The sequence below is a fragment of the Clostridioides sp. ES-S-0048-02 genome (genome assembly GCF_020658495.1).
In the GTDB taxonomy this organism is placed as follows: domain Bacteria; phylum Bacillota; class Clostridia; order Peptostreptococcales; family Peptostreptococcaceae; genus Clostridioides.
Genome location: NZ_JACVWH010000007.1, coordinates 1 through 115,343 on the forward strand (window position 1 = coordinate 1; position 115,343 = coordinate 115,343).

General features: G+C 27.8%; 97 protein-coding genes, 3 riboswitches and 1 other annotated feature (1 of these 101 running past the window's edge). Of the genes, 24 read left to right on the forward strand and 73 right to left on the reverse strand.

The genetic code is table 11. The annotated features are described in order from the left end of the window. The first annotated feature begins 371 nt into the window (after positions 1-371). Positions 372-1,547: a GGDEF domain-containing protein gene (locus IC173_RS10830; protein ID WP_227855520.1), complete on the forward strand. Its 1,176-nt coding sequence runs from the start codon at positions 372-374 to the stop codon at positions 1,545-1,547. Between the two features lie 272 nt (positions 1,548-1,819). Here IC173_RS10830 and IC173_RS10835 read toward each other — a convergent pair whose 3' ends face one another. The 9 genes from IC173_RS10835 to IC173_RS10875 form a co-directional block, all read right to left on the reverse strand. Then, positions 1,820-3,760 (reverse strand): YARHG domain-containing protein, encoded by a 1,941-nt coding sequence (locus IC173_RS10835; RefSeq protein WP_227855521.1) that lies wholly within the window; start codon positions 3,758-3,760, stop codon positions 1,820-1,822. Positions 3,761-3,943: 183 nt separating this feature from the next. Further along, on the reverse strand, positions 3,944-4,402 hold the full coding sequence (locus IC173_RS10840) for a hypothetical protein (protein ID WP_227835416.1): 459 nt from the start codon (positions 4,400-4,402) through the stop codon (positions 3,944-3,946). A gap of 176 nt (positions 4,403-4,578) precedes the next feature. Then, positions 4,579-5,976, reverse strand: a complete 1,398-nt coding sequence (gene asnS, locus IC173_RS10845) for an asparagine--tRNA ligase (RefSeq protein ID WP_227482750.1) — start codon at positions 5,974-5,976, stop codon at positions 4,579-4,581. A 75-nt stretch (positions 5,977-6,051) separates the two neighbouring features. After that, positions 6,052-6,286, reverse strand: a binding site (T-box leader). Between the two features lie 289 nt (positions 6,287-6,575). Further along, positions 6,576-6,770 (reverse strand): CDIF630_02480 family spore surface protein, encoded by a 195-nt coding sequence (locus IC173_RS10850; RefSeq protein WP_227437266.1) that lies wholly within the window; start codon positions 6,768-6,770, stop codon positions 6,576-6,578. Between the two features lie 110 nt (positions 6,771-6,880). Continuing rightward, a complete protein-coding gene (cspC, locus tag IC173_RS10855) occupies positions 6,881-8,554 on the reverse strand; it encodes a bile acid germinant receptor pseudoprotease CspC (protein ID WP_227437268.1) in 1,674 nt (557 codons plus the stop codon). Between the two features lie 9 nt (positions 8,555-8,563). Then, positions 8,564-11,962: a bifunctional germination protease/germinant receptor pseudoprotease CspBA gene (gene cspBA / locus IC173_RS10860; protein ID WP_227855522.1), complete on the reverse strand. Its 3,399-nt coding sequence runs from the start codon at positions 11,960-11,962 to the stop codon at positions 8,564-8,566. Between the two features lie 148 nt (positions 11,963-12,110). Further along, positions 12,111-13,307 carry a VWA domain-containing protein gene (locus tag IC173_RS10865; RefSeq protein WP_227855523.1) on the reverse strand — a complete coding sequence of 399 codons (1,197 nt, stop codon included), beginning with the start codon at positions 13,305-13,307 and terminating at the stop codon, positions 12,111-12,113. A 20-nt stretch (positions 13,308-13,327) separates the two neighbouring features. Beyond that, entirely contained in the window at positions 13,328-14,149 is an 822-nt protein-coding gene (locus IC173_RS10870; RefSeq protein ID WP_227437274.1) for an AAA family ATPase, read from the reverse strand. A 318-nt stretch (positions 14,150-14,467) separates the two neighbouring features. Continuing rightward, positions 14,468-15,583: a 4-hydroxybutyrate dehydrogenase gene (locus IC173_RS10875; protein ID WP_227855524.1), complete on the reverse strand. Its 1,116-nt coding sequence runs from the start codon at positions 15,581-15,583 to the stop codon at positions 14,468-14,470. A 321-nt stretch (positions 15,584-15,904) separates the two neighbouring features. On the opposite strand from IC173_RS10875, the gene IC173_RS10880 reads away from it, so the two are divergent. The 4 genes from IC173_RS10880 (at position 15,905) to IC173_RS10895 (ending at position 19,206) form a co-directional block, all read left to right on the forward strand. After that, positions 15,905-16,666 carry a helix-turn-helix domain-containing protein gene (locus tag IC173_RS10880; protein WP_227855525.1) on the forward strand — a complete coding sequence of 254 codons (762 nt, stop codon included), beginning with the start codon at positions 15,905-15,907 and terminating at the stop codon, positions 16,664-16,666. Positions 16,667-16,702: 36 nt separating this feature from the next. Beyond that, positions 16,703-17,401 carry a transglutaminase-like domain-containing protein gene (locus tag IC173_RS10885; RefSeq protein ID WP_227437280.1) on the forward strand — a complete coding sequence of 233 codons (699 nt, stop codon included), beginning with the start codon at positions 16,703-16,705 and terminating at the stop codon, positions 17,399-17,401. A gap of 203 nt (positions 17,402-17,604) precedes the next feature. Then, positions 17,605-18,699 carry an AI-2E family transporter gene (locus tag IC173_RS10890; RefSeq protein ID WP_227437282.1) on the forward strand — a complete coding sequence of 365 codons (1,095 nt, stop codon included), beginning with the start codon at positions 17,605-17,607 and terminating at the stop codon, positions 18,697-18,699. 150 nt (positions 18,700-18,849) lie between these two features. Next, a complete protein-coding gene (locus IC173_RS10895; protein WP_227437284.1) occupies positions 18,850-19,206 on the forward strand; it encodes a hypothetical protein in 357 nt (118 codons plus the stop codon). 101 nt (positions 19,207-19,307) lie between these two features. Here IC173_RS10895 and eam read toward each other — a convergent pair whose 3' ends face one another. The 3 genes from eam to IC173_RS10910 form a co-directional block, all read right to left on the reverse strand. Further along, a complete protein-coding gene (gene eam / locus IC173_RS10900; protein WP_227855526.1) occupies positions 19,308-20,576 on the reverse strand; it encodes a glutamate 2,3-aminomutase in 1,269 nt (422 codons plus the stop codon). A 371-nt stretch (positions 20,577-20,947) separates the two neighbouring features. Further along, positions 20,948-21,088 carry a hypothetical protein gene (locus IC173_RS10905; protein ID WP_227482756.1) on the reverse strand — a complete coding sequence of 47 codons (141 nt, stop codon included), beginning with the start codon at positions 21,086-21,088 and terminating at the stop codon, positions 20,948-20,950. A 211-nt stretch (positions 21,089-21,299) separates the two neighbouring features. Beyond that, positions 21,300-22,841, reverse strand: a complete 1,542-nt coding sequence (locus IC173_RS10910) for a hypothetical protein (RefSeq protein ID WP_227855527.1) — start codon at positions 22,839-22,841, stop codon at positions 21,300-21,302. 274 nt (positions 22,842-23,115) lie between these two features. Here IC173_RS10910 and IC173_RS10915 point away from each other — a divergent pair, with 274 nt between their 5' ends. After that, positions 23,116-24,165: a PTS transporter subunit IIC gene (locus IC173_RS10915; RefSeq protein ID WP_227855528.1), complete on the forward strand. Its 1,050-nt coding sequence runs from the start codon at positions 23,116-23,118 to the stop codon at positions 24,163-24,165. Between the two features lie 50 nt (positions 24,166-24,215). On the opposite strand, the gene IC173_RS10920 is transcribed toward IC173_RS10915, so the two are convergent. Both IC173_RS10920 and IC173_RS10925 read right to left on the reverse strand, forming a co-directional pair. Next, the gene (locus IC173_RS10920) at positions 24,216-25,250 is read right to left on the reverse strand and encodes a DUF6398 domain-containing protein (RefSeq protein WP_227855529.1); all 1,035 of its coding nucleotides are present in this window, start codon (positions 25,248-25,250) and stop codon (positions 24,216-24,218) included. A 17-nt stretch (positions 25,251-25,267) separates the two neighbouring features. Next, entirely contained in the window at positions 25,268-25,615 is a 348-nt protein-coding gene (locus IC173_RS10925) for a cupin domain-containing protein (protein ID WP_227855530.1), read from the reverse strand. Positions 25,616-25,870: 255 nt separating this feature from the next. On the opposite strand from IC173_RS10925, the gene IC173_RS10930 reads away from it, so the two are divergent. After that, positions 25,871-27,253 carry a peptide MFS transporter gene (locus IC173_RS10930; RefSeq protein ID WP_227482758.1) on the forward strand — a complete coding sequence of 461 codons (1,383 nt, stop codon included), beginning with the start codon at positions 25,871-25,873 and terminating at the stop codon, positions 27,251-27,253. Between the two features lie 85 nt (positions 27,254-27,338). Here the strand turns inward: IC173_RS10930 and IC173_RS10935 are convergent, their stop codons facing one another. The 6 genes from IC173_RS10935 to IC173_RS10960 all read right to left on the reverse strand — a co-directional run bounded on the left by IC173_RS10935 (position 27,339) and on the right by IC173_RS10960 (position 36,296). Next, the gene (locus IC173_RS10935) at positions 27,339-29,132 is read right to left on the reverse strand and encodes an aminopeptidase P family protein (protein WP_227437295.1); all 1,794 of its coding nucleotides are present in this window, start codon (positions 29,130-29,132) and stop codon (positions 27,339-27,341) included. A 236-nt stretch (positions 29,133-29,368) separates the two neighbouring features. Continuing rightward, positions 29,369-30,760 (reverse strand): peptide MFS transporter, encoded by a 1,392-nt coding sequence (locus IC173_RS10940; protein WP_227845675.1) that lies wholly within the window; start codon positions 30,758-30,760, stop codon positions 29,369-29,371. 458 nt (positions 30,761-31,218) lie between these two features. After that, complete coding sequence (locus IC173_RS10945; protein WP_227855531.1) at positions 31,219-32,361, reverse strand: peptidylprolyl isomerase; 1,143 nt, start codon at positions 32,359-32,361, stop codon at positions 31,219-31,221. A gap of 110 nt (positions 32,362-32,471) precedes the next feature. Continuing rightward, positions 32,472-33,707, reverse strand: a complete 1,236-nt coding sequence (locus IC173_RS10950) for a hypothetical protein (protein ID WP_227855532.1) — start codon at positions 33,705-33,707, stop codon at positions 32,472-32,474. Between the two features lie 472 nt (positions 33,708-34,179). Further along, entirely contained in the window at positions 34,180-34,737 is a 558-nt protein-coding gene (locus IC173_RS10955) for a hypothetical protein (protein ID WP_227437303.1), read from the reverse strand. Between the two features lie 32 nt (positions 34,738-34,769). Then, positions 34,770-36,296: an FAD-dependent oxidoreductase gene (locus tag IC173_RS10960; protein WP_227855533.1), complete on the reverse strand. Its 1,527-nt coding sequence runs from the start codon at positions 36,294-36,296 to the stop codon at positions 34,770-34,772. A 343-nt stretch (positions 36,297-36,639) separates the two neighbouring features. Between IC173_RS10960 and IC173_RS10965 the strand changes: the two genes are divergently transcribed. Both IC173_RS10965 and IC173_RS10970 read left to right on the forward strand, forming a co-directional pair. Continuing rightward, positions 36,640-38,034, forward strand: a complete 1,395-nt coding sequence (locus IC173_RS10965; protein WP_227855534.1) for a metallophosphoesterase — start codon at positions 36,640-36,642, stop codon at positions 38,032-38,034. Between the two features lie 187 nt (positions 38,035-38,221). Continuing rightward, positions 38,222-38,521, forward strand: coding sequence for a hypothetical protein (locus IC173_RS10970; RefSeq protein WP_227482764.1), 300 nt, complete (start codon positions 38,222-38,224; stop codon positions 38,519-38,521). A gap of 547 nt (positions 38,522-39,068) precedes the next feature. Here the strand turns inward: IC173_RS10970 and IC173_RS10975 are convergent. From IC173_RS10975 to IC173_RS10990, 4 genes are all read right to left on the reverse strand, one after another. Then, positions 39,069-40,988 (reverse strand): PTS fructose transporter subunit IIABC, encoded by a 1,920-nt coding sequence (locus IC173_RS10975; RefSeq protein WP_227830688.1) that lies wholly within the window; start codon positions 40,986-40,988, stop codon positions 39,069-39,071. A gap of 39 nt (positions 40,989-41,027) precedes the next feature. After that, positions 41,028-41,945 carry a 1-phosphofructokinase gene (pfkB, locus tag IC173_RS10980; RefSeq protein WP_227855535.1) on the reverse strand — a complete coding sequence of 306 codons (918 nt, stop codon included), beginning with the start codon at positions 41,943-41,945 and terminating at the stop codon, positions 41,028-41,030. A 174-nt stretch (positions 41,946-42,119) separates the two neighbouring features. Beyond that, on the reverse strand, positions 42,120-43,898 hold the full coding sequence (locus IC173_RS10985) for a BglG family transcription antiterminator (RefSeq protein ID WP_227855536.1): 1,779 nt from the start codon (positions 43,896-43,898) through the stop codon (positions 42,120-42,122). Positions 43,899-43,909: 11 nt separating this feature from the next. Beyond that, positions 43,910-44,713: a tyrosine-protein phosphatase gene (locus tag IC173_RS10990; RefSeq protein WP_227482768.1), complete on the reverse strand. Its 804-nt coding sequence runs from the start codon at positions 44,711-44,713 to the stop codon at positions 43,910-43,912. A gap of 229 nt (positions 44,714-44,942) precedes the next feature. On the opposite strand from IC173_RS10990, the gene ytvI reads away from it, so the two are divergent. Then, complete coding sequence (gene ytvI / locus IC173_RS10995; RefSeq protein WP_227437315.1) at positions 44,943-46,004, forward strand: sporulation integral membrane protein YtvI; 1,062 nt, start codon at positions 44,943-44,945, stop codon at positions 46,002-46,004. Between the two features lie 65 nt (positions 46,005-46,069). On the opposite strand, the gene IC173_RS11000 is transcribed toward ytvI, so the two are convergent. Next, positions 46,070-47,323 (reverse strand): flagellar protein FliS, encoded by a 1,254-nt coding sequence (locus IC173_RS11000; protein WP_227855537.1) that lies wholly within the window; start codon positions 47,321-47,323, stop codon positions 46,070-46,072. Positions 47,324-47,430: 107 nt separating this feature from the next. After that, entirely contained in the window at positions 47,431-49,548 is a 2,118-nt protein-coding gene (locus tag IC173_RS11005) for a DNA topoisomerase III (RefSeq protein ID WP_227855538.1), read from the reverse strand. Between the two features lie 428 nt (positions 49,549-49,976). Then, a riboswitch (glycine riboswitch) is annotated at positions 49,977-50,065 on the forward strand. Between the two features lie 187 nt (positions 50,066-50,252). Here IC173_RS11005 and IC173_RS11010 point away from each other — a divergent pair. Beyond that, on the forward strand, positions 50,253-51,620 hold the full coding sequence (locus tag IC173_RS11010; protein ID WP_227437321.1) for an alanine/glycine:cation symporter family protein: 1,368 nt from the start codon (positions 50,253-50,255) through the stop codon (positions 51,618-51,620). A 181-nt stretch (positions 51,621-51,801) separates the two neighbouring features. On the opposite strand, the gene IC173_RS11015 is transcribed toward IC173_RS11010, so the two are convergent. The 9 genes from IC173_RS11015 to IC173_RS11055 form a co-directional block, all read right to left on the reverse strand. Beyond that, on the reverse strand, positions 51,802-52,449 hold the full coding sequence (locus tag IC173_RS11015) for a class II aldolase/adducin family protein (RefSeq protein ID WP_227437322.1): 648 nt from the start codon (positions 52,447-52,449) through the stop codon (positions 51,802-51,804). Between the two features lie 17 nt (positions 52,450-52,466). Further along, positions 52,467-53,153: an L-ribulose-5-phosphate 4-epimerase gene (araD, locus tag IC173_RS11020; RefSeq protein WP_227855539.1), complete on the reverse strand. Its 687-nt coding sequence runs from the start codon at positions 53,151-53,153 to the stop codon at positions 52,467-52,469. 68 nt (positions 53,154-53,221) lie between these two features. Then, complete coding sequence (locus IC173_RS11025; RefSeq protein WP_227855540.1) at positions 53,222-54,139, reverse strand: transketolase family protein; 918 nt, start codon at positions 54,137-54,139, stop codon at positions 53,222-53,224. Between the two features lie 2 nt (positions 54,140-54,141). Next, on the reverse strand, positions 54,142-54,963 hold the full coding sequence (locus tag IC173_RS11030; protein WP_413927550.1) for a transketolase: 822 nt from the start codon (positions 54,961-54,963) through the stop codon (positions 54,142-54,144). Positions 54,964-54,976: 13 nt separating this feature from the next. Beyond that, the gene (locus tag IC173_RS11035; RefSeq protein WP_227855542.1) at positions 54,977-56,035 is read right to left on the reverse strand and encodes a galactitol-1-phosphate 5-dehydrogenase; all 1,059 of its coding nucleotides are present in this window, start codon (positions 56,033-56,035) and stop codon (positions 54,977-54,979) included. A gap of 350 nt (positions 56,036-56,385) precedes the next feature. Beyond that, positions 56,386-57,792, reverse strand: a complete 1,407-nt coding sequence (locus IC173_RS11040) for a PTS galactitol transporter subunit IIC (RefSeq protein ID WP_227432743.1) — start codon at positions 57,790-57,792, stop codon at positions 56,386-56,388. Positions 57,793-57,980: 188 nt separating this feature from the next. Beyond that, on the reverse strand, positions 57,981-58,283 hold the full coding sequence (locus IC173_RS11045; RefSeq protein WP_227855543.1) for a PTS sugar transporter subunit IIB: 303 nt from the start codon (positions 58,281-58,283) through the stop codon (positions 57,981-57,983). Positions 58,284-58,401: 118 nt separating this feature from the next. Further along, positions 58,402-58,848 carry a PTS sugar transporter subunit IIA gene (locus IC173_RS11050; protein ID WP_227432741.1) on the reverse strand — a complete coding sequence of 149 codons (447 nt, stop codon included), beginning with the start codon at positions 58,846-58,848 and terminating at the stop codon, positions 58,402-58,404. Between the two features lie 31 nt (positions 58,849-58,879). Continuing rightward, positions 58,880-61,777, reverse strand: coding sequence for a sigma 54-interacting transcriptional regulator (locus IC173_RS11055; RefSeq protein ID WP_227482773.1), 2,898 nt, complete (start codon positions 61,775-61,777; stop codon positions 58,880-58,882). A 483-nt stretch (positions 61,778-62,260) separates the two neighbouring features. Here IC173_RS11055 and IC173_RS11060 point away from each other — a divergent pair, with 483 nt between their 5' ends. Next, positions 62,261-62,683 (forward strand): DUF3284 domain-containing protein, encoded by a 423-nt coding sequence (locus tag IC173_RS11060; protein ID WP_227432739.1) that lies wholly within the window; start codon positions 62,261-62,263, stop codon positions 62,681-62,683. Between the two features lie 227 nt (positions 62,684-62,910). Here IC173_RS11060 and IC173_RS11065 read toward each other — a convergent pair whose 3' ends face one another. From IC173_RS11065 to IC173_RS11080, 4 genes are all read right to left on the reverse strand, one after another. Then, positions 62,911-63,651 carry an SIS domain-containing protein gene (locus IC173_RS11065; RefSeq protein WP_227432738.1) on the reverse strand — a complete coding sequence of 247 codons (741 nt, stop codon included), beginning with the start codon at positions 63,649-63,651 and terminating at the stop codon, positions 62,911-62,913. Positions 63,652-63,653: 2 nt separating this feature from the next. After that, positions 63,654-64,913: a PTS ascorbate transporter subunit IIC gene (locus IC173_RS11070; RefSeq protein WP_227432737.1), complete on the reverse strand. Its 1,260-nt coding sequence runs from the start codon at positions 64,911-64,913 to the stop codon at positions 63,654-63,656. 145 nt (positions 64,914-65,058) lie between these two features. Continuing rightward, positions 65,059-65,337, reverse strand: a complete 279-nt coding sequence (locus IC173_RS11075; protein WP_227432736.1) for a PTS sugar transporter subunit IIB — start codon at positions 65,335-65,337, stop codon at positions 65,059-65,061. Positions 65,338-65,349: 12 nt separating this feature from the next. Further along, positions 65,350-67,269, reverse strand: a complete 1,920-nt coding sequence (locus IC173_RS11080; protein WP_227432735.1) for a BglG family transcription antiterminator — start codon at positions 67,267-67,269, stop codon at positions 65,350-65,352. 441 nt (positions 67,270-67,710) lie between these two features. On the opposite strand from IC173_RS11080, the gene IC173_RS11085 reads away from it, so the two are divergent. Further along, entirely contained in the window at positions 67,711-68,799 is a 1,089-nt protein-coding gene (locus IC173_RS11085) for a DUF2185 domain-containing protein (RefSeq protein WP_227855544.1), read from the forward strand. A 195-nt stretch (positions 68,800-68,994) separates the two neighbouring features. Here IC173_RS11085 and IC173_RS11090 read toward each other — a convergent pair whose 3' ends face one another. From IC173_RS11090 to IC173_RS11120, 7 genes are all read right to left on the reverse strand, one after another. Beyond that, on the reverse strand, positions 68,995-69,462 hold the full coding sequence (locus tag IC173_RS11090; RefSeq protein ID WP_227855545.1) for a DNA alkylation repair protein: 468 nt from the start codon (positions 69,460-69,462) through the stop codon (positions 68,995-68,997). Next, positions 69,438-69,740, reverse strand: a complete 303-nt coding sequence (locus IC173_RS11095) for a hypothetical protein (RefSeq protein ID WP_227855546.1) — start codon at positions 69,738-69,740, stop codon at positions 69,438-69,440. The genes IC173_RS11090 and IC173_RS11095 overlap by 25 nt, the downstream gene beginning before the upstream one ends. After that, positions 69,733-70,086: a hypothetical protein gene (locus IC173_RS11100; protein WP_227855547.1), complete on the reverse strand. Its 354-nt coding sequence runs from the start codon at positions 70,084-70,086 to the stop codon at positions 69,733-69,735. The genes IC173_RS11095 and IC173_RS11100 overlap by 8 nt, the downstream gene beginning before the upstream one ends. Before the next feature lie 44 nt (positions 70,087-70,130). After that, positions 70,131-70,361 carry a TetR/AcrR family transcriptional regulator gene (locus IC173_RS11105; RefSeq protein WP_227855548.1) on the reverse strand — a complete coding sequence of 77 codons (231 nt, stop codon included), beginning with the start codon at positions 70,359-70,361 and terminating at the stop codon, positions 70,131-70,133. Positions 70,362-70,373: 12 nt separating this feature from the next. Further along, a complete protein-coding gene (locus tag IC173_RS11110) occupies positions 70,374-70,736 on the reverse strand; it encodes a hypothetical protein (protein WP_227855549.1) in 363 nt (120 codons plus the stop codon). Positions 70,737-71,204: 468 nt separating this feature from the next. After that, positions 71,205-73,274, reverse strand: a complete 2,070-nt coding sequence (locus IC173_RS11115; protein WP_255613371.1) for a sensor histidine kinase — start codon at positions 73,272-73,274, stop codon at positions 71,205-71,207. 195 nt (positions 73,275-73,469) lie between these two features. Next, complete coding sequence (locus IC173_RS11120) at positions 73,470-74,162, reverse strand: response regulator transcription factor (RefSeq protein WP_227432729.1); 693 nt, start codon at positions 74,160-74,162, stop codon at positions 73,470-73,472. An 895-nt stretch (positions 74,163-75,057) separates the two neighbouring features. Between IC173_RS11120 and IC173_RS11125 the strand changes: the two genes are divergently transcribed. After that, a complete protein-coding gene (locus tag IC173_RS11125) occupies positions 75,058-75,234 on the forward strand; it encodes a DUF6530 family protein (protein ID WP_227855551.1) in 177 nt (58 codons plus the stop codon). Between the two features lie 216 nt (positions 75,235-75,450). Here IC173_RS11125 and IC173_RS11130 read toward each other — a convergent pair whose 3' ends face one another. From IC173_RS11130 to IC173_RS11135, 3 genes are all read right to left on the reverse strand, one after another. Then, positions 75,451-75,603 carry a type I toxin-antitoxin system toxin gene (locus IC173_RS11130; RefSeq protein WP_227835762.1) on the reverse strand — a complete coding sequence of 51 codons (153 nt, stop codon included), beginning with the start codon at positions 75,601-75,603 and terminating at the stop codon, positions 75,451-75,453. Positions 75,604-75,871: 268 nt separating this feature from the next. After that, positions 75,872-75,997, reverse strand: coding sequence for a hypothetical protein (locus IC173_RS20735; RefSeq protein WP_255606499.1), 126 nt, complete (start codon positions 75,995-75,997; stop codon positions 75,872-75,874). A 394-nt stretch (positions 75,998-76,391) separates the two neighbouring features. Next, positions 76,392-76,769: a BlaI/MecI/CopY family transcriptional regulator gene (locus tag IC173_RS11135; protein ID WP_227855552.1), complete on the reverse strand. Its 378-nt coding sequence runs from the start codon at positions 76,767-76,769 to the stop codon at positions 76,392-76,394. 209 nt (positions 76,770-76,978) lie between these two features. Further along, a riboswitch (cyclic di-GMP riboswitch) is annotated at positions 76,979-77,075 on the forward strand. Between the two features lie 52 nt (positions 77,076-77,127). Here IC173_RS11135 and IC173_RS11140 point away from each other — a divergent pair. Then, entirely contained in the window at positions 77,128-77,304 is a 177-nt protein-coding gene (locus tag IC173_RS11140) for a hypothetical protein (RefSeq protein WP_227824125.1), read from the forward strand. Between the two features lie 611 nt (positions 77,305-77,915). Continuing rightward, the gene (locus IC173_RS11145) at positions 77,916-78,719 is read left to right on the forward strand and encodes a hypothetical protein (RefSeq protein WP_227432725.1); all 804 of its coding nucleotides are present in this window, start codon (positions 77,916-77,918) and stop codon (positions 78,717-78,719) included. A 508-nt stretch (positions 78,720-79,227) separates the two neighbouring features. Here IC173_RS11145 and IC173_RS11150 read toward each other — a convergent pair. After that, a complete protein-coding gene (locus tag IC173_RS11150; RefSeq protein ID WP_227482783.1) occupies positions 79,228-79,833 on the reverse strand; it encodes a DUF3794 domain-containing protein in 606 nt (201 codons plus the stop codon). A 198-nt stretch (positions 79,834-80,031) separates the two neighbouring features. On the opposite strand from IC173_RS11150, the gene IC173_RS11155 reads away from it, so the two are divergent. The 6 genes from IC173_RS11155 to IC173_RS11180 all read left to right on the forward strand — a co-directional run bounded on the left by IC173_RS11155 (position 80,032) and on the right by IC173_RS11180 (position 86,142). Then, positions 80,032-80,604: a DUF3794 domain-containing protein gene (locus tag IC173_RS11155; protein ID WP_227482784.1), complete on the forward strand. Its 573-nt coding sequence runs from the start codon at positions 80,032-80,034 to the stop codon at positions 80,602-80,604. Between the two features lie 26 nt (positions 80,605-80,630). Next, positions 80,631-81,233, forward strand: a complete 603-nt coding sequence (locus IC173_RS11160) for a DUF3794 domain-containing protein (protein ID WP_227855553.1) — start codon at positions 80,631-80,633, stop codon at positions 81,231-81,233. A 30-nt stretch (positions 81,234-81,263) separates the two neighbouring features. Then, positions 81,264-82,463, forward strand: a complete 1,200-nt coding sequence (locus tag IC173_RS11165; RefSeq protein WP_227432721.1) for a hypothetical protein — start codon at positions 81,264-81,266, stop codon at positions 82,461-82,463. A 410-nt stretch (positions 82,464-82,873) separates the two neighbouring features. Further along, positions 82,874-83,674, forward strand: a complete 801-nt coding sequence (locus IC173_RS11170; protein ID WP_227432720.1) for a PIG-L family deacetylase — start codon at positions 82,874-82,876, stop codon at positions 83,672-83,674. A gap of 184 nt (positions 83,675-83,858) precedes the next feature. Beyond that, the gene (locus tag IC173_RS11175) at positions 83,859-84,575 is read left to right on the forward strand and encodes a response regulator transcription factor (RefSeq protein ID WP_227432719.1); all 717 of its coding nucleotides are present in this window, start codon (positions 83,859-83,861) and stop codon (positions 84,573-84,575) included. After that, positions 84,544-86,142: a sensor histidine kinase gene (locus tag IC173_RS11180; protein WP_227482786.1), complete on the forward strand. Its 1,599-nt coding sequence runs from the start codon at positions 84,544-84,546 to the stop codon at positions 86,140-86,142. The genes IC173_RS11175 and IC173_RS11180 overlap by 32 nt, the downstream gene beginning before the upstream one ends. 143 nt (positions 86,143-86,285) lie before the next feature. On the opposite strand, the gene IC173_RS11185 is transcribed toward IC173_RS11180, so the two are convergent. The 11 genes from IC173_RS11185 to IC173_RS11235 all read right to left on the reverse strand — a co-directional run bounded on the left by IC173_RS11185 (position 86,286) and on the right by IC173_RS11235 (position 96,721). Continuing rightward, a complete protein-coding gene (locus tag IC173_RS11185) occupies positions 86,286-86,855 on the reverse strand; it encodes a GGDEF domain-containing protein (RefSeq protein ID WP_227855554.1) in 570 nt (189 codons plus the stop codon). Between the two features lie 796 nt (positions 86,856-87,651). Next, complete coding sequence (locus IC173_RS11190) at positions 87,652-89,154, reverse strand: phosphomannomutase/phosphoglucomutase (protein ID WP_227855555.1); 1,503 nt, start codon at positions 89,152-89,154, stop codon at positions 87,652-87,654. A gap of 107 nt (positions 89,155-89,261) precedes the next feature. After that, on the reverse strand, positions 89,262-89,927 hold the full coding sequence (locus IC173_RS11195) for a ribulose-phosphate 3-epimerase (protein WP_227855556.1): 666 nt from the start codon (positions 89,925-89,927) through the stop codon (positions 89,262-89,264). A 32-nt stretch (positions 89,928-89,959) separates the two neighbouring features. After that, positions 89,960-90,406 (reverse strand): ribose 5-phosphate isomerase B, encoded by a 447-nt coding sequence (rpiB, locus tag IC173_RS11200; protein WP_227432714.1) that lies wholly within the window; start codon positions 90,404-90,406, stop codon positions 89,960-89,962. A 139-nt stretch (positions 90,407-90,545) separates the two neighbouring features. Then, positions 90,546-91,466, reverse strand: coding sequence for a transketolase family protein (locus tag IC173_RS11205; protein WP_227432713.1), 921 nt, complete (start codon positions 91,464-91,466; stop codon positions 90,546-90,548). A 2-nt stretch (positions 91,467-91,468) separates the two neighbouring features. Beyond that, on the reverse strand, positions 91,469-92,281 hold the full coding sequence (locus tag IC173_RS11210) for a transketolase (protein WP_227432712.1): 813 nt from the start codon (positions 92,279-92,281) through the stop codon (positions 91,469-91,471). Between the two features lie 91 nt (positions 92,282-92,372). Continuing rightward, the gene (locus IC173_RS11215) at positions 92,373-93,404 is read right to left on the reverse strand and encodes a zinc-binding dehydrogenase (RefSeq protein ID WP_227432711.1); all 1,032 of its coding nucleotides are present in this window, start codon (positions 93,402-93,404) and stop codon (positions 92,373-92,375) included. Continuing rightward, entirely contained in the window at positions 93,405-94,457 is a 1,053-nt protein-coding gene (locus IC173_RS11220) for a galactitol-1-phosphate 5-dehydrogenase (RefSeq protein ID WP_227432710.1), read from the reverse strand. 130 nt (positions 94,458-94,587) lie between these two features. After that, positions 94,588-95,862, reverse strand: a complete 1,275-nt coding sequence (locus IC173_RS11225) for a PTS galactitol transporter subunit IIC (RefSeq protein ID WP_227432709.1) — start codon at positions 95,860-95,862, stop codon at positions 94,588-94,590. A gap of 57 nt (positions 95,863-95,919) precedes the next feature. Next, positions 95,920-96,195, reverse strand: a complete 276-nt coding sequence (locus IC173_RS11230) for a PTS sugar transporter subunit IIB (protein ID WP_021385190.1) — start codon at positions 96,193-96,195, stop codon at positions 95,920-95,922. 67 nt (positions 96,196-96,262) lie between these two features. Next, positions 96,263-96,721, reverse strand: coding sequence for a PTS sugar transporter subunit IIA (locus tag IC173_RS11235; protein WP_227824129.1), 459 nt, complete (start codon positions 96,719-96,721; stop codon positions 96,263-96,265). A 487-nt stretch (positions 96,722-97,208) separates the two neighbouring features. Between IC173_RS11235 and IC173_RS11240 the strand changes: the two genes are divergently transcribed. After that, positions 97,209-98,687: an arylsulfotransferase family protein gene (locus IC173_RS11240; RefSeq protein WP_227855557.1), complete on the forward strand. Its 1,479-nt coding sequence runs from the start codon at positions 97,209-97,211 to the stop codon at positions 98,685-98,687. A 615-nt stretch (positions 98,688-99,302) separates the two neighbouring features. Here the strand turns inward: IC173_RS11240 and IC173_RS11245 are convergent. The 8 genes from IC173_RS11245 to IC173_RS11280 form a co-directional block, all read right to left on the reverse strand. Next, the gene (locus tag IC173_RS11245; RefSeq protein ID WP_227855558.1) at positions 99,303-102,227 is read right to left on the reverse strand and encodes a sigma 54-interacting transcriptional regulator; all 2,925 of its coding nucleotides are present in this window, start codon (positions 102,225-102,227) and stop codon (positions 99,303-99,305) included. A gap of 136 nt (positions 102,228-102,363) precedes the next feature. Then, entirely contained in the window at positions 102,364-103,014 is a 651-nt protein-coding gene (gene fsa / locus IC173_RS11250; RefSeq protein WP_227432705.1) for a fructose-6-phosphate aldolase, read from the reverse strand. Positions 103,015-103,071: 57 nt separating this feature from the next. Then, positions 103,072-103,644 (reverse strand): xanthine phosphoribosyltransferase, encoded by a 573-nt coding sequence (locus tag IC173_RS11255; RefSeq protein ID WP_227855559.1) that lies wholly within the window; start codon positions 103,642-103,644, stop codon positions 103,072-103,074. Positions 103,645-103,831: 187 nt separating this feature from the next. After that, positions 103,832-103,933, reverse strand: a riboswitch (purine riboswitch). 106 nt (positions 103,934-104,039) lie between these two features. Further along, positions 104,040-105,191, reverse strand: coding sequence for a mannitol-1-phosphate 5-dehydrogenase (locus IC173_RS11260; protein WP_227830712.1), 1,152 nt, complete (start codon positions 105,189-105,191; stop codon positions 104,040-104,042). 18 nt (positions 105,192-105,209) lie between these two features. Next, positions 105,210-105,632, reverse strand: coding sequence for a PTS sugar transporter subunit IIA (locus IC173_RS11265; protein WP_227432702.1), 423 nt, complete (start codon positions 105,630-105,632; stop codon positions 105,210-105,212). A 31-nt stretch (positions 105,633-105,663) separates the two neighbouring features. Then, the gene (locus IC173_RS11270) at positions 105,664-106,287 is read right to left on the reverse strand and encodes a PTS sugar transporter subunit IIA (protein ID WP_227855560.1); all 624 of its coding nucleotides are present in this window, start codon (positions 106,285-106,287) and stop codon (positions 105,664-105,666) included. 18 nt (positions 106,288-106,305) lie between these two features. Continuing rightward, on the reverse strand, positions 106,306-107,793 hold the full coding sequence (locus IC173_RS11275; protein WP_227855561.1) for a BglG family transcription antiterminator: 1,488 nt from the start codon (positions 107,791-107,793) through the stop codon (positions 106,306-106,308). A 35-nt stretch (positions 107,794-107,828) separates the two neighbouring features. After that, a complete protein-coding gene (locus tag IC173_RS11280) occupies positions 107,829-109,250 on the reverse strand; it encodes a PTS mannitol transporter subunit IICB (RefSeq protein ID WP_227432700.1) in 1,422 nt (473 codons plus the stop codon). Between the two features lie 539 nt (positions 109,251-109,789). Here IC173_RS11280 and IC173_RS11285 point away from each other — a divergent pair. Further along, positions 109,790-111,289 (forward strand): IMP dehydrogenase, encoded by a 1,500-nt coding sequence (locus tag IC173_RS11285; RefSeq protein ID WP_227432699.1) that lies wholly within the window; start codon positions 109,790-109,792, stop codon positions 111,287-111,289. Positions 111,290-111,363: 74 nt separating this feature from the next. On the opposite strand, the gene IC173_RS11290 is transcribed toward IC173_RS11285, so the two are convergent. From IC173_RS11290 to IC173_RS11305, 4 genes are all read right to left on the reverse strand, one after another. Continuing rightward, a complete protein-coding gene (locus tag IC173_RS11290; protein WP_227432698.1) occupies positions 111,364-112,521 on the reverse strand; it encodes a toxic anion resistance protein in 1,158 nt (385 codons plus the stop codon). 118 nt (positions 112,522-112,639) lie between these two features. Then, on the reverse strand, positions 112,640-113,557 hold the full coding sequence (locus IC173_RS11295; RefSeq protein WP_227855562.1) for a 5-bromo-4-chloroindolyl phosphate hydrolysis family protein: 918 nt from the start codon (positions 113,555-113,557) through the stop codon (positions 112,640-112,642). A 283-nt stretch (positions 113,558-113,840) separates the two neighbouring features. Further along, positions 113,841-114,959 carry a 4-hydroxybutyrate dehydrogenase gene (locus tag IC173_RS11300; protein ID WP_227432696.1) on the reverse strand — a complete coding sequence of 373 codons (1,119 nt, stop codon included), beginning with the start codon at positions 114,957-114,959 and terminating at the stop codon, positions 113,841-113,843. A 19-nt stretch (positions 114,960-114,978) separates the two neighbouring features. Beyond that, on the reverse strand, positions 114,979-115,343 hold the 3' portion of the coding sequence (locus tag IC173_RS11305) for an acetyl-CoA hydrolase/transferase C-terminal domain-containing protein (protein WP_227855563.1). The gene runs 943 nt beyond the window's last position; 365 of the gene's 1,308 nt are visible here — the last part of the coding sequence; the start codon falls outside the window, past its right edge — the gene reads right to left on this strand; the stop codon is at positions 114,979-114,981.

The following is a 115,343-nucleotide window of genomic DNA, read 5'->3' on the forward strand; positions in this document are numbered from 1 at the left end:
TTATATCATTGTAATTTCAACACTTTCAGTTTTATAGCAACTCTAATTCATATAATATATTAATTATAAATCTAACTAATAAAACTTAATTATACCTTAATTGGATATATTTATCTATTTTATTTGTCTTGTATTAGTATTTCATTATAATTGTCTAATATTCTAAAATAAATAACTTACTAATCTTAATTATAATAAAATACTAATACAAAATTTTATTTAATCTTAACTAATAAATACTATCTATTACAAATTTAGATTGTTACATATAACATATTTTGCTATAATTAAGTTATAAACAAAGTATTCCGAGTATCTAAGAAAAGAAGAGGAATACTTATTTTTATGTTTTATTTTTAATGGAGGCTTATATGAACTTAGAAAATTTTAAAAAATTCTTTGGATTCCCTCTAGATAAAAAATACAAAGAAAATGTTGAACGAGAACTTTGCAATTATCTTTATCATACAGGCAAAATTATTTGTATCATAATAATAATATCTCAACTAATTATGATGATATCAATATCAGCTAGAGATGGTGGTCCTTTTGCCACCCCAAGACGTCAATGGTATTTTTGTATGTATATAATACTATTTTGTATCTCTTTAATTTTTATGCTTGTTTTTTCTTATCTTTGGAATAAAAAAAAGGAACATTGTACTTATTATATAAACTTGTGGGTGATTTATGTAACATTTTTCTGCTTATGGGGTTGTGTAATTACTTTGCTTGACCAGTTAGGCGGAAATGATTTGAGTGTATTCAGTTATATAATGTTAACAGCTGCTGCTTTTTCAGTATTAAAATTAGGTCAATCAATAATAGTTTTTGGAGGATGTTTTTTATTTCTTAATCTACTCTTACCAGGAATTCAAACTGTATCAGGTAATGAGTTCAGTAATATTGTAAACACATTTTTTATAACATCACTTGCTATTTTTATTTCTACAATGTTATATAGAAGTCGTGTATTTACTTATTATGATAAAATGCTAATCCATCAACAATATGAAGAAATCTCCCATATGAACAATTTATTAAATCTTAAGGTTATGACTGATGACCTAACTAAAATGAATAATCGTAGGTATTTAGAAGATGTTCTTCAAAAAAAATTAAAGACCCATACAAAGCAAGAACCTATAACAGGAATGATGATAGATATAGATTATTTTAAACAGTTTAATGACACTTACGGACATCAAAAGGGTGACTACTGTTTACAGAATATTGCTAAAGTAATTTTAGATTTTACAAATTCTGAAAATTCACATGCTATCCGTTATGGTGGTGAAGAATTTTTTATATGTCTTTTCAATTGTGATGAGGCGAATGCTAAACTTAAATCCGAATATTTACGTAAGATTATAGAGTATTGTAATTTTGAACGTGATGACGTTCCTTCAAAATGTGTGACTGTTAGCATCGGAGTTCATACAAAGAAAGTTGAAGAATTAATAACTTTAAATGAATTTATAAGTTATTGTGATAAAGCTTTATATATTGCAAAAGAACAAGGTCGTAATCGTGTTGAGTTTTATTAGTAGTATAGAAACAAAGTATTAATCCTTATATTTATATTTTCTTAATAATAAATTTATTTTGTTCAAAACATTTGTATAATATTATGTAAACCTATAAATTAGCTTTTAGATTCATAATTATTAAATCTATAAATTATACTTAAGTCTAACTTATAGATTTAATAATTTTATATATAATTAATTCATGTTTAAAATTAATTCACATTTCAATTTTAATGTTTATAGACTATCTTATACTACATTTAGACATGTATTTTAAAATTTCTTATAACTTAGTTTTCCATTTCCTTAATCAATGATACATTTTGTTTCTCTACAGAATTTAAAACATCTGTATCCGCTCCTATACTATAATCTGGCTGATACCATGACTTATTGCTAAAATAGCTTTTATAAGGTTCTTCTTTAAATACATATCCATATCTTGCAAATATTTCATTTCTTATATATGCTAACTCCTCTTTACTATAAAGTTCAAGTTCATCTTTAGTTAATACTCTAGAATCACTATCATATATAATATAATCATCATCATCATCATAACTTACTTCTTTATTTTTCAAATTCGAACTTGAACCTGAATTACTTTTAGTACTCTTTTTATCAGTATTTTCACTATTTTCCTTGTTGTTTATACTCTTGATAAATTTCTCCGCGTCTTCTTTGGAAATTTTATTAAGTGTACCACTTACATTATTAGCTTGTAATGAAATTTCATTACTATTAAACTTAGTTATAGTAAATTTTTCCTTTGATAAAGTATCTTTTCCTTTTAATACTATGCTATTACTATCTGAACTTTCTACTTCATATTTAACTGTATAATTGCTTTCTTCTTCACTTTTACTATAAAGTTTTATCTTATTTGGCTCTTCAAATTCAAATATATTATATTCATCAGCTTTCCAAAAACCATTTAAGTCTTTTGGTTCTAAATTTTTAGAGTAAATCAATTTATTTCCTAAATAAATCTCTGAATATTTTCCTACATTGTTTATTTCTATATTGTCTTTCTTAGTTTTTAAATTATAAAAATGTATTTCCTTATTTTTAGTGGAATATGCTATATTCTCTGAATTAAATGAATAGCCAACAACATCACTTGCTATCCTGTCTTTATCTAAAAATAACTCACCACTTGATTTAATATAAAGTAATTTTTCATCATTAATAATAGATACATTAGAATTTTCTTTCATATCATTGCCTATTTTTTCTTCTTCTTTATTATTTTTCTTAATATATACATCTCCATCAGAATTTGTAAATACAATTCCATCTTTAATAAAACTTACATAATTAATGTCTGATTTTATTTTATTAGACACCTCTTTACCTATTTCTTTCTCATATAATTCATCATCACTATTTATAAAATAAAATTTACTATCTCTATATTTATAAGACCTAACATCCGATGCTATTTTTTCACTAGCATTATTTTTGTACAAATATAATTCACCTTTCAAATCCTTATAATTATACTCACTTATATACATAATTTCTTCATCATTAGATTTTACCCCCCATAAATTTGATACATCTGAACTAATTTTGACCTTATCATTTTTATCTGTACTTTTTAAATATAGATTATCATCATTATTTATAAATATTACATCACCTTTATTATTTATAATATCAAAACTCTGTATATCAGTAGATATTTTTTCTTTATTTCCATCTTCTTTATATAGATATAACTCTTCATCTGTATTCATATAATATATGAATTTTCCATCTGTAGACATCCTATACAATACAACATCATTGGCTATTTTTTCTTTATCTTTTCCATCGTATTTTACATACAAGGATTTTTCTGATGATATATATGCTATAGTGTTTGAAGAAGGCATAAATTCATATGAATTAATTTCGTCAGAAGATAAATCTGATACTATTTTTTCCTTTTCTTTTTTTAGATTATACTTATATAAATTATTTTCTTTATCTTGGATTAATATTGATTGTTCTCCATTTATATAATCTTTTTTAGTATATGTAGGTACATCTGATGCTATTTTTTCTTCATCCTTACCTTCTGTCTTTATGTATACATCTGTCATATCACCTGAGTTATTCTCATCATTTTTTAATAGTATAAGAGAATTATCTTTGTTTGCTTGCTTACCTTTAGAATCATTTTGTGAACTGCAACCTGTACATATAAGTGCCAAACTTAAAACTATAAACAACCCTTTCTTTAACATTATTACTCCCCCTCATGATAATGATAAAACTTTTTGTGTAATAAATATACTATTCAATAATTTTTTAGATTTAAATCACCTTACATATTTTTATACTATTTACATAAAGATAATGCTTAAATATAATTTATATTTAAACTTCCAAAAAATTACTCTACTAGTTATAGTATAGCACAATAAACGTTATCCAAGCACACCCACTATCGTCACTCCAAAAGCTTTTAGTGCCTCTTGAAGCACTTCATTTCCACCATAAGGATATCCAATAGGGTTAAAATAAAGTTTAGCAGTTTGTTCACCAATCATTTCGCAACCTTCTATTGTATAATCGCCAAGTCCAATTTCAGAAAACACAGTCTCAAAATCCCATGAAACAGACTTTATGTATTCCTGTCGATTCTCTTCATCCAGTAGTTTATAGTTCTCCCAAAACATTTTATTTTCTGCTTCTGTTGGCCACCAAAAATAATCCAATTCTTCTTTATTATAAAATTCATCTACTTTTTCTAAAATATAATATTCTAAATCCTCAATTTGTATACAATCATTTTTTATATCTGCTATATATGAAAATAAATTTTTTATTCGATTAAATATTTTTACATCATTCACATTAAATTTAATAAAACAAAAACTACACATTATTTATCCTCCTAGTATAAGTAACTTATAATTACATTGTATAATAAAATATGAACAAACAAACTACATATATTTGTAAACACAATAAAAATAACTTGTATGTATCTAAATCAGATAGCACACAAGCTATTTTATTATATCGAAAAATTATATAATCATATTATAGGTTATAATTATTAGAATTCAGCATTTTTAGGAGTTCTTGGGAAAGGTATAACGTCTCTTATGTTAGACATACCTGTCATATACATAATTATTCTTTCAAATCCAAGACCAAATCCAGAGTGAGTAGCAGTACCAAATTTTCTAAGTTCTAAATACCACCAGTAATCTTCTTCATTTAATCCCATTTCATGAATTCTATCTAATAGTACGTCTTCTCTTTCTTCTCTTTGAGAACCTCCAACTATCTCTCCAACACCAGGAACTAATAAATCCATTGCTCTAACAGTTTTCCCATCTTCATTCATTCTCATATAGAAAGCTTTTATATCTTTTGGATAATCTGTAACAAATACTGGAGAATTGTATATTTGTTCTGTTATATATCTTTCATGTTCAGTTTGAAGATCGCATCCCCATTCTACTGGATACTCAAACTCATGTCCTGATTCAAGTAATAGCTCTACTGCTTTAGTATATGTTATTCTAATAAATTCAGAGTTTACTATTTTATTTAGTCTTTCTAGCAATCCTTTATCTATAAAACTATTAAAGAATTCCATTTCTTCAGGAGCGTTTTCTAAAACATAGTTTATAACATATTTTATCATATCTTCTGCAAGTTCCATATTATCTTCAAGGTCTGCAAAAACTATTTCTGGCTCTATCATCCAAAATTCTGAAGCATGTCTTCCTGTATAAGAGTTTTCAGCTCTAAATGTAGGTCCAAAAGTATAGACATTTCTAAAAGAAAGTGCCATTATTTCGGCATTTAATTGCCCACTAACTGTCAAATTAGCTTCTTTCCCAAAGAAATCTTGTGTATAGTCTATTTTACCATCTTCTGTTTTTGGAATATCATTTAAATCCATAGTTGTTATTCTAAACATTTCTCCTGCACCTTCACAGTCACTACCTGTTATGATTGGAGAATGTGCATATACAAAGTTTCTTTCTTGAAAGAATTTGTGTATTGCATATGCAGCTATTGATCTTACTCTAAATACAGCTGAAAAAGTATTACTTCTTGGTCTTAAATGTGCGATTGTTCTTAAATACTCAAGTGTATGTCTTTTCTTTTGTAGTGGGTATGAACTATCTGATTCACCTTCTACAACTATATTTTTTGCATGTATTTCTACTGGTTGTTTAGCTCCTTCTGTAGATACCAACTCACCTTCTACAAGTATAGATGAACTTATTGCCAATTTACCTATCTCTTTAAAATTTTCAACTTTTTCATCAAATACTATTTGCATATTTTTAAAGAAACTTCCATCATTTAATTCTATAAATCCAAAGTTTTTAGATACTCTAGATGTTCTTATCCATCCAGCTACTTTTACAGTTTTTCCTATGTACTGTTCTTTATCTCTGTACAATTCTTTTACTGTTATAAATTCCTTTTGCATTTTAAAGCCTCCTAGTTTAATTTTTAGTAATTTTTTCTAAATATAATTCCATAAAAAAAGCCCTTCATCCCTGTATAAAGGGACGAAAGACTATTACTTTCGCGGTACCACCCTAGTTGTCATAAATGACCTCTTAGTTAAGCAATGCTTAAAGCCTATAACGGTGCCTTCCGTCTAAGTCTACTTACTAAATAAGCTTTCGATTAGAAACTCCAAGATGTTCTTCAATATAAAACTTGTATTGAGCTTTCACCATCCTCAACTCGCTAAAACTGCATTTTATATCTACTCTTCTCTTCACAGTATTTATCTTCTATTATTTCCGCTAATTAACAAAATTATACCAATTTATAAATTTTTAGTCAATAAATTTATACAATTGATATTTACTAGTCTTATATAATCTATAAATATTTATATGCAAAAATTTATATTTTCCTTTCAAATATTTGTAAATTACATTTTCCCTTCTGACACCTATAAAAAAAGTAAAGCAGTATACTGTTTATTAGCTTAAGTTTAACTTTAAGCTTTTTAAACTAATACCACTTTACTTAAATACAATAAATTATTTATTTTTGTTATCAAGTATAGAAGTCTTACAGTTTACTTCCATTGTCAACCCAATCTTTTGCTTCTTCAACACTATTAAGTGAAGGTATTGAAACTTTACTATGAGGTTTTAATTTTTCAACATCTGCCCAAGCTGCTGTTGATTCATTTCCAACTAGAAGCGGACTTCTAAGTCTTTTGTTATCATTACCTTTTAATGCTCTTGCTTTTTTACTTTCCAAAACTATCACCTCTATATATTTATTTTGTAATAGTTTTAGCAATTTTTCAAATTAAATTCATGAGTAAAATTTATAACAGATAAAATACCATTATTTACATATTTTTTTATTTATAAAGTATTTGCCATCTGTTGAATTGTATTTTTTAAATTTAAAATACCATATCCCTGTGAAACATTTGGATACGTATATATATCGAGCTTCGTAGCTCCCAATATTAAATATGTTTTTAAAACTTGTGTAAACAACGATAACCTTGGGATATTATCTTGTTTTTCCAAATATTCCATTAATAAGGCTAAGACTCCACAAACTATTGAACTACTAACTCCTGTACCTGTTGCTGTATTGTAGGTTCCATTTTTATATGTAGATATTATATCTACTCCTGGCGCTACTATATCTGGCTTAATTCCCCTTCCTCTAATTGGCCCTTTTGATGAACCAATCCACATACTATCAGTCTTATTATTAAATGTACCAACTGTGATTACATCATCACCAGCAGCATACATAGTTATTGTAGCCACTGAGTCTGGGTCTAAAAATCTTGTATCTGGTGCTATCAAGTTTTTATTTGGTAAATATATATCATACTCTCCCCCTATTATAAGTTCTGGAGTTAGCCTCAAAGTCCACACACCAGGTTTTATATCTCTGAGTCTTATCTCTAGGCTTTCATTCCCAGAAGTAATATATGGATAGATGAATCTCATTGAATAAGTAGTATTTTCCAGATTAAACTTTCCTCTATATACATAAAAGTCTGGAGAATATCTTATATCATGACTAACCTCACCTGAAGGAGATATTATTTGTGCCCCTATCTTATCTGGACCATTTGTATTGAGTGTTATATCAAGTGCGTAATCGTCACCATCTTGTATTATTACATCTTGGACTTCATTTAAACTACTAAATCTTCCAGCATAATGAATATCTGTATTACCTTGATTACCTGCACCACTTACTACAACAACACCAGCACTACTTAATATATTAAATGTATCTAATATGGAAGTAGTTGCTACAGCACCTGACTTAACTCCAATAGTAAGATTTATTATTATAGGCTTATTTTCTGTTTTTGCTATATTAGTAACATATGTTATAGCTGCTAAAAAATCTGAAACACTATAATTTATCTTTCCAGCATAATAAGTATCTGTATATGATTTTAATTTAACCACTATCAAATCTGACTCTGTAGTTATACCTCTATATTGTGAATTTACTCTTCCATTTCCCACTAATATACCAGAAGCCAAAGTTCCAGTACCTATATTATCTTGACTTAAACTTCCATCATTTCTACTTATAGCTAAACTTAATTCACTTCTTGTAAATTCACTCCCAAAAATAAATCCTTCTGGTGGTGGATTTGTATTTTCTTCCTGATCCCATAATCGTAAAACCTTACTCGTTCCATCCGCATTTATAAAGTCAGGGTGTAAATAATCTATACCAGAATCTATAACTGCTAATAAAATCCCTCTTCCTGTTATATCATTATATGGATTCTCATAAATATACTCTGCTTCAGTAGCTGTTGTAATAGTTTCTCCATTATTCATATTATTAGTTATTTCAATTAAACTGCTCATTGGAGCAGATTCTTCCCACCAAGCAACCTGTAATATATTGTTTAAAATAGTTTCATCAAAATCCATAGGTACATATATTACTGCAAGCTGACTATTTAAAACCATATATTTATTTATTCCGTTTTCTTGAAGTGCAGTTTCTATATCACCTTGGTAAATTATACAATAAGATTTTTCCATAAATCCCTCCTATCTTAACACATCAAACATACCTCTAACATCCAAAGTTCCATATCCAGTACTCATATTTGGATACTCTGTAGTTTGGTTTTTTCTAGCTCCAGCCTGCATAAAAGTTTTTATTTTTTGAACATATGCTTGATTTGGATATCTTCTATCAACAAAAGTATATTGAAAATACATCGCAGCGGCTCCTGCAGCATGTGCACTAGCTGCTGCTGTCCCAGTTATAGTCGCATATGTATTTCCAGGATATGCAGCTATTATATTAACTCCTGGTGCTACTAAGTCTGGCTTTAATCTATCCTCAATAGTCGGCCCTCTTGATGAACTTTGCCACAAACTATTATTAATAGTATTATAAGCTCCTACAGTTATTAAATCATCTTGAACAGCTGGATAATTTATTGTATAAAAAGGGTCAACCTCTCTAAATCTAGTTCCACTTTTTAAAAGAGCCCTATTTGGAAGATACAAGTTATATATTCCATTTACAATATAAACTCCTACTAATCTAATCTTCCACACTCCTCTTTTAGCATTTTTCAGAGTAACATTAGTAAACTGCTGCCCTGAAAAAGTAGTTGGATATACATATGTTATAGAATACTCCGTTCCTTCTAAATCAAATAAACCTGTTATCCTATTATAACTTGATATTCCAACACTTTTACTTTCTTCACCAGTGGGAGACACTATTATTACATCTGCCTTATCTGGTTTATTCAGCCAAAGTTCAACTGATAATTCTTCTTCTTCTTCATTTAATTCCAACTCGACTTCAACGGAACTTCCTACATTTGGTATTCTTCCAGATGTGTGTGTCTGAGTGTTTCCTTCATTTCCAGCTCCTGCTGTTATACACAGCCCTCTAGTAAAAAATGCTTTTTCACTATTACTTCTATTGGTCAATCCAACTAAACTATTACTACCCAAAGATATATTTATTACTAATGGTTTCCCAAGTTCTAAAGATTTTTTATATGCAAACTGAGATGCAGCAAATAACATTGCACTATTATAAAATCCTTCTATCTTAGCAATTTTTATTATTATTAATTCAGCATCTTCAGCTATTCCTGCATACTCCTTATTTACATTACCAAGACCTGCACATATGCCACTTATCATAGTCCCTTGCCCAACTTCATCTTGAGATAGACTAGCATCATTTTCTGCAATTGCTCTATTAATATCTTCTCGTGTATATTCTGTCCCAATATAAAAACCTTCAGGTGGAGTTCCATTCTTTGTTTGGTCCCATAAAAAAGCTATTTTTGAGGTTCCATCTGCATATATAAAGTCTTTATGTAAATAGTCTATTCCTGTGTCAGCAATCGCTATAAGAGTACCTCTTCCTGTTATTGTTATATTGGGATTATTTTTAAAAAAATTTACACCTATTTCTTCGGTTGCAACTACACCACCAAAAGTACCTTGATTAATCTCTCCAAGCAGTGTCATCTTTATAGTTGATTCTGTCCTTATAACTGATGGAAGTTCCAAAACTCGTTGTATGCTATTATAGTCTGTAGTGTTTATAGATAATACACCAAATGAGTCACTTAGCTTAAGAAATTCTTGACTCATACCCAATGAGGCTAACTCATCTTCAAATTCAGGAGTATGAATTACATTTATTCCTGCCAATGTTCCTGATTGTCTATCCATATTTTCACTTATAAAATCATCCAACTTTAAATCATCGTTTCTCTGATAATTATAATTTTCTATAACTCTATAATTATTTTCTTCATCTTTAAACGACTTATTAGTGCTTCTATATCCAATGTCTTCTGTTTCTAAGTCTTGATTTATACTAGATAAAGTATACAAATCTATGTCTGATAAACTTAAAAAACCAAATCCCGATGAATTATTTGGATATGACTGATTACTTGTTCTTCTTGCTCCCCTAAGAAGCAATGCTCTTAACTTTTGCGAATATAAAAACAAATCATTTCCATTTACAATTCCCCATTCCATAAACAACGAACAAACTCCTGTAACATGAGGAGTGGCCATGCTCGTTCCAGTTAATGCTCCACTGGTACCTCCTGGTAAAAAAGATATTATATCTTCGCCTGGAGCTAATAAATCTGGTTTAAATACACCCAATTGTGTATCTCCCTCGCCAGAAAATATAGATACTATATCTGTTCTTGAATTGAAACTTCCTACAGTTATAACTCTACTTGCTGTTCCAGGAACTGTAACAGTAAGTTCTTGAGTAGGAATCAAAAACCTCGTGTTTCTATTTAATCCCTCAGAAGTTGGTAGATATATGTTTACATTACCAGTTACAATATCTATAGGTTCAAATACGATTCTCCATAGACCAGGATTTATCTGTGTATTTGAACTTAATTGCAATGTAACTCTTCTAGTAAGAGAATATGGTGCTATAGGATAAAAATAACCAGTAATTCTTGTATCTCCTAGAGTATTTCTTATTTCACCTGAAGTTAGAGAAATTGATTGTGTCTGACTATTCGATGGACTTACTAAATGTACACTAAAGTCATCAATAAAATCTGGCCATATGTTTATATTTAATATACGCTCTCCTTCTCCAATTACAAACTCAACTTCTTCTGTAGTATTATTTTGAAGCCTAATCCTTTTATGTCCCCCCTTATCTGCATTATTACCAGCCGCTACCACTATATTATTTTTCCAAAATAAACACATATCATCTATATACTGCTCAAATAAAGAAGTCCCTCTATGTGAGCCTTCATTACTTCCATAACTTATATTTAATGTAACAGGCATTCTTAATTCTAATGCCCTATCTAAAATAAATTTAATCGCCCTCATAAACTCTGTACTTCTTGAAAAAACATCTGTCTGTATATTTCCAACCCTTACTACGATTATCCTAGCATCGCTTGCAATGGTTGAACAAATACCTGCAACATGTGTACCATGTAGACTAGTCGTTGAGATAGGTATATATGTATTACCAGCTATTGCATTATTTATATCTTCATTATTATATAATGTTCCTTCTTTAAAACCTGCTGGAGGATTTCCTTGTATAGACTGGTCCCAATAGTATAATATTTTGGACTTTCCTTCACTATCTCTAAATACAGGCAAAGTATAATCTATACCTGAATCAATTATACCAATTATAGTTCCTTTTCCAGTTAATCCTGTTCTATTTTTAAAACCTGTTATCCCTGTGCTTGAAAAACTTTGTATGTCTTGAGTTTGTAATATAAAAGGTTTTTCTATAAACTCTATTTCTGGATAAGTCAGTAATCTATTTATATCTTCTTCATCACTTGATGTTATTATCGCATAGGAAGCATTAAGTATTTCTACTGAAACACCTAATTCTTGCTCTAATCTTAATATATCTCCATTGTATTTTACGATTAATTCATAATTTATTATAATCACCTCAATTTCTAAAATTATTATTAATGTATATGTTTTTTGTAAGTCTAAAATGTATTAGACTACATAATTTTTAAATTTCAATTATACAATTTATAATATAAAAAATGATGGTACATTTTTTATATAATTTGTACCATCATTTTTTATATTATTTCGCGACCATTAAATTTTTCAATGATTTTTCCAATCCTTTTACAGTTAATGGATACATATTAAACTCACTTTGTATTAACCTTTGAGTCTGATACCAATAACTGATTGAATCCCACCCATCTCTCAGTTCCGGATTTAGCCACACAATTTTACTATACTTTCTTTTGAATCTTTTAAGCCACTCTATTCCAGGTGTATCGTTATATGGACCTCGATAATTACCACCAATATGAAGTAACTCAGAAGGTGCCATAGACGCATCACCCACGATTATAACTTTATAGTTTTTATCTATGTTTTGTAATATCCATTCAGTATCAATAGACTTACTTAACCAACATTCTGGTGTAGTAAATAATCTATCATAAAAACAGTTATGAAAATAGTATACTTTTACATCTTTAAAGTGATTTGATTTACTTACAGACTGAAATAATGTATTACATAAAGTACTATATCCTCTCATTGAACCCCCTGAATCTATAAGCAACAAAAGCTTCACTGTATTTTTTCTTGGTTTTTCGAAAAACAGTTTTAAATACCCTGCATTATTACAAGTCTCTTCAATGGTTTTATCTAAATCAAGTTCTGTTTTTGGAGCATCTATTCTAGTAGAAAATTGACGAAGCCTTTTTAATGCAACTTGAAATTGACGCATATTTAAAACTTCATCATCTCTAAAATCTCTATACTTTCTTTCTCCTGCAACTTCGAGAACAGCTCTTCCATAGGTGGAAGTTCCGCCTATGCGTATACCAGTTTGACCTTTGCCTGAATGACCTAATTCAGAAGTACCCCCTGTTCCTATCCAGTAATTCCCTCCATTATGTGGAGAATCTTGTTCTTTTATACGTTCCTCTAATTTAGATCTCAATTCATCAAGGTTTATGTTGGGATTTTGCTCTAATCTTTCAAATCCTTCTAAATCTACATTTGGATTTTTAAGCCAGTTCATAATCTCTTCTGGAATTTCCTCTTTGTGTTCTATACCTTTAAAGTACTCCAAAAACACTGCATCAAATTTATCAAAATTACTTTCACTTTTTATTAAAATCATCCTACAAAGATAGTAAAAATTCGAAAAATTTGAATAACAAAGCCCTTTGTCTAGTGCTTCAATTAGAGTCATCCACTCATTTAAAGATATATCTAGGCCTCTTGCTCTCAATAAATAAAAAAATTTAATAAACATAATTATTCAGCTCCTATTGACTACAAACGTTTTTGCATAGATTCAATATCCTCGTTATTTTTAAGCAGTATCCCTGCAAAAGGAACTTCTTTTTCTATTTTTTCAATTGGAATTCCACTCAAAGTCAATGCTTGTATCCAGTCTATTAACTCTGATGTACTAGGCTTCTTTTGTATCTCTCTTAAACTTCTAATCCAATAAAAAGTAGTCATTACTTGTTCCAATAAATGTTCTTCAACTTTATCAAAATGTACTTTTACTATCTCCTCCATCATATCTCTATCAGGAAATTCTATATAATGAAATATACATCTTCTTAAAAAAGCATCTGGAAGCTCTTTTTCTGCATTCGAAGTTATAATCACTATAGGCCTTTGTTTTGCTGTTACAGTTTCTTTTGTTTCATTTATATAAAACTCCATTTTATCTAATTCCCAAAGTAAGTCGTTTGGAAACTCTAAGTCTGCCTTGTCTATTTCATCTATCAAAAGAATTACTTGTTGTTCTGAACTAAATGCTTCTCCTAATTTACCATATTTTATGTACTTACCAATATCATCTACTCCTTCACCTCCAAATTGGCTATCATAAAGTCTTTGAACAGTATCATATACATAAAGACCATCCTGTGCTTTTGTAGTTGATTTTATGTTCCAAATTACTAAATCTTTTTGCAGTTGATTTGAAATTGCTTGTGCAAGCATAGTTTTTCCTGTTCCAGGTTCTCCTTTAATTAAAAGTGGTTTTTCAAGTGCTATAGCAACATTAACTGATGCCATTAATTCTGGTGATACTACATAATCACTGCTTCCTTTAAAATTACCCATTTCTTTTTTTATCATAGGTTCTACTCCTTTTAAACAATAAATTTTCTAAATGTATATGACTATTATATTACTATTTTTGATATAAAGTGGTAATATAACACATTTGTATATCATTACTCTAAAATTCTATATCTAAATAAAATTACCTCTAAAATATTTAAATTTTATCTTTATTTGTCATAATTAAATGAAATATATATTTTTTAATAAGTACAAGATATATTATCTTATAAAAATATCAGTCATAAAAAGCTATGATTTAATTAAATCACCGCTTTTCATAAATTTGAGTTATAGCTAAATATAGAACAATTAACTTTTAGATTTGGGGTATCAATATAAAGTTCTGTATATATTTACTATTTCTTCTTTATTAAGTTTAATATAACTTTGATTTAGCAACCTTTGTTGACTATCTAGTACACTGTCTGCAAAACTATTTATCTCATACTCTTTCATTCCATATTCTCTTAAACTTTTTCTTGTAATAATTTTATTAAGTAGTTCTTCCATTTTTTCATATACCTCTGATACTTTACAATTCATTATTTCACTCAAAAGCATATTTATTTTTGCTAATTTACCATCTGTTGATAATCTATTATATGCTTTAAATACTTCTATAAAAAATTGATAATTAGCTTCACCATGAGTAACATGATAAACTCCACTTAATGGGTATGAAAGTGCATGTACTGCTCCTGTACCAGCATTCCCAAAAGCAATTCCAGCTAAATCACTTGCAATCAAAAAATCTTCTATAATATCAAATCTATAATCTTTTCCATTTAGTTCAATTTGCTGAAATCCATTTAAAATCATCTCTATAGCTTTGGTACTAAAAATTTCTGTATAAATACTCGCCTTTGGAGATACAAAAGATTCTATAGCATGTATTAAAGCGTCGATTGCACTTGTAGCAAAAAATGAATATGGAAGCTCTAATAATAACTCTGGAATTAAAACTGCATAATCTGGAAATAATTCATCTACAGCTAATCCAAACTTCGTATTCATCTCTGTTATTTCTGCAATTGAAATATTTGACACCTCTGAACCTGCTCCACAAGTTGTAGGAACAGCTATTAATTCTCTTATTTTTTCTAAAGGAACCTTTTTTTGAAATAAATCACTTGATTTATTTCCATCTTTCAGTACTAACAACTTTGCCATATCAATAACTGCTCCCCCACCAATAGCAATAATTCTTGTACAATTAGTTTTTGAAAAATCATCCAATAATTTATCCATCATTATATCATTAGGTTCACCAGTTCCATACTTACTTTTATATTCTACATGTGCATCCAAACCAAGGCTTTTAAAATATGTATCATATGCACTTTTACTTGTCAATATAAAATCTGATTTACAAATTTTGAATTCTTCTATAAATTCCTTTGAATTTTTAAATTTATGAACTTGTGTTTTTTGCTGAAATAACTTCATGACATCCTCTTTTCTTCAACTTATGACTTGATGTTTTATTTTATATAATCTGTAATATAATTATAAAATTTTTATTTTTTATATGCAAGTTTTACCATAAGTAATTTATATTTTAAAATATCTTAATATAGGTCCAATATTATATAAAATAAAATTCATTCATTATAAAAATAATCTAATTTTAAAATAATTGAACAAAATTAAAATCTAAAGTATAATAAAATAAAAATTTCCCTAATCTTACTGAAAAATACTGTACAATTAACCTGTATTTCCTCAATAAGAAAAATGTTTGGAGGTAATTTTATTAATTACATAATTATGTCAAATAATCATATTTCTTCGTTTACAAATTCTATTCAATCAAATAAGCATAAACATTGGATGTTACAATTGTTTATAGGAATTGAAGACAGTTTAAATATAACTATAGATGGCAATGATATAGAAGGTAAATGTATTATTGTAGATAGTAATATAGAACATTGTTTTTCAACAGGAGAAAAAATATGTTTTACTATGTTAATTGAGCCAACATCATCACTTGCATTAAGCTTTAAGTCAAAATATATTGACAAAATTAAAGGTTATGGAATTATAGATATTCATAATAATAAACATACACAAAAAGAATATATTAATTTTTTCAAAAATCATGATGAAAAAAGTTATTTAAATTTTACAAATTCTGTGTTCGAATATCTTAATGTTACTCAAGACAATTACACAGTAGTTGATAAAAGAATTTATAAAATAATGCAAAGACTTAATGAGTGTGACTGTCATGATCATTCTATAAAAAATATTTCTAATATGCTCTTTCTTTCGCCAAGTAGAGTGTCCCATATATTCAAAGAACAAACAGGAATGCCATTAAAAAGTTATATTCTCCTACATAAAATTCAAAAAGCATATTTTTTACTTTTATCTGGTAAATACTCTATAACCGATGCTGCTATGATGTCAGGTTTTGACAGCGCTTCACATCTAGCATATACCAATAAATGTATGACTGGTATGAATATTTCTGGTATATTAAAAAACAGCAAGTTTTTGAAAGTTTCAAATTACTCTAAGATATAAAATATAATTACACTAAATAAAGGAGATTTATATTTTATGAAAAGACATTTATCAGAAAGTACATTATTAGACTTTAATTCAAAAAATGTTCAAGAGCTTATTATCGAAAAAAAATGGAATCAATTAGATAATTTTAATAAAATCAAACAAATTTATAATTTTGTTAGAGATGACATCAAGTTTGGTTTTAATGAAAGTGACAATATATCTGCAAGTAAAATACTAAAAGATGGATATGGACAATGCAATACAAAGACGATACTTGCTATGTCACTTTTAAGAGGCGTTGGCATTCCATGTAGGATTCATGGTTTTACTCTAGATAAAAGAGTTCAATTAGAACTCTTAGGAGTTCTTTACAAGATTACTCCTACAGAAATCATTCACACATGGATAGAAGTATACTATGAAAAACAATGGTATCAATTAGAAGGTCTTATTTTAGATAAAAATTATCTTACAAGTATTCAGCAAAAATACAATGACTGTCAAGGCTTATTTTGGGGATGGGGCATTGCCACTAAAGATTTGCAAAATCCTCAAATATCGTGGAATCTAAATAATACATTTATTCAAAAAGAGGGAATAATTGATGATTTGGGAACCTTTGATACTCCAGATGATTTTTTCAATCAATATAACCAAAAAATAGGATGGTGTAAAAATCTTTTATACAAATATATTGGAAGGCACTATATAAATAGAAATGTACAGAGAATTAGAAACAAATTATAACTGTTTCTATTTGCAATATGCAAATTTGAGAAGATAAAAACACTATTTAGAGAAAACTTGCAAAATATTGTACACTTGTCAAATTTAATATTAATCACACTATATTAATACTAATTTTTATTGTATAATAAGCTATAAATATTAACTTGATTTTAAATTTAAGTAAATATAAACTTAATAAATATAAGAAAGGTTGTGTTGTTTTGCAAGATAAAAAAATTCATTTAAATATTATACTTACTGTAGTTATTTCATATATTTTGATTAAAGTTATTGATAATTACAAATATTTTTTTGGAGTAATAAGTTTACTGATGTCACTACTAACTCCATTTATAATAGCCTTTGTATTAGCATATGTATTTAATCCATTAGTAAAGTTTTTAGAAAATAAACTTAATTTTAAAAGGATATATTCTTTGCTTCTTACTTATGGTGTATTAATAGTTATATTAATATCTTTTATACTATTTACAGTTCCATCCATAGTAAATAGTTTGGCTGATTTGGTAACTCAAGTTCCTATGTATATAGACAAGACAGAACAATTTTTATTTGATTTAGGAAAAAGCTTACAATCAGTAGACCCTAATACATTAAAAGAATATGGTGATAAAATTATGAGCGTAATGCCCAAGTTTAGTAACTTGCTTATTGGTTCACTTGGAGGAATCTTTAGTACTACCTTCTCTGTTGGAAAATTTATAGTACAACTTGTTTTAGGTTTTATAATTTGTTTCTATATATTATTAGAAAAAGAAAGATTCTTAGAATTTACAAAGAAAATTGTTTATATTTCTTTAGGTAAAAAATATGGAGACTTTATAATAGAATTGTGTCAAAGCTTAAATTTAAATATTGGTAAATACTTTACAGGCAAAATTTTAGATTCATTTGTAGTTGGAGTACTTTCTGGAATTGGTCTATACTTTTTAAAGTCTGAATATGCCCTATTGTTTGGTACATTAATGGGTATTATGAATATGGTTCCATATTTTGGCCCAGTAATAGGTATGGCACCAGTTGTAGTAATCAACTTATTCTACAATCCGACAACTGCATTAACTTGTTTAATTTACTTAATAATAATTCAACAAGTAGAAGTTGCATTTATAGAACCAAAAATTGTAGGTGGACAGCTAGGGCTTAGCCCATTCTTTACAATACTAGCAGTTACTGTTGGTGGAGGATTTTTTGGTATACCTGGTATGATTCTATCTGCTCCTGTTATGGGTGTAATAAAAATATACTTTTGTGAATTTGTTAATCGTAGACATGATAAAATACAAATGGAATAAAAATACAATTTAATTACGATTTTGTAATCAAAGGTTACAGCTGTGTAACTGTAATATTATCCTCTTTAATGGTAATATTTAATTATAGAAAACATATAATATTATTAAGAAATGAATCTTATATAATTAATTACGAAAGAGGGTTTTAGTATGAAAAAAGCACTTATATCTTTATTAGTTTTATCTTGTTTATTATTAACTGCACCAGTAAATGAATCTTCTTATGCTGATTCTCAAAAGAATGTTCCTGTAAGTCAAAGTACTAAATTGACTCAAGAGCAAGCCAAAGAACTTTTAGTAAAATACAACAATAAAGTTGATTACATATATCAAGGAAATGCTAGCGATTTTGAAGCATTAAAAGCTAAAAATCTTAATGGATATGTATTTTTACCAGATGCAGATGGTGACATTGGTTATTTTGTAAATGAAAATACTTCTGAGATATATTACTTCCATCCAAGTGGATACCTTGAATTGGTTAATCAACAACAAAATAATAAATAAAATAATTAACTAATATAAAAATGGATGCAAATTGATATAAATTTAGCATCCATTTTATTTTTATTTTAAAGTTGTTTCTTTTTATATATTTAAATATTTTATTAATCCTGTGCTTGCTCTTTTATAAGTTTCTTTATATCTACAGCTGGTTCATCTTCCATTTTTATAACTTTGCCTTCCCATGTTCTAAGCATAACATAATCTGTTCCTTTTGATACAAGGTATTGTGGAAGTAATGGAGTCTTACCGCCTCCTTTTGGAGCATTAACTATATATGTTGGTATTGCCATTCCTGATGTATATCCTCTTAGATATTCCATTATTTCAAGACCATCATCTACTGATGTATTAAAATGTTTTGTTCCTTTTACATGTTTGCTTTGGAATATATAGTATGGTTTTACTCTTATTTTAAGTAATTCTTGATTTAAACATCTCATTACAAATTTATCATTATTTATACCATTTAATAACACGGCTTGATTTCCTAATGGTATACCTGCATTTGCTAATTTTTCACAAGCCTCTTTAGATTCTTTAGTTATTTCCATCGGATGATTAAAATGTGTATTTATATATATAGGATGATATTTTTTTAGCATATTACAAAAATCATCTGTAACTCTTTGTGGCATGGTAACAAGAGTTCTAGTTCCTAACCTAACATAATCAACATGTGGTATTTCTTTAAGTTGGCTAAGAATCCATTCCAAATAATCATCTTTTAATGTAAGAGCATCTCCACCAGTTACTAATACATCTCTTATTTCTTCATTTTCTCTAATATAGTCTATAGATTCTTGTATAACAGCTTTCGACTTATGAGAATCTTGTTGACCAATATTTCTTCTTCTTTGGCAATGTCTACAATACATAGCACATTCATTTGTTACATTTATTATTAATCTATCTGGATATCTTCTAGTTATACATCCTGCTGGATTTGTATACTCTTCTCCCATTGGGTCTAAATCATCTTGTTCATCTTCCAATTCTATATGTGTTGGTATAGAAAGTAATTTTATAGGGTCACATATGTCATCTGGGTCTATCAAGCTCAAATAATATGGAGATATTGCCCATCTAAATTGAGTACCAACTTCTTTTATATATTCTTTTTCTTTTTTAGTTAGATTGATAATCTTTGATAAAGTATCTACATCTGTGATTCTATTTGATAATTGCCATTTGTAATTATCCCAGTCTTCTTCTGTTCCATTTAATATGCTTAATATGTTTTGTTTTCGTTTATTTATCTCTTCTTCTTTTTCAAGACCTCTGTTAATTGTTTTCCTAGCCTGAATATAATCATCAATTTTTGATTTTAGTTCAGCAGCTCTCTCTAAGGATATTCTAGTTTGTTCATTCATAATTTTTAGCTACCAAAATTAATTAATTTCCATTATTGATAGCATCCTCCTTTCTGATGTGTTTATATCATTCTGATAGGCAAATTTAATTTTGCCATATAGATTTTATAACATATGAAATTGATTTTATTTTTGCATTTTTTCTGTTATTTTATACATTTGTGAATATTTTCCCACTATAGTCAATAAATTACAATTTATTATGCATTTTTTTTAACAAATGATTAATTATTTCTATTTTTAAGAATTATTTTACCATAAAACGATTATATTTTCAAGATGATTAAAGTTAAAATTTTAATAGAAAGTAAAGTATTTCATTAAATAATAAAAGCGGAGGTTTATTATAATAAATTTCTCCGCATTTTTATTTATTTAATTAAATTATACTCAGATAAAATCTTATTAGTAGCTTCATTTCTTTTTATAATCTCATCTTTTCTTTCTTCAATAATTATGATATTATACTTTTTTGCTATCTCTGCTATTTTCTTACATGATAAGTTAGACATAGAATGCGTTGTTGGATTATGATAATCTGGTATGATATATATGCCTTTTATGTTTTCATTTTTACAATAATTTTCACACTAAAAATTTAACACCAGTATGTTTCAATAAAATAGAAAGGATAGTATGATTACTCCCATACTATCCTCTTCTTATAATGATTTGATTTATTAATAAATCATAAATCTAACACTTCTAAATTTTTGTATAAATTTATCTTACATTTATAACATCACTATTTTTAGAATTTTGTCCATTGTAATTTGCCACTACATATATATCTAAATTTAAATCTCCTTCAGGGATACTTATAGTATGTTCATTCCCTTTTATATCACTTTGATACAAAGTAAACTCACCATCTCCATTAGTATTATTTTTTATATATATACTATAGGTACATTCTTTATGAGATACACTGCTCCAGTTAACTCTAATAACATTGTTATCTCTGTCAACATTAGCGGATATATTTTCAACCTTCATGTTTTGTATGTTATCATTATTATCTGAGTTGCCATTACCATTCATATTAGTAATGTTTATTATATTACTTGGCTTGGTTGTATCTAAGTCTTTCTTACCTAGAACATAAATATCATAATCTATACTCTGATTATCTTTTACATCAATTTCTATAGTAGCATATACTTTTTGTGATTTTCCTAAATCACTTTCATTTACAGTTATAGATTTGATTTTCTTAAATGATTCTTCTGACAACTTGTCTTTAAGATATATATCATAGTCAAAAACATCTTTCATATAATCCCATTCAAGTTTAATAATAACTTTGTTATTTACTATTTTATGTGAACCTACTAAATTCTGTATATAATCATTAGTTATAGTTTCTTTGACTACTGTTACAGTTATTATTTTAGACTTATCTCCACAAGTTATCCTTACTCTTTCTTTACCTTCTCTAAGACCTACTACACTTCCATCACCGCTTAGACTTATAGCTCTTTCCACAGGTAATTTTGAATCGGCCAACTCATAGTGTATTTTTGGTGGTTCTAAACCTGGTGGAGAAGTTATTATATCTGGTTTTAATTTCTCATTTTGGTCAACTTCTATTTTTACATCATTCATATTTATTTCGGCAACTCTAGCTTGAATTCTAAAGGTTCTCTCTACTTCTTTATTTCCACACTTAGCATATATTGTGGCTTTTCCAACTCCAACTGCACTTACTGTATTTCCTTTAATTTTTAGCACATCATCATTACTACTCTTATAGATAGGTTTATATGACTTTTTAAATTTGTCATAATCAACCTCTATTGTACTTTCTATAGTAGCACTATCACCAACATGTTTTAAATCCCCATTAATCTCCATATCTAGTGATTCTACTTCTGGGTCTACTACCTTTATAGTAGCCTTTTTCAACACTCTTGAATTCTTCATAATACCCACAGAAGAATACCCAACCTTTAATGCTGTCATCTTATTTCCATCTATTTTTAAAGTCCCTGAATTATCCAACACATTAAACCAAATATTTGGGTCTTTAGCATATGAAGGAACCTTGATATATTCGCCAGTAGACAAAGTAACTGTTTCATTTAGTTTTACTACATATTTATCTAAATCTTTAACATATTCCCCATCTACAATTTCGATTTCCACTCCCTTTACCATTGGTCTAAGTATTCCAAATTTAAAAAGGTAGTACTGCGCAACAAGCAATATAGGAATAGATATAATTATGGCAATTTTTCTGTATTTCTTATTTTCTACAAATCTCATCTATCCACTTCCTTTAGCCTAATATATAATCATTTGTTTTGTAAGCAATCTACCTAAGTTAAATATTGGGATAAACTGGAAAAGCATTATATTTCAGAATATCCCTATACTAATTATAAACCATAAATTTAAAATTTAAAACTAAAATTAGTGTTAATTTCTTACTATTACAATAGTCTAATTTTAGTGAAATAACATTTGTCTTGTCAGCTAAAAAGTTATATAATTAATTCAAAAGAAATTTATACTTGTATTATATGAGGAGGGCTTTAAATTGGAAATCAATTACAAAAAAAAAGATTTCAAATCATTTGCTAAAAGAAAAAACATTGAAATTTCTGTTCAAAGGTATCTTATTGATGCGTTAAGTTACATGGCACTCGGTCTTTTTTCTTCCCTTTTAATTGGAACAATTTTTAACACATTAGGAGACAACTTCAATATTTCTCTTTTTACTGAAGTTATAAGCCCTCTTGCTAAACAAGTTACAGGTCCAGCTATAGCAGTGGCTATTGCGTATGGACTTCAAGCGCCTCCACTTGTGCTATTTTCTTGTGCACTTGTTGGAGCTTGTGGTAACGAATTAGGGGGTCCTGTTGGGGCATTTGTCGCTACACTTTTTGCTGTAGAGATTGGAAAATTAGTTTCAAAAGAAACAAAAGTAGATATATTAGTTACACCTGCTGTAACAATACTAATTGGAGTACTTGTGGCAGAACTTATTGGACCAGCTGTTTCTGCATTTATGACTTCATTTGGAAACATAATAATGCAAGCTACAACTATGCAACCCATCATAATGGGAGCTCTAGTCTCTGCACTGGTTGGAATAGCTCTTACATTACCTATAAGTAGTGCAGCTATTTGTATGATGTTAAGTTTGGGAGGGCTTGCTGGTGGAGCAGCAACTGTTGGTTGTTGTTGCCAAATGATAGGTTTTGCTGTTATGAGTTTTAGAGAAAATGGAGTAGGAGGTCTTGTAGCTCAAGGACTTGGTACATCCATGCTCCAAGTTCCCAATATAATAAAAAACTGGAAAATTTGGATACCACCTACAATAGCTTCAATAATACTTGGCCCATTATCTACAACAATATTTAAAATGGAAAATATACCTATTGGCTCTGGTATGGGAACTTGTGGATTAGTTGGACAATTTGGAACAGTAACTGCCATGCAAAGTGCTGGAAAAGGTGGAATAACTATGTGGATTGGTATACTTTTACTTAACTTTGTACTTCCTGCTATTGTAACTCTAATAATATCAGAATTTATGAGAAAAAAAGGTATGATAAAACCAGGAGATTTAAAATTAGATGTATAAATAAAAAAACTACTCCTTACTTTTTTATAAGTAATAAGGAGTAGTTTTTTTTATGAAAATTCCAACATTTTTTTCAGTAACCAATCCATAGAACCTTTAACTTCATTCCAAAGTACTATATTTTCATCATAGTAATAGACAGCTTCTCCCTTTTCTTCCGCTGTAACAAACTCTCTACCAAAGGCATTTCGCCAATCTATTAAATATAATCCAATATATTTATTTTTATTTTTAGCACTTTTAATAGCATCACTTGCTAAAAACATATTTTTATTTTTAAAATAATAAAGAGCTTTGCTATACATCCATGTAGCAGACTTTTCTTCTTTATACATTTCAAATAAATTATTTATTGCTATTCTATCATTTAACCTAATTAATACATTGAGTAATTTATACCTTATTCCTTGCTCATCATCAGGATTGATTTCTATTAAATACTCTAATACCTTTCTAGCTTCCTTTAAATTATCAATACTCTCTAACTTCCTAGCAAGAGACTCAAGTGCTACCATATAAGCTCTAGTAGATACACCTTTCCAAAATCCAAGTTGTCTATCTTCCTTAGTAATCATGCTTTTTCCAATGTTTACAGATTCTTCCATATACCTAATTGACTCAATATGATTTTTAGCTTCTTGTGATAGTTTAATATATCTTTTATAAAGTATTTTTTTCTTTTCTAACTCTAAATCTATGGCTTTGGATTTAGAGTTACTCTCTCTTACCCAAAACTCAATATTAGAGATAGCAATAGTATCTTGATTTAAGAAATCAATATTACAAACGTCTTTTATCAATGATGATTTATTGTTTATAGTGTTTAAAGAAACACCTATTTTTTTTGAAAATTCCTTTTTGGTTATATGTAATGGATGCTTCTTATTATATAAGAGATTTTGCTCCAAAACTATGTTTAGTATAGCTGAAGACCATATATCAGCTCTAGAAGAATGAATTATCTCTTTATTATTATCTAAAATGTCTTGCAAGATTTTAAAACTTATATCTTTATATTCTTGATTTAGATTGGAGTTGCAAAATCTATTTATCTTGTCTTTAATTTCTTCTATCTTGCTTGTCATGACTCCTCCTCCATATTTTACACATATAAGACTACTGCTACAAATTCAAGTTCTTCTTCTCCTATATTCTCTATAGAATGTTCTTCACCATCAGCAGTGTATATTACATCACCCTCATTTACTTCTACAAATTCCCCATTATCAAAAACTTTACCTTTTCCCTTTAATATATAATATACCTCAAAATCAGTTGTATGGTCATGCACACCAATTGAACTTCCTACTGGTAAAGTTATTCTTTTAAATAATCTCCCTTTTCCTTTAAGCTCATCAATTTGTAATATATTTTCAAGTTTAATTTTTCCAACCCCACCAGTTAAATTTTCTTTTACTTCTACTTGTAATTCAGATTTCTTTCTTATCATAGCTCATCCCACCTGCCAAACAATCAATCTAACTACTAAATTGGCATATCCTTTCCATAATATGTTGTATTTTAATATAATAATAACATATATTCTTGTAAAAAAATATTACTGAATCTATAAAATAATACTATTTTTATAGATTATTAACACTTTGTTTTCTTATGTCATAAGTTGACGTCTTTATAAAAAAAACATATACTCATATAGTGTGGAAAATTTTTGTTAAATTATCGGTCTGGAGGTTCTCGACATATGTCAATTTTAAAAACTCAAGAAAAGCTTAAACAGCCTAAGGATTTATATTTTTGTTGTTCAATATTTACATTTGTAGGACTTGCATACTATGGTATGAAATTAGTGCTATTGTTATTTCTAGCTGAGCAAGTATCTAAAGGTGGTTTGGGATTAACACCAGCAGAATCTGCATCAATGCTTGCATCTTTTTTAGCATGGACTTATTTTTCTCCAGTTATTGGTGGATGGGTTAGTGATAGATTTTTAGGTCCGAAAAATTGTATTATGCTTGGAATGATAATGGTTTCAATTGGCTACTTTTTAGGATATCTGGCAAATAGCAAAATGGATGTAAACATCATGATATTCTTGTCTGGATTAGGAATAGGTTTTTATAAGGGAAACTTACATACCTTAGTTGGAAACTTATATACTAATGATGACCCAAGAAAGGATGGCGCTTTTTCTATTACATATATGGCTACTAATCTGGGAACATTATTCGGTCCTTTAATCTGTGGTTTGGTCGCTAATGAATGGTTCGCTATGAAAAATGGTACTTCTATAAATATGTATGGTTACAGATATGTATTTTTATTTGCTTCAATTACTGTTTTAATAGGCTTATTATTCTTTATATTTGGTCACAAAAGATTTTATAAATCTTCAAGTAATGAATTTAGTAGTCAAAAAGAAACTATAAAGAAATCATTAGAATATAAAAAATTACTTGCTTCAAAACCATTAACTTCAGTTGAGAAAAAAAGAATAATAGTAATATTAATATTAGCTTTTTTTACAGTATTTTTTTGGATAGCATATAATCAAGCTTCTATGTCTATAGCTTTGTATACAAAAGAACACATAAATCTGACTGTTGGTAATTTTCAAATACCAACCTCATGGATAGATTCATATAATGGTCTTCTATGTGTCATCCTTGGCCCTATATCTGCTCTAGTCTGGGTAAAATTATCTCAGACTAAAAAAGGTGATTTAAGTGTACCTTCAAAAATGAGTCTAGGGTTTATACTATTAGCTATAGCATTTTTATTCATGATAGTCGCAGTTATACAAACAGGAACTAACCCTAATTCAATTCAGAAAGCAAGTGTATTTTGGGTAATTGGATTTTTAACATTCCAAAGTATAGGAGAGATTTGTTTTTCTCCAGTTGGATATGGTATGGTAAATAAACTTTCACCAGAAAAATATATTTCATTCTTAATGGGTGTTTGGTTCTTAGGTAAATTTGCAGCAAATAAATTATCTGGTTATACACAGGCTATTATAGACCACCTTGGTATGTTACAAGTATTTATAGTAATCCCTTCATTTTTATTGATATTTGGAATTATATTACTTATAATGAATAAAAAACTTGTAGAATTATCAAAGTAAAAACTATGTTTAAGTTTAATAGATAATATATCAAAAATCGAGGCATTAAAATGCCTCGATTTATTTATAGTATTCAATTACAAAACTATATAGCTCTAGTATAAACTTTTAACCATTCTCTTTCTTCACCAGTTAGGAAAGGAGATATCTTATCATAAACTAATTTATGATACCAGTTTAAATAATCTTTTTCATCTTGATTCATTAATTCTGGAACTATACCATCTAAATCAATAGGAGCTAATGTAACAACTTCAAATTCCATAAATTGACCATAAAAATTCTTTTCAGCTTTTCTAACTACTATTTCATTTTCTGTTCTTATACCATGAGAACCTTCTATATATATACCTGGTTCATTAGTAGTTACCATTCCTTCTTCAAGAACTGCACTATCAAATCTTTCAGGAACTACTCTCCATCTAAATCCATTTGGAGCTTCATGAACATTTAATACAAATCCTATACCATGTCCAGTTCCACATTGATAATCTATTCCCATATTCCACATACAACTTCTAGATAATATATCTAGGTTGTATCCTCTACAACCATGTAAGAATTTAACCTTAGAAAGATTTATCATACCTCTTGCTACAGAAGTGAAATGTAATTTTAATTCATCACTTATAGGTCCTAATACTGTAGTTCTAGTTATATCAGTAGTTCCATCATAATATTGTCCACCTGAATCTACTAAGAATAAACCTTCAGCTTCCAACTTATAGTTTGATTCTGGAGTTGCACTATAGTGCATCATAGCAGCATGCTCTTTATATGCAGCAATTGTATTGAAACTTGGTTCAAAGAATCCTTCTTGTTCTCTTCTTAGTCCCTCTAATTTTTCAGTAGCACTTATTTCAGTTATTTCTATCTTACCTACATTATTCTTTAACCAGTACATAAATTTAGTGAAAGCTACACCATCTTTAACATGTGAATTTCTTATGTTCTCTAATTCTACCTCATTTTTTTGGGCCTTAAAGAACATTACTGGATTAAACTCATCAACTTTTTCAACTCCACAAGGTATATTATTGTAAATTGCATAGTTAATCTTAGTTCCATCAACTAAAACTTTTTCATCTTTATCTATATGTTTTACAAAATCATATACATCATTATATGGTTTTATTTTTACATTTTCTTTAGCCAATTCATTTAATATCTCTTCATTTAATTTACTTTCATCAACAAATAAATAAACTTCTTTTAAAGTTATCACTGCATAAGAAAGTACAACTGGATTGTATTTAACATCTCCACCTCTTATATTAAATAACCATGCTATGTCGTCAAGAGTTGTTATTACATGAGTAGAAGTACCTTTTTCACTCATTTTTTCTCTCAATCTAGCTAACTTTGAACTAAAACTTTCTCCACAGTATTTAACATCTAATAAAAATGCTTTACTATCTGATAAAGCTGGTCTATCTGACCATATGCTATCTATTAAATCATATTGGTATTCTACTTTTATACCTTTTTTAGATAATTTTTCAGCTAATGTAGCTCCTTCTTTAGCACATATAACTTTACCATCAAAACCTAAAGTTCCACCTTCTGGAATATTTGTATATAAATATTCATCAGTAGTTGGGCAACCTTCTTGTCCCATTTTAAATAATTTTATTGTACTTCCTTCCAATTGAGATTCTGCTTGTATAAAGTATCTTCCATCTGTCCATAATCCAGCTTCATCTTTAGTCACAATAACTGTTCCAGCTGAACCATTGAATCCTGATATAAATTCTCTTGATTTGAAGTAATCTCCTACATATTCACTTTGATGATTGTCAGAAGACGGAATCATATAAGCATCAATATTTTTTTCTTCCATAAGTCTTCTTAATTCATTTACTCTGTCTTTTATATTCACAACAAGACCTCCTCAAAATAATAGTTTGAATAACTAAATATATAAGTATGTAAAGTTTATTACATAAATTTTCCTTTTATATAATTTATATAAATCTTATACACTCTAATTATCACAATTATAATTTTAATTACAATATCTATCTATGTAAAGCTTTTTTTCATAATTAAAGAGGAAATTACGTTTGATTTTATATTCAAATGTAATTTCCTTTATTTTCACTAATTAAGTGTGGATTATTTTGTTTCTGTTAACAAATCCATTGCCATTAATTTTGTCAATATATTTCTTAATCCAAGTAATATTAAACCAAAGATTATTAAGACTCCTGCTATTCCTCCAAAGATTTGCAAAAAACCTAATGTAGCTGTAAATCCAGCAATTTTTCCTGATAACAAACTAGCAAAAAAACTTGTCAGATACCATGCACCCATAGATAATGTAGCATATTTAGCTGGAGCTAATTTATTAAACATTGCAAGACCTATAGGAGACAAAAATAACTCCCCTACAGTTGTAAATATATAGGTTACTACTATAAAAAGTATGCTAGCCTTTATTGTCCCATCTGAACCATTGGCTAATGTGGCCAATACCATAACTATAAAACCAAGACCCATTATTATCATTCCTAACCCCATTTTAACTGGAATAGAAAAGTCGCCTCTTTTAGTATTAGATAATTTAACCCACAAAGCAGCTAATACAGGGCATAACGCTACACATAATATAGCATTTAATGATGTAAGCCATGCCACTGGCATTTCAAATCCAAATAGAGTTCTATTTACATTGTCTCTTACATAAATCATAAATGAACTTTGTGTTTGATAGTATGCTGTCCAAAATAAAACTACAAATAAGAATAATACAACCATTGCTATGATTCTATTTTTCTCTAATTTAGTAAGTGGTCCATACTCAATTTTTTCACCTTTATTTCCCTTAGTAACTGGATGTTTTCCAACTTCTTTTAATAGTTTTGGCGCAAGAAGTGTAAATATAATCATACCAAGCATCATACCTATACCACAAACTAAGAATGCCATCTTATATCCATAAGACACTATATCTCCGTTTACTCCTCTTACTGCAAATACATTATCAGAAAGCAGTCCACATATGATTGGAGCTATGAATGCACCTACATTTACTGCCATATAGAATAAACTATATGCTGCGTCTTTTCTTGATACCTCGGTTTTAGGATATATATCACCAACTATATTAGAACAACTTGATTTAAAAAAACCATTTCCTAAAATGATTATTGATAGACCTACCCAAACCATATTAATAGATGTAGATGATGCAAACAAAACAAAGTCACCTATTGCTATTAAAAGTGCACCTATAGATATACATTTTTGTTGACCTAAAACTTTATCTGCCAACCAGCCACCAATTAATGGTGTAAGATATATAAGACCTGTAAACAAACCAAACATTGAAGTTGCTTCTTGAGTAGAAAGTCCTAGTCCACCTTGAGTTACACTCGCTGTAAAAAATAATACCAACAAAGCTGTTAATCCATAATAACTAAATCTTTCCCATAAAATTGTCATACAAACAAGCCAAAAACTCTTCGGATGACTAGCTTTTTTAGATACGCTTTCAGTATTTGACATAAAAAAACGCCCCCTTATTATTTTTATAGTTAAATTCAGTACTAAGATTAGCTTAATCATTTTAACACATACTTATAATAGCATTTTTTTTTATATTACTCAATAGATTATTGTTAATATTTTCATTTTTTTATTATTATTTTTAAAATTATGAAAATATTCTTTTTTAAGTATTTTTAAAGAATAACTTTAGTATATATATTTGAATAGTATTTTTTTAGCTTTTAAATTTTTTTATTTATTTTTTTTATATTTTATATAGATTTTCAATAAAATAATTTAAATTCAAAATACGTTTTCATTGTTAATTTATGCATGTTATTTTTTTATAATTTCATTTTTAGGCGAATTAATTTTATGATAAAATAATAAAAGCTGTTTAAGTTCTCTATTTAAGAACAAAAACAGCTTTTAGATATATAGATTAATATTTTCTTCTTTTAATAAATTGATTTAATCTATTGCTTTGCTTTCATTTGATATTTATCTGTAATTTTTACATTGTATTTTTCCTTTAAATCATTTATAAGTAAGTTTTGCTTTTCTGATGTTAAAGTACTTACTAAATCTGATTTTACTTCTTCAAATGGTTGATATTTTTCATCTGTTTTCTTAATTATATGGTATCCATAATCACTTTCTACAAGCTTACTAGATATTTCTCCTTTTTTCAAAGCAAATGCAGCTTTTTCAAAAGATTCTACCATTTGACCTTTTCCAAAAAATCCTAAATCTCCACCTGATTCTGCACTACTATCTTCAGAATACTTTTTAGCTAGAGTAGCAAAATCTTCTCCAGCTTCAGCTTTTTTAAGTATTTCTTCTGCTTGTTTTTTAAGTTCAGCTTTTTTACTATCACTGACTTGTTTACCTTTATCATCAACAGTTTTTATTAAAATATGTGAAGCTCTAACTTGTAAATAATTGCTCTTGTTTTTGTCATAATAACTTTGTGCATCTTTATCTGTTACTTTTGATGCTTCATTTAAGTATTTTGATGCTATTAGTTCTTTTTTCATATCGTCTTTTATATATTTCTCAGTCAGGTCAAATTGCTTTAGAAACTCTTCTTTTGTCATTCCCATTGCAGATTCTATGCTAGACATTAGATTATCATATTGAGAATTTAATTCGTCATTAGTTATGCTTATCTTTTCTTTTGCTGCTTCTGAAGATAATATATCTGATGTAATCATAGTCTCAATCATATTTGATTCATATGAACGTATTTCATCATCACTCATAGTATTTTTTGCATTTAAATAAAATAATGGCTCCATTCTTTTTCTTAACATTTCCGCTGTAATTTTTTTATCCCCAATAGTAGCTACTACTTCATTACTATTATAACGCTTTGAAGTGGCTGGTAATTTTCTTCCAGCTTCTTTTCCAGAGACATAGCCTCCACCCAAGCAAATTGCCCCTACTGCAACAATTGCTACAATTGCTTTAAGCTTTTTACTACTTAATTTTATTTCTCTTTTTTTGATTTTGTTATCAGTATTTTTTTCACCTGACACATCATCTTGTTTAGAACTTACATTTTCTGAATTTTTAATTTCATTCAATGTATTATCTTTTGAATTTTTTTCTTCAGACATTAATATCCTCCTTAAATTTAATTGTACAATACTTCACTTTTATTATTTTACATTAAAATAATATTAAATGTGTGAATCATAAATGAAACTCTCATGAATTTAAAATGAAATTAAATATTTCTTAAACTATATCTTATGAAATTTCTTCCTATTTTTGTATCTCCATACTTTAACATTTGTATAACTTCATTTTTTTCTTTTTGCAAATAAATAGAACATTCTTCTAAAGACTTAAATATCTCTAATACTTCGCCTTTTTTATTTACTAATTCAATCTTTTTCTTTCCACCTCTTTTGATTATAGACTTATATTTTTTAAAATATTCATCATATTCTTCATCAATACACTCAAACTTATAATTCATTTTTATTGTTTCAATCTTATCATTAGTTAAAATTTCATTTCTCTTTTTATCAGAAAGTCTTGTACTAAATATTTTGTCATTAAGAATATTAAATATCTCAGATGGAGATTTACTATTTTCTAGATAGCTCCACTCATTTTTACAGTATTCTTCTACATTTAACACTTTACTTAAATAATTTATAGCTTCTCCAAAGTAATCCATATATCCATATTTTAAATTTTCTCTTATGTAGCCAAGTGGTACCTTAAGATTTTTGCTACATTGAATATGAGTATCAAAACTCTTCTCTTCTTTGGTATATAAGTTTATTGCTTTTATACTTCTTCCTCGTTTTATTTTTATTTCTTTTATGTAATTTAAATCTTCTTCTGTTAAATATTCATTTATACCAATTACTTGTTTTTCTTCAACTTCAGTAGTGTTTGTTACTAAAATATTATTTTCACTTCGGTCAATTTCTTCAAATTTTTTAGAATCTGTTTTTTTACTTTCAAGCGGTATTTCTTCTTTATTTAAGTTGATAGATTCATCAGCAATAAATACTTCTTTTTTATCTAATTCTATAGTATTTTTATTAATTAGTGTTTCTTCGCTATTTATACTTTTTTCTATTATTTCTATATCATCAATTATTAATTCTACTTTATTTAAAGTTGTATCATCATTATTAACTATTAATTCTTCTTTATCATTGTTGATTATTAATTCTTCTTCAGATAAGACTTTATTTTTTTTATCACATACCACTTCTTCTTTGCGTAGCACTTTATCTTCTTTATTAGACAAATATTCTTCTTGGTTTAAAGACTCATTTTCTTCACTTACAACTTCCTCTTTACAGCATAATACCTTTTTTTCTTTATCAATTAAATTTTCTTCATACAAAATTTTTTCATTTTTTAATATTATTTCACCTTCTTCTTTTGCTACCTCAACTTTTTGTCTCTTTTTCATAATACCAAACCACTTTTTTAACACTCAATGTTCCTCCTAATACTTTATCTACTCTTTATATTATCACATAAAATATTACTATTTTTAGCAATTCCTTAATTTTTAATTACTTGTCAAAAATTCATCAACATCTGTAACCATAAAACTTTTTTAAAACTTTCTTATCAGCCAAAAACATAGCCTTTATTTCATAGTAATTATATCATGTTTTTATAAAATATTATCTTTTTTAAATTTTTTACTTTTTAATACTATTTAAGATACAATTTATAATATATTTTACCAAATAACAACAATACACTAACACAAGTGTGATAATACTAGATGTTGTAAACTATGGTTAGTAAAATAAGATACAATACTTTCTATTTATGGAGTAAAATTTATAAAAAATGTGAAACGTAAGCTTTACATACAATAAAGAATGGATTTAATTTATCACATAAGTTCTTAAAACTTCATATGACTAATTAAATCCATTGCAATCAACTTTAAACTATGCATTTGATTTTTTTATTATAAAAGGAATGGTTATAATTGTACCTACTAAAGCATCTACCATATCAATCATAGTATCTTCTAGTCCTCCAGCTTGTGTAGTAGTCCCAATAAAAGTATCCGTTAGAAATTCACCTATTTCCCACAAACTAGCCACTCCCATACTAAACATAAATACAAATATAACTAAAAATATTTTACTCATCTTACTTATATCTTTTTGTATATAAAAATATTTAATTGTAGAAAATGCTACAATACATGATATTATACCCGACCATAAATGTAAAAAATCATCATAATAATTTATGTCATAAAAATTAAAACAAGTACCTAATAATGATGCAAACATTATAAATAATACAAGCACAATATATAATTCATTGCTCAAAAGTCTTTTATTTTGCCTATTTAAAATACTTAATATAAAAGTACCAATTAAACTGATTGCTACTAAACCTACATTTCCAAAAGCTCTATTTGTAGCAAAAAATATGGCACATAAAACATATACTATATAAAGTAAAATGGTTATTGGCTTTAAAAGTTTATTCATAAATAATTTACCTTTCCAAAACATTCTATATTCTATAATAACTTAGGATTAACATCATTATCACCATAACCATAAAGTTTTAATGGCTTAAGTGCTGGGCCTTCAAGTATGTTTCCTTTATAGTCAAATCTTGAACCATGGCATGGACAATCCCATGTTTTTTCTTCACTATTAAAATTAAGTTCACATCCTAAATGAGTACATGTAGTATCTACAATATAAAAATCTCCTCTATCATCTTTATAAACACCATATCTTTTTCCATCAATATTAACAATCTTTCCTTCACCACTACTTTTAGGCATATCTCCACTACCTATTTTTAATTTTCCAGTTACATAATTCATAGCTACATTTGCATTTTCCTTTATAAAATCCATTGAAAAATAACTACCTAATCTCGATGGATTGAAAGTGTCCTTATAGTCAGAAGTTTTATTTATTATTAAATCTTTTATTATTATTCCTGCAGCAGTTCCATTAGTCATTCCCCATTTAGAAAATCCTGTAGCTACATAAATATTATTCTCCCTTTTATTGATATAACCTATATAAGGAACATTGTCAAAACTCATATTGTCTTGAGCAGACCATTTACATTTAAAGTCTTTTATCTTAAATACTTCTTTACCATAATGCTCTAAATCATCAAATATTTCTTCTTCAGTTCCACCTTGACCAACTTTGTGGTCTCCTCCTCCAAAGATTAATAGGTTATTATTTTCATCATTACATTGTCTAAAAGTTATTGATGGGTCATCTATACTTATAAATATACCCTCTGGCAATTCATTTTGTAGGACTGCAACCATTAAATAGGCACGTTCAGCATATTCCTTTGCAAAATAAAAATTCAACCCATCATACCATGGACTGTGAGATGAGATTATAACATTTTCAGCTTCTATTATATTATTATCTCCAGTCTTAACTCTACATATAGCTCCTTTTTCTAGGTCTACTATTGGCGTGTTTTCATATATTTTTAGCCCTAAATTTACTGCTACTTCTGCCAAACCATCAACATATTGTTTTGGATTAAATTGACCTTGATTAGAAAAATGAATAGCTCCTTTTACATCTAATGGAATATCATTTATAGTTTCATAATATTCGCAATCTATGCCTATTTTTTTACATGTACGGTATTCATCTTTAATATCCTTTATAGATTCTTCCTTTTCTGTAAAGACAAAAGATGGAATCCTTTGAAAATCACATTTTATATTATTTTCACTGATTATTTTCTCAATCAATTTTAAAGCTTCATTATTTGCATTATAATATGATTTAGCTTTATCTAATCCATATTTTTTCTCTATTTTATAATATACTATATCATGTTGACAAGTTACTTTACCAGTATTTCTGCCTGAAGTTCCATATCCTACTTTATCAGCTTCAACAAGTGCTACTTTTTTACCTTCTTTTGCTAATAGATATGCAGTTGTTAAACCAGTTATTCCTCCTCCTACGACTAGACATTCTACTTTTATATTCTCGCCTAATTTTTCATATTCTTTGGGACTTGAATTTAAAATCCAATACGATTCATTCATTTTAAATACTCCTTTACATGTTAAATAAGAATAGTTTTTCCATCATAGGGTTTATTTATTATAAATAATATAAAAAAATAAATGCAAGACTATATATTATTTGTTTATCATTTTCTCAAAGATACTATAGTTAACCAATCTTATAGCATGCTTTAAAATTCTTTTGAGATTACTTTTAATTGATTTTTATTTAATGAACTTTATTTTTATCTCTATCAATTTATATGTCTATGAAATATATAGTTGATTTTTGTATAGTAATATATTACTATTGATATTACAGGGGGATTATGTAGTTAATGACACTAAAACAAATATTCAGAAAAAGTAAAATGGAGGTTTTATGAAAAACAAAATAATTATAGGCATTACTTGTTTATTTATATTGCTAATGTCTGGGTGTACTTCAAAACATACAACAGAAATAAATTTACTAGCCACTACCGATTTACATGGTAACATCCCTTATGAGTTAACTTCTTATGTAAGGGAACAAAGAGAAAAAGATAAAAATATAACTTTAGTAGATGCTGGAGACTTCTTTGACCGTGGAGTAGCTTTAGGAAGTAGTATGGATGATTATTCTAATGCTATGCTTAAAGATAACAACAACAAAACTGAAAGCTATATTGAAACTCCTATTTCAAAGGACATGAAAGAAGTCGGTTATGATGCTGTAGTTCTTGGTAATCATGAATTTATATCTCTTAATAAATTTCATTTAGACAATATGATATCTGATTTTGAAAAACAAAAAATAGATGTATTATCAGCTAATACTTATAAGAAAAATGGGGATAGCTATACAAAACCATACATAATAAAAAATATTGATACACCAGAAGGAAATGTAAAACTAGGAATTCTAGGACTTACTATAAAAGAAGTTGATGAAGGAAAACAACTAAATGAAAATGGAGAACTTGTAGATTCTAAATCTTTAGAACTAAAAGACCAAGAAGGTTATAGTGGTGAACTATATATGAATGATTTAGTAGAAGATGCTAAAAAATGGGTAAAAATCATGGAAAAAGAAAGTCCAGATATAATAGTAGCTGTTGCGCACACAGGTGAAAGACCTAAAAATCCTAAAAATCCAGGCAATAGAATACAAGATTTAGCTCAACAAGTTGATGGTATTGATGCGATAGTTGCAGGGCATAATCATGTTCAAATTGAACAACACGATTATAAAAACACATTGGGAGAAAAGGTTATAGTTACTGAACCAGGAAAGCATGGAGAATGTATTTCTAAAATTAACTTTAAATTAGAAAAAAATAACGATAAATGGAGTGTAGTTGACAAATCCAGTGAGTTAGTTAAATTTGAGAAAAATAAAGAAGATGAGAAATTTGGACAATTTGTTTCTTCACTTATGAAAGCTAGTGAAAACAATAATGAAATAAGACTGGCAAAAGTAATGCCGCCTGAATGGGATAAAATATTTATCTTTAAGTCTAGAACATCAGCAAACGATATATATAAAGCTGTAGGATATAAATGGAGAAATATATCTTCTCCAAAAGATAGAGATATGCTACAAATTGTCGTTATGAAGAATAATAAACCTGTTACTTATCTATATGGAGAATCAGAGCTTATGCCATTTAATATAAAATGTGATGAATCAGAGTACAAAAACAATGTTGTGACTATTTATCCTAATAAAAATGATAAATTCAAAGTTATAAAAGGTGAAAGAAAATACAATATTAATTTAGAACATATAGAGTAGAGTTTTATTTATACAGTTTCTTAAATATTATAATCTCATAATAAACATATTTTTTAATTTTTTCTTATAATAATTACTATTTTTTTAACATCAATTGAATTGTAAAACATAATAGTTGAAAGTATTATACTATTAATGTAAAATTTATAAAACATGATGTATAACTAAGAAAAAGGAGCTTTTAATTATGGTTCTAAAAATAAGCTTTGGTGGAAATTATCATTTTGATTATATATATGTTCCCAGTGAAATTAATTTAAAAAAAGATAAAATTAGAGATGGTTTTTACAATTGGATTGACAATACAGAAGATGAGCACCCTTTTTGGGAGTACGAAAAAGGTGTAAGAATTGGATTAAACTATAGAGGGGATGCTATTGTATATTGGCTTAACAACTATATCCTAAAAGACACAAAATATAAGTCAAGGCTAATTGAAAGTTTTTCAAGTAAAAAGCTATACTATGACTTAGTTATAAAGCTATAAAGCATTACAAATAACTATAAAATAGATATTCTCATCTGATTTAAAAATTTGACAATGAAATACCCTATAGTTTAAGTAAATTTTTTTAAATAATAAAAACTGACTGTCAGTTAAATGTCAGTCAGTTATTTTATAATAATTTCATTTAAATATATCTAAAATTATCCCTTTTAATACTACTCTATCTATCATTTCCAGATAAAATAGTTCATTTAAATTAATTTTAATACACCCTACTAAGTCTATCTTCAAGATTAGTTTGAACAAGTCCTAACATAAGATTTACAATCCAATATACAACTATTACACAAGTAAAAGCTTCCAAATACTTATAACTTGCTGCTTCTGAAACTTTATGTTAGCAATTTGCTTAAAGGTTTTCATTTCTATAAATTTCCAAACAATACATTTATTAAAAAAAAGTGAGTAAACTCTGTATATTAGACTTAACTCACTTTTTTGTATAAACCCTTATCTTAGGATAATTCAGTAATCTATTAAATTTTATAAAACGACCTATTTTTAGCTATTAAATACTCTTTGGTTATTATGCGCTTTGATTTAGTGGTTTTTTAAGTAGTGCTAAAAGCATCATTCCAACTACAGCACCTACAATTATAGCCACTATATATCCAAGTGGATGAGTAACTACTGGTATAACAAATACTCCTCCATGAGGTGCACGAAGAGCTGCATTAAATAGCATACTAAGTGCTCCTGCTACTGCTGAACCTCCAATACAAGCTGGTATAACATGAAGTGGGTCTCCAGCTGCAAAAGGTATTGCTCCCTCTGTTACAAATGATAACCCCATTACATAGTTAACTTTACCAGACTCTCTTTCTTCTTTTGTAAATCTATTTTTGAAGAATGTAGTTGCAAGAGCTATAGCAAGTGGAGGAACCATACCACCAGCCATTACTGCTGCCATTATTTCAAATTGCCCTGATTCAAGAGATGCTACACCAAATACATAAGCTGCTTTATTCACAGGTCCACCCATATCTACAGCCATCATTCCACCCAACACTAATCCTAAAACTATTTTTGAAGTTCCACCTAAACTATTTAGGAATCCAACCATAGCATTATTAATTGCTGTAACTGGAGGTATTACTAGAAATGTCATTATAACGCCCATCAAAAGGGTTCCAAATAAAGGATATAATAATACTGGTTTTATTCCTTCTAATGAAGTTGGTAATACATTAAATATTTTCTTAAGTCCTTCTACCAAATATCCTGCTATAAAACCTGCAAGTAATGCTCCTAGAAAACCTGAACCACCATCTCCTGCAAGAGCTCCTCCCACAAAACCTACAACAAATGCAGGTCTATCAGATATAGAATATGCTATATAACCTGCAAGTACAGGTAACATAAATCCAAATGCTTTATCTCCAATTCCCTTAAAAAATGCTGCTATTGGTGTATTTGAACCGAAATGTGAAGGGTCAATAGAGTAATCATCAAGTAAGAATGCCAAAGCTATAAGTATACCTCCACCAATAACAAATGGCAACATATTAGACACACCATTCATTAAATGCTTGTAGACTTTTCTAAATCCACTTTCGTTTTCTTCACTTGATTCGTTGTGACTTCCTTCTTCTCCATGATAAATTGGAGCATCTCCATTTACAGCTTTATCTATAAGTTCTTCCGCTTTGTGTATACCATCAGCAACCTTAGTTTTTATAACTTTTTTGCCATTAAATCTGGCCATTTCAACATTTTTATCTGCTGCTACTATTATACATGTAGCATTTTCTATCTCTTCTTTTGTAAGTCTATTCTTAACACCTGCTGAACCATTAGTTTCTACTTTTATAGAGATACCTTTACTTTCAGCCATTTTATTTAAACTTTCAGCTGCCATAAATGTATGTGCTATTCCTGTTGGACACGCTGTTACTGCTAAAACTTGAGGATACTTACTAATATTTTTATCTTTATTATTTAAAACATCCTCTTTACTAATTTCTTCATCCTGATATTCTTCACTGAATTTTTCTCTTTCTTTTTTATCTATTATTTCTTTGAATTCTCTTGCTGAATTTGAATTTATAAGTTTATTTCTAAAATCTTCATCCATAAGTATTGTAGATAATCTAGATAATACTTCAAGATGTGTATTATTAGCTCCATCTGGTGCAGCTATCATAAAAAATAAATTTGACAAACTTCCATCAAAAGATTCATAATCTATACCTTCCTTTGATACAGCTGCTGCTATACAAGCTTTAGTAACTGCTGTAGTCTTAGCATGAGGAATAGCTACACCTTCTCCAATTCCTGTTGTACTCATCTCTTCACGGGCTAAAATTGCTTTCTTATAATTTTCTTTATCATTTAAATTACCACTATTTTCAACTAAATCAACTAGTTCTTCTATTACTTCTGGTTTATTTTTTGACTTTAAATTTAATTTAATTGATTTTTCATCTAATAAATCTATAATTTTCATAAGTTCTCATTTCCTCTCTATATATTTTTTAGGTTATTTTTAAAATCTTTTAACAGATATTTCGTTTACTAATTTATCAATATATTTTCTTTCAGCTAAATCATATGAAAAAGCAGTTGCACTTCCTGAAGCTGCACCTAATTTAAGAGCATAATCATATTCACCAGTACTTAGATATCCAGATATAAACCCTGCTACCATAGAATCTCCTGCTCCTGCAGAATTTTTTACAGTTCCTTTTGGTACATCACTTATAAATACTTCATTATCTTCTGTAATCAGTAATGCACCATCTTTACCCATTGACACTAAAACATTTACAGCTCCCATTTCTTTTAACTTTTTAGCATACTTTACTATATCTTCATTTGAATTTAATTTAACACCAAATATTTCCTCTAGCTCATCATTATTAGGTTTAATTAGGAAAGGCTTATATTTTAATACATTAAGAAGAAGATTTTTTGTTGCATCTACAACAATTTTTATATTCTTTTCTTCTAGTCTAGACATTATATTTTCATATAATTTTTCATCTAAAGTAGATGGTATACTACCTGCCAATATTAAAATATCATCTTGATTTAATTTATCAAGTTTTTTATATAATAGGTTGATGTATTCATCACTTATATTGGGTCCTTGTCCATTAATTTCGGTTTCCTCTGACACTTTTATTTTTACATTTATTCTTGAAAAACCGTTTTTCAATTTTATAAAGTCTGTTTTTAATTTTTTTTCCTCCAATGTTTTTACTATATATTCACCAGTAAAACCACTTATAAAACCTAATGATGTATTGTCATGTCCAAGTTCTTTAAGTATACAAGACACATTTATACCTTTTCCTCCTGGATAAACGTATTCTTCATTTACACGATTTGTACTTCCTGTATTTAATTCATCTAATTTAACTATATAATCTATTGATGGATTTAATGTTACTGTATAAATCATTTTGCCACCTCTTTTTATTTATTTATCTTATGTTTATATCTTAACTCCATATTAATATCCCTGAAAGTCAAAAAATTTCTCTTAATTAAAAGAGAAATTTATCGTTTTTATCTTATCTAGTTTTATATTATCCAAATTTGCATGTGTATATACAACACTATGTTCTATATATATCTATTTAAACATGTTTACAAATTTTTCAAAATTGCTATTTTCACATATACTTATAACTTTCGCTATGGAGTCTACTCTTTTGTATATGTTTGAAAATATAACTTCATAATCTAATATTTTATCTTTATCAAGTGCCAACATTATTATTAAGCGCACATCTGATATTTCCCAAGCAATTGGTTTTTTTAGTATTCCAATTGCTATTTTATTATCATAAACCTTTCCAATAGCTCCATGTGGTATAGATACCATGTTGCCTATTTCTGTTGTTGCTATTTTTTCTCTCTCAAAGTAAGAGTTTTTCATGTCATCATCTATATAACCTTTTTGTACAAGTTCACTTGCCATAAAATCAATAACTTCTTCTTTATATTTAAAATCTAAGTCAGTAAAAAACAACGCACTATCAAATAAGTTTTTTATATCTAAATCCAAATATACATTTCCTGTTTCTATATATTTTTCAATTAATTTAATTTCCTTTTCACTCAACATTGGAGAGATGTTTATTACTGGTATATCACCTATTTCAATAGGTACAGTAGATATTACAAAATCAACATCTATAACCTTTACATATTCAACTAGATATGAAGGAATAACCTTTAATATTTCTAGCTTTTCTCTAAATATATTCTCTAATTTAGCTTTTATTAACATTGAGGTACCTATACCTGATGTACAAACTATTATCGCTTTGAAAACCTTATCTTTATTATTATAGGATGCCCTCTCAATAGCACCTCCTATATGTAGAGCTATATTTGCAACTTCATCTTCGTTGATTTCTATTTTTAAATCTTGTTCTATTGTTTTTTTAGCTATATTAGCTAACTCAAAGGCAAAAGGATACTTTATTTTAATATCTTGTGCTATTATAGGCGATTGATTCATGCCTAACTTTATTTTCTTACACAAGCTACTAATATGCTTATATAAATATTCTTCAAATATATCATCATGGCTTATATCTATTGACGTAGCTAGCTTTAAATTTTTACAAAACGTTCTTATCGAATTTATTATAATCTCTTTGTTCTGTTCATTTTCCAATATTGAACTTCTTTTGTTGCTATAAGTTTCTACATAGTCCTTTATAAACTCTCTTTCATCATACTTATGCCTGCTCAAAATAACTAATATATTATTTAATACATTCTTAAATTCTATATCAGTTAGTACTAATCCATTTTCATTTAATGCGTCTAATAGTATTTTTTTTATTATTAACTTTTTTTCTTTTATATCGTCATTTAAAAAATCATTTAGACTGAGTTGGTTCTCTCTCTTATTACTTAAATCAATTATACAATTTAATATCTTATCTTCATTTTCAGAGATACATATACCTTGTTTATGCTTAGATTTAACAGAAATTGAATACTTATCAAATATCCTCTTGACTTCTTTTAAGTCATTTTTTACTGTTGAAACACTTACATACATAGAATCTGCTAAATCTTCAAGCCTTATAGTATTTTTTTCTTCATTGCTTAAAGTTAGTATTTTTCTGATTATATATTCTACCCTATCTACATCATCATAAAGGTTACTATTTAAATTCACTTCATCAAAGCTTCCCTCTAACTTATAACCAACACCTCTTATTGATAAAATTTTACCATTTTTAAGCTGTTTGTTAATATTCTTTATTTCATTTTGTATAGTCTTTGAAGAACACCCTATTTCTTGGCTTAAGGCAAGTCCACTCATTGTATCTTTTGAATTTAACAGTATCTTTATTATATTTATCTGTCTAGCTGTTATATTTAAACTCATAAAATCACCTTTTACTCTAGATATTGATTTCTCAATTTTTTTATCTCTTCTTTATTTAAATTAAATTCTCCATATAGATACTCTTCTACACTATTGTATTCCTCATCAATTCTTCTAAAGGCTGTATTCATATATTCTTCATTTACACCAAATATATAATTTAATCTTTCTTTTGGAATATCTTTAAATTTAGGCTTACATTCTATAAACCTTTCTATTTCCTTATCTGCAAACTCATTGCTTTTTAGATAATCTTTCATTATATTTTCTCTTGATACACCCAAAATCATAAGAATTATAGCACTTCCTACACCAGTTCTATCCTTACCAGCTGTACAATGATTTAGTACTGGCAAATTAGAGTAATCTTTTATAAGTTCTACTAGCTTTTTATATGAAGGATTATTTACAGGTAGATTATAGTAGCTATTATTTAGCATATTAAACGCACCATCTTTTTCAAATAAACTCTCAATCATATCTTCGATAGAGCCAAAACGACCTCCTGATTCTTCTAATTCTCTCATTGCTGGAATTCTTATATTTTTTATATTTGATATTATTGTTGATGGATGTTTACGTGCCTCTTCATCACTCCTATAATCAAATACATATTTGATATTTAAGTCTTTTAAAATCTTTATATCATTCCTACTCAAATTTGACAACTTTGCAGACCTATAAAATAAACCATACTTTACAGTTCTACCATCCTCTGTTTTATTTCCACCTAAATCTCTAAAGTTTTTCATCTTACCACCTCTTAAAAATTCTCTATCATATGATAAGTTATCTACTATATTTAGCTCAAACATTATAAATTAATTTTATCACAATTTTATGCTATTTATTTAAAATATTTTTTCGTATTTGCTTAATAATTTTAAAATACAAAAGTATATCTTTATACAAAATTAACCTAAATTTTACATAATTTATTTACTACATAGAAGCTTTATAGTTTATAATCAATATACAGTAGTATATTTTATACAAATAAGACCATATTTAGAATAATATCAAATACATTGGAGGTTTTATATTATGGACATTCAAAAGCAAAAGAGCTTTATAATTAAATTTACATATGTAGTTTTAATAGCAAGTATTATATATGTTGTCTTAAAATTCTTATTTCCATTATTAATGCCTTTTGTGATTAGTTTTATCATTGCCTTTATTTTAAGACCTATTATAAAACTTATTACAGATAATACAAACTTAAACCGTACATTTATTTCTGCGGTAGTACTTTTAGCCTTTTATGGATTAGGAATATTTTTATTAGTTAGTTTTGGTGCAAAAATATTTGCAAGTATAAGCGACATATTTTTTAGACTTCCTGATATATATAAATCAGGTATACAGCCAACATTAAACACCTTATTTTCTAAGATAGATGCTAGTACACCTAATGTTAATCTAGCATTGATACTTGGTTGGGATAATATCAGTCAATCTATGATGTCTTTAGTTGCCTCTATTTCAACAAATGCACTTAATGCTATTGCAAGTATTGCAAGTAAAACACCTGCATTTATGTTGAAACTTATTATAACTTTAATTGCTTCTTTCTTCTTTACATTTGACTATCAAAAAATAGTGAACTTTATTTTAAGACAGTTTCCAGAAAAAAGTCAGACAATGATAATCAATATAAAAAATAGTAGTATCAATGCTATTTTAAAATTGTTAAAAGCATATGCCATACTACTATCAGTAACATTTGTAGAACTTCTTATTGGTCTTAATATCCTACAAGTTGAAAATGCATTTACTATATCTGTCATAGTTGCGCTTGTCGATATTTTACCAGTATTAGGCACAGGAAGTATCTTAACTCCTTGGATGATTATTTCATTAATCAATGGAAATATACATTTGGCAATAGGGCTTTTAATACTATACATCATCATAACTGTTGTTAGACAAATATTAGAACCAAAAGTAGTAGGACAACAAATTGGTCTGTATCCTTTAATAACACTAATGTGTATGTTTGTTGGTGCTCAACTATTTGGAATAGCTGGATTATTTGGCTTTCCTATTGCAGCTACAATCATTAAAAATCTACATGATAATGGGATTATTACTGCATTTAAATAACTTAAAATCAATATTTTATTTAAACTTAAAATAGTGAGATATGTATTATACATCTCACTATTTTTCTACTTTGCACATATAGTATCAATCATTTCTTTATATTCATTTTCATTATTTAAAAAATCAATATTTTTAAATTTTTTTCGCATCTTTTCTTTAATTTCCAATGAATAAGATATCGTATATGGAAGAAATCTCTCTATTTTTTTTATATATTCTATAGAAAAAAATTCAGCATTATAAGCTATAGAAAACAAAATCAACATTAAACAATCATTTTTTATCATGTCTGTTATAGCTTCATTTCTACTGTTAATTTTAAAGTTTTCTATTAATTCAATAGTAAAGTTTATTAACTTATTTGCAATTTCATCCAATAAACCCTTTTTTGACATCTCTGTCATAATAGTCTTATGATTACACTTTAAATCTTCTTTTATATCCTGTAAATCATCAGATATTTGTAATAAAAATCCATAACCAATACAAAACTTTACCTCTTCATTTGTCATAAGCCCATTTATTAAATATCCATCTACTAAAACAGATGAACCTCCCTTTTCAATAGAAATAGATAATATTTCGTCTTTATGCAAATAAGTCTCCTTATCCTGCTGTTTTAAACTCTTTACTTGGCTTTCAAATATTAATAACAATGACTCATATATTTCTTTAAAATCTTCTCTAGGATAAACCTCTTCAATATAATCTATCATCTGAGATACTTTACTTTCATGACAGTTATTAGGTTTAATTTTTTCTCCTAAGAGTCTTTTTTCTAACCAACGATTGAATAAGGCTTTATCCATTTCATTTGTCTTTGTATTATCTAAATAATTGTCTGTATATGGATATAACATACTATATGCAAAACTTGCTTTTGAATAATAGACATCTTTTCCAAATAATAATTGCAGTGCATTTGAAATCCATACATTTCTCACGGCCTGCATAATATCTTCTATAGGTAAATCATCATCAAATCCTCTAGCATCTCTGATAAATTGTTTTGTTATTTCTAAGAATTTTTTTCTATCTTCTACATTCATTTTCTCTAATTTAAAAATATTCTCTTTTTCTAGTGTTTTTTGCAAAAAAGCTTCACCTTTTTTTATCCACATTTTTCTTAGAACAACATCACTTGGACACTTTTCTAAGTGAACTGATACTTTATCTATCAATTTATCTAATTCGCCTTCACACTTTTTTTGTGAATCTTCACTATATGTTTCTATTTCTTTACATAATTCGATACTTGAATTATTCCATATATCTTTACATTTGTCACAATAGCATTTAAATATATAATTTAATCTCATTTGACATCCCTACTTTCATGTCTAAACTATACCCTATATTATATCAGTACATATAACTAATATATAGTTAAAGTTATGATTGTGTATAATATTGCCATGAAAACTATTTATTTTTTCAACTTAGCTAAGGCTTCTGCAAATGGATTATTAAATACTTCTTGATTTTTATTTTGATTTTTTAGATATTGATTAACATCTTTCTTTGATGCTTTCTTTTTTTCCTCTTGTTTTCTTTTATTAAAAGAGGATAATTTTTCCCTGTACCCACAACTACAAGTAAATATTCTTCCTTCACCTTCACCACGAAGTTCTAATTTTTTATGACAATTAGGGCATCTTGAATTAGTTGTTTGTGATATGGTTTTTCTAGTATTACACTCTCTATCTTCACAAATTAACATTTTACCTTTCTTACCATTTACCTCTAGCATAAATTTACCACATTCTGGGCATCTATTTTTAGTTAAATTATCATGTTTAAATTTGCTATCACTACTTTTTACTTCTAATACAATATCTTTTGAATAATCCTTCATATCATTTATAAATGTATTTTTATTAAGCTTCCCTTTTGAAATATCTAATAATTTCTTTTCCCACGATGCTGTAAGTTCTGGTGTCTTTAAGTCCACAGGAACTAAATCTAACAGTTGTTTTCCTTTTGATGTTATATATATATCTTTATTTTTCTTTTCCATCAAAAATGAATTGAATAATTTTTCTATTATATCTGCTCTAGTAGCAACTGTACCAAGTCCACTTTTCTCCATAGATGTTAAAAGTGTAGCCTCATTTAAGTATGGTGGTGGATTTGTCCTTCCTGAAGTCATCTTCAAGCTTTTAACTTTAAGAATATCTTTTTCCAACACATTTGGAATGCTTTCATATTCATCTTCATCATCCATATCTTTATAGCTTTCTTTCCAACCTAGATTTATTACTTTATTGCCTTTGGCTTTAAATGTCTCGCCCTCTATAGTTGCACTTATAGTTGTCTGTTCATATTCAAAGGGAGGACTTAATACTGCCAAAAACCTTTTTACGACAAGATTATATATTTTTCTTTCTTTATCTGTAAAATCACTCATAAACACTTTTTGCTCTGTTGGTATTATGGCATGATGGTCTGTTACTTTTGAATTATCAACAAAAGACTTATTAGATACAATATTACTTTTTAATAACTTATTACAAACCTTCGAATAATCACTAACATTTACAGCTTTTATTCTATCTTTTAATGTCCCAACAATATCCGAAGTTAGATACCTAGAATCAGTTCTAGGATAAGTAAGTACCTTATGGTGTTCATATAGTTTTTGCATTATAGATAATGTTTCTTTTGCTGAAAATCCAAACATTTTATTTGCATCTCTTTGTAATTCTGTTAAATCATAAAGCGCAGGTGAATATTTTTTCTTATATGATTTATTTACTTCAGATATTTTAACATCTAAATCTTTTACTTTTTTTGATACACCTTCCATCTTTTCTTTACTAAAAGTTGAGGAATTATTATTTTTATCATTCCAAATAAACTTTATATCTGAGTTGCCCTTTGTTGCAATTATCTCCAATCCATAATATTCTTTAGGTTTAAAATTTCTTATTTCTTCTTCTCTTTTCAATATCATAGCAAGAGTAGGAGTCTGCACTCTTCCACAAGAAAGCTGTGCGTTATACTTTGTTGTTAAAGCTCTAGTTGCATTTATTCCAATAATCCAATCGGCTTCTGCTCGTGCTATTGCTGAATAGTACAAATTTTCATATTCTTTACCACTTTTTAGTTTTGCAAAACCTTCTTTTATTGCTTTATCTGTACTTGAAGAAATCCAAAGACGTTTTAAAGGTTTTTTTACTTGAGATTTCTCTATTATCCATCTTGCTACAAGTTCTCCTTCTCTCCCTGCATCTGTTGCTATAACTATTTCATCTATATCATTTCTGTTCATTTGAGCCTTCACTGTATTAAACTGCTTTCCACTTTTTTTTATTACAACAGTCTTTAGATACTTAGGAAGTATTGGTAAATCTTCTAAACTCCATGATTTGTATCTTTCTCCATAACTTTCAGGGTCAGCAAGTGTAACCAAATGACCTAGTGCCCAGGTAACAATATACTTTGGTCCCTCTATATATCCATTTTTTTCATTTTTTGAACCCAAAACTTTTGCTATATCTCTTCCCACAGAAGGTTTTTCTGCTAGTACTAATATTTTTCCCATTTTAAAATACTTCCTTTCTCTTTCTCCAATCTTACACTACACTTAAAAGCTAAATAAATATACTTTTTCTTAACATTGTAACTATAATATTACCATAATTAAATCAATTCTAATTAATTATTTAATATTTTCTTCTTTTTTTATCACAAACCTATATTTAATTTGATTTACACACCTACTATCCTATTTATTTTTACGTATATTATTTAAATTTGTAAGTTTATAATTCGTAATTAGACTTATATTTTTATATTTTTTTCCTGTTTTTAAATTTTTTAGTTGACAAAACACAAAACCTTATATTAATATTATTAATACAATAAGCTATGACAAATCAATATCCGGTTAAGATTTTATAGAAGAGTTGCCATATGGCACACCGAAGGAGTAACACTCTCAGGTACTTTTTTAAAGTAGGACTGTAAAATTTACGGAACTCTGGAGAGACCCATTATGGGCGCCGAAGGGGCAAGGCATTTGTGCTCAATCTCTCAGGCAAAAGGACAGGGATTATCTACCAAAACTAGTATTATTAATACTTTTATTTTGGTTGCTAATTAGTGTATATCCAGAGCTGAATCTATTTTAGATTTAGCTTTTTTTATTACACTAGAAATTATTAATAAATTATACTAATTTCCTGTCAATTACTTCATTAAAAATTCTATTGATTGTGTAAAGCAAAAAAATGAGGGAGTGTTTTTATGAATCTAATTGATATTTTAAACAAAGTTGATGCTTTTATTTGGGGACCGCCCCTGTTGGTACTACTAGTTGGTACTGGTATATTACTTACTGTTAAACTTGGCGTTGTGCAAATAACAAAACTTCCACGTGCTCTTAAGCTAATATTTGCTGCTGAAAATAAAGGTAGTGGTGATGTTTCAAGTTTTGCAGCTTTATGTACTGCATTGGCTGCTACAGTTGGTACTGGTAATATCGTTGGGGTTGCCACAGCTATTAAAGCTGGTGGACCTGGTGCACTTTTTTGGATGTGGATAGCTGCATTCTTTGGGATGGCTACTAAATACTCAGAAGGTGTCCTTGCAATAAAATACAGAACTAAAGATAAAAATGGTCAAGTATCTGGTGGACCTATGTACTACATAGTAAATGGTATGGGAGAAAAATGGAGACCTCTTGCAATATTCTTTGCTATAAGTGGTATATTAGTTGCACTTTTAGGAATAGGTACTTTTACTCAAGTAAATTCAATAACAGACGCTATCAATAGTAGCTTTGGAGTGGACCCTAGAATTACAGGTGTTGTACTAGCAGTATTTGTAGCTTTAGTTGTATTTGGAGGTCTTAAAAGTATATCTAATGTTGCTACTAAGATAGTACCTTTTATGGCAGTTATCTATATTGTAATCTGTGGAGTCATTTTAATATCTTATTGGAATAAAATACCTGAAACTTTTGTATTGATAATTAAAAGTGCATTTACACCTACTGCTGCAACTGGTGGTTTTCTAGGTGCAACTATGTCACTAGCAATTAGAAATGGTATCGCCCGTGGTGTATTTTCAAATGAATCTGGTTTAGGTAGTGCTCCAATAGCAGCTGCTGCAGCTAAAACTGAGTGGCCAGCAGAGCAAGGACTTATCTCTATGACAGGAACTTTTATAGATACTATTATAATCTGTACACTTACTGGATTTTCTCTTGTTATATCAGGTGTTTGGTGTTCAGACTTAAATGGTGCTGTTATGACTCAAGCAGCTTTTAATGGTGCTATTCCTACATTTGGACCAATATTACTTACAGTTAGCTTAACATTATTTGCATTCACTACAATTTTGGGGTGGAGTTATTATGGAGAAAGATGTTTTGAATTCCTATTTGGTGTAAAAGGTATGAATGGATATAGAACTGTATTTGTAGCTATGGTATTATTAGGTGCATTCTTAAAGTTAGAAGTAGTTTGGATAATTGCTGATATTGTAAATGGACTTATGGCAATACCTAACTTAATAGCTTTGCTTGCACTATCACCTATAATAGTATCTGAAACTAAAAAATACTTTGAATATATAAATTCTCCAGAAAATCAACTAAAAAGAAATGCATAAGTAGAAATATATAAATAAAAAATATAAAACCCTAAACCAATATAAGAATCGATTTAGGGTTTTATATTATTTTTGTTTTAAATGAATATATCAGATTAAATATATTTACTTAGGAAGTACTACACTATATAAAGAAGCTAATATCTATTATAGTTCATCTATTTAATTTAAATCATCCTAATTAAAATTTTATTTCATCTGGATATTTCCATGCTTTAAATTCATTAATATCTACTGCCTTAGGTTCTTTAAATTGATTTAATACTAAAGACCTATAGTATATTTCTGCTACTTCTTCTACATATCTCGATTTTAACAAAGCATCTTCAAGGTCATTACTTACAGTTGTCAATCCATGCCTTTCTAATAAACATGCATCCGTATCTAATAATAACTTTGAAACACTTTTGGCTAGTTCCAAAGTCCCTGGTCTTTCATATGGAGCTATGTCTACATAACCACCATAATTAACTGACTCATATACAATTGGTATAATTGGTTTATTTGCCACTGAAAATGCTGTTGCATAGAGAGAATGTGTATGCGATATAGCATTTACATTTGCTCTCACTTTGTATATTTCAATATGCATTAGTACCTCACTACTAGGTTTAATACCTTTCTCAGCTTCTATTACATTCCCATCCAAGTCTAATACACAAATGTGTTCTGTCTTCAATTCTTCTCTTCCTATACCTGAAGGTGTTATAAGTATATATCCAGTATCCTTATCTCTAATGCTAAAATTACCAGCTTTTTCCTTACACAAGCCATAATTCTCTGCTTTAATTGCTACTTCTACAATTTTAACTTTTAAAGATTCTAGCATAATTTACCTCCAGACAGTTATTTTTGACCATAGTATGCATTTTTACCATGTTTTCTTGAAAAATGCTTGTTCATAAGTACTCTATCCATAGTATTCTCAGGACTCATTAATTCTGTATAATATGCCATCTTTGCAACTTCTTCTAAAACCACTGCATTATGAACAGCCTCTTTTGCATTTTTACCCCAAGTAAAAGGACCATGGTCATTTACAATTACTCCTGGACAGTGTATTGGGTTTTTCCCCATAAATTCTTCAACAATTACATTACCAGTTTCTCTTTCATACTCACTACGTATTTCTTCTCGAGTCATTTTTCTAGTACATGGTATACTTCCATAAAAATAGTCTGCATGAGTAGTCCCACATGCTGGTATAGATTTACCTATTTGAGCCCAAGTTGTAGCCCAACTTGAATGTGTATGTACTATACCTCCTAATTCCTCAAACTCTTTATATAAAACTAGATGAGTTGGAGTGTCTGAAGAAGGTCTTAATCTACCATCTACTATATTCCCATCTAAATCAACTACTACCATATCTTCTACAGTCATCTTATCATACTCAACACCACTTGGTTTTATTACTACTAACCCTTTTTCTCTATCTATTCCACTTACATTTCCCCATGTATAAGTGATTAATCCTCTTTTAGGTAATTCCAAATTTGCTTTTAATACTTCTTCTTTTAGAGTCTCTAACATTCTGATTCCTCCTATATTTTTTTGATAAAATTTATTTTTAGTTTGCTTTTATTATTGATTATATTTATTTAGAATGATTTTGCAGTACTAACTATATTTTCTACAGTCAATCCATAATAGTTTAATAGAGATTCTGGATTTCCTGATTGACCAAATTCATCATTTATACCTATCCTCTTTACTACAACAGGGTATTTCTCGCTTAAAACTTCTGTAACAGCAGAACCTAATCCACCTATTACACTGTGTTCCTCTACAGTTACCACCTTACCAGTATTTTTAGCTACCTCTACTATAAGTTCACTATCAATTGGTTTTATAGTTGATATATTAACTACCATAGCTTCAAGTCCCTCTTTACTTAATAATTCAGCAGATTTAATAGCTTTTGAAACCATTATTCCAGTTGCAATTATAGCTACATCTGAACCTTGTCTAAGAATCTCGCCCTTTCCAATTTTGAAATTATAATCATCATTATGTATATCTTCAGTAGTTGCTCTTCCAAGTCTTAGATATACAGGACCATTGTAATCTACAGCAGAAAATATAGCTTTCTTTGCTTCTATTCCATCAGCAGGATTTAATACAACCATATTTGGTATACCTCTCATTAAAGATATATCTTCTATAGCTTGATGGCTTCCTCCATCTTCTCCTACTGTTACTCCTGCATGAGTAGCTACTATTTTAACATTTAAGTTTGGATATGCCACAGAGTTTCTTATTTGTTCATAAGCCCTTCCTGTTGCAAATATTGCAAAAGTACTTGCAAAAGGTATTTTCCCACAAGTAGCAAGACCTGCTGCTGTACCAATCATGTCACCTTCTGCTATCCCCATATCAAAAAATCTATCTGGAGCAACTTCTTTAAATGATATACTTTTTGTAGCTTTTCCTAAGTCTGCATCCAATACTACTATATCTTTATTTTCTGCAAGTTCTTTTAACACTTGTCCGTAAGCTTCTCTAGTTGCTATTCCCATTCCTATAGACCTCCTTCTAAATCTTTCAATGCTTGTTCTGCTTGTTCTGCATTTGGAGCTGTTCCATGCCATGCCACATTATTTTCCATAAATGAAACACCTTTACCTTTTACAGTCTTAGCTATTATTACTGTTGGTTTTCCTGTAACTTTTTTAGCTTCATCTATTGCATTTCCTATTTCATCAAAACAATGTCCACTTATTAGTATTACATTCCATCCAAAAGATTTAAATTTGTCATCTACTGGACTAACATTCATTACTTCTTCATTAGAACCATCTATTTGCAATCCATTTAAGTCAACAAATGCAATTAAATTATCTAATTTATAATGTGATGCTGTCATTGTAGCTTCCCATATTTGTCCTTCTTGAATCTCACCATCTCCTAAAATAGTGTATACTTTATAGCTTTTATTATCTAATTTACCAGCTAATGCCATACCATTTGCAGCAGATAAACCTTGTCCAAGAGAACCAGTAGACATATCTACTCCTGCTACCTTTTTCATGTCTGGATGTCCTTGTAACTTAGAAGCAAATTTTCTTAAACTCATTAAATCCTTTTTTTCAAAATAACCTCTTTCTGCCAAAGTTGCATATAATGCTGGTACAGAATGCCCTTTTGATAATACAAATCTATCTCTATCTTCATCATTAAATTTTATAGGGTCTATATTCATTTTTTCAAAATACAATACAGTTAATATATCTACTATTGACAGCGAACCTCCTGGGTGTCCAGACTTAGCTTCTGTTATACTTTTTATAATACTTATTCTTATGTTTTTAGCTATTTGTTTTAGTTTTTTATTCATTTTTATACCTCTTAAATTTTTATATTTCTACTAGGATTTTATTAAAATTTATTTCTCTGTTTGCCATTTTACGCAGAAATTCTCCTACCTCATTAAGACCTATTTTATGTGAAATCATTGGTGTAAAAATAATATCTCCTTTTCCCATAAAATCTAATGTTGCGGTCCATGCTCTTCCAGGATAAGGACTTGTATATGAATTCCAAGAACCTTTCAAAGTAAGTTCTCCACGTAATATGCTCTCCGCAGCTTTTGCACTAAGTGGTAATTCTGTATGCGAAATACCTACAAATACTATAGTTCCTCTTTTTTTTGCTATAAGTAGAGATTGCTCTTGAGTAAACCTACTACCAGCAGTCTCTATGACAATATCAGCACCACCATTAGTTATTTTTTTTATTTCTTCAATTGCATCTACTTCTTTTGAATTTACTGTATAGTTTGCTCCTAGACCTTTAGAAAGTTCTAGCTTTTCATTGAAAATATCAACAGCTATAATTTTAGATGCTCCAAAAACCTTTGCCCATTGTAAAGCAAACTGACCTATTGGACCACACCCTAGTACAACTACACTATCTCCTACCTTAATATCTGCTTTTGCAATCCCATGATATGCTATAGTTGCTGGTTCAATTCCAGCAGCAGTTTCATAATCTAATGTATCTGGTAATTTTAAAACATGCTCTTCAGGAACTTTCACATACTCTGCTAAAGCTCCATTTACTCTTGTCCCAATTATATTGTAGTCATTACATAATCCGAAATTCCCATCTTTACAATAACCACATTCTCCACAAGGAACTAATGGGGCAACAGCTACTCTATCTCCTACTTTAATACTCTTTACTTTTGACCCTACTTTAGCAACTTCACCAGAAAACTCATGTCCTAAGATTAATGGATATGCTGTACCTCCACTCAATCCACTAACCATAGACCTAGGTAAATCCGAGCCACATATTCCAACATATTTAACATTTACAAGTACTTCTCCATCTGTTATTTCTGGTATATCAACCATTTCATATCTAACATCACCTATATCGTATAGTACTGATGCTCTCATCTTATTTGCCATATAAACCTCTCCCTTCATGCTATACACTTATATATAGCAATATTTATGCCATACAAAAAACAAATAATTCATATCTACAAATACCTTACATACAAAGCATTTTGACAATGTATAATACATTTTATAAAATCAAATTACATTATTGTATAAATATAAAAAAATATGTTTTAAATAACAAAATAAAATTCATAAAATTAATAGTTGAGTACAATAAAACAGAATCCTAATATTTATCAAAATAAAAAGAAATCTACATTTCATTTATAGATTTTCAGATAATCTCTGATACTCCTATAAAATCAATTATAGATTTCTTGATTCATTGTTTTCTTATATTTAATAAACTTAAGCTATGCTACTACAGGTTCTTCTGCAACATTTTTAAGTGCTTGTTTTTCTAAATATTCAAGTATACTTGTTTTATTCTTTCTAAATAATGCCCATAAGACAAAGTAAATTACAACTGCTAATCCTATATAAATTGGATTTGCACTTAAGAATGCAAAGAACACTAACCCCATCAAAGGTTTTCCTAGTATATTGAAACTTGTTATAAGCATAGCTCCAGCTGGTATAGCAACACCTACACTTGTAGCCATATCTGTAAATAATGGAGCTGTAGATGTACATATATATAATCCTAATCCAAACCATATTATACCTGAAACTATTACTTTTGGTATATTACCATTATGTACTGCAACTAAACCTTGTACCATATATGGAATTGCAAGTAAGTCTACAACTGGTAATACCTGATTACCTGGAAGTATCATAGCTACTACAAGCATTATTGGAATTAAGATAAGACCTGATATTAAAGTTGCAGGTTCACCATATCCCACAGCATCATTTACTGCTATATACCACTCGCGATTTCCAGCTTTTTGCATAATCTTTCTAGCAGCTTCTGTTATAGGTGCAAATGCTTGAGCAAACATACTTGCTACTTTTGGGAATATTGCCATAACAGCACTTGTAGATATACCAACTTTCATTATTTCTCCCCAAGCTTCCATAGTAGTTATTCTAGTCATATTACCTAGTATACCAATAAACATACCCAAGAAAAGACCTAGAGTAATCGGCTCACCTAAAAATCCTAATTTCTTTTCTAATTCTTTAGGGTTTAACTTTATTTTATTTAGTCCAAGTTTATTATATATAGGGTCTGCAAATACTGCAAAGACAGAAGCTTCAACATTGTGCATAGCTATTATTGTACAATTAGGATATCTATAATAACTAGACCATCTCTTCGCAACTAATTCTGATATTAATAAACTGTATAAGTTTAACAAGACCATACACCCTATACCTAAAGGGAAATTGCCTGTCACTCCTATTACCATTGCTCCCCAAACCATATAAGAATAATTATTCCATAAATCTGATGGTTGGAATACATCTGTCCACTTTACTAAAAATAAAATAGTTTGCAATAATATTCCAAGACCTAAGTATATCATACCTGCACTTGTTGAAAATGCAACTAATGATGTAGCTTGCCAACCAACATCAAACACAGGTAAATTTACTCCTGTACTATCTACCATTCTATTAATTACTGGTGTTATTATTGGTGTAAATGAATTTAATATTAACGTAAAACCTTGCAAAGCAACACCTGCATATACAGCTGAAAGAAACGATTTCTTAGTAGTCACTTTAAATATTTTTGCTATTATGAATATTATAATTGGAACTATAATTGCAGAACCAAATGTATCGATTATAGATTTCATAAATGTTAACATCTTTTACCCTCCTATTTCTAAACATTTATCAAATTAATTAAATATGTCTAAATAAATATCTTTTTGTTGTCATTTTTATTCTAATAAATTCTTAAATGATGCCACTTTAATTAAATTTATTTTGATAGTAGTTATTTGAATAATAGTTTATTATAGTATCTAAATTATTAATTTAAATACTATAAACACTATTTATTTAAACTATCAATAACCTTTAAAACTTCTTCAAAAAATGCATCTTCTCCTATACCAGTAAGACAAGCAAATGCATTTATAGTTGGTATTCCGTAATCACCTGATTGAAGTGGGCTTGTAAATGTTATAAAATCAAATCTTCCTGATTGTGCCAAATTTAATGCTTCTGTTGGTCTATCCTCTGTTGTTGTAATAGATATACCCTTATCTCCTAATACTTCTTTTAATTTACCTGCCACCATTGATGATGTAACTGTTCCTGAACCACATACTGATAATACATTAAATTGTTTCATAATAATTTCCTCCTAATATTATATTTAAGTTTTATTTTATATAAATTAAATTGCTCAAAAGTTAATACTGCTTTTAAGTTTCTAATTTTCTATTATTTACTTCTAAAACATCTTTTCATTATATTTCTATAAAATTTAATAATTCAGCTACTTCTTCTTTTGTTGATGCATTTTTTATATCTCTCAACAGCTTTATATTCTGAAAAACTGACATTAAATCTTTTAATAATTTTACTTGAGAGTCTGGATTCTTTACTGCTAGTAAAAATACAAGCTCCACATCTAATTTATCTGTTGGGTCTATCATTGAATTAAATTTTACTGGATTTTTCAATATTCCTACAGCTACATTAGATTCATTTACATGTTGTGAGTCTGTATGTGGAATCGCAACACACATTTCTCCAATATTAAGCCCTGTAGGTAATGTTTTTTCTCTTTTCAAAACGGCATTTATATATGTATTTTTTACATATTTTTTTTGATACATTTTATTTCCTAATTCTCTGATAATACTTTCATAATCATTAGCTTCTAAGTCTAATGATATTAAATCTACATTCATTACTCTAACTCCTCTCAAATTGTTGCTATATCTATATATTTTTAAATTTATCAAATATAATCTTCTTAAAATCTTCTTTATCAAAACACTGTTTAGCACTATTCATAAACTTTTCATCTTTTAAAATTTCAAGAACATTCTTAACAATATCTTTATCATTAGTCTTAAAAACTGGCATAAATACAAAATTCACATTGCCTACACCCCAGTCAATAGGGTTTTTTAATTTAATAAAAACAAATCTTGTACTATTTACTGTAGAAGAATCTCCATGAGGTACACCTGTAGCCCCTTTAGAATAAGTTGGAAGCATTTCTTCTCTATGCAGAACTGAATCCAAATAATCTTTTTCCACATATCCTTTATTGATAAGAATTGAACATACATATTCTAGTAAATCCTTTTTAAAATATATATCTGGCTCAAATATTACTAAATCCTCATCAAGCATTCTTCCATATCCTTTAATTTGACTATCATCTTGCTTTTTTGAAAGATATATATCTAGGTTTTTAAAAACATCTTTATTATATGGAATAAAATTTATACCTGGTATTTTGGGATTTATTGTACCAACAATGGCTAATATATTATTTTTTTCTCTTAATTTTTCAATTTTATAGGGAAGATTCTCATCCAAAGCACTCATTTGATAACATTTAGTATTGTTGTACTTTTCTTCTAATGTTTTGCTTATGTACTTAGCGGTTCCCTCTCCAGTAAGACATAAGGCTACAATTGCATTGGTTTTATCTATATGCTTTTCCAGTTCATAATTATATCCCATCCTATCTTTTACAAGAGAAAAAAACATTTCATCAAGTTCTTCATCTCCCATAGAAACTTTCCTAGCTGCTTCTAATGCCATTAAAAGATCTACTCTATCAATAGTTTTAGTATTTATGTTAGTTCTCTTATTTACTATTTGTCCTATATTTGTAAGTGACCCAATATCAACTAGAAATAATATTCCTTTCCCTTGGTCTATTATTTTTGACAACTCCACCGCCTTGTTATATATATTCATTGGTTTTTCATCTAAAGGCATGTCTATGGCCACAGGAAATTTTACTCCCAAAAGCTCTTTAACAACATTTACAGTTTCTGTAGCTATACGACCATGAGAGATTATTATCAATCCAACTTTATCTTTTTTTACTTCATTCTTTAAGGCTGATTTTATATAAAGTGTTATAAATCCAATCTCATCTTCTGGAATCTTAATTTCATTTGTATCTTCAATTTTTATTGCAAAGCGTTTTGCTATTTCATATTCTTTTGAAAAATCTATTTTTATTTTTTCTAAGTTTACATTTATTATCTTTTGATTTAGTTTAATCCTTTTTATTGCTTCTTCTAAATGTATTGCTAGATATTTAAATGCATTTTTATTTACTTCTAAATTAGTATTTTTTTCAATTATATTATTCATTAGCTCTTTTACCAGTTTTACTAGACTATCACTTACAAAGCTATTTAAATCACTCATTGAGAAGATTTCTTCATCGTTTTCTAGATTAAACTTTATGTCAGCAAATCTATTTAAAACAAAAGTCCATAAAATGTTTTCTATGTCAATATCTTCAATATCTAGAGACTTTAAATCATAATATTTCTTTTCAATTGTTTTATATATATCCTCTGGTAATATGTACTCATCATTCACAATATTTTCTTTTATTGAGGATTCCTCTACATTAAATGGTATAAATATAGCATTTTTTAAATACTTTCTTATTTCTGTGTATTCAACCTCTTGAAAAGCAGCATCTTTGAAAGAATCCTTAAGCTTTAAAACTTCATTTATATCTACTACTACTATTGATTCACAATCTTCATCTTTAGAATTTATAAACTTCATAAAAGCTCTTGCACAAAGAACCTGAATCATATTTTGTAATTGCCCTATATTTCCACTAAATTTTTTTAATGCAAGTATTTCAATCACATTTTTATCTACAAATATTTTTGCATTTATTCTGTTACACTCTTGTTGAAAGATATTGTATATAAGGTCTATTTTTTCTTTTAACAGTCTATCATGTAATGATGGTAATGTTATTAGCATTGGTATTCTTCTTCTAAATGTCAACAATAAATTAGTCTCTACGTTTTCAGTAGTTGCTCCAATCAGTATCATGCTTACCTTTCTTTCAGCATTAGTTTCACCTAATCTTCTAAATTTGCCTCTGTCTAAAATAGAAAATAGTATTTCTTGACCTTTTGGAGGTAATCTATGAATTTCATCTAAAAATAAAACTCCTCCATCAGCTTCTTCTACAAGACCTGGTGTATCATATTCAGCTCCTGTAAATGCACCTTTTTTATATCCAAATAATAAAGATAACAATAATTGTGGATTATCACTGTAATCAGCACAGTTAAATACAACAAAATTAGAATTTTCTTTTATTACCTTTTTTTTCTTTGCAAACTCATACATATGTTTAGAAAATAAACTCTTACCAACTCCACTTTCTCCTACAATTAAAGTGGGAAGACCTTTTGGAGGATACAATATAGCAGACTTTGCTTGTTCTACAGCATTTCTAAGACTTCCCTTATTTCCAATCAAAGTTTCAAACGGGTCGCTTGATTTTTCTTCAATTACCTCTACGATTTCCATTTCTAAACTTTCTTTAGGTAAAATTTCCTCTACAACTCTTCTTGATATATTGAATCCTTCTGTCATCAACTCTCTGGTAATTTCTGAAATAGAAATATCCTTGCTGTTTTGCAATATTGCTGAAATCGCTGACTTTAAATAAGGATATCTTCTTTGTCTCGAATTACTTATATTGAGTTCTTTCCTTAGATTAGTTATATTTTCTCTAGTTGTATTTAAAAACTTTGCTATTTGAACATCTGTTAGTGGGTCTTTTTTATTTTCTGTATTTATGATGTTTACAAGTTTATCTCTCAACTCCATGCTTGATAACTCCTTTCTTGATAAATATATAAGCAACTATCATGCCATACTTATTTCAATACTTTTTTTCTTTGCAACGCTTGTAAATGACTACTTTTTCATAAGCATTCATACATTTTGATAAACATTTGCTTTTTGTACATTTAGTAATTTACTAAATGTATTAACTGTTTTTGATTGCTGATATTATAATTCATAATATAGATTATCATATAAATTAGTTATAAAATTAGGATTGAAAAGTTTATTTAATTAGATATAATATTATATATCTACTCAACAAAGAATTTATGAACCCTTATGCTTTTAACACTTTCTGTTTTTAAATTTTAATTCGATATAATAGTATTTTATTAAATGCTCATATACACAGTAATTTAATCATATCTCTAACTGAGGCATGACTTTATATGACATATTATACTATTTTATTTATAAAAATAATTTACAAGTATTAAAATTACACACAGAGAGGAAAATAATATGAAAACATTTAAATCTGAAGCTTTATTGAAATACTCTGCAAAAGATATATTTAATATATTTATAAAATCTGCAAGACTAAATTTCCCTAATTTTAACGAGAAGAGGGCGGTAGGTACATTTGTACAACAAAAAAATAATAAAAGATTTAAGGTTGAAATAACTAATTTTGAGAAGAATAGAATATATGAGATAAAAACAAGCAATAACAGAGAAAGTTTTATTACTAGATATGAACTTATACATATTGATTTAGAAAATACAAAACTTATTTTCACTGAAAGTGAAAGTGATAGAAATATATTTGGAAAAATTAATTCACTTATTGTAAGAATCTTATTTGGAAAAAGACAACCAGATGAATTTAATAATTTTATAAAAAAATTAGAACTAGAACTAGCAAATAAAAAGATTAATTCATAAATATAAATTAAATACTATTGTACTTAAAAACAATTAAATATATTTATTATAGAAATTAAATAGTTAAATAATTTATACTATAAGATAAATAAGGAGTACTTTTAATTATCTTTATTCTATGCGATTACCCAATAATAAAAGCTGTAGATTTTACCTACAGCTTTTTTAGATACTACTTATTTACATTGTTAAGACCTTTTGAATCTTATTGAAATACTTTATTCGCCTTAATACTCATAGTAGATTACATCTTTATACTCATCAAAAATCTTCTTATTTAACTCATCTCCACCGTCTATATTTGCACTATAAAAAATTGGTGGATTCTTTAACCCTCTATTAACTAACTCTTGAGTAACTTGAGCTATAATAGAATTCATAACAGTGGTTGCAATTACAGTAGATGTTGGACTAACTTTTTGATTTAGTCCATCTATGTCTACACAGGCATCTCCCTTTTGACCATGATTATCTATTACTAAATCACACATCTCATAAAGATTTTTTCTTGAAGAATGTCTTGAAGATACGCTCTTTGAATAATTTAAATTAGTTATACATATTACTGTTGCCATCTTTTTTTTAGCTTCTATAGCAAACTCTATACTTACTGGATTTCTACCAGATACTGAGTGAACTATAACTACATCTCCTTCTTTAATTGGAGTCTTATCAGCTAGAGCTGCACCATATCCTTCTAGCCTTTCCATCTTACTAGTGTGAGTTATCGGTGCTGTATCTAGCATTAGAGACTTTGCAAATACTGGATTTATAAGAACACAGCCACCTGCCCTGTAGAATAATTCTTCTGTTAGTATTCCTGCATGTGAAGCCCCAAAGGAAAATATAGCACTTTTGTTTTCTATTGCCTCAACAAGGATTTGTACTGCTTTTTCCATATTGACTTTTTCTTCATTTTCTATTATGTCAATTAATCTTTTTATCTCATCTATGTATTTAAATTTCATACTTATAATACTCCTCCAAATAATGAACCTATAAACTTACTGATTATACCAAATAATGAAAGGTCGTTACCACCAAATATTAGTATCCAGTTTTTAATAGTTCCTGAGTAAATTACAGCAGATATTCCTACTAAAGCTACCATAAGTATTGCAGCTACAGCTGTACCTATTATAGCTCCACGTATACCACCTTGCGATTCTCCTATTACTGCTGCTGCTCCGCACTCAAAGAATGAAGTTATAACAAGTGGTATAATTAACATGTTAAATATATTGAAATAGTTACATATTAAAATCATAGCTGTAGATGTTAACATAGCAACTAAAAATCCTATTAATACAGCATTTGGCTTATAGTTAAATAGTATTGGACAGTCAAAAGCTGGTAGTGCGTTTGGTACAACTTTTTCTGATATGCCTTGGAATGCTGGCATTATTTGATTTATTAACATTCTTACCCCATGAAGCATGATTATAAGACCTGCCCCAAAAGAAAGACCTTGCTTTATTGCATATGTTCCAATAAACTCATTAGCATCCTTAAATGCCCCTGGTATTACTATTCCAACAACTATAAACATTAAAAATACTGCCATTCCACCACTTATAGATATTTCTCTAAAGAATGATAAACTTTGAGGTATGTTTATATCTTCTGTAGACTTTTCTTTATTTCCTACTAACTTAGCCACAAACCCTGATACAAGTGCTAAACAACCTGCTGGATGCCCTAGTGTAAAAGATTCATCTCCGATAACGTCAAATACATACTTTCTTAATAACCATGGCATTATTGACCAGTAAAGTGCTGATAGTACTGCTGCAAAAGCTATTAATACTCCACCACCTAATCCAGCTTCAACTCCTGATGCTACAAATATAAACGGAAACCAGTAAAGCATGTGACCTGTTAAGAAGATTGTCTTAATAGGTGTAAATCTTGCTATCATTAAATGAAGAGCTAGACCTACAAACATAGCTAAACCTATAACTCCTCCATAACTTGCAGTAAAAGTAACATCACTTAAACCTTCTGTTACCGCACCACCACTTATACTTTGGAAAGCTCCATTAATTGGTGCTATCGAACTGACTAACATACCTGTTCCAGTTTCCATAATTATGATTCCAAAAGCTGCAAGTAATGCCCCCTTTATAACATCTGATGCTTTCTTTTTCTGTAATATAAGACCAAATGCTGCTATTAATCCAATTAGCATAGACGGATTACGTAAAATATTATTTGAAATAAAATCAAGCATTATATTTTTTTAGTGATAGGTTAACTATTTAAGTTTTCTACCACTAAAATCCCCCTCTCTTGCTTACTATTTTTAATTTCAGTAAGCTTTTATTTTATGTCGATTAACTTAAATTTACTTTTAAATTTACTTTTTTAAATTTATACTATTTCTTATCATTTAAAAAGGTTTGAACAACTTCTGTAACTTCTGCTAAGTCCATATACTTCTTAACTGGATATACTGGTACATTACAAGTTCCTTTTAATTCATTTAATAATTCTTGGCTTGTAAATATACAGTCACAATCAGCTCCTCTAGCTGAGTTTATATCTGTATTTTCTACTTCACCTTCTATACTTAACTGCTTTAAAACCTTTTGTATCGTCATTTTTAATACCATTGATGAACCTACACCAAATCCACATACTGCTAATATTTTCATTTTAAATTCCTCCTAATTTTGTTTATTTATAAGTTCTAGTATTGAGGTTTTGTCTCCATTAATTATTAAATTTATATTTTCTTCTTCATACATCATTTCTGAAAGTGATGCTAATGCTCTGATGTGAGTAGTGTTATCTATAGCAGCTAGTACCATAAATATATTCACTGGCTTTCCTAATAAATCAACCTCATCTTTTACTATAAGTAAAGACATGGCAAGTTTGTTTACCCCTTCTTTAGAACTTGCATGTGGTAGAGCAAATCTATCAGCTAAAACAATATAAGGTCCATACTTTTCAACTGACTTTATCATATTTTCTATATACAAGTCTTCTATAGAGTTGTCTTCTAACAATGGTTTTGAGGCTATTTTTATTGCTTCTTTCCAATCTTTAACATTTTTTATTATATTGACCCTATCTTCATTAATTAATTCCTTTAACATTGGTTGATACATCTCTCCTTCATCTATCTTATGTATTATGTTTAATAAGTCAGCTTTTAGTGATTCTTCGTTATTAATAACTCCATTTTTTCTTATCGCCTGTATTATCAGTTCAAGATTGAAATACTTCTCATTTTCTTTTACACTTATGAGTTTGTTCATCAGTAATTGAATGTCTGATGTTGTTAAAAGAGGATTCACAACTATTACATTACTTACATTTTGTATGTCTATGGTTGTAATTATGTAATCATAGTATATATTTACTTCTTTTAGTTGCTTAATAGATACTATACCTACTATTTCTATAGTTGGTATGTATTTGTATAGCTGTATTTCCAAACTCTTTGATACCATAAGACCATTAGGACAAACTAGTAAAACTTTATTCTTTCTTAGACCATTATCTCTAGAACCTCTTAAGTATCCTCCAAAATATGCTGCTATAAATCCTATTTCTTCTTCTCTTATACCTTCAAATACAGGAAACTCTTCTTCATTTTCTATAATTGACTTTATAATCTTATAAAGTGACTTATGTTTATACTTCGTTTCGTCTAGCATAGGGTTGCTAATAGGAAACTTAAATCTTATTCTGTTGTAAGAAGAATGCAAGTGCCTTAAAATATTTTTTTTAAACTCATGTTTACTTTCTAATTTTATTGCTGTATTTACTTCAAACTTGTCTATAAGTTTATCTACATATTCTTCAACAACATCTTCCTTAACTTCACTATTTAAACTAGGAAGTGAACTTACATAAGCACATACATAGGCTTGTTCATTTTCATTAGCTTCTTCACACAAAAGTTCTTTACAATTATTAAAGTAACTAATTTTTTTAGCTTCATTTAGATATTTATAAGAATACAAGGTTTTCCCATCTCTTATTCTTTTATTTAGAAACTTTGTAAACTTAGTTAAATTTAATAAAGAGTAATCTGTAAGGTTTATGCATCCCTTTGTATCAAAGTCAGTTACTTCCTTACTTATAGAATTAATTTCTAATACATTTTCTTGTGTAAGTAGCAAGAAAAGTTCTCTAATAACATATTCATCACCTATTACTTTGTACTTTCCCTTGTACTCTAATTTTAGTCCCATTGTTTGAAGGTGCTTTTTTATATCAGTTATTGTTTGTACTACTGTGTTTTTTGAAAGTAACATTTCATTTGTTAGTTTTTCTATTGATATTTTTTCATCATGTAATATCTTGTTTAATATAAAAGTTTTTCTATATTCACTATCTAGAAATTTATCTTCTTCAGCTGAAATTATTTTTCTTACATTACCTAAGTTACCTTCAAATATAAATTTGTGCTTTATATTTTTTATATTACCTCTTTTTCCTAGTTCTTCATTTATAGATAGGATATCGTAATAAACAGTTCTTTTTGATACATTAAACTTTTCTTGTAGCTCTTGTGATGTTACATTGTTATTTTTAATAATAAAATCTAATATTTTTTTAGCCCTTTCCTTCATACTGCCTCCTTAATTTTATTATCTATATTTTACATACATAGTGCCATACCAAATAATTGCACATGATTTTACCTTATTCTATAATTTTGCACAGTTTAACCCTAATCTAAAAGATAAATGATACTAAAAAGTATTTTTTTAAAAATATGGGAATGGCATAGATTATTTTTTCAAAAAAACAATCTATACTGAGTAAAAAATCTCTAAATTGTGTTTACTTAAATAAATAGTACTGTAATGATTTAATACAATCAAATACAATTATTACCATACAGATTGAAATAAGTATCTTTGCTAAAATCAGAAAAACACAGAATTTAGTATGAAGGTATGATACGATATATTTAACAAATAAATTGAAAGATAACAAATCAACCATCAAATAAAATAATGTCTATTATATTTATTATCAAGAAATTTTTGAAAGTAAGGAGAATTCGTATGGAACTGTTTAGCAAAAATAAAAAAGAAACAAAAGTCGAAAAATCAGAAGTAAAGCAGTATATTACTGGGGCAGGTGGCTGTATTGTCAGCAAATCGATTCTCAATGGAACATCAAAACTGAGGTGGCTTTTTAGAGAGCATAGTGAGTTTGGAAATGGATGGATTGCTTTTGGTGATACAGATACACAAGAGTATGTAGACAATCCCAAGAATATGGCAATTGTAGATTTTAATACACTTATTAACGTTGAACCAACTACTTTGAATATTTTTTATATGCCCATAGGAACTGATTTAGAATTTCACTCTAATAAAAGTGGAAAATATTTTATTGATACAAATACAGGAAAAGAAATTAGAGAACAAGTTAAACATCCTGCTCAAATAGCATTTGAAAAAAACCTAAAATTTCTAAATCATGAAAACTATTCAATAGAATTCTTTCAAAGCTTGTTTCAAAGAAGTGAGAAACTTGAACCATTCATTATAGGAGAAACAGATTTCCCAAGTGGAGAAGTTGTCCTTGCAGACCCTCTTGCGTATTTAGGTAGTGAATATATGACTTATTTAGAAAGAAAAATACCTGTTGGAAGTTATTCGGTAGAAATTTCTATCTGCCATTCTAAAATTGCAGGACTTAGAATTGCAGCATCAAGATTGATTATCAATGACAAAAAACCTATCAAGTATGAAATTGCAATGCCAAAGGGAAAGAAATGCGAAGATTTTGGAAAGTCAGGAGCATGGACTTTCTTTGGTGTGGATACAGGATTAGCCTGTTTTTCAGACGCAAAAGTTGCAAAGGAGTATAGTAATTTTATAACAAAATGGCAAAATGAAAATCCAGGTAAAAACAAATATAATGATTATTTTGCAACACTTTTTCAAAAAAGTCATGAAATGCATCCAAATTTACAGAATAAAAATGGCAATTTCTTACTTTTAAAATTACCACAAACATCCTACAGATTAATTATGTTCACAAGCGGTATAGGTGATGGTATTTACAGCGGATATTGGGGGCTTGATGCAGATGGAGAGGTCGCAGAACTTGTAATCCCATTTATGAATCCAACATATTTTTAAGATATTAGGTTGATTATCAGTTTAAATTTATCATTAATATTAGTATTATACACAATATATGTTTGCCTCTATAAGAAAATATTTTGAAAAATACAATTTTCTTATAGAGTTTTTTTATAATTACTTTTTAATTACCTTTTTTCATTAGAAAGATATCATCTTTAGACATATTTTTGAATATAAATACTACAAACATTATTTCTTTTTATTTTTTGTTCTTGAAGCATGCTTAATAATCCATTGACATTCTTTTGTTATATTTTCTGTTTGCCAACTAGAAATAATTAATTCAAATTTATCTTGCTCTTCTTTGTATAAATCATTTAGATTATTTGCTACACTCTTTTGAATTGTTTTATCTGTATCATTTTTTAGATTAGACAATAATTCAAAATAAGTATCAAAGTATTCTAAGGCAACATACATTTTTTTTGCCCATGGCAACCGTATTCTGAGGCATTCACTGGCTAATCGACGAACTCTTTTATTACTATCTTTACTCCATTTTAAAAGCAATTCCATAGACTGTTCAGGAAAATTATTTATTATAGTACGCATACAATATTCACTAGTAAATCTTTTTGTCAACTCCTTACTGAAAGTTGTACTTACTTCAAAATTTTCTCCACCAAACTTCTCTACATACTTTCCAATGGGGGCCATAACCAATAACCCTCTGTAAACATGCCTAAACTGCCTTCTAACTCTGGACCTAATATTTTCTCAAAAACATTAATAGTATCTGAATAGTTTAAATTGATAGACTTTTTTAAAGCATTTGCTAATAACTCTTGCCTTTCATTGAATTCTAACAATTCAATAGTTGGTTTTGTCAATGAAAAAAACTTATTAATAATAAATTCTGGATATACTGATTTTATTTTTTCAGCTAAGAAGTTTACATATTCAATGTCATAATAGTCTTTCACTTTCTTAGCCATCTTTTCTAAACCCTGTCAGTAAATGAGAAATCGCTTTATAAACTTGATTTTTATCTAAAATATTGCTTTCTGCAAGAAAAATAGATAAATCATTTAATGCACCAGAAATCATATGTGAAATCATATGAATATCAAACTCTATTAATTTCCCATTTTTTTGTGCAACTAAGAGTTGTTCTTCCAAAAGTAAAACAGAATTCCCATTATCCATTTTTTTCCACTCTGTCCATTCTATAATATTGGGTGCTTCGATTAATAATATTCTTTTGTTAGATTCTAAAGTAGCTGATTGTACAAATCCAACACAGCCTAAAATTAACTGTTCCCATATATCTTCGGATTTCATAGCTTCTTTTTCTACATTTAATCCAACTTCCTACTGAACAAGATTTAAAACTGCTTTAAATAGGTTTTTTTTATTTTTAAAATGGTGATATACTGACCTCTAGTCATATTAGCTTCTTCTGCGATAGCTTCTAATGATGTCTTCTCATATCCATAAGTAGAAAAATGATTACGTGCAATAGCAATCAAATTTTTTGTAGTATTTATAGATGCTAATTCTTTTTTATTTTTGTTCATTTTCTTTACCTGATTTCTTATAATTTTTAAGATACTCATTTGATGGCGGAATTATTTGAATAATATCACCAAAATTTTACTTGGAGTTTCAATAATAAAATGTCTTTGTCCAAATTCTTCATTTTTTATATCTAATAAAAGTGATGATTTTTTTCTACTAATTACTTCTGAATATACAGTGTTTACATCATTAACTTCAATATTAAGAATAAGGCCTTCACACTGTTTTCTATAAAGTTTAGGTATTGTATCATGTGAACTATCAATCAATGCCAACTCAAATTCATCATTGTCTTTTAAGCTAATATACCAATCACTATTAAAGGTTTCCTTGAAATCAAATAATTCTATAAAAAAATCTGCTTCTTTTCTTATATCATTGCACATTAGTACAGGATAAAAACTATTTTTCATAAAAATAAGCTCCTTTATATTTGGTATCATCAATACAACATACGTACAGTATGTATGTCAAATATTTTTGAATAAGTGAGATTGAGAATTTATTTTAAAAGAAATATCTAAATTATCTTATAATCTTCCAGTTACCATCATTTTGAACAACAAGAGTGGTACGAAACAATACATTTCAACTGATTTAATTTTTATTTCAAAATCTATTTTAGATTTTCATGACATAAAAATATACTCCCTTCATAGCATCATTTGTTATTATTTCAACTGTATACTTATAAAGGGAGCATATCAAAATTTCCAGTAATATTGAATAAGAAAAATATATTTACACAAATCTATCTATATTCTCATAAAATTAATTAAAAGTATTCCTTTCTTTAAAAGTATCTATATAATTGTTTTGTAAGAAACCTTTCAATATCTTAATTTTTCTGTAAAAATTATATTATATCTTGAAATTTTATTTTAATCTATCTTTATTTCTTCTTCATATTTTTGAAATTCTAAATTTGCTTTAAACAAATCCCCATCTATCTCTATATAGAATTTTCCACCTTGTAAGTTTACTAAATCTCTTGCAATAGCAAGTCCTAACCCACTACCTTCAGTATTTCTTGATTCGTCAGCTCTTTTAAATCTTTCCATAATTTCACTTGGGTCAAAATTTAACTCATATGACGATATATTTTTCATAACAACCTTTACATTGTCACCATTTTCATAAACATCTATATAAACTCTAGTACTTTCTAAAGAATACTTAGCTATATTTGACAATAGATTTTCAAAAACTCTATACATTCTTCTTCCATCTGCCCATATATAGACTTTTTCAGTTGGAACATTTAGTCTTATACTTAAATTATTTGTAGATAACTTTTCTTCTAGTTCACCTATACTTTGCCTTAAGAGTTGCACCAAATCAATTTTACTAATTTGTAACTCTATATTTCCACTACTTACTCTACTTGCTTCAAATAAATCCTCTATCAATAATTTTAACCTCTTTGACTTTGATTCTAGTACATTTATATAATCGTTTATATATTCTGGTTGTATAGAATCTTCTTTTTTAATTAAATCTACATAATTTATTATAGAAGTAAGTGGAGTTTTTAAATCATGAGATACATTAGTTATAAGGTCAGATTTCATCCTTTCACTTTTTACCTGTTCTTCTATTGCTTTATCCAGACCTTCTCCAATATTATTTATATTTTCTGCTAAAGATGTAAAATTATCATTTCCACTAATTTTTATCTTATAGTCTAATTCACCATCTTTTATTTTTTCGGTACCTTCTATAACATAACTCAAATAAGAAAGCCTTTTGGTTATATAAAGTGCAAAACCCAAAAATATACATATAGAAAATAACAATCCTAGGCTCACACTTTGAACACTAATTACAATTGTTAAAACCAAAGATATTATTACTATACCAATAACTTTTCTTGCTAAAGATACTTTTTTTATAGCGTTAATGACCTCCCTTACAGTTTTTATTAACCATAAAATCACCCTTACTATAATACTTGACTTAAATATACATATTTTATTTTCTAAATGACTTAACTGAACAGTTATAAAAAATATATTATTTGAAATTAGTAATGATGCTATAGAAATTAGTAATATAATATAAATATCATAGGATGTATCAATAACATACAGAAATAGAAGTATTATTGAGGTAACTATTATTACTGCATTAAATTCCATAGGTATTTTATTGTATATTAATAAAAATACATTGTCTTTCTTTAATGCCTTGTATTTAATTCGTTTACATAATATAATGGACAATAAACATATAATAGCTAAAATTAAACTAGCTACAAAAAATAATTGCACTTTTTCTGTAGCTTGCTTAAACGTTTCAAAGTTATTGTATACAATTCCATCTTCAATACTTAACTCTTTAGGAAAAGATACATAGGCTTCAAAAGCTTTATCCATACCATTTAGTTTTAAATCGATATTATTTAATTCAGATTTTTTTCCATTTAGTTTTTTAGTATAGGAACTTTTTTCTACTCCTTCTATTATTTCTACATCACAATAACCCTTTATGTTTTGCTTAAATTCATCTAAATCATTATATATTGTGTTCGTATAATACTCTCCTGTATATGTATTTCTAATATACATTTTTACATTTTTTAAAGAGTCTAAGTATTCTATAGATGATAGTTTATCATTTACAAAGTTATCATAATCATTATTTAAAGCAACATTTTTTCCGTTTCCTTCTGATTTTGAATCCTCATAATTTAATTTAAGTTTTTCTTCTTTGGTGTATCCACTACTTACAGATAGTTTCAAATTATATAATAAATCTTGAATTGTACTTTCATCAAATATATTGCTGTCATAAAAATCATCAGATATTCGAAAAATTCCACTATTTGTAGAAGTTTTTTGTATATTGTGTTTAGGTTCAGCAAGTCCTATTGATGCAAATAGTATAGCTAATGGAAACGAAATAGATACTATTATTAATGCTACTAACTTTAATGCTCTATATTTTTCCAAGTTGTTCACCTCATCTACATCGTCAATATCTTATATAAAATAAAATTCAATACAAGCATAATTCCCATAGAGTACACTAAGCTACTTGAGAAGAAGTTAAAACATATAAGAATTCCTAATATTTGTGTAAAAGTAAAAACGACTAAAATCAAAATGCAATTAAATATTAAACTCTTTTCTTTCATAAGTTTTCCGCTAAAATTTTTCAATCTTATAACCAACTCCCCACACCACCTTTAAAAATCTTGGTTCTTTTGGATTTATTTCAATCTTTTCTCTTATTCGTCTAATGTGTACTGCTACTGTATTTTCTGAATTAAAACTTTCTTCATTCCATACTTTTTCGTATATCTCATCTATCGAGAAGACTCGTCCTTTATTTTCTAAAAGAAGTTCAATTATTTTATATTCAATTGGTGTCATTTTTATATTTTCGCCATCAATCTTAACTTCTTTTGTCAATGTATTTAGCTCTAGAGCCCCACTTTTTAAAATTTCTTTACATGTATCTTCATAGTTACCTAAGGTTACATATCGCCTTAAGTTTGATTTTACTCTAGCTACAAGTTCTAATAGATTAAATGGTTTTGTTATATAATCGTCAGCTCCAATGTTTAATCCCATTATTTTATCTGTATCTTCACTTTTTGCTGAGATTAAAATTATTGGTATATTTCTTTCTTCACGTATTTTTACAGTTGCTTTGATTCCATCTAATTTAGGCATCATTATGTCCATTAAGATTAGATGGATATCATTTTTTGTTATTACTTCTAATGCTTTCATTCCATCATATGCTTTATGTATTTTAAATCCTTCTGATTTAAGATATATCTCTATTGAATCAACAATCTCTTTATCATCATCTACTACTAATATATTGTACATATTTTCACTTCCTCTATTGTATAATAATCCTTATATTTATTATACAATATCTTTCACTCCCTTTCTCAATAATGACTAAATTGTTATATTGTATTATCTTACATTTTTATAATTTTTCTTTATATCTATATAATAGAATATAAATCTTAAGAAAATATTATCCTAAATCTTAAATATTTCTTAAGATTTAAGATAAATTGAGGTTTATTTGAATTAATTAATTTGAATTATGTTGTTTTCAGATTACTTTCATTTAAGTATTTTGATTGGATTCAGCTGAATTAATGTATATTAATTCTTATTGAGTAGTTTTTATTTTCTAGGAGGAAGAATGGTGGAAGAATCATATTTTACTAATTTTCTTCCACCATTCTTCCTCCTGAATATACTTAGAAGCATTTATTTCACTGCAATAATAGCTACTTATTTAAATTCAATTTTTATACATCCTATCTACTATATACTATACATATCCTATTAAAATTTATATAAACAGAAGATAAACTTATTTCATTTTTTTAACATGTTCAGAATAATAAACAAAATGAAAGTAGAAAAAGTTATAATTTCATACCTTCATTTTGTTTATTATGTATCTATTTGTCATTTTTTTATTTCAAATTCTTAAAATATTCTTCGAGTTCAATTAATTTATCTTCATCCACTATCACTAAAGTTTTTCAAATAAGAGAATTTAGCTGAATATATCCATCTAATTTTTACCATATAACCTATATGAATTGCATATACCTTAGTTGTATTTTTTATATAATCTAGTTATTTCAATATAATTACTAAATATGTTACTAATAAATTTATTTATTTTATTGGCATTTATTATATTGTTTATTAGAATGAATTTAATAAAATTTTTAAATAAAAGGATATTGATAAAATGAGAGTAGCTGAGTATTTGTCACATAAACCTATAGTAGCAGTAGATAATTATGATAGAATTGATGAAAAGTATGCAAACAATTCTGATGCAAAAGCTTTGTCTTTAGGAAAACCCCAAAATAAATTGAGCATTTCCAATACTTACACATATACAACTCTCTTAAATTTGCAGTGAGCGGCTAATAGTGCAATTGATAACATTTATCAAATTCTCTCAACACCTTATATTCCAACTGTTAAACTATACTTTAGTAGAAAAATCGCACACTGCAAAACTTCTATATTTTTATTATATCATAATAATATTATTTTTGAATATGTGTACCAATTTGTGGTATAATAAAAACAAGAAGAACTACAATCTATTTAGACGTAGAGTGAAGTTCAAATACTAATGTTTATTCTTTTTGAACTTGATTTTTAGTTCAAAACTAAAGTCACTCCTGCCAGAGTGGCTTTTTACTTTTTTAAATAACTTACTAATTAAGTAAACTATTAAACTGGCAACTAAACTGGCTAGTATGCCCTGTAAAAAATTATCCATACATATTCACCTCCCTTCTATACCTTGGGAGGATAATCTTTTATATGAACTCCACTCTATAAATTGTAGATTACATCTTCTTGCTAAAAAGATTATAACATATAACTTTTATATATTTTACCTATTATATATTTAACTAAGCAAATTTGAACAAAGCAAAAGCGCCTACCATTTAAGTAGGTGCTTCTTTATTCTTATATCTTTACTCTAATCTCTATTAGTATTAATTACACCAACAATATAATCACTAAGAATATTTTTTACTCTTTTAATCTTTTCTAACACTTTTATCAAACAGTATTCCTATTCCTCCTAGTAAAGCCAATATAGAACCAAAATTTCTATATTGTGAAATAGATTGTTCTAAATATACATTGTATTGGTTGGTATCCATTGTTCCACCATTTTGTCACATAATACAATCTATATTAAATTGCCCTAAGGCTATACAGCAAAATAACACTATTATTCCAATTACAAAAGCAAATATACATATTGTAAGTTTAATATCATTATTTTCTATAAATATACCTCTCATAATTTAGATTTCTTTGTTATTTTTTAATTAATGATATATTATCTACATTTTTTATCTTTAAAATATGTTCAGAATAATAAATAAAATAAAGGTACAAAAACTTATACTTTCATACCTTCATTGTTTTTATTATTTAATTATCTATCATTTTCATTTTTTAAATTATTGATTTATATATATATAAATTCTATCTCAATAAAGTTTTCTAAACAAGAGAATTTATATAAATATTTTTGCAATTTATTCCAAGTCATTCTTCAAAATTCCTATAATACTCTTCTAAATAATATAGTTTTTGTTTACTTATGGACTTATGTGTAGTCGTAAGAGAACGTATAATTTTTCTGTTTTTAGTAGATTTTAATACTTTTTTCTTGAAAGTATCATACTCTTCACTAGTTATTATTATTTTATAATGCGATTGAAATCTTATAATATCTCTAGCTAAAAAATCCTTACAAATTAATCCTTTTAATATTATTTTTATTGTACTCTTATGCCATCCATATATCTGCTTTATGTCTCTTATTATTTCTTTTTTAGATATCAAAGAATCTTTTTCCCATAGATAGCACATTACCACAAATTCTGCTCTTACTAACTGTTCTATTAATATTTCTTCTTCCACATTTTGTCACTCCCTCAAATTCTGTCTAGTTCAAATTAATAATAGAAGCTTCTAATCATAATTGATACAGGTAATTTTTACCATAAAATCTATATATTTAGTATGTTTTTTTTAAGTAAAATGACGTTCATATTTATAAATTTATCCAATTTTCAAACAATCATGTTGAATAATAACTAATTCTGTTGTATTATTGTAGTTGTAGAATAAAACTAAATCGGCAAAACTAGAGAAATTTAGTGACGCAAAGCTATAGGGACTAAGACTTGTAAAGTATATTATAAGTTATGTCAGCCAGTTGCCAAAAAGATATTTTTCTTTTTGTTTTTATGAAAGTTTTTTAGGGGGATAATAATATATGTTTAGAGATAAAATGGATAGATGTACACATATGTTAACTGCTTATATTGGTAGTTCATATGATTATTGTGATTTTATAGATACACAGTTAGATGATTTTATACTAGAGTACGGAGAAAATATAGTAGAATCTTGTTTGCATCAAGTGATGGTATTGGTAAGTAAGTATAATTAAATAGACCTTATTTTCTAGAAAACCCTTTTTAGTTTTATCTACTTTTAAATACTACTCTGTTAAAAAATTAATTAAAATATATTTCTAGCATTCACAGTTTTATTTTTTATTAAAACATGATATAATTTTGAGATTTTATTTAAGTACGAAATCAAAGAACACATGGACTGCTGTTTGCCTTCATTTCGTACATAACTTTGTTTCTATTCAAATCTGAAATAAGTTAGACTTTTAATATATTTATATTTGTATTTACCCTAATTTCTTTATTTTTAGAATCTAATACTTCTATAATATTAGTTAATGCCTTCTATACATCATTTTCATTTACAACAAAATTATTATTTATCACCATTACAATTTATAAATTTATCTATATCTAAGGGATGCTTAAATTTAGTTATTATACCTCTATTGCATAAAAGTTCTTTCACATGTTTATTCATATATTTACACAAAATATAAAAAAATTATATAATTCAATTGGAAATAGCATTTTTATATATATTAATGTAAAATTTTGTTTTTATTTGTATCATAAAGGTACTCAAGTCATATATATATATTAGGATATTGAATTTATCCTAATATATATATAGGAGTGGTAAAGAGTGGATAATACAAAGAGTTTAGAATATTATAAAAATAATTTAGAATCATATTCTAGTGATTTAATGAAATTAGTAATTGGATTAACAGAGGAGAAATATTTAGATGCAAATACAAGAGTTTATTTAACACCTTGTCAAATATGGAGAATAATAAAATATTTTTTAGTTGGCGAAAGTTATGATTTATATGATGCAAAAGTTAAATTAGATTTTCAGAAAGATTTAAGTTTCAATTTAGATAATGGCATATTAAATGAACTTTCCGAAGAATTAGAATCTCTAATAGATTCTAATTATGTAAAAAACTGCAAACTTAGAGAAGAATTAAAAAGAGCTTTTAGATTGTCTGAGTGTTTAGCTGAAGCTATAAGGCAAATAAGTTGTAATGATAACTGTGAATTTTTAGTAGGAAAATTATTTTGCTTATTGGTACAAATTATACTTTTAATAATATCTATTATAGCTAAAATAATTATACTGTTAATATTCTGTAGTGATTGCATTTCATGCAATGATGAAAAAGATGTAAGATCTTCTTTCTGCGATTGTCTAATTTGTGATTTAGAAAAAGAATTGGATGAAATAGAAGAGTTAATTGATGAACTAATTAAATTAGCCATTGCATTTATAAAATGTGGTTCAAAAAAATGTAAACATGATGAACATCACGGCTGTGACTATTGTAATATTTATCATGAAAACTCATCTTATATAAACAATTATGAAGATGATATACAAGAATGCTTTGATAAGTACAAAAAACAATGCTATACAAAAAAATGTAAATGTAATAGAAACTACTAAAAATCTTATTTTTATACAAAATAAAATCTTTCAAAAGCTCTATTAACTATAATAGAACTTGTTATTTTTATCTAATATATTTTGATAGCTAAATATATAGAATAATACAAATAATATGACTTTTTAGCTATTTGAAATATTTTATAATAATATACAAACTATAATACAGAAGAAGTTACTTCAATAGGTTTAAAAATCTAAAAGAGATAGCTTCTTTTGTATAAGTAAAAATCTATAATATTTTTACTTTTTTGAAATCTATAAAAAGACCTTATTTTTATATGTAATTGAGGTCTTTTTTTATTATCTTAAATTTACTGATATATAATTTTTTCCAATATTTTAACTCAAATAGTAACAATTATAAGTTTAATAATACTATATTATATTAATTTATTATATATCTATTTATAGTAATTGTTAAATTTTCTCTTATATAAACTGACTTTAATTTAATAAAAAGACAATAAATATATGTAAATATACCTATTGTCTCTTATTTAAATATTTATTTGTATCTAATTTTACTATTATATTTATCACTAAGACTATATTTACATTGTGTAACATTATTACAACTATCTGAACAGTCATCATTATCATAATAGCATAAATTTGGATTATGCATACAATAACTTCTACAGCATTTACAATTATTACAATTACGAAGTTGTGGACAAATTATAAATAATAGTGATAAATCAATCATTCTACAATCAAAGTGTTTTACACAAATATTCTCTATTCCAACAAAAATAGTTTCTATAATATTATCACACTTATCATACCTCAAATCTTTTAGCAAGATAAATTGACAAAATGGTATACTCCAATGTGCAGAATGAAGAGACTGCTGACAATTATCTCCTGTATATATAATCTTAATATTTTTAAATCCTTTTATAACTAATTTTGGCCCTAGTATAGTGTTAATAATCTCCTTATCTTCTATGCATATCTTTACACTTACTTCATTAATACATTCTATATCTGGTTTTTGTGTTGGAACACATAGTATATCATCTTCTATAAATTCTTTATAGTATTTCATACATTTGTTATCTGGATAGTCTTCTAAGGGTGTAATTCCCGTTTTTAAAATACTTTCATTCATATAAATATCTCCTTAATTTTATAATTATATAGAGATTAAAGTTTCTATATACATTTTATATATGATATAAAATCATATATTGTTATAAAAAAGCTAAAAAAATAAAAAATCTTAAAAACATGTAACAAAAAGTCGAAATTTAAATAAATTATATTGAGAGGTAAAAACTTTCAATAAATTATATAAGGAGAGATAAATATGAATAGTAATGCATGTGCTTGTAATATGGATTTAATTGATGTAAGCGGTTTATGTGACATAGACGATGTTACACAGGTTATAAGTCAATATCCTTATTGGTTTCAGATGTATATACCAGAAACATTAAGTATCCCAATACAAAAACCAGATATTGAACAGATAAATTCAGTTAATGTATCAGTGAATATATTGAGAACAAAAGTAGTAAAAACACCTGTATCACCTTTAGATGCTAATTGTGATTTTATACCAAACTTAGAAGGAAAAATCTCTACAGGAAGAAAAATTATTGTTGAGGGTGAATTGTGTCAAAAAATATCTTATACAGCTGATGAAAGATCTCAATCAGTTCATTCTGCACATTTTTATGTACCATTTTCAAGCTATATAGTTATACCACAGAAAATTACTTTTAATAAGGGCACAAAATCAATGAAATTAGACTCACTTGATGTAGACTATCAAGTAAATGCGTGTATAGAAGATTTGTCTGTAAGCCTATTAGATGCAAGAACTATCTCTAAATATACAACATTATTATTATATGCAATACCAAGAAATACATTATAAAATTATAAAAATAAGGAGTAGAGGAAATGTTAAATTCTAATTATACAAATGGCACATCTTATCAATTCCATGATAAATGCTGTTGCGATGATAAGATATTAAATATTGTTGGTGTCTATCCAGAATCAAAAATAGAAAAAGTTTTGCAATGCCCCTGTCCTGAAGATAAAAACAAATGGACAGAGTTTTTTGTATCAGAAACAGTAGATATACCATCACAAAAGCCAAATATAGAAGATATAGTTGAAGTACATTCTTGTGTAGATATAATATCTCAAAGAGTAATAAAAACACCTTTGGTAAACGGATACAACTCATGTAATGGATACTATATACCAGGAGAAACTATACCAAATGGAGAATGTACAAATTTGACAGGAAAAAAACTAATAATAGAGGGACTACTAAGACAAAAGATAATCTATACAGCAGCACTAGGTGAACAATCAGTTCATTCTGCAGATTTTAATATACCATTTTCAGTATTTATAATAATAGAGAAAAATACACCACTATACCAACAATTTAAAATAACAGCATATATAGAGGACATATATGCATGTGTATTATCAGAAAGAAGTGTCTTTAAAAATACAACTATTTTTATAAAGGCATCAAAAATATGTTAAGTAATTTAAATAAAATGAGGAGGAATAAAAATGGGATGTAATAAAAAAACTTGTGAATGTGACTTTAATATCAAAACTTTAGGTATATGTGATGTATCAAAATTAAATATGAATGGATGTAAAAAAGAAAACTTAAATTGGACAGAGATTTCAATTCCTGAGATACTTCCCATCCCAAGATTAAAACCTGATATAGAAAATATAGATCAAGTTTATGCAAGTGCAACAATTACTTCAGTAAAACTTATAGAAACTCCATTTGCATATAAATCATATAATTTATATATTAGCTTGGATATATTGAATAAAATAGAAGCTATATTAGATGCGTTTCTAGCAACAAATATACAGACAACAATTAATACATTGATTGGTGGAATAAATGATTTAATATCAACAATTAAGGATGCTATACCTTTAATACCTGGATTAGGTGAGATTATAAATCCTTTATTAGCTAAGTTACAAAGATTACTAGATTTAGTTCAACCATCTGTGAATTCTATTTTATTTGATATTGATAATTTGTTAAATACAATTCAAACTGATATAGCAAGAATAGTATGCGAATCTCTTAATTCTATAATATGCAGAACAGACGATTTAATAAGATTACTAAAATCTATACAAATTGTTATCAATGATATATTTGAAACAGTTAGTACACTTGAAGGACCATTAATAGAAATATTAATAACAACTTTACAAACAATAATTAATAATATCATTACACCTTCATTTGAGATATTAATTGGAGAAAATGGTATATTAATTATACTTGTTGAAAGTTTAAGTAGAATACCAATCGATTGTGACAAGACTAGTGCATTTGCAATACTACAAAATGCTGAAGGAACATGCTTAAATGGAAGAAAACTAATAGTAAATGGTTTATTAAAACAGAAAATAGTATATACTGCTCTAGTAGATGAACAATCAGTTCATTCTGCACATTATGAAGTACCATTTTTAGCATATATAATTCCATATGCCAAATTTGAATGCTTGACATATGAAGAAGGAATAGTTATTTCACCACCTGGAAGACCAGTAGTTACAATAAATGGTTACAGATATAATCCTAAGTTAGACATAGAAGTGGATTTATGTGAGGAATTTATTGTAGATTCATGTATTGAAGATATATATGTAAATGATCTTGATGAAAGAACTATATTTAAAAATATAACATTATTCTTAAAAGCACAATTAAAATCGTTGTGTAATTAAAGTTAATACTATTTTACTAGTATACTATATAAAGTAATATAAACAAACTAAATTAATAACAGTATCTAAATTTTCAAAGGCGTTAATAATACCAAATTTACGCCTTTGAATTTAGTTTAAATACTTAATACCTCACTAAATGAAAGCAATGAAAAAATAGTCTTTGTGCCACGTACGCTTAGATTCAATAATTCATAAAACGTCAAGTAGATATTTAGCTTATTTATAAGTTTATTCCAATAAACCATCCCTTCTTTTTTCTTACTTCTATATAAATTTTTTAAATTTTTAGTTTAGTTAACAAAAAATTTTATTCCATTAATCTACTCTATATTTTTTGATTTCTAAGAAATAATTTTTAATACTTTGATTGATAATATAAGTAAGACAGCTTTTCAGGAGATGATTAAATGACTCTTAAAAACAAGAAGTTTACTATAAATAAGTATGGAATTTTATCTATCATTTTAGTTTTATGCTTAATTTTAACAGGTTTTAATAGCTATGTTAATTATAGTAATAGAAAGTTTAAAGATTATGTTGTTTTCTATGTTCAACATCAAGATGATGAGGTATTGTGGGCTGGTAGTGCTATTGTAAATGCTGTAAAAGAAAGAGGACAAAATAATGTATTTGTGGTTTTAGTATCTACTGGATGTGGTATATCTGTTTTTGATAGATATAAAAAATATGAAACTCTTACAGATAGCCAAAAATCAGAATACAGAAATAGAGAGTTCTTAGCTTCTCTTAATAATCTAGGAGTAAAAAGAGAAAACATAATAATCTTACCAGAAAAAAATGTAAATGGTACTACTAATTTTAACTCTATGGAAGAAATTGCAATTACTTTTGAAAAAAAATTTAAAAGTGTAACCCATATAGCACATACTTACAAGTTAGATGACCATTTACAACACATAAAAAATGGCTCTGTTATTCAAGGTCTATATAACTCTGGTCAAATCAAAGATGCCAAATACTTTGTAAAACCTAAGTTTGCTCATGAAATAAGTTTTAACAACAAGATAGTTTATAAAGCTCATTCTATTGAGGACTATGAAAAAGTTAAAAATGCATGTGAACAATATAAACTTATTGATGAATCAGAATGTAGAGAGGGTATTGGTTATAAATCTGACCACAAATCTTTTGATAAATTATTAAGTGATAAAAATGTTCCTGCTATACTCCACACTCCTAATTTATAACAAATATTTATTTTAAAATAAATATTTGTTATAAATTCTTAATAATTATGAAATTCCTTTGTTATTTATATTTGTTAATATATTTTTAGAGCTAGTCAATTTATATACTTACTGTTTTCTGAAACCAATTTTTAGTATAAAATAAAAATTGATTAAAAATAAAATTTCGAGGGGGATTAATGAAGTGAATCAAAATATATTGGTTGTAGATGATGATAGGGAAATAGTAGATGCTATAGAATTCTATTTAAAACCTGATAATCTTAACGTTTTAAAAGCATATGATGGGTTAGAAGCTTTGGACATATTAATTGAAAATGATATTAAATTAATAATAATGGATGTAATGATGCCCAATTTAGATGGTCTTAAGACTACTCTCAAGATAAGAGAAAAAAAGAATATTCCTATAATACTTTTATCTGCAAAATCACAGGATATGGACAAAATTATAGGCCTTAATATGGGTGCTGATGATTACATAACTAAACCATTTAATCCACTCGAACTTACTGCACGAGTAAAATCTCAGCTTAGAAGATATATAAACTTAGGAGATTTTAGTAATACAAACAATTCAAATGATACTAATTATATTTTAAAAAGTGGAGGTCTTGAGCTAAATACAGATACAAAAATAGTTTCTTTAGATGGTGAAGAAGTTAAAATGACACCTCTTGAGTATAAAATACTTGTTCTTCTCCTATCACGAAAAGGAAAAATATTCTCTTCTCATGAGATTTATGAAAAAGTTTGGAACGAAGATGCTTATAGCTGCGAAAGAACTGTTGCTGTTCATATTAGAAGAATTAGAGAAAAGATTGAAGTAAATTCAAAAGAACCAAAATATTTAAAGGTGGTGTGGGGTATTGGTTACAAAATTGAAAAACTTAATTATTAATGATTCAAGAGCAAAATTTATTTTATTATTACTATTATTTCTATCGCTTTCTATATTATTTGAGACAATATACGATTTAAATAATAACTTTATTGATATTAATGAATTTAAATATTTATACAATGAGGTAGCTATACCTTGCTTTTACTACTTTGGGCCTCCTTTGTATTTATCAAAAACAAATTTGAAATTTATTTGTGAAGGTATTGCATTATTAAGTTGTATATTGGCTATATTATTTTTTATATTCTATAAAAAAAATAACCAAAATAAAGTTAAATTCTTAGAAAACATTATCACTTTCTTTTCCAATGTAAAGATTGAGTTTACACTTATATTAATTTTAATACTTTTAGCATTACGATTTTACATATTTACAAACACTAAAATGTTCTACAATACAAATTTAATTGTATTTAATTTTATTATTCTATCTGTAATTTATATAATATATGAAAACATAAAGCATGGTGGCTACAATCCAAAAGATATGTCTATAACATGTAGATTCTTTTCAGATCTTGTTAGCAGATATAATAGAAAAACTATAAATAAGAAACTAGCTATAGCATTTTTAATCTCTATAGTTATACAAGCAGTTATTCAGTACATAGCTTTAGTATTATTTATGCGTATATATTACGCTAATGCTATAGTTATAGAGGTTTTATTTACACTTGTAAGTATAATTGCTTGTTCTTATATATACAACTTTTTATCTACTAAGTTTAATTACATAAATAATATCTCAAAAAATATAAAAAACATTGAAAATGGAAATCTAAAATATAAGTTGGAAGTGATAGGAGATGATGAAATATCTGCTTTATCTAAAAGCATAAATAATATAACAGATGGTCTTGAAGCTGCTGTAGATGCTAATATAAAAAGTGAAAGAATGAAAACTGAGCTTATAACAAATGTATCTCATGACTTAAAGACTCCACTTACATCTATACTAAGTTATGTAGATATGTTAAAAAATAACGACCTTGATAAAGAAACTATAAACGACTATATAAATATTTTAGATAAAAAATCACAAAGATTAAAATTATTGATAGAAGATATATTCGAAGCTTCTAAACTTAGTAGTGGTGATGTTGAATTTAATATAACAAAGACTGATATAAAAGAACTCTTAATTCAAAGTATAGTAGAACTTGAAGATAAAATTCAAAACAGTAATTTAGATTTTATAATAGAAACACCAGAAGACTCTGTATTTACTATGATAGATGGAAAAAAGACTTGGAGGGTCTTTGAAAACCTAATTGGTAATATACTAAAATATTCTATGAAAAATACTAGAGTTTACATAGATATGTTTATAAAAGATGAAAATATAATAGTAACCTTTAAAAATATTTCAAATGATAAATTAAATCTAAAACCAGAAGAATTAATAGAAAGATTTAGAAGAGGTGATATATCCAGAAATACAGATGGCTCTGGTCTGGGCTTATCAATTTCTCAAAATATAATTGAATTACAAAATGCAACTATGGAAATAATTATAGATGCTGATTTATTTAAGGTAACCCTTGCTTTTAAAAAAATTAATTAATATTAAATATATAAGGTTGTAAATTGCAAAATAATTTTTATTTTAAATTACATGCTATAAATAGTTAACTTGTAATTTACAACCTTATTAAAATCATAAAACTATTTTTAATATACATATATACTTATTTTTATATACTTGCTCTAATATATAGTCTTATTTTTTCCTGATTTTTTAGCTTTATATAATTTTTTATCTGCCTCGCTTAAAAATGCTTCAAAGGAATCAAAGTCTATCCATTCAGAAATTCCAATGCTTACAGTTATTTTATATTGAAGTTCTTTAAAATTATATTTAAGTAGACTATTATGAACTTTAGATTCAATATGAATTGCTTTTTCTATATTTTCTGTCAAAACAATAAATTCATCTCCACCATATCTACCAGCAAATAGATAGTAATCTTTAAATGATTGAATGATGTAAGCCATCACTCTTATAACCTCATCTCCCACTAGATGCCCATAATTATCATTTACATGTTTAAAATTATCTATGTCGATTATCATTATTGCATAATTTTTAGAATTATCTTTAACAGTATATTTTATATTTCCCATAATGGCTCTTTGATTTAATAAACCAGTTAATTCATCCGTAATAGCCAGTTGCTGAAGTTTTCTGTTTGCCTCTAACAACATAACTCTTTGCTCTTCTATTTCTTTTGTTTTTTCATTAATAATGGCCTCTAGTCTATTATTTTCAGCTTCCATTAAACTTATCGGAAAATACTCACCTATTTTTTGTAAATCATTTGCAACAGAATTATGAACACTACTTATTAGTATTTCTCCCTCATATTCAACACATAAGTATGTTATTCTTATTTCTACTTGAAAATTATAGCCTTTTTTAGTTTTCTTACAAACTAGATACTCTCCAAATACAGTATGTGAATTTTTTGAATATTCTTTACTATCTAGCCATAACTTTTCTAAAATAAAACTATCTGGTGATTGTTTTACATACTCTTCTAATAAATACTCTACCTCTTCAATACTATTCCCTACTTCAAACTTTCCAGTACCAATCCAACATACATTTTTTCACATCCCTCTCTACAAAATATGCATTTATAAACTGCTCAACACGTTCAACATATTTGTTCTTAAACATAATATTATTATCCCCTTATCGTTCTAATAAAGTTATTATATCATGACATTGTGTATTTGTTTAAAGAAAAAAATTTATATCTATACATAATATATTTTTTATGCTTTTTTAGAAGTAAACAAGAAAAAAACCTCCTTGGAGGTCTCTTTCTAAATGTTGGGGTTTATATTTACATATTTATTTGATTATACCTTTTAGTGCGATATTAATACATTTTAAATTATATTTCTCTATAAATCATCATGTATTTCATCTCTCTGTATTTATAATATCACATAGAGTTTCCATAATCAGTTACATCTCTGTTACCTAAGATTACAATTTTGTAATATTTGTAATCTTAGGTATAAATTTACATCCATTCTTTAATATAGTATATGTTTTTTATTAACACTAAAGACCTTTTAAGTCATATTTTTCTAGGAAAAGTTTTAATTCAGAGTAAATTTCTTCTGCTCCACCAACTTTATTTGATTCAATATTTAAAGCTAACAATGGCTCATGTAATGATATTCTAAGTAAAAACCAACCATCTCCATTTGCTTCATTACAATTGACTCTTATACCTTCAAAGTTATTTGGTGCAACAGACCATCCATCAACATTATTAACATGAGAATCTAATTCTTTTAGTATACCTTCTGCATATGGTCTAAAATCTTCTTTATTGATTCCTATTCTAACTTCTTTTTCTTCCTTTGCTTCTTCAAGTTTTTCTATCAATTCTTCTATAGTTTTTCCCTCTAAAGACAGTTTTGCAACTTTTATTAAAATTTTAGCTATTAAATATGCTCCATCGTCTAAAAAATAATTTTCTTTTAGAGCAGCATGTCCAGATGTCTCTATAGCTAAATGGCACTCTTCATCTTCACTATTTAATCTTATAGCTTCATTTATTACATTTTTATATCCTCTTTTAAATCTATGATGTCTTCCTCCTAATTCACTTATGAATTTAGCAAGACCTTCTGAAGTAATAGAATCAGTTACTATGGCTGTATTTGGATGTTCTTCTAATATTATTGATGATATAACAGCTATAAGAGCATTTTTATTTATTGGTTTCCCATTTTTACCTACAATAGCAGCTCTATCTACATCTGTATCAAATATTATTCCTAAATCACTCTTATTATCTAATACGGCTTTACAGATGCTTTCCATTGCTTCTTTATTCTCAGGATTTGGTATATGATTTGGAAACATACCGTCTGGGTTCAAAAACTGACTACCTGTTGTATCTGCTCCCAGTATGTGTAAAACTTTTTCAGCAAAGAACCCTCCAGCTCCATTTCCTGCATCAACTAGTATTTTAAGTCCAGAAAAAGGCTTTTCATAGTTTTTACTTGAATTTACACCTATTCTAATTTTATCTATCAATAAATTAGAATAATCTTCTATTAAATTTTTTACTACAGCTGTTCCTTTTTTATCTACTCCTTCAGACTGTACACTATCATTTTTAACAGCTATATCTAACATTTCTTTTATATCTGTTTTTTCTAGACCACCATTTTCTGTAAAAAACTTTAACCCATTATAGTAATAAGGTAAATGGCTAGCTGTAATCATAATTGAGCCATCAGAGTGGTATCCATCCATGATAGTTGTCATAAACATTGCTGGTGTTGTAGCAATCTCACAATCAATTACATCACAATTATCATTAATCAAAGTTTCAATAACAGTATTTCTAAATTGACTCCCTGTTATTCTAGAATCAGTTCCTATTGCAACAGTTACTTTATCTTTTTTAGTTTTTTCTTTTAACCAAATATGAAATGCTTTAGCTATTTTTTTTACTTCTTCTACAGTTAAATTAACTTCCTTAGAATCATTTTTATATGCTATTCCTCTAATATCTGTTCCATTTTGCAGCTTGTATATGTCACCCATAAACATTCTCCTTACTCAATTAAAATTTTTATTAAAGATTATAAAATTCCTAACTTATTTAAAGTTTACATTATTTAAATATGCATATTTTATAATTTTATTATTAACTATTTTATACTTTCTTTTAATTCTTTTATCTTCTCTTTATATGAAATTGGAGGCTTATCATTAAATAAAGCTGAAGTACCTACAACATATATATCGACTTTTTTGCCACTCATAAGTCTAATGGTCTCTTTATTTATATTTCCATCAACTTCTATAAATGGAGGATTATCATAATCTTTTAATATCTCCGTAAGCTTATCTAACTTATCTAAAACAGATAGATTAAATTTTTGACCTGCAAATCCTGGATTTACTGTCATTACTAAGATACCCTCAACTAAACATATATATTCTTCTATTTTATCTACACTAGTTTGAGGACTTATCGCTAATACTGGCCCTATTCCATATTCTCTCAACTTTTGTATATCAGCTTTTACATCTGTGCTTGATTCCACATGAAAAGAAATATATTTTGGTTTTATATAAGACATCATATCAATATACTTATTTGGAGTTTCTGTAGCTAAATGAATATCTAAAGGTATAGTTGTATTTTCACTTATTGATTTTAATAGTTCTGGCCCCATAGCTAAGTTTTTGACAAATATTCCATCCATAACATCACAGTGAAGCAATTTTACATCAGCTTCTTCAAGAGCTTCTAGTTCTTTTTTTAAATTCATTTGGTCTGCACACATTATTGAAGCACAAATAATAGACATAACTCTCCTCCTTAGATATAAATTTTCATTATTTATAAGTTTTCATTTTCTATATCATCAATCATTTGTAATCTTCTTGCATGTCTTTCTCCATTATAACTTGAATTTAACCATTCTTCAACAATTCTCATTGCTAATCCTTTTCCAATAACTCTTTCCCCTAAACAAAGTACATTTGTATTATTGTGTTCTCTCGTGGCTTTAGCTGAAAAACAATCTGACACAACTGCTGCTCTAATTCCTTTAAATTTATTTGCAGCAATAGACATGCCTATTCCTGTACCACAACAAAGTATACCTAAATCTGATTTTTTACTTTGAACATTTTGACTTACTTTTTTTGCATATATTGGAAAATCTACACTTTCTTTTGAAGTTGTTCCTACATCTTCAACTTCTATACCTTTATTTATTAAGTTTTCTTTTATAAATTCCTTTAACTCGTAACCACCATGGTCACATCCAATAGATATTTTCATTAAAAAGCACCCCTCTTTATATAAAATTTTATAATTATCGTAAAAATAAAGCTGTCCCATTGTAGAAATTTCTTTCTATTTTTAAGACAGCTTTAATTGATTTATATCAAACCAATTTATTATTCAATGATATTTACATCTATAATAATTCTTTTATATTTTTTACTATATCTTCAGTAGTTAATCCATAATGTTTTAATAAGTCTGCTGGTGTACCTGATTGACCAAATACATCCTTAACACCAATTCTTCTAACTACTACATCTTTAGTTTCTGCTAAAGCTTCACATACAGCTGAACCTAAACCACCAATTATACTATGCTCTTCTGCTGTAACTACTTTTCCAGTTTTCTTAGCACTTTCTTTTATTAATGTTTCATCTAAAGGTTTTATTGTAGATATATTAACAACTTCTACATTTATACCTTCTTTAGCAAGTTCTTCTGCTGCTTCTAATGCTTTTGCTACCATTATTCCTGTAGCTATCACTGTTATATCAGAACCTTCTCTTAAAACAGTTCCTTTTCCTATTTCAAATTTATAGTTTTCACTGTTTACATCTGGAGTTGCAGCTCTACCTAATCTTATATATACAGGTCCATTATAATCAATAGATGCAAATATTGCTTGTCTTGCTTCTAAGGCATCTGCAGGATTTAATACAACCATATTTGGTATACCTCTCATTAAAGATATATCTTCTATAGCTTGATGGCTTCCTCCATCTTCTCCTACTGTTACTCCTGCATGAGTAGCTGCTATTTTAACATTTAAGTTTGGATATGCTACAGAGTTTCTTATTTGCTCATAGCCTCTTCCTGCTGCAAATATTGCAAAAGTACTTGCAAAAGGTATTTTTCCACAAGTAGCAAGACCTGCTGCTGTACCAATCATGTCACCTTCTGCTATCCCCATATCAAAAAATCTATCTGGAGCAACTTCTTTAAATGATATACTTTTTGTAGCTTTTCCTAAGTCTGCATCCAATACTACTATATCTTTATTTTCTGCAAGTTCTTTTAACACTTGTCCGTAAGCTTCTCTAGTTGCTATTCCCATTCCTATAGACCTCCTTCTAAATCTTTCAATGCTTGTTCTGCTTGTTCTGCATTTGGAGCTGTTCCATGCCATGCAGCATTATTTTCCATAAATGAAACACCTTTACCTTTTACAGTTTTAGCTATTATTACAGTTGGTTTTCCTGTAACTTTTTTAGCTTCATCTATTGCATTTCCTATTTCATCAAAACAATGTCCATTTATTACTATTACATTCCATCCAAAAGATTTAAATTTGTCATCTACTGGACTAACATTCATTACCTCTTCATTAGAACCATCTATTTGTAATCCATTTAAGTCAACAAATGCAATTAAGTTGTCTAATTTATAATGTGATGCTGTCATTGCAGCTTCCCATATTTGACCTTCTTGGATTTCTCCATCACCTAATATAGTATACACTGTATAGTCTTTATTATCTAATTTTCCAGCTAGTGCCATACCATTTGCAGCAGATAAACCTTGTCCAAGAGAACCAGTAGACATATCTACTCCTGCTACTTTTTTCATGTCTGGATGTCCTTGTAACTTAGAACCAAACTTTCTAAGTGTCAATAATTCTTCTTCTGGGAAAAATCCTTTTTCTGCTAATGTAGCATATAAAGCTGGTGCTGCATGACCTTTTGATAGAACAAATCTATCTCTATCATCCATTTTTGGATTTTCTACACATATGTTCATTTTATCAAAATATAACACTGTTAACATGTCAGCTATTGATAATGAACCACCTGGATGCCCGCTTTTAGCTTCTGCAACCATTTTTATTATGTTTTTTCTAATATTATTAGAATGATCTCTAAGAGTGCTCATACTTTTTTCCTCCTGTTATTTTTTAAGACCTTACATTTTCTTATCCTACAGTAGATTTTACAATTTTTTTTAAAATAATACAAATGTTTTTTTAAGATTTTACTGCAACTTTTATTTCTTCTCCGTTCATTAAGGCTGTAATACCCTCTTTAAATTCGTCTAAACCAACAGTTCTTGTAACTAATGCTTCTGTATTTACTTTTCCACTAGCCATTAAATCTAATGCTATAATCCAAGAACTTGGTTTTTGTGATCTACTTCCAATATATTGTAACTCTCTTTGAATTATTGCTTCTTGATCCATTTCATTTAGTTTTTTGGCAAATATCCCAACTTGTACGAAAGTTCCTTTCTTTCTAAGTAATCTTAAAGCTTCATTAACTGCTGGCATAAATCCAGAACAATCAAATCCTTTATTTACTCCATTTCCATCAGTCATTTCATTTACTACATCTGCTAGACTTTCTTCCATTACGTTTACAGTTCTATCTACTCCAAGATTTTTAGCTATTTCTAATCTTTCTTTATCTTTTGTAACACCAGACATTATAACTGTAGCACCTTGAGATTTAACAACTTGAGCTAATAGTAAACCTATTGGCCCTGGTCCTATTATTAATACTGTATCATCGCTTTCTATAGTAGTTTTTTCAAGAGCTGCATGAACACAACAAGCTAGTGGCTCTGTAAGAGCTGCTGATAATAAAGATACATTTTCAGGAAGTACATGTATGCTTTCCTCTCTTGATAATACATATTCAGCAAAACTTCCATCTGCTTGAGTACCAATACCTTTTCTAGTTGGGCATAAATTGTAGTCTTTAGTTGCACAATATATACATTTTTCACAAGTTGCAAAAGTAGTTTCTGATGTAACTCTATCTCCTACTTTTATATTTTTAACATCTTCACCAATTTCTACGACAATTCCAGAAAATTCATGACCTAAAGTTACTGGAGCTTTTATATTTGCATATTCCCCTTTAAATGAATGTATATCTGAACCACATATACCACTGTATTCTACTTTTATTTTAACTTTATCTCCTGTAGCTTTTGGCTCTTCTACCTCTAATACTTCTACATTATCATAACCTGGTTTAGTTTTAACTACTGCCTTCATTTATTTTTCAACCCCTTGTGGTAAAATTAATATCTTATTAAATTCTTCTTTTCTATCTCTTATCATTTCAAATGCTTTATAAGTATCTTCAAGTGAAAATCTATGAGATACCATTTCTTTTAATTTTATTTTTCCTTCATTAACTAGAGTGATTCCTTTAGTCCACTCTTGTCCTGGGAATGGTGCAGAATAAGAATTCCAGAAACCTTTTAACTCTAGTTCTTTTCTAAATATATTTTCAAATGCTTCTTCAGATAAAGTTATATCTGAATATGCTATTCCTAAAAATCCTATTTTACTTTTCTTTTTAGTTATAAGTAAACATTGTTCTTGAGTTATTTTAGAGCCTGCACATTCAAGTGCTATATCAACACCTTTTCCACCAGTAAGTTCTTTTATTTTTTCTACTGGGTTTACATCTTTAGCATTAATTATTATATCAGCACCTAATTCTTTTGATTCTCTTAATTTATTATCAGATATATCAACTGCTATAATTGTTCCAGCTCCTGCTATCTTAAGTCCTTGTATTACTAGTTGACCCATTGTTCCACTACCCATTACAGCTACAGTATCTCCAACTTGGATACCTATATTAAGTACTCCATGCATAGCAACTGCAAGTGGTTCTATCATAGCGGCATCTTCAAAATCCATGTCTCCTATTGGTAAAACATTTGTAGCTTTTATGTTTGCATATTCTGCAAAAGCTCCAAAAGTTTTAGCTCCTAACATACCATGGTCATCACATAATGAAAATAACCCTCTCTTACAATATTCACACTCATTGCAAGGTATAAAAGGAATCGCAACTACTCTATCTCCAACTTTTACATTTTTTACATCCTTACCAACTTCTGCAATTACTCCAGAAAATTCATGTCCTGGTATAGCTGGAACTGGATATTTCCAATGTTTTAATACTCTTGGAGGATCTGACCCACATATTCCTGCTGCCATAACTTTTATTTTTACTTCATCACTTTCACATGGTTTTATTTCTATATCTTCAAATCTCATATCATTTGTGCCATGTAATACTGCTGCTTTCACGATAAATCTCCTCCTTTTGTATTTTGTATTTTTTAAAAATTTATAAAAAATATTACTCTTTTCTAGTAGCTGCTAAATGTTAAATTTTCGCATACTTTACTAAAAAAGAGTAATCTCTATTAACTAAATATTAGAATATTCCAAGTGAAGAAACTAATTGAGATAATTTCAATATTCCCCATTTTAGTAAGTTACCACCTGTATCTATACTTGTAACCATTGTTGTTCCTTTTGGCATCATATTTGCTTGTTGTAATAATTGCGTATGAACATCTGCAAAATTTGTAGCCATATAAAGTGATATAGCTATTACTATAGTTCCTGTTATAACTGATTGAACTATATTACCTTTTCTAAAACATACTATAAATGCCATATAGAATGGTATTGTTGCTAAGTCACCAAATGGTAAAACTTTATTTCCTGGTAATATAACTGCTAAGAATAGAGTTATAGGAACAAGTATAAGAGCTGTTGATATAACTGCTGGATGTCCAGTTGCTACTGCTGCATCTAGGCCTATATAAAGTTCTCTATCTCCATATTTTGCTTGTAAGAAATCTCTTATTGATTCTGAAATTGGAATTAAACCTTCCATTAATATTCTAACCATTCTAGGCATAAGTAACATTACTGCACCCATTGATATACCTACATTGAATATTCCTGCTACATCATATCCAGCAAGAGCTCCAAGTATTATCCCTAGTATAATACCCATCATCATTGGTTCACCAAATATACCGAATTTTTTTTGTATAGAATCTGGGTCTGCTTGTATTTTATTTATTCCTGGTATTTTTTCAACAAATTTTCCTACTAAATATCCAAGTGGAGCAAATGAAGCTGTTGAACCAGTTGGTAATGCTATACCTTCTAAATCATAAAACTCCTGAACATTCTTGGCTGTTTTTTCTGCAATAAATAGTACTAATAATTCCATTAATATTGCACAGAATATAGCCCAGATATAACTTCCTGTTACTATATATCCAACTGCACCTGCTACTATAAAGTGCCAATAATTCCATATATCAACGTTTAATATCTTTGTTTTATTGAAGTATAATAATAGTAAGTTTACTAATAAACAAACTGGTATTAATATTGGTGCAACTGGTGAAGCCCATGTTGCTGATGCTGTTGTTGGCCAACCAACATCTATTACTGTTAAATTAAGTCCAAATCTCTCAACCATTCCTTGAGCTGCTGGCCCTAGTGTTGAAGTTAATAGGTTTACAACTAAGTTTATACCCACAAACCCTATACCAATTGTAAGACCTGATTTTAAAGCTTTTGTAAATTTAATTCTAAATATCATTCCTAAGACTACAATTGTTATTGGTAGTATTACTGTTGGTCCCATGTTTAAAATGTACTGTACTACTGCTAATAATTTATCCATTTATAAATCCTCCTTTTTCTGTTTTTTTAATATGATTTCAATTTATTTATGATAGGATTATTTTAAAGCATCTAATATTTTTTTATCTAATGCTGCTGTATTAACTCCAGTTATATATGCTGTTGCTTTTATTGCTGGTATATTATAAGTTGTTGGTAATATAGTTGTTGATACTATTAAATCTGCTCCATCTTGCTTTGTTGCACATTCAGCTATTTTGCATTGTATAACTTCTGCTTGTATATTATTTTCTTTAACTAATCTTTCTACCTTATCACAAACTACTGTTGATGTTGCTATTCCTGCTCCACATGCTACTAATATTTTTTTCATTTTTATTTCCTCCTAATAATTTTTATTTTCTTATTTTTATTGTTAGTATCTTTTATTCTTTTATTTTTTATAAAGACTTTATTGTCTTTAAAACTTCTTCTTTGTCAGTAGAATCCATTAGCTTCTCAACTAATTCTTTATTTTGCATAATCCCCATCAATTCTGTTAATACAGACAATTGACTGTGTGGTTGATTAAGCCCCAAAACGAAAGCTAAATTTACAGGTACTTTTTCATCTTGGTCTTCCATAGAACTAAATACTACTGGTTCATTAAAAGTACAGACTGCTATAAATTGTTCTTTAATATATTCTGCATCTGTATGTGGTATAGCTACTCCATAATCACCTAAGTTTAAACCTGTTGGAAATACATTTTCTCTCCCTAGTATTTTTTCTCCAAATTCTTCTTTTACAAAGCCTAATTCAAAAACTTTATTATGTATTTCCTTAAAGAAATCTTCTTTTGTTTTACAATCCATTTTAAGGTTTATAACTTTATCACTTACAAAATTTATAAACTCCATATTTGCACCTCCTAATTGCTCTTATCTCATATCTTGTTTTTCTTGTCTTTATATAAAGCATATGCCGTGCCAAAAAGTGGCTTTTTTTGTGAAATAAAAGAAAATGTTTTCCTCGAAATAATGTTCAATCGCAGGATTTTAGCCGACTTTCATAGATAAATTTTTTTTAATTTTTATTTTAATTTTCACTTGTTAAGCACTTAACTATCCATATATTTTTATATTTTCGTGGTTTTTTTTGTTATAGAAATGGTTTTTTTATTTTTTATGGGTGGTTTTTTCTGTTTCTTAGCTATTTTATAAAATTATTCAATCTAAACAACATTAATTTTCGTATTTATTGTTTAATTATTTCAGTGTGAATGAATTTTCATATAATTGTCTATCAAAATTCACGTTACGCATAATTAAATTCATAGTATGTTTTTATTTATATAATAAAATCAATATGAAAATATATAAAACTTAATATGAAAAGGAGATAAGAATGAAAAGAAAAAATTTATTAAAGATAGTATTTTTATGTAGTATTTTATTTGTTTCTGGTGTTTTCGCAAAGCAAGTCTTTGCATCTCAAAGTAAGTCGAAAAAAACACTTACTATAACTGTAAATGGTTATGATGTAACACTATCTAAAGAGGGAATTTTTAATAGCCAAAACGTAAAGCAACTTAATTCAACAAATCAAAATAGTATAACAATAAAAAACTCTAAAAGTGTAAACAGTGTCAAAATAGATGATAAAGAAATTAATGTAAATGATAAATCAACTTTTAAATTGAAAGAAATCAGTCGCTCTTCTAAAATAAAAATATCTGTAATGTATAGTGGTGAAAACTCATATAGAAATTATTACATAAATTCTCTTTCAAAAGATTTTCCAAAGTATACTGTTACTGCAAATAGCCCTTATGATGGTGATTATTATCTTACTACACACAATGAAGAATATAATTTTGTATTTAAATTAAATAACAAAGGAAATATAGTTTTTTACAAGGAAGTCGAATCAAATCCTTTTGATTTTAAAAAAATCACTACATATGATGGTAAAGTTAGATATGGATATTTACTTCAAGATAAAGACTCAACAAAACGAATAAGTTCTGTTGGATACTCACCAACATATCTTGTTATATTAGATGAAAATTATAATGAAATAAATAAAATTACTATGGAAAAAAATAAAAACATAGAATCTGGTACTGAGTTAGAAAACCATGACTTTATATACATAAATGATAATCACTATATTGTTTCTAGTTATCAAAAATCTAAGGCAACAAACATTCCTTCAAGCTTGAATAAAGGAAATTCACCTTATGTGGTAAATAGTGTACTACAAGAAATAAAAGATGGTAAAGTTGTATGGCAGTGGGAAAGTATTGACCATGAAAAACTATATAAAGAAAGTGTTGAACAAAATAATTTTAGCGAAAAAAGTGATACATCTTTAGACTATGTACATTTTAATTCTATGACTATTGACCCCAAGGACGGAAATCTAATCTGCTCATTTAGAAATTTAGATGAAGTTATTAAATTAGATAGAAAAACAGGAGAAATTATTTGGACCCTAGGAGGATTGGGTGATGAGTTCAATTTAACAGATAATCAAAAGTTCTCAAGACAGCATAATGCTAGAATTACAGATGATGGATATATAACCTTATATGATAATGGTGTAAAAAATAAATCTACAAGAGTTATTAAAATAAAATTGGATGAAGAAAATAAAAAAGTTACTGAATATCGCTCATATGACATAAATGACTATTACAAATATATGGGTTCAGTTCAAGAAATAGATAGTGAAAAAGATGTATTCTTAGTTGGAACTGGTGGAAAGGCTGGAGAAAAGCAAGATTTAGTAGCTATAGAAAAAGATTTCTCTAATGATAAAGTTTATTTCAGATTCTCCTTTAAGAGTGGTGAAAGTATGTATAGATGCTATAAAATTCAATAAAAAACTTACCTTAAAATAAAATATCAATTTTAATTAATACAAATCTTGCAAGGAAAATAAATCTATTATTTTTACTTGCAGGGTTATTATTTTCCTTAATTTTAATATAAAAAGCAGGTATCAACTTTTATGTTTCTATAACACCTGCTTTGATATTAGAAAATCACTATAACACCAACATATTTGATATTTTCCTGACTACTGTTTTTAATTTCTTATATTCTACTAGATATTTCTATTTATTTGGTATATGTATAAATTATTATAATACATATTCCATCTTTTATTACTGCTCTTTCTTAGTATCTGCATATACAAATCTTTATGATTCTAAAATTTCATAAATTAATATAAAAAAAGCCCTGTATTTTAGCAATATATTTGCTTTTTAATAATTTATAACAAGTCTATAAAAAATAAAATCACTAATTATTATTATTTTGTATGTTTGCTATCTACAAATAAAAAGGCTAACACTATAAAATTAAATAAATCAATCTTATGGTATTAACCTTATATTAAACAATTAACTATCTATCAATTAAACTTACCTTAAAACTTGTGCTAAAATAAATTTTTCTATTTAATTTTTTATATTATTTTTCATGTTTAAAATTAACTTAATATCTTTTTTATTTCATTTTTATCTTCAGTATTTAATAAAATTTCCAAAGTATGCTGGTCATTAATCTTTGAAAATAAGCTTCGTATTTCTTTTTTATTATTCTCTTTAAGTGCTAATAAAACCACTAAATCCACCATAAATTTATTATCCCACACTATGGGCTTATTTAATCTTGCTATAGCTATTGCTGGTTTTATAACATTTTCTGGAAGCCCATGTGGTACAGCAACTTTTGAAGCCATTACAACACTTCCCATAGCTTCCCTTTTATACACACTTAATATATATTTTGAGTCTACATACCCACCGTCTTCAAGCTTTGATACAAGAGTGTCGATTATATACTCCTTTGAGATTCCTTCAAAATCATATAAAATCAAATCTTCATGTATTAAATTATCCAATTGATTATCGCTACTCAAAGATGGTTGTTTATTATTTAAATGTTCTAATACCTTGTTAATTCCATTTTTTCCAAGTACCTCATTATAAGAAATAAAAGGTACATTTTTATAATCTATATCAATTGTGCCACAAATAGCAATAATATTATATTCAGCTTCAATGTCATTTAATTCATCTTCTAAATTATTATTTAAAAAAGCAATTGGCTTTACTTCAATTGAAGCATCATATTCCTCAATTTGCTTTTCTATATGTTCCTTTAAGTTTAAAGCTGTACCTACCCCACTTAAACATAATGTAATAATTACATTTTTCTTTCCATATTCATTTTTTCTATAACTAAATTTATTCGTATTTACCATAGCATAATTTTTATTTTTCTTTAAATCTGCTATTATACCATCTAAACTTTTTCCTTCAATTGTCGCCAATTTTCCTGCTTCCATTGCTAATAATGTATCCACCCTGTTTACAGTCTTACATCTAATACCAAGTCTTTTTTCAACCTCATCACCAAGGATTACTAGAGAACCCATATCAATTAGAACCAAAATTCCTTTCTGTGCTTCTATCTTTTTAAGTTCATCCAATACATGTTCTATTCCTTCTGCTGGTGAATCTGTAAGTGCTATTTCTATACCCAGTGTACATTCTATACCAAGAATGTGATTTACAACATTAGACATTTCAATTCCAACTTTACCATGCGTAACTATAACTACTTTTACTTTATCTTTTATACTTTCTTCATTGTAACAAAATTTATTTATATAATATGCTAAATATCCAAGTTCATCCTCTGGGAATGTAACTTGTGTTAAATCTTCCACTATTCCCATTACATATCTGGATAATTCATATTCCATTGGCATTGATGCTTTTATCTTATCCAAACTTGGATTTATTATAGTTTTTCCATCTCTTATTCTATCTATAGCATGCTCAATATGAATTGCTAAAGCTAAATACAGCCCCTGATTTACATGCTTAAACTGCTCTTTAATAAATACAATTACTTTGTCCATTATCTCTAGTGTGGATTCTTTTAACTGTCCACCCCAGTCTATTCGACTTCTTCTATCAGACAAGTTTTTATTGTTTTTAATAGCATTAAATTTATTGTCTAACTTTTCTATAAATGCATTTTTTAACTCTTCTTCTGAAAAACACTTACTTTCTAGAACCTTTAATTCTTTTTCTGCATAATTGTATATTTCACTTATCTCATTATCAGACAAAATTCTATTTTTCCCACTTACTAATTCACTAATATCTATATATATATCTTCAACTGAAAACTCAGAATACTTTTCATCTTCACAATTACAATCATAGTATCCACTTTTTATATAATCTCTCAAGCTATCTAAATCTATAATTACCTTGTCACTAGAAAATATTGCCTTACTAAAAGCTCTAGCACAAGTTACTTGTATATCACTCTTTAACTGTCCTATATTCCCAGTACATTTATAATTCATAAGTGCACACATCACTTCTTTAGTTATTATAAAGTTTTTATTTACTCTTTTTGCTTCTCTTTCAAAGAATTTTATTATTATTTCATATCTTTCAGATTTTGGTCTTTCACTCATATTTGGTAAGTTTATTACCATTGGTATACGTCTTCTAAATGTTTGAAGTAAATTAGAATCTGGATTTTCTGTTGTAGCACTTATTATGAGAACATTTGCCTTTCTATTAGAACTACTCTCTCCTAACCTCCTAAATTCACCTCTATCTATTAAAGAAAATAATATCTCTTGACCAGCAGCAGGTAATCTATGAATTTCATCCAAAAACAAAATTCCATTATTGGCTTGCTCTACAAGACCCTCTCTATTTGCATCTGCACCTGTGTATGCACCTTTTACTACTCCAAATAGCTGAGCTATCAATAGATTAGGATTTTCTGCATAATCTGCACAGTTAAATACTATGAATGGACTATTTTCTTCTTTGATATTATTTTTCACAGCATATTTGTACATACATGTAGCTAACTCACTCTTACCTACACCTGTTTCTCCATATATTATAGTATGAAGACCATTAGGAGGATACATTATTGCTGATTTAGCTAGGTTTACTTTTTCTTTCAAACTGCCTTTTATACCTATTAATTCTTCAAACCCATCTTCTTCTACAGCTTTACTAACTTTTACATGTTTTCCAGATGATACTAGTTCTTTATCTTTTATTTCAGCTTTCGATTGACTTAAGTTTTCTTCTTTTAGTAATTTTGATACTGCACTTCTTGATATATTATAGCCATTTTCGGTTAAAATTTCAGTTATTTTTCTTTCAGACATTTGAGGATTTTCATTTACAATCTTAGATATATCCTTTATTAATATTTGTTTTCTTCTTTCTCTTGAATCTAAAATATTATTCTTTTTTCTAACCGCTATTACTTCAGACCTAGCTACATTTAATATTTCAGCAAGTTCTTGGTCAGTGTATGGATTTTTCTTGTCTTCTCTTTGTATCTCTCTTAATATTTTATCCATATTTCGCCTCCTTACTTTAAATTTTAGTTTATTTCAATATATTATACACCAAAATAAGACTAGGCAAAATAGCCTAGCCTTATTACTTAGAATTTCCATAAGAACTTCTATTAAAATTATAACCATAATTATATGATTATAATTTTAAAGAAGCACCTTCCCAATCCTTCATAAAGCTATCTATTCCTTTGTCTGTCAAAGGATGCTTAATCATTTGGTTTATAACTTTAAGAGGAACTGTTGCTATATCAGCTCCCATTCTAGCAGCTTGTAAAACATGTATTGGATTTCTAACACTAGCAACTATTATTTGAGACTCAATACTATTTACACTGAAGATGTCAACAATTTCTTCAATTAAATCAAGACCATTTTGTGATATATCGTCTAATCTTCCAACAAAAGGACTTACATATGTAGCTCCAGCTCTAGCAGCTAAAAGAGCTTGCCCAGCAGAGAATATAAGTGTAACATTAGTTTTTATACCTTTACTAGATAATACTTTTACTGCCTTTAAACCTTCTGCTGTCATAGGTATTTTTATAACTATATTTTTATGTATCTTAGATAATTTTTCTGCTTCTTCTATCATACCCTTGTGCTCTAAACTTATTACTTCTGCACTTATTGGTCCATCTACTATCTCACTGATTTCCTTAACTACTTCTATAAAATCTCTACCTTCTTTAGCTATTAGAGATGGATTTGTAGTAACTCCACATATTACACCTAAATCATTTGCTTCCTTTATTTCTTCAATATTAGCTGTGTCTATAAAAAATCTCATTTAAAAAATCCTCCATAATTAGAATATGTGCTAAACACAAGTATATAATATCATAAATTATCTAAATTTTACAGTTCCATTATCTATAGATTCAACTACTGCTAAAGATTCTAATCTTACATCATTGGCCTTTAAAAGTGCTCCTCCAGCTTGGAATCCTTTTTCAATAACAATCCCTACTCCAACTAAGTTTGCATTTGCTTGTTCAATTAAATCTTTAAGACCAAGAGCGGCTCTTCCATTAGCTAAAAAATCATCTACTACCAATATGTTTTCACCTTCGTTTATATACTTTTTAGAAACTTTTACTGCATATTCTTTTGCCTTAGTAAATGAATATACATTAGTTTCATACACATCAGTATCTAAGTTTTTAGATTCTGATTTTTTCGCAAAAACTACAGGTGCATTGTCAAAGTATTGTGAAACAATTGATGCTATAGCTATTCCTGAAGCCTCTATTGTAAATATTTTATCTACCTTTTCTCCAGTAAATCTCTCTTTAAATTCTTTTCCTATTTCATTTAAAAAAGCTACATCAATTTGATGATTTAAAAAACTATCGACTTTTAGTATATCATTTCCTGAAACACTACCTTCTCTTAATATCTTTTCCTCTAAAGCCTTCATTGTACTCCCACCTAAACCTTTCTAAATTATATTAATCTTAATAAAAAAAATTATATTCTCTTTAATTTTACTCTCTGCATTGCTTGTATTTTATCTTAGAATACTAAAAAAGCTCCTGTCTATATCATAGACAGGAGCTTAAAATTCAAAGTAACCAACTTAATATATAATTTAAAATAAGTATAAACTATATCATCTTCACTCCTGTAGTTAAGCTATTATTGGTAGCTTAGTAGAAACATTTGAACCATATTATCAAAAGTATACAGGTAAACATATTAATTTATTCTTTTTAATTATATATTATAATTCTCTATTATTCAACAAATAATTCAAACTGTGTAGAATAAAACATTCACTAGTTACTTGACAAAATTCAACCTTTTTAAGTAAACTTATAGATTTTCCATAAAGATATAACTTTTTTCTATATTATCTAGAAGTACTTCATCCTTGTTTATATTAGCTATTTTAGCAATAGCTTTTTTTACTCCATTAGACTTTATTAGTTCTTGTAATTCTACACTTTGAGCATCTTCACTATTGTTATAATGAAGTGCTGCACCTATTCCAAGAATTAAGTTATCAACTGTTAAGCCATATGATTTTGCAGTCATTAGAGGTTTAATCAATCTATCTTTATCACTTAATTTTCTAAGTGGCTCTCTTCCAACTCTGACTACATCATCATTAAGATATGGATTTTTAAATCTATTTAAAATCTTATCAATATATTTATAATGTGCTTCTGAATCAAAATTATATTTTTTAATTAATCCTTCTCCACTTTCTGTCATTGCATTTTTCACTATATTGCAAATATATTCATCATTTATACTTTCTTCTATTGTTTTGTATCCCTTTAAGTACCCTATATAAGCAGTTATAGCATGGCCTGTATTTAGTGTAAATAACTTACGTTCTATATAAGCCATAAGGTTATCAGCTAAATTCATTCCAACTATATTAGGTATTTCTCCTTTAAATCCTTGCTTTTCAACATTCCACTCATAAAAATTTTCAACAGTTACATCAAGAGGATTCTCATTTTTACCAGGAGGAACTATTCTGTCAACTGAACAGTTAGGGAAACCAATATAGCTCTCTAAATAGTCTTCTTCTTCTTTATTTAGACACTTAAGTATTTCCTCTTTTAAAGAAGAACTTGCATATATTGCATTTTCACAAGCTATTATATTTAAATTATTTGTTAATCCTTTTTCTTTTCTAGTTTTTATACCTCTAGCAATTGTAGGGGCTATTTTAGTTAAAACCAAAGGGCCAACTGCTGTAGTTATTATTTCAGCTTCTACAATCTCATCTATTATTTCTTCTTTTATAGATGAAACTGCACTTATATTGTCAATTATCTCATCTACACATTCTACATCTCTTATGTGTATAGTATATTTTTTATCTTTATTTATTGAATTTAATATTTCTTCATTAACATCAGCAAATACAACATGATAACCTGACTTAACTAACAAACCTCCAATAAATCCTCTTCCAATATTTCCTGCTCCAAATTGGATTGCCTTTTTCATTTTAAGTTCCTCCTAAGATTAGTTGGCAAAAGCTTCCATAAAAGCTTGTTTGTCATTTGAATTTTTTAGTCTCTCTGTTAAATCATCATCTAAAACTATTGCTATATTAGATAGTATCTCTAAATGCTCATCTCCAACACCAGCTATTCCTATTAATAAATATGCCTTTTCTCCATCAAAATCTATACCATTAGGGAATTGTAGTATAACTATTCCAGAAGATAATATTTCTTTTTTCGCTTCATTTACACCATGTGGAATAGCAACACCCATGCCCATGTATGTAGTCATTACCTTTTCTCTTTCCAACATTGCTGGTATATATTCTTCTTTTACATATCCATTTTCAAATAGTTTTCTTCCTGCTAAAGTTATAGCTTCTTCCTTTGAAACACTATCTAATCCTAAAAATATATTATTCTCATTTAATACTTTACTCATAATATCAACCTTCCTTTTTTTAATGTAAATTTTATTTATCTATTAATGTTTTTAATTTATTTGTATAAAAATTAAAAACTATATCTTTTATTTCTAATGTCATCTCTTGTATAGAAAATTTGTTTATTTTATTAGTAAAAACAAAATTATCTATTAATGAGCCACTTACTTCACTCATTATTTGTCTTTGATAATTTGGTGAATCTTTAGGAAGTAACATAAAAACCACATTCTCAATTTCTTCCTTAGAATTTAGCTTTATGTTATTTTCTAATCTTATTATTGCTAACTTCATAATATCTATTCTTTCACTCATACAGTGTAATAATAAAATCCTTGATTCTTCTATATATGGAATTGATATTTTTAATCTTTCTTCTAATGATTCTTTTATAGATATTACATCTTCACTAGATTTTACAAATATTTTTGATGAATCCATAATAAGTTCATCTAAGTTTTTACTTTTAAATTTTTTAAATTGAATTTCATCTAAAAACTGAAGAATATCTCTTCCTATGTTCATACTTTCTGTTATCTGTTCATATACTTTATTTTTATTTTTAGTATCATCTTTTACTTTTAAATCCATTAATTTGTTTTGAGCTATAGACTTTATTTTTTCTTTGATTATCAGCTCATCATCTGAACTCATAAATGGACCTACACATATTTAATCTAAGTTTGTATTTAATTCTACTGTAGATACAATTAAATCGACTTCTTTTTCTTTTAAATATTCCTCATCTATGTTTATAGCTGAAATAGTTTCAAGTATATTTAGATTTGGAAATTTATTTTCAATTTTAGTCGATAAAAACCTTGAAGTTCCTATTCCAGTAGGACATGCTACAACAATATTTATATTAGCATGCATCATTAGATTTTTTTCTATGGCTGATGCAAAATGCATTGCAATATATCCTATTTCAGATTCAGGTATTGAATTTATATTTAGCTTATCTTTTATGACTTTAGAAACCTTTTCGACTCCATTATAAGCATATGAATACTTAGTTTTTATTTCTTCTAAAAGGGGATTTCTTATTTCTAGTCCCATATTCAATCTGTTTATGGAAGGTCCCAGATGGTTTGCTAGGTCTTTAAATAATCTTTCATCATTTTTAAGACTTATCTTAAATTCATCTTCTGCCAAATCTATCATTTTATTTGTAATGTCCATTACTTCTATGTCATCTAAGTTTAACTCTTTATGACTTGAAGATGACCTTTGCTTTGCACCTCTAATGTGCATAGTTATATATCCAACTTCATCTAATGGTATATCCATACTAAAATCAACTGCCATACCTTTTACGATTTCCTGAGCTAATTTAAACTCTTCGGTTAAAGATAATTCCTTTAGAAAATCTTTCTCCATAGTTATATTTTCACCATTTTTTATCCTCTGTAAAGCTAATGAAATATGAACTACAATCCCTATATATGCACTATCAGCTAAATTTACATCTAACTCTGAAAGCTTCTTTGTTAATGTACTTTCAACTTTTCTTATTATGCACTTGTCCATTAAATTTAAAAGTCTATTTTCACTTAAAATCTCTATTGCTTTATCAGTTTGTATATTCTCACTTATATTTCTGACCATATCCAATATTTCTTTTTCATTAAATGAGTCATATATAAGGTTTACATATGCTTCTCTAAAGTTTTTTTCCTGACCTTTGAGATACACACCAAGCCCTGGTTTTCTAATAAGCTCAATATCAAATCTTTCTAACCATTCACTTGCTAGTGCAAAATCATTATTTAGTACTCCTTCAGATACCTTTAATATTTTTGCAAAGTAGTAAGATTTTACTGGCTCATTAGAAACTAGTAGCTTTGATAATATAATTAAGTTTCTTTCTTCTTTGTTATATTCTTTTTCTATTTTTTCCTCTTCTAACAACTCAATTATAAAATTTTGATTTTCTGTATTCTCTTCTAAAATCAAACCTACACCTGGTTTTTTTACAAAATTAAAATCATTTTCATCAAACCATTTTTCAATTCCTGACATATCTCTAAGTACAGTTCTTGAGCTTAACTCTAACTCTCCTGCAATTTCAGAAACAGTTATTGGAATATTTTTTTTAGAATTTTCTACTATCATGAGTATTATCTTTTTTTGTCTAGATGTAATCTTCTTTTTTTTCAAATCATCCACTCCTAATCAGTGGTACTTTTTATTTTTTATTTAGATTCTAATCTTTTAAACAGTATATCTAAATTGGGGTCATTTAAAAAGTTATTTATTGATACTATCTCAACATTTGAATTGTTTTTGGCAACTCTTTCAACTAATGTGTTGTGAGTTACTACTATTTGTGTATCATCTGGAAGATTATCAACAGATGAATTTGTAATTTCTATATCTAAATTCAAGTTTTTTATTCTATTTTTAAATCTAGAAGCTCCCATTGCACTAGAACCCATTCCTGCATCACATGCAAATACAATCTTCTTAATTTCATTTAATTCAAGTTGCTTTTCTTTAACTTTTTGTTCTGAACTTTTGCTTGCAGATTTCATATCACTCATCTTTGCTTTAGCTTCTTCTAAAGTACCATCTTCTTCACTTTGGTTTGCTGAAGCTCTCTTAACAAATGGTGCTGCCACTAAGAATGATACAACTGTCGCAACTGCAACCCCTGCTAATACTGGAAGTAATCCTCCTTTTGGTGCTAGTGCCATAAGTGCAAATATACTTCCTGGTGATGGTGCTGCTACAAGTCCAGCTCCTAATATTGAAAAAGTTAATATTCCTGCTGCTCCACCTGCCATTGTAGCTAATATTAAAACTGGATTCATTAATATATATGGGAAGTAAATTTCATGGATACCACCAAGGAAATGTATTATTACTGCTCCTGGTGCTGATTGTTTTACACTTCCTCTACTAAACATCCAATATGCTAATAGAACACCTAAACCTGGTCCAGGGTTACTTTCTAATAAGAACATTATAGATTTACCTGCTTCTTTTGCTTCAGCTATACCTATAGGACCTAATATACCATGATTTATTGCATTGTTTAAGAACAGTACCTTTCCAGGCTCTATAAATACCGAAACTAAAGGTAATAAACTTTTGCTAACTATAAATTGCACTCCTGATTCTATAAGAGCTGTACCTGCTACTATAGCTGGTCCAATTGCATAAAAACCTAATATTGCAAGAAGCATACCTATTATACCTATTGAAAAGTTATTTACTAACATCTCAAATCCTGTTGGTATTTTACCATCTACAAGTTTATCAAACTTCTTGATTACCCATCCTGCAAATGGTCCCATTATCATTGCTCCAATAAACATTGGTATATCAGCTCCAACGATTACTCCCATCGCTGCTGCTGCACCTATTACTCCGCCTCTTTGCCCTGCTATAGCTTTACCACCAGTATATGCTATCAATAGTGGTAAAAGATATTTTATCATCGGATCGCCTATAGTACTTAATTTTTCATTTGGCATCCACCCTGTTGGTATAAATAATGCTGTTATAAGACCCCATGCTATAAAAGCTCCTATATTTGGCATTACCATCCCACTTAAAAACTTTCCTACTCGCTGTATAGATGTCTTTATTGTCGATTGATTAGAACTGCTCATAATTTTACCTCCATTTGAATTATATTCTATATCGATATGATTCCCTTTTGTTATACTTTTATTATAGAGTTTATATTTTATAGTAACAACTTTAAGAAATCGTTTCTATGTCACTTAAGATAATGACATTTGTCACTTTAGTTTTTGTTTAATTTTATTTATGTAGTATTTTAAATTAAGAATTTAATGAAATAAATTTTTTAGGGACACTTTTGGACATACTAATATAGATTTAATTGACTTATACTTTCAATAAAAAATACTATATACTTAATATTAACAACAGGAGTATATAGACATAATGTAAGATATTATATAATAAGAATTAACTTCAAATTAGCTACCACCTTAAATAAAACATTATTTAATATACAGTTTGATTGTATAAAGCAACATATATTAAACAGATTCAGTTAAAATAGTTTAAATTTTTCAAAAATCTCAATATCTGACAAAATACTTTAATAAAATTAAAGAATAAGTTATAATTAATACTATCAATTATAATAAAGTATAAAAATATAAGGAGTGATTAAAAAATGGCGTTTTATTTTGATACACCATCACATACTTTCAGTGAATACCTACTTGTACCAGGTTTCTCTTCTACTGACTGTATACCTGCTAATGTAAGTTTAAAAACACCTGTTACTAAATTTAAAAAGGGCGAGGAAGCAGATATTCATATGAATATACCTTTAACTTCTGCTATTATGCAATCTGTTTCTGATGACAAGATGGCTATTGCACTTGCTAAAGAAGGTGGCATCTCATTTATATATGGTTCTCAATCTATTGAAAGTGAAGCTGCTATGGTAGCACGTGTTAAATCTCATAAAGCTGGATTTGTTGTGAGTGATTCAAATATTAAACCTGACAATACATTAAAAGACATACTTGAACTAAAAGAGAGAACTGGTCATTCTACGGTTGCAGTTACTGAAGATGGTACTTCAACTGGTAAATTATTAGGTATTGTTGCAAGTCGTGATTATCGTATAAGTCGTATGGACTTAGACACTAAAGTTAGTGAGTTTATGACTCCTATGTCGTCCATAGTTTATGCTAACAAAGATGTTACTTTAAAAGAAGCAAACAATATTATATGGGACCATAAGCTTAATTCTCTTCCTGTACTTGATGACAATGGTAATCTTGTATATATGGTATTCCGTAAAGATTACTCTTCTCATAAAGAAAATCCACTTGAACTTTTAGATTCTTCTAAAAGATATGTAGTTGGAGCTGGTATCAATACTAGAGACTTTGCTGAGCGTGTTCCTGCTTTAGTTGAAGCTGGTGCTGATGTTTTATGTATAGACTCTTCAGAAGGTTTTTCTGAGTGGCAAAAAATAACTCTTGATTTTATTCGTGAAAAATACGGTGATACAGTTAAGGTTGGAGCTGGGAATGTAGTTGACCGTGAAGGATTCCTTTACCTTGCTGAAGCTGGTGCTGACTTCGTTAAAGTTGGTATTGGTGGTGGTTCTATATGTATCACTCGTGAACAAAAAGGTATAGGACGTGGACAAGCTACTTCTATAATTGAAGTTGCTCAAGCTAGAGATGAATACTTTGAAAAAACAGGTATTTACATTCCAATTTGTTCTGATGGTGGTATTGTTTATGACCATCATATAACTTTAGCCTTAGCTATGGGTGCTGATTTTATAATGCTTGGTAGATATTTCTCTCGTTTTGATGAGAGTCCAACTAATAAGGTTAATATAAATGGTAGTTACATGAAAGAGTATTGGGGAGAAGGTTCTGCACGTGCTAGAAACTGGCAAAGATATGACCTTGGTGGAGATAAGAAACTTTCTTTTGAAGAAGGTGTTGACTCTTATGTTCCTTATGCTGGTTCTTTAAAAGACAATGTGACACTTTCTCTAAGTAAGGTTCGTTCTACTATGTGCAACTGTGGTGCTCTTAGTATCCCTGAACTTCAAAAAAATGCTAAGCTAACACTTGTATCTTCTACTAGTATCGTTGAAGGTGGAGCTCATGATGTTATGCTAAAAGATAACAGAAACTTATAATATAAACAAAAGTGTAGTTAATTGTAAAATCAACTACACTTTTTATTTTAATATAAGCTATTATTTATGAGTTATTATTTAACTGTAAATTCAAGAAGCTTACTTTTAAGTTCATTTTCTATTTTTGATAATTCAACTTCTGCTTCCTGTCTCTTTATTCTACCATCATTTTGTATCTTAACTACTTCATCAATAGTTGATATTAAAGATTGATTAGTTTTCTTAATTGTATCTATATCTACAATTCCTCTTTCTGATTCTTTGGCTGTTTCTATTGTTCCCATTTTCAATGTCTCTGCATTCTTTAGTAGAAGTTCATTTGTCATATTACTAACTTCACGCTGTGCTTTCATAGCTTGATTCAAATGAGATATTCCAAGAGCAAGTACTATTTGATTTTTCCACAATGGAATAGTATTTACTATAGTAGATTGAATTTTTTCTGCCATTAGATTATTGCTATTTTGAACCAATCTTATCTGTGGAGCCATTTGAAGTGATACCATTCTAGTTAATTCTAAGTCATGAATCTTCTTTTCAAATCTGTCACAAAGTGAAACCATATCGTTTACAGATTGAGCATCTTCTGTTGAACCAGACAGACTTGCTCTTTCTCTTAATTTTGGCATCTCAATTTCTTTCATATCTTTTAGCTTTTGTTTCCCTGCTATAATATACATTGTAAGCTCTTTTGAATAAGCTAAGTTTAATTCATACATTTTATCAAGCATTGCTATATCTTTCAATATTTTAACTTGATGCTTTTGAAGTTCTTTACTTACTTTGTCTACATTTACTTCTGCGCTATCATACTTAGTTTTTAAATTTGAAATTTTATTATTTGCCTTTTTAAAAATTCCTAAAAAACCACCTTGTTCTTTTTCGTCAGCTGAGAATGATTTTAAATCAGTAACTAGATTTGTAAGCATATCACCAACTTCGCCTAAATCTCTAGTTTTAACACTCTTTAAAGCGGTTTCCGAAAATCCCGCTACCTTTTTTTGAGCCCCAGCTCCATATTGCAAAATCATATTTGTATTTGTAATATCTATTTTTTCTGCAAACTCTTTTACCATTTTACGCTCAGCTTCTGATAGTTTTTCTTCTTCTGGGTCTTTTTCATTCTTTTTCATTAATAGGTCAGAATTATTTATATCATTTGTTTTTGTTTCTTCACCAAATGGGTCAAGTGTTAGTGTTGGCATAACTGGTATATCATCTAAATTATTCATTCTATAGTTCTCTCCTCTTCCTTCATAAAGTACTAATTATATACTTATATCTTACATATTTTTATCCTTCATAACTACTTAACTGTTCAAAAATAACAGAATATTTTTTATATTACAGTTAAAACTTTCCACCTGTTAATCCCTCTTGAACTAACATATTTTCTAAAACAGTAATATCTGTAGATATGTCAATAGCTTCATCCTCAAATAGAGAATCCAGTTGGTTTTCAAAAGCCACTACAATTGTACTCATTGTACTTTCAATGCTTTCCATAGTTGTTGTTATATTTTCTCTGTCTATTCCTTGTTCTTCCAATGTATGATATGAATTTAAAAGCTTTAAAGTAGTTGGAATATAATAATCCATAAATTTTTGTATCTGAATAAGTTTTGATGGGTCATGTTTTACAACATCAAATATTTTACTTGTAACATCTTCTACTTGTATAATTTTCTTGCACATTGATTCTGATTTAATATTTTCATTAGCCTCTTTTATTTGTCTCAAATAGTCCATTCCCTTTTTAATAATCATATCAGCTTCATTGCTATTCTCAACTTCATCTTCTTCAACTTCATATACTACATCTTCATATGTTGGTGGAACTCCATCTTCATTTGTCAATACAATTTGATTATTTCTTTTATCAATATAAGTATTTATAAAGTAATTTTTATCTATCATCTTTTGCACATCTTTTATTATAAATTTTAGTGATTTAGATGTACTTTCTGCAATAAGTTCTACTGGAATAATATTTTTATTACTTATGATTGTACAGTATTTTTTATAACGAGAAATTTGGTCTCCTAATCTTTTACCTTTAAAAATACAAACTCCACCTATTATTAAGAATAAAGCACATACTTGAATAGGAAGTATAACTGCCCATCCAATTATAATTGAAATAGTTGACAATACTAAGGCTGATAGTGTAAATAAGCCTACTAGACCCCATCCAATTATCTTCAAAAACTTACTTAAAAACGAATTTATTAATACAGATTTTTTAGAAAAATTCTCTGGTTTATACATGATTTATATCCTTTCATTTTTACTAATATTATTATTATATTTCAGTTTGATTATACAATTACTTACTTATTACTGTCAAGGAATTTGAAATTCTACAAATTATTTCAAATAAAGTAATAGACTTAAATGTAAGTACATTTTCTAACTAAAAATGTACTTACATTTAATGCTATACAAAAATAAGAGAACTTAATTTTAAGTAAATTTAAGCCCTCTCATTTTTTATATTTATATAATTATCATTATTTATCTCATCTATACTTAATCCAAATAAAAAATTATATTAATAAAGATTTGCAAATATCTCTCTTATTTCTTCTCTACTAAGTTCTACATAATTATTGGCAAGTAATCTCTGTTGATTGGCTATCGTACTATCAGTAAATTCATCTATCTGACTTTCTACCATTCCATACTCTCTTAGAGCTTTCTTAGTTATTAATTTGTTTAAGAATTTCTCTAATTCTCCATAAACGTCACAATTAGAGTCACATTCAAGAGCATCTGCTAAAATTTTTGTACATTGCGTAATCTTTCCATTAGGATTTTTTCTAGAGTACATCTTAAATACTTCAGTAAAGAACTGATAATTTGCTTCCCCATGTGCAACATGGAAAGCTGCACCTATCGAATAAGATAAAGCATGCACTGCTGCACAACCAGCATTTCCAAAAGCAATTCCTGCATAGTTTGATGCAAGTACAAAGTCCTTAAGATGATTGAATCTCTCTTCTTCTCCTTTATCCACAATCTTTTTATATCCATCCATAATCATTTTTATAGCCTGTAAAGAATATATTTCTGTAAATGGACTTGCTTTTGGAGATAGATAAGACTCAATAGCATGTATAAGAGCGTCCACTGAACTTGTTACAAAAAATTTATAAGGCAATCCTTTTACTGACTCTGGAATTAATACTGCATAATCTGCATAAGTTTCTTCTACTGCAAGACCCTTTTTAGTATGCTTAGATTTTAACTCTGCAATGGCTACATTTGTTACTTCACTTCCTGTACCACATGTTGTAGGAACTACCACCAATTCTTTTACTTTTTTAGGTGCTACTTCTCCTTCAAATAAGTCAATAGACTTCTCTGGAACATCAAGTGCTAATATCTTGCATATATCAACTATTGTACCTCCTCCAAAAGCGATAATTCTATCGAAATTGTATTTCTTCATTTCTTTTGTCATAGAATCTATCATTTCATCAGATGGTTCACCTGTTCCAAATTTTTCTTGGAAAATTAGATTGGTATCTATTCCAAGAGGCTTCATATATGGTTCATATATAAATTCATTTGTAATTACTAAATCATTTTTTCCTATTTTAAATTCTTCATTGAATTCTTTAAATGTATCAAAATAAAATATTTTTGGAACTACTCTAAGTGCTTCCATACTTAACACCCCTCTACTATTAATATTTCTCCTTAAATCTTTTTTCAAACTCTAATGCTAGATTTTCTCTTACACTTGGATGAGCAATATTGATTAAATTTCTTGCCCTTTCTCTAAGAGATTTCCCTTTTAGTTCTGCTATACCATACTCAGTTACAACATAGTCAATATCATTTCTAGATGTTGTTATAGGAGCACCTTCATCCACAATAGAGACAATTTTTGAAATTACTGTCCCATCTTTTTTTGTAGTTATTGAAGGCATTGCTATAATTGCCTTTCCATCTTCTCCCATAGATACTCCACGTATGAAGTCAACTTGACCTCCAACTCCACTAAATTGTCTAAGACCCATTGCCTCTGCAACTACCTGTCCCATCAAAT

What these genes read in the sequence shown, in the direction of transcription:
- IC173_RS10830 (WP_227855520.1), top strand. Translation starts at nt 372, where the DNA reads ATGAACTTAGAAAATTTTAAAAAATTCTTTGGATTCCCTCTAGATAAA.
- IC173_RS10835 (WP_227855521.1), bottom strand. Translation starts at nt 3,760, where the DNA reads ATGTTAAAGAAAGGGTTGTTTATAGTTTTAAGTTTGGCACTTATATGT.
- IC173_RS10840 (WP_227835416.1), bottom strand. Translation starts at nt 4,402, where the DNA reads ATGTGTAGTTTTTGTTTTATTAAATTTAATGTGAATGATGTAAAAATA.
- asnS (WP_227482750.1), bottom strand. Translation starts at nt 5,976, where the DNA reads ATGCAAAAGGAATTTATAACAGTAAAAGAATTGTACAGAGATAAAGAA.
- cspC (WP_227437268.1), bottom strand. Translation starts at nt 8,554, where the DNA reads ATGGAAAAATCTTATTGTATAATTTACCAAGGTGATATAGAAACTGCA.
- IC173_RS10865 (WP_227855523.1), bottom strand. Translation starts at nt 13,307, where the DNA reads ATGTTTATTAAATTTTTTTATTTATTGAGAGCAAGAGGCCTAGATATA.
- IC173_RS10870 (WP_227437274.1), bottom strand. Translation starts at nt 14,149, where the DNA reads ATGATAAAAAAAGAAATGGGTAATTTTAAAGGAAGCAGTGATTATGTA.
- IC173_RS10875 (WP_227855524.1), bottom strand. Translation starts at nt 15,583, where the DNA reads ATGAAGTTATTTCAGCAAAAAACACAAGTTCATAAATTTAAAAATTCA.
- IC173_RS10880 (WP_227855525.1), top strand. Translation starts at nt 15,905, where the DNA reads ATGTCAAATAATCATATTTCTTCGTTTACAAATTCTATTCAATCAAAT.
- IC173_RS10885 (WP_227437280.1), top strand. Translation starts at nt 16,703, where the DNA reads ATGAAAAGACATTTATCAGAAAGTACATTATTAGACTTTAATTCAAAA.
- IC173_RS10895 (WP_227437284.1), top strand. Translation starts at nt 18,850, where the DNA reads ATGAAAAAAGCACTTATATCTTTATTAGTTTTATCTTGTTTATTATTA.
- eam (WP_227855526.1), bottom strand. Translation starts at nt 20,576, where the DNA reads ATGAATGAACAAACTAGAATATCCTTAGAGAGAGCTGCTGAACTAAAA.
- IC173_RS10905 (WP_227482756.1), bottom strand. Translation starts at nt 21,088, where the DNA reads ATGTCTAACTTATCATGTAAGAAAATAGCAGAGATAGCAAAAAAGTAT.
- IC173_RS10910 (WP_227855527.1), bottom strand. Translation starts at nt 22,841, where the DNA reads ATGAGATTTGTAGAAAATAAGAAATACAGAAAAATTGCCATAATTATA.
- IC173_RS10920 (WP_227855529.1), bottom strand. Translation starts at nt 25,250, where the DNA reads ATGACAAGCAAGATAGAAGAAATTAAAGACAAGATAAATAGATTTTGC.
- IC173_RS10925 (WP_227855530.1), bottom strand. Translation starts at nt 25,615, where the DNA reads ATGATAAGAAAGAAATCTGAATTACAAGTAGAAGTAAAAGAAAATTTA.
- IC173_RS10930 (WP_227482758.1), top strand. Translation starts at nt 25,871, where the DNA reads ATGTCAATTTTAAAAACTCAAGAAAAGCTTAAACAGCCTAAGGATTTA.
- IC173_RS10940 (WP_227845675.1), bottom strand. Translation starts at nt 30,760, where the DNA reads ATGTCAAATACTGAAAGCGTATCTAAAAAAGCTAGTCATCCGAAGAGT.
- IC173_RS10945 (WP_227855531.1), bottom strand. Translation starts at nt 32,361, where the DNA reads ATGTCTGAAGAAAAAAATTCAAAAGATAATACATTGAATGAAATTAAA.
- IC173_RS10955 (WP_227437303.1), bottom strand. Translation starts at nt 34,737, where the DNA reads ATGAATAAACTTTTAAAGCCAATAACCATTTTACTTTATATAGTATAT.
- IC173_RS10960 (WP_227855533.1), bottom strand. Translation starts at nt 36,296, where the DNA reads ATGAATGAATCGTATTGGATTTTAAATTCAAGTCCCAAAGAATATGAA.
- IC173_RS10965 (WP_227855534.1), top strand. Translation starts at nt 36,640, where the DNA reads ATGAAAAACAAAATAATTATAGGCATTACTTGTTTATTTATATTGCTA.
- IC173_RS10970 (WP_227482764.1), top strand. Translation starts at nt 38,222, where the DNA reads ATGGTTCTAAAAATAAGCTTTGGTGGAAATTATCATTTTGATTATATA.
- IC173_RS10975 (WP_227830688.1), bottom strand. Translation starts at nt 40,988, where the DNA reads ATGAAAATTATAGATTTATTAGATGAAAAATCAATTAAATTAAATTTA.
- pfkB (WP_227855535.1), bottom strand. Translation starts at nt 41,945, where the DNA reads ATGATTTATACAGTAACATTAAATCCATCAATAGATTATATAGTTAAA.
- IC173_RS10985 (WP_227855536.1), bottom strand. Translation starts at nt 43,898, where the DNA reads ATGAGTTTAAATATAACAGCTAGACAGATAAATATAATAAAGATACTG.
- IC173_RS10990 (WP_227482768.1), bottom strand. Translation starts at nt 44,713, where the DNA reads ATGTTTGAGCTAAATATAGTAGATAACTTATCATATGATAGAGAATTT.
- ytvI (WP_227437315.1), top strand. Translation starts at nt 44,943, where the DNA reads ATGGACATTCAAAAGCAAAAGAGCTTTATAATTAAATTTACATATGTA.
- IC173_RS11000 (WP_227855537.1), bottom strand. Translation starts at nt 47,323, where the DNA reads ATGAGATTAAATTATATATTTAAATGCTATTGTGACAAATGTAAAGAT.
- IC173_RS11005 (WP_227855538.1), bottom strand. Translation starts at nt 49,548, where the DNA reads ATGGGAAAAATATTAGTACTAGCAGAAAAACCTTCTGTGGGAAGAGAT.
- IC173_RS11010 (WP_227437321.1), top strand. Translation starts at nt 50,253, where the DNA reads ATGAATCTAATTGATATTTTAAACAAAGTTGATGCTTTTATTTGGGGA.
- IC173_RS11015 (WP_227437322.1), bottom strand. Translation starts at nt 52,449, where the DNA reads ATGCTAGAATCTTTAAAAGTTAAAATTGTAGAAGTAGCAATTAAAGCA.
- araD (WP_227855539.1), bottom strand. Translation starts at nt 53,153, where the DNA reads ATGTTAGAGACTCTAAAAGAAGAAGTATTAAAAGCAAATTTGGAATTA.
- IC173_RS11025 (WP_227855540.1), bottom strand. Translation starts at nt 54,139, where the DNA reads ATGGGAATAGCAACTAGAGAAGCTTACGGACAAGTGTTAAAAGAACTT.
- IC173_RS11035 (WP_227855542.1), bottom strand. Translation starts at nt 56,035, where the DNA reads ATGGCAAATAAGATGAGAGCATCAGTACTATACGATATAGGTGATGTT.
- IC173_RS11040 (WP_227432743.1), bottom strand. Translation starts at nt 57,792, where the DNA reads ATGTTAACATTTATGAAATCTATAATCGATACATTTGGTTCTGCAATT.
- IC173_RS11045 (WP_227855543.1), bottom strand. Translation starts at nt 58,283, where the DNA reads ATGAAACAATTTAATGTATTATCAGTATGTGGTTCAGGAACAGTTACA.
- IC173_RS11050 (WP_227432741.1), bottom strand. Translation starts at nt 58,848, where the DNA reads ATGAATGTAGATTTAATATCATTAGACTTAGAAGCTAATGATTATGAA.
- IC173_RS11055 (WP_227482773.1), bottom strand. Translation starts at nt 61,777, where the DNA reads ATGGAGTTGAGAGATAAACTTGTAAACATCATAAATACAGAAAATAAA.
- IC173_RS11060 (WP_227432739.1), top strand. Translation starts at nt 62,261, where the DNA reads ATGAAAACATTTAAATCTGAAGCTTTATTGAAATACTCTGCAAAAGAT.
- IC173_RS11065 (WP_227432738.1), bottom strand. Translation starts at nt 63,651, where the DNA reads ATGAAATTTAAATACATAGATGAGATAAAAAGATTAATTGACATAATA.
- IC173_RS11070 (WP_227432737.1), bottom strand. Translation starts at nt 64,913, where the DNA reads ATGCTTGATTTTATTTCAAATAATATTTTACGTAATCCGTCTATGCTA.
- IC173_RS11075 (WP_227432736.1), bottom strand. Translation starts at nt 65,337, where the DNA reads ATGAAAATATTAGCAGTATGTGGATTTGGTGTAGGTTCATCAATGGTA.
- IC173_RS11080 (WP_227432735.1), bottom strand. Translation starts at nt 67,269, where the DNA reads ATGAAGGAAAGGGCTAAAAAAATATTAGATTTTATTATTAAAAATAAC.
- IC173_RS11085 (WP_227855544.1), top strand. Translation starts at nt 67,711, where the DNA reads ATGGAACTGTTTAGCAAAAATAAAAAAGAAACAAAAGTCGAAAAATCA.
- IC173_RS11090 (WP_227855545.1), bottom strand. Translation starts at nt 69,462, where the DNA reads ATGGCCCCCATTGGAAAGTATGTAGAGAAGTTTGGTGGAGAAAATTTT.
- IC173_RS11095 (WP_227855546.1), bottom strand. Translation starts at nt 69,740, where the DNA reads ATGGCTAAGAAAGTGAAAGACTATTATGACATTGAATATGTAAACTTC.
- IC173_RS11100 (WP_227855547.1), bottom strand. Translation starts at nt 70,086, where the DNA reads ATGAAATCCGAAGATATATGGGAACAGTTAATTTTAGGCTGTGTTGGA.
- IC173_RS11105 (WP_227855548.1), bottom strand. Translation starts at nt 70,361, where the DNA reads ATGAGTATCTTAAAAATTATAAGAAATCAGGTAAAGAAAATGAACAAA.
- IC173_RS11110 (WP_227855549.1), bottom strand. Translation starts at nt 70,736, where the DNA reads ATGAAAAATAGTTTTTATCCTGTACTAATGTGCAATGATATAAGAAAA.
- IC173_RS11120 (WP_227432729.1), bottom strand. Translation starts at nt 74,162, where the DNA reads ATGTACAATATATTAGTAGTAGATGATGATAAAGAGATTGTTGATTCA.
- IC173_RS11125 (WP_227855551.1), top strand. Translation starts at nt 75,058, where the DNA reads ATGAGAGTAGCTGAGTATTTGTCACATAAACCTATAGTAGCAGTAGAT.
- IC173_RS11130 (WP_227835762.1), bottom strand. Translation starts at nt 75,603, where the DNA reads ATGGATAATTTTTTACAGGGCATACTAGCCAGTTTAGTTGCCAGTTTA.
- IC173_RS20735 (WP_255606499.1), bottom strand. Translation starts at nt 75,997, where the DNA reads ATGGATACCAACCAATACAATGTATATTTAGAACAATCTATTTCACAA.
- IC173_RS11140 (WP_227824125.1), top strand. Translation starts at nt 77,128, where the DNA reads ATGTTTAGAGATAAAATGGATAGATGTACACATATGTTAACTGCTTAT.
- IC173_RS11150 (WP_227482783.1), bottom strand. Translation starts at nt 79,833, where the DNA reads ATGAATGAAAGTATTTTAAAAACGGGAATTACACCCTTAGAAGACTAT.
- IC173_RS11155 (WP_227482784.1), top strand. Translation starts at nt 80,032, where the DNA reads ATGAATAGTAATGCATGTGCTTGTAATATGGATTTAATTGATGTAAGC.
- IC173_RS11160 (WP_227855553.1), top strand. Translation starts at nt 80,631, where the DNA reads ATGTTAAATTCTAATTATACAAATGGCACATCTTATCAATTCCATGAT.
- IC173_RS11165 (WP_227432721.1), top strand. Translation starts at nt 81,264, where the DNA reads ATGGGATGTAATAAAAAAACTTGTGAATGTGACTTTAATATCAAAACT.
- IC173_RS11170 (WP_227432720.1), top strand. Translation starts at nt 82,874, where the DNA reads ATGACTCTTAAAAACAAGAAGTTTACTATAAATAAGTATGGAATTTTA.
- IC173_RS11185 (WP_227855554.1), bottom strand. Translation starts at nt 86,855, where the DNA reads ATGGAAGCTGAAAATAATAGACTAGAGGCCATTATTAATGAAAAAACA.
- IC173_RS11190 (WP_227855555.1), bottom strand. Translation starts at nt 89,154, where the DNA reads ATGGGTGACATATACAAGCTGCAAAATGGAACAGATATTAGAGGAATA.
- IC173_RS11195 (WP_227855556.1), bottom strand. Translation starts at nt 89,927, where the DNA reads ATGTCTATTATTTGTGCTTCAATAATGTGTGCAGACCAAATGAATTTA.
- rpiB (WP_227432714.1), bottom strand. Translation starts at nt 90,406, where the DNA reads ATGAAAATATCTATTGGATGTGACCATGGTGGTTACGAGTTAAAGGAA.
- IC173_RS11205 (WP_227432713.1), bottom strand. Translation starts at nt 91,466, where the DNA reads ATGGGAATAGCAACTAGAGAAGCTTACGGACAAGTGTTAAAAGAACTT.
- IC173_RS11210 (WP_227432712.1), bottom strand. Translation starts at nt 92,281, where the DNA reads ATGAGCACTCTTAGAGATCATTCTAATAATATTAGAAAAAACATAATA.
- IC173_RS11215 (WP_227432711.1), bottom strand. Translation starts at nt 93,404, where the DNA reads ATGAAGGCAGTAGTTAAAACTAAACCAGGTTATGATAATGTAGAAGTA.
- IC173_RS11225 (WP_227432709.1), bottom strand. Translation starts at nt 95,862, where the DNA reads ATGGATAAATTATTAGCAGTAGTACAGTACATTTTAAACATGGGACCA.
- IC173_RS11230 (WP_021385190.1), bottom strand. Translation starts at nt 96,195, where the DNA reads ATGAAAAAAATATTAGTAGCATGTGGAGCAGGAATAGCAACATCAACA.
- IC173_RS11235 (WP_227824129.1), bottom strand. Translation starts at nt 96,721, where the DNA reads ATGGAGTTTATAAATTTTGTAAGTGATAAAGTTATAAACCTTAAAATG.
- IC173_RS11240 (WP_227855557.1), top strand. Translation starts at nt 97,209, where the DNA reads ATGAAAAGAAAAAATTTATTAAAGATAGTATTTTTATGTAGTATTTTA.
- IC173_RS11245 (WP_227855558.1), bottom strand. Translation starts at nt 102,227, where the DNA reads ATGGATAAAATATTAAGAGAGATACAAAGAGAAGACAAGAAAAATCCA.
- fsa (WP_227432705.1), bottom strand. Translation starts at nt 103,014, where the DNA reads ATGAGATTTTTTATAGACACAGCTAATATTGAAGAAATAAAGGAAGCA.
- IC173_RS11255 (WP_227855559.1), bottom strand. Translation starts at nt 103,644, where the DNA reads ATGAAGGCTTTAGAGGAAAAGATATTAAGAGAAGGTAGTGTTTCAGGA.
- IC173_RS11260 (WP_227830712.1), bottom strand. Translation starts at nt 105,191, where the DNA reads ATGAAAAAGGCAATCCAATTTGGAGCAGGAAATATTGGAAGAGGATTT.
- IC173_RS11265 (WP_227432702.1), bottom strand. Translation starts at nt 105,632, where the DNA reads ATGAGTAAAGTATTAAATGAGAATAATATATTTTTAGGATTAGATAGT.
- IC173_RS11270 (WP_227855560.1), bottom strand. Translation starts at nt 106,287, where the DNA reads ATGAGTTCAGATGATGAGCTGATAATCAAAGAAAAAATAAAGTCTATA.
- IC173_RS11280 (WP_227432700.1), bottom strand. Translation starts at nt 109,250, where the DNA reads ATGAGCAGTTCTAATCAATCGACAATAAAGACATCTATACAGCGAGTA.
- IC173_RS11285 (WP_227432699.1), top strand. Translation starts at nt 109,790, where the DNA reads ATGGCGTTTTATTTTGATACACCATCACATACTTTCAGTGAATACCTA.
- IC173_RS11290 (WP_227432698.1), bottom strand. Translation starts at nt 112,521, where the DNA reads ATGAATAATTTAGATGATATACCAGTTATGCCAACACTAACACTTGAC.
- IC173_RS11295 (WP_227855562.1), bottom strand. Translation starts at nt 113,557, where the DNA reads ATGTATAAACCAGAGAATTTTTCTAAAAAATCTGTATTAATAAATTCG.
- IC173_RS11300 (WP_227432696.1), bottom strand. Translation starts at nt 114,959, where the DNA reads ATGGAAGCACTTAGAGTAGTTCCAAAAATATTTTATTTTGATACATTT.